Origin of the sequence: Pantoea sp. JGM49, from assembly GCF_018257655.1 — a bacterium.
GTDB lineage: Bacteria > Pseudomonadota > Gammaproteobacteria > Enterobacterales > Enterobacteriaceae > Pantoea > Pantoea communis.
Genome location: NZ_JAERJM010000005.1, coordinates 223,307 through 338,649, shown reverse-complemented (window position 1 = coordinate 338,649; position 115,343 = coordinate 223,307). Strand labels below are relative to the sequence as shown.

The 115,343-nt window shown below is 54.4% G+C and carries 101 protein-coding genes and 1 tRNA gene (2 of these 102 running past the window's edge); 41 read left to right on the top strand and 61 right to left on the bottom strand.

Going from position 1 to position 115,343, the window contains the following annotated elements; translation table 11 throughout:
* The 3 genes from JK231_RS11845 to speA all read right to left on the bottom strand — a co-directional run.
* A protein-coding gene (locus tag JK231_RS11845; RefSeq protein ID WP_211728610.1) for an Ig-like domain-containing protein crosses the window boundary here: on the bottom strand, nt 1–5,590 show its start. The gene continues 6,539 nt to the left of window position 1, outside the view; only the first 5,590 of its 12,129 coding nucleotides appear in the window; it begins with the start codon at nt 5,588–5,590; its stop codon lies off the left edge, out of view.
* Between the two features lie 310 nt (nt 5,591–5,900).
* Nucleotides 5,901–6,596: an EAL domain-containing protein gene (locus JK231_RS11840; protein ID WP_211728609.1), complete on the bottom strand. Its 696-nt coding sequence runs from the start codon at nt 6,594–6,596 to the stop codon at nt 5,901–5,903.
* A gap of 718 nt (nt 6,597–7,314) precedes the next feature.
* A complete protein-coding gene (speA, locus tag JK231_RS11835; RefSeq protein ID WP_072016983.1) occupies nt 7,315–9,294 on the bottom strand; it encodes a biosynthetic arginine decarboxylase in 1,980 nt (659 codons plus the stop codon).
* Nucleotides 9,295–10,098: 804 nt separating this feature from the next.
* Between speA and metK the strand changes: the two genes are divergently transcribed.
* The 8 genes from metK to ruvX all read left to right on the top strand — a co-directional run bounded on the left by metK (nt 10,099) and on the right by ruvX (nt 17,356).
* Entirely contained in the window at nt 10,099–11,250 is a 1,152-nt protein-coding gene (metK, locus tag JK231_RS11830; RefSeq protein WP_058959339.1) for a methionine adenosyltransferase, read from the top strand.
* 413 nt (nt 11,251–11,663) lie between these two features.
* A complete protein-coding gene (locus JK231_RS11825) occupies nt 11,664–13,058 on the top strand; it encodes a sugar porter family MFS transporter (protein WP_097118057.1) in 1,395 nt (464 codons plus the stop codon).
* A gap of 96 nt (nt 13,059–13,154) precedes the next feature.
* Nucleotides 13,155–13,667, top strand: coding sequence for a SprT family zinc-dependent metalloprotease (locus tag JK231_RS11820; protein WP_211728608.1), 513 nt, complete (start codon nt 13,155–13,157; stop codon nt 13,665–13,667).
* Nucleotides 13,668–13,743: 76 nt separating this feature from the next.
* The gene (gene endA, locus JK231_RS11815; RefSeq protein ID WP_034823262.1) at nt 13,744–14,451 is read left to right on the top strand and encodes a deoxyribonuclease I; all 708 of its coding nucleotides are present in this window, start codon (nt 13,744–13,746) and stop codon (nt 14,449–14,451) included.
* Nucleotides 14,452–14,525: 74 nt separating this feature from the next.
* Complete coding sequence (gene rsmE, locus JK231_RS11810; RefSeq protein WP_038644914.1) at nt 14,526–15,257, top strand: 16S rRNA (uracil(1498)-N(3))-methyltransferase; 732 nt, start codon at nt 14,526–14,528, stop codon at nt 15,255–15,257.
* 92 nt (nt 15,258–15,349) lie between these two features.
* Nucleotides 15,350–16,294, top strand: coding sequence for a glutathione synthase (gene gshB, locus JK231_RS11805; protein ID WP_211728607.1), 945 nt, complete (start codon nt 15,350–15,352; stop codon nt 16,292–16,294).
* Between the two features lie 82 nt (nt 16,295–16,376).
* Nucleotides 16,377–16,940 carry a YqgE/AlgH family protein gene (locus JK231_RS11800; protein WP_034823267.1) on the top strand — a complete coding sequence of 188 codons (564 nt, stop codon included), beginning with the start codon at nt 16,377–16,379 and terminating at the stop codon, nt 16,938–16,940.
* Nucleotides 16,940–17,356, top strand: a complete 417-nt coding sequence (gene ruvX / locus JK231_RS11795) for a Holliday junction resolvase RuvX (protein ID WP_034823268.1) — start codon at nt 16,940–16,942, stop codon at nt 17,354–17,356. The genes JK231_RS11800 and ruvX overlap by 1 nt, the downstream gene beginning before the upstream one ends.
* Before the next feature lie 342 nt (nt 17,357–17,698).
* Here ruvX and JK231_RS11790 read toward each other — a convergent pair whose 3' ends face one another.
* Nucleotides 17,699–18,691, bottom strand: coding sequence for a type IV pilus twitching motility protein PilT (locus tag JK231_RS11790; RefSeq protein WP_211728606.1), 993 nt, complete (start codon nt 18,689–18,691; stop codon nt 17,699–17,701).
* 16 nt (nt 18,692–18,707) lie between these two features.
* On the opposite strand from JK231_RS11790, the gene JK231_RS11785 reads away from it, so the two are divergent.
* From JK231_RS11785 to hemW, 4 genes are read left to right on the top strand one after another with little or no spacing between them, the layout of a single operon-like run.
* Entirely contained in the window at nt 18,708–19,415 is a 708-nt protein-coding gene (locus JK231_RS11785; protein ID WP_211728605.1) for a YggS family pyridoxal phosphate-dependent enzyme, read from the top strand.
* Nucleotides 19,416–19,427: 12 nt separating this feature from the next.
* Nucleotides 19,428–19,982, top strand: coding sequence for a YggT family protein (locus JK231_RS11780; protein WP_034823271.1), 555 nt, complete (start codon nt 19,428–19,430; stop codon nt 19,980–19,982).
* Nucleotides 19,983–20,002: 20 nt separating this feature from the next.
* Nucleotides 20,003–20,596, top strand: coding sequence for an XTP/dITP diphosphatase (locus JK231_RS11775; RefSeq protein WP_160833045.1), 594 nt, complete (start codon nt 20,003–20,005; stop codon nt 20,594–20,596).
* On the top strand, nt 20,589–21,719 hold the full coding sequence (hemW, locus tag JK231_RS11770; protein ID WP_211728604.1) for a radical SAM family heme chaperone HemW: 1,131 nt from the start codon (nt 20,589–20,591) through the stop codon (nt 21,717–21,719). Before JK231_RS11775 ends, hemW begins: the two co-directional genes overlap by 8 nt.
* A gap of 51 nt (nt 21,720–21,770) precedes the next feature.
* Here the strand turns inward: hemW and JK231_RS11765 are convergent, their stop codons facing one another.
* The 3 genes from JK231_RS11765 to trmB all read right to left on the bottom strand — a co-directional run bounded on the left by JK231_RS11765 (nt 21,771) and on the right by trmB (nt 23,794).
* On the bottom strand, nt 21,771–22,490 hold the full coding sequence (locus JK231_RS11765; RefSeq protein WP_211728603.1) for a DUF2884 domain-containing protein: 720 nt from the start codon (nt 22,488–22,490) through the stop codon (nt 21,771–21,773).
* Nucleotides 22,491–22,748: 258 nt separating this feature from the next.
* Complete coding sequence (locus JK231_RS11760; protein WP_034823275.1) at nt 22,749–23,075, bottom strand: YggL family protein; 327 nt, start codon at nt 23,073–23,075, stop codon at nt 22,749–22,751.
* The gene (trmB, locus tag JK231_RS11755; protein WP_211728602.1) at nt 23,075–23,794 is read right to left on the bottom strand and encodes a tRNA (guanosine(46)-N7)-methyltransferase TrmB; all 720 of its coding nucleotides are present in this window, start codon (nt 23,792–23,794) and stop codon (nt 23,075–23,077) included. Before trmB ends, JK231_RS11760 begins: the two co-directional genes overlap by 1 nt.
* A 153-nt stretch (nt 23,795–23,947) precedes the next feature.
* Here trmB and mutY point away from each other — a divergent pair, with 153 nt between their 5' ends.
* From mutY to JK231_RS11735, 4 genes are all read left to right on the top strand, one after another.
* Nucleotides 23,948–25,033 (top strand): A/G-specific adenine glycosylase, encoded by a 1,086-nt coding sequence (gene mutY / locus JK231_RS11750; RefSeq protein ID WP_211728601.1) that lies wholly within the window; start codon nt 23,948–23,950, stop codon nt 25,031–25,033.
* A complete protein-coding gene (locus JK231_RS11745) occupies nt 25,033–25,305 on the top strand; it encodes an oxidative damage protection protein (RefSeq protein WP_034823278.1) in 273 nt (90 codons plus the stop codon). Before mutY ends, JK231_RS11745 begins: the two co-directional genes overlap by 1 nt.
* Nucleotides 25,306–25,358: 53 nt before the next feature.
* On the top strand, nt 25,359–26,438 hold the full coding sequence (gene mltC / locus JK231_RS11740) for a membrane-bound lytic murein transglycosylase MltC (protein WP_097118064.1): 1,080 nt from the start codon (nt 25,359–25,361) through the stop codon (nt 26,436–26,438).
* 503 nt (nt 26,439–26,941) lie between these two features.
* A complete protein-coding gene (locus JK231_RS11735; protein WP_211728600.1) occupies nt 26,942–28,366 on the top strand; it encodes an amino acid permease in 1,425 nt (474 codons plus the stop codon).
* Nucleotides 28,367–28,414: 48 nt separating this feature from the next.
* Here the strand turns inward: JK231_RS11735 and JK231_RS11730 are convergent, their stop codons facing one another.
* Entirely contained in the window at nt 28,415–30,565 is a 2,151-nt protein-coding gene (locus JK231_RS11730) for an ornithine decarboxylase (protein WP_211728599.1), read from the bottom strand.
* 548 nt (nt 30,566–31,113) lie between these two features.
* On the opposite strand from JK231_RS11730, the gene JK231_RS11725 reads away from it, so the two are divergent.
* The gene (locus tag JK231_RS11725) at nt 31,114–32,097 is read left to right on the top strand and encodes an MDR family oxidoreductase (RefSeq protein ID WP_211728598.1); all 984 of its coding nucleotides are present in this window, start codon (nt 31,114–31,116) and stop codon (nt 32,095–32,097) included.
* Between the two features lie 31 nt (nt 32,098–32,128).
* Here JK231_RS11725 and JK231_RS11720 read toward each other — a convergent pair whose 3' ends face one another.
* The 5 genes from JK231_RS11720 to JK231_RS11700 are packed head-to-tail and all read right to left on the bottom strand — an operon-like array spanning nt 32,129 to nt 38,158.
* On the bottom strand, nt 32,129–32,908 hold the full coding sequence (locus JK231_RS11720; RefSeq protein ID WP_211728597.1) for a heme ABC transporter ATP-binding protein: 780 nt from the start codon (nt 32,906–32,908) through the stop codon (nt 32,129–32,131).
* Entirely contained in the window at nt 32,901–33,902 is a 1,002-nt protein-coding gene (locus JK231_RS11715) for an iron ABC transporter permease (protein ID WP_211728596.1), read from the bottom strand. The genes JK231_RS11720 and JK231_RS11715 overlap by 8 nt, the downstream gene beginning before the upstream one ends.
* The gene (locus JK231_RS11710; protein WP_211728595.1) at nt 33,895–34,719 is read right to left on the bottom strand and encodes a hemin ABC transporter substrate-binding protein; all 825 of its coding nucleotides are present in this window, start codon (nt 34,717–34,719) and stop codon (nt 33,895–33,897) included. Before JK231_RS11710 ends, JK231_RS11715 begins: the two co-directional genes overlap by 8 nt.
* Nucleotides 34,716–35,738: a ChuX/HutX family heme-like substrate-binding protein gene (locus tag JK231_RS11705; RefSeq protein WP_211728594.1), complete on the bottom strand. Its 1,023-nt coding sequence runs from the start codon at nt 35,736–35,738 to the stop codon at nt 34,716–34,718. Before JK231_RS11705 ends, JK231_RS11710 begins: the two co-directional genes overlap by 4 nt.
* Nucleotides 35,739–35,788: 50 nt before the next feature.
* A complete protein-coding gene (locus JK231_RS11700) occupies nt 35,789–38,158 on the bottom strand; it encodes a TonB-dependent hemoglobin/transferrin/lactoferrin family receptor (RefSeq protein WP_211728593.1) in 2,370 nt (789 codons plus the stop codon).
* A 230-nt stretch (nt 38,159–38,388) separates the two neighbouring features.
* Here JK231_RS11700 and JK231_RS11695 point away from each other — a divergent pair, with 230 nt between their 5' ends.
* Entirely contained in the window at nt 38,389–38,676 is a 288-nt protein-coding gene (locus JK231_RS11695) for a SelT/SelW/SelH family protein (RefSeq protein ID WP_097118073.1), read from the top strand.
* A 68-nt stretch (nt 38,677–38,744) separates the two neighbouring features.
* Here the strand turns inward: JK231_RS11695 and JK231_RS11690 are convergent, their stop codons facing one another.
* From JK231_RS11690 to JK231_RS11660, 7 genes are all read right to left on the bottom strand, one after another.
* Nucleotides 38,745–39,284 (bottom strand): PadR family transcriptional regulator, encoded by a 540-nt coding sequence (locus JK231_RS11690; protein ID WP_097118074.1) that lies wholly within the window; start codon nt 39,282–39,284, stop codon nt 38,745–38,747.
* A 90-nt stretch (nt 39,285–39,374) separates the two neighbouring features.
* On the bottom strand, nt 39,375–40,157 hold the full coding sequence (locus JK231_RS11685) for a siderophore-interacting protein (RefSeq protein WP_249221678.1): 783 nt from the start codon (nt 40,155–40,157) through the stop codon (nt 39,375–39,377).
* A 395-nt stretch (nt 40,158–40,552) separates the two neighbouring features.
* Nucleotides 40,553–40,762 carry a hypothetical protein gene (locus tag JK231_RS11680; protein ID WP_034823294.1) on the bottom strand — a complete coding sequence of 70 codons (210 nt, stop codon included), beginning with the start codon at nt 40,760–40,762 and terminating at the stop codon, nt 40,553–40,555.
* 184 nt (nt 40,763–40,946) lie between these two features.
* Nucleotides 40,947–41,813, bottom strand: coding sequence for a helix-turn-helix domain-containing protein (locus JK231_RS11675; RefSeq protein ID WP_097118076.1), 867 nt, complete (start codon nt 41,811–41,813; stop codon nt 40,947–40,949).
* A gap of 256 nt (nt 41,814–42,069) precedes the next feature.
* Nucleotides 42,070–42,234, bottom strand: a complete 165-nt coding sequence (locus JK231_RS11670) for a DUF2474 domain-containing protein (RefSeq protein ID WP_097118077.1) — start codon at nt 42,232–42,234, stop codon at nt 42,070–42,072.
* A 1-nt stretch (nt 42,235) separates the two neighbouring features.
* Nucleotides 42,236–43,240 (bottom strand): cytochrome d ubiquinol oxidase subunit II, encoded by a 1,005-nt coding sequence (cydB, locus tag JK231_RS11665; RefSeq protein ID WP_058959314.1) that lies wholly within the window; start codon nt 43,238–43,240, stop codon nt 42,236–42,238.
* Between the two features lie 2 nt (nt 43,241–43,242).
* Nucleotides 43,243–44,658 (bottom strand): cytochrome ubiquinol oxidase subunit I, encoded by a 1,416-nt coding sequence (locus JK231_RS11660; RefSeq protein ID WP_097118079.1) that lies wholly within the window; start codon nt 44,656–44,658, stop codon nt 43,243–43,245.
* 571 nt (nt 44,659–45,229) lie between these two features.
* Between JK231_RS11660 and yghX the strand changes: the two genes are divergently transcribed.
* On the top strand, nt 45,230–46,120 hold the full coding sequence (gene yghX / locus JK231_RS11655; RefSeq protein ID WP_097118080.1) for a YghX family hydrolase: 891 nt from the start codon (nt 45,230–45,232) through the stop codon (nt 46,118–46,120).
* Between the two features lie 90 nt (nt 46,121–46,210).
* Here yghX and JK231_RS11650 read toward each other — a convergent pair whose 3' ends face one another.
* Nucleotides 46,211–46,576 (bottom strand): helix-turn-helix domain-containing protein, encoded by a 366-nt coding sequence (locus JK231_RS11650; RefSeq protein WP_097118081.1) that lies wholly within the window; start codon nt 46,574–46,576, stop codon nt 46,211–46,213.
* Between the two features lie 101 nt (nt 46,577–46,677).
* Between JK231_RS11650 and JK231_RS11645 the strand changes: the two genes are divergently transcribed.
* Together JK231_RS11645 and treF are read left to right on the top strand one after the other, a co-directional pair.
* Entirely contained in the window at nt 46,678–47,532 is an 855-nt protein-coding gene (locus JK231_RS11645; protein ID WP_211728591.1) for an SDR family oxidoreductase, read from the top strand.
* Nucleotides 47,533–47,849: 317 nt separating this feature from the next.
* Nucleotides 47,850–49,505, top strand: a complete 1,656-nt coding sequence (gene treF, locus JK231_RS11640) for an alpha,alpha-trehalase TreF (protein ID WP_211728632.1) — start codon at nt 47,850–47,852, stop codon at nt 49,503–49,505.
* A gap of 126 nt (nt 49,506–49,631) precedes the next feature.
* Here treF and JK231_RS11635 read toward each other — a convergent pair whose 3' ends face one another.
* Nucleotides 49,632–50,456, bottom strand: a complete 825-nt coding sequence (locus JK231_RS11635) for an alpha/beta hydrolase (RefSeq protein WP_160833023.1) — start codon at nt 50,454–50,456, stop codon at nt 49,632–49,634.
* A gap of 217 nt (nt 50,457–50,673) precedes the next feature.
* On the opposite strand from JK231_RS11635, the gene JK231_RS11630 reads away from it, so the two are divergent.
* Nucleotides 50,674–52,263, top strand: coding sequence for an MFS transporter (locus tag JK231_RS11630; RefSeq protein ID WP_211728590.1), 1,590 nt, complete (start codon nt 50,674–50,676; stop codon nt 52,261–52,263).
* Nucleotides 52,264–52,269: 6 nt separating this feature from the next.
* Here JK231_RS11630 and JK231_RS11625 read toward each other — a convergent pair whose 3' ends face one another.
* The gene (locus JK231_RS11625; RefSeq protein WP_211728589.1) at nt 52,270–53,178 is read right to left on the bottom strand and encodes a LysR family transcriptional regulator; all 909 of its coding nucleotides are present in this window, start codon (nt 53,176–53,178) and stop codon (nt 52,270–52,272) included.
* A gap of 129 nt (nt 53,179–53,307) precedes the next feature.
* Here JK231_RS11625 and JK231_RS11620 point away from each other — a divergent pair, with 129 nt between their 5' ends.
* The gene (locus JK231_RS11620) at nt 53,308–53,868 is read left to right on the top strand and encodes an antibiotic biosynthesis monooxygenase (protein WP_097118086.1); all 561 of its coding nucleotides are present in this window, start codon (nt 53,308–53,310) and stop codon (nt 53,866–53,868) included.
* Nucleotides 53,869–53,884: 16 nt separating this feature from the next.
* Nucleotides 53,885–55,756, top strand: a complete 1,872-nt coding sequence (locus tag JK231_RS11615; RefSeq protein ID WP_211728588.1) for an amidohydrolase — start codon at nt 53,885–53,887, stop codon at nt 55,754–55,756.
* Nucleotides 55,757–55,858: 102 nt separating this feature from the next.
* Here JK231_RS11615 and JK231_RS11610 read toward each other — a convergent pair whose 3' ends face one another.
* On the bottom strand, nt 55,859–56,806 hold the full coding sequence (locus JK231_RS11610; protein ID WP_211728587.1) for a sensor domain-containing diguanylate cyclase: 948 nt from the start codon (nt 56,804–56,806) through the stop codon (nt 55,859–55,861).
* Between the two features lie 394 nt (nt 56,807–57,200).
* Here JK231_RS11610 and uxuA point away from each other — a divergent pair, with 394 nt between their 5' ends.
* On the top strand, nt 57,201–58,265 hold the full coding sequence (gene uxuA / locus JK231_RS11605) for a mannonate dehydratase (protein ID WP_211728586.1): 1,065 nt from the start codon (nt 57,201–57,203) through the stop codon (nt 58,263–58,265).
* A 66-nt stretch (nt 58,266–58,331) separates the two neighbouring features.
* Here uxuA and fabF read toward each other — a convergent pair whose 3' ends face one another.
* From fabF to JK231_RS11545, 12 genes are all read right to left on the bottom strand, one after another.
* On the bottom strand, nt 58,332–59,606 hold the full coding sequence (gene fabF, locus JK231_RS11600) for a beta-ketoacyl-ACP synthase II (protein ID WP_211728585.1): 1,275 nt from the start codon (nt 59,604–59,606) through the stop codon (nt 58,332–58,334).
* 10 nt (nt 59,607–59,616) lie between these two features.
* A complete protein-coding gene (locus tag JK231_RS11595; protein ID WP_249221677.1) occupies nt 59,617–61,173 on the bottom strand; it encodes a DHA2 family efflux MFS transporter permease subunit in 1,557 nt (518 codons plus the stop codon).
* The gene (locus tag JK231_RS11590; protein ID WP_211728584.1) at nt 61,170–62,210 is read right to left on the bottom strand and encodes an HlyD family secretion protein; all 1,041 of its coding nucleotides are present in this window, start codon (nt 62,208–62,210) and stop codon (nt 61,170–61,172) included. Before JK231_RS11590 ends, JK231_RS11595 begins: the two co-directional genes overlap by 4 nt.
* The gene (locus JK231_RS11585) at nt 62,207–62,749 is read right to left on the bottom strand and encodes a helix-turn-helix domain-containing protein (protein ID WP_211728583.1); all 543 of its coding nucleotides are present in this window, start codon (nt 62,747–62,749) and stop codon (nt 62,207–62,209) included. Before JK231_RS11585 ends, JK231_RS11590 begins: the two co-directional genes overlap by 4 nt.
* A 224-nt stretch (nt 62,750–62,973) precedes the next feature.
* A complete protein-coding gene (locus JK231_RS11580; protein WP_034823323.1) occupies nt 62,974–63,666 on the bottom strand; it encodes an amino acid ABC transporter permease in 693 nt (230 codons plus the stop codon).
* 16 nt (nt 63,667–63,682) lie between these two features.
* Nucleotides 63,683–64,372, bottom strand: a complete 690-nt coding sequence (locus JK231_RS11575; protein WP_197080186.1) for an amino acid ABC transporter permease — start codon at nt 64,370–64,372, stop codon at nt 63,683–63,685.
* A gap of 79 nt (nt 64,373–64,451) precedes the next feature.
* On the bottom strand, nt 64,452–65,267 hold the full coding sequence (locus JK231_RS11570) for a transporter substrate-binding domain-containing protein (RefSeq protein ID WP_034823325.1): 816 nt from the start codon (nt 65,265–65,267) through the stop codon (nt 64,452–64,454).
* Between the two features lie 20 nt (nt 65,268–65,287).
* On the bottom strand, nt 65,288–66,025 hold the full coding sequence (locus JK231_RS11565; protein WP_097118092.1) for an amino acid ABC transporter ATP-binding protein: 738 nt from the start codon (nt 66,023–66,025) through the stop codon (nt 65,288–65,290).
* A gap of 12 nt (nt 66,026–66,037) precedes the next feature.
* Nucleotides 66,038–66,604, bottom strand: coding sequence for a peroxidase-related enzyme (locus JK231_RS11560; RefSeq protein ID WP_045814738.1), 567 nt, complete (start codon nt 66,602–66,604; stop codon nt 66,038–66,040).
* Nucleotides 66,601–67,083, bottom strand: a complete 483-nt coding sequence (locus JK231_RS11555) for a hypothetical protein (RefSeq protein WP_211728582.1) — start codon at nt 67,081–67,083, stop codon at nt 66,601–66,603. The genes JK231_RS11560 and JK231_RS11555 overlap by 4 nt, the downstream gene beginning before the upstream one ends.
* Nucleotides 67,080–68,534 (bottom strand): NAD(P)/FAD-dependent oxidoreductase, encoded by a 1,455-nt coding sequence (locus JK231_RS11550; RefSeq protein ID WP_211728581.1) that lies wholly within the window; start codon nt 68,532–68,534, stop codon nt 67,080–67,082. Before JK231_RS11550 ends, JK231_RS11555 begins: the two co-directional genes overlap by 4 nt.
* A gap of 412 nt (nt 68,535–68,946) precedes the next feature.
* Nucleotides 68,947–69,909, bottom strand: coding sequence for a LysR family transcriptional regulator (locus JK231_RS11545; protein WP_097118095.1), 963 nt, complete (start codon nt 69,907–69,909; stop codon nt 68,947–68,949).
* 430 nt (nt 69,910–70,339) lie between these two features.
* Between JK231_RS11545 and JK231_RS11540 the strand changes: the two genes are divergently transcribed.
* The 10 genes from JK231_RS11540 to JK231_RS11495 all read left to right on the top strand — a co-directional run bounded on the left by JK231_RS11540 (nt 70,340) and on the right by JK231_RS11495 (nt 81,849).
* Nucleotides 70,340–71,113 (top strand): hypothetical protein, encoded by a 774-nt coding sequence (locus tag JK231_RS11540; RefSeq protein WP_211728580.1) that lies wholly within the window; start codon nt 70,340–70,342, stop codon nt 71,111–71,113.
* 153 nt (nt 71,114–71,266) lie between these two features.
* Entirely contained in the window at nt 71,267–72,661 is a 1,395-nt protein-coding gene (locus JK231_RS11535; protein ID WP_211728579.1) for an MFS transporter, read from the top strand.
* 534 nt (nt 72,662–73,195) lie between these two features.
* The gene (locus JK231_RS11530; protein WP_034823335.1) at nt 73,196–73,735 is read left to right on the top strand and encodes a hypothetical protein; all 540 of its coding nucleotides are present in this window, start codon (nt 73,196–73,198) and stop codon (nt 73,733–73,735) included.
* A gap of 76 nt (nt 73,736–73,811) precedes the next feature.
* Nucleotides 73,812–74,360 (top strand): fimbrial protein, encoded by a 549-nt coding sequence (locus JK231_RS11525; RefSeq protein ID WP_141399012.1) that lies wholly within the window; start codon nt 73,812–73,814, stop codon nt 74,358–74,360.
* A gap of 14 nt (nt 74,361–74,374) precedes the next feature.
* Nucleotides 74,375–76,888, top strand: a complete 2,514-nt coding sequence (locus JK231_RS11520) for an outer membrane usher protein (RefSeq protein ID WP_249221675.1) — start codon at nt 74,375–74,377, stop codon at nt 76,886–76,888.
* A 51-nt stretch (nt 76,889–76,939) separates the two neighbouring features.
* A complete protein-coding gene (locus JK231_RS11515; protein ID WP_160868832.1) occupies nt 76,940–77,710 on the top strand; it encodes a fimbria/pilus periplasmic chaperone in 771 nt (256 codons plus the stop codon).
* 84 nt (nt 77,711–77,794) lie between these two features.
* Nucleotides 77,795–78,343, top strand: a complete 549-nt coding sequence (locus tag JK231_RS11510; protein WP_211728578.1) for a fimbrial protein — start codon at nt 77,795–77,797, stop codon at nt 78,341–78,343.
* Nucleotides 78,336–78,836 (top strand): fimbrial protein, encoded by a 501-nt coding sequence (locus JK231_RS11505; RefSeq protein WP_211728577.1) that lies wholly within the window; start codon nt 78,336–78,338, stop codon nt 78,834–78,836. Before JK231_RS11510 ends, JK231_RS11505 begins: the two co-directional genes overlap by 8 nt.
* A 342-nt stretch (nt 78,837–79,178) precedes the next feature.
* Complete coding sequence (locus JK231_RS11500) at nt 79,179–79,796, top strand: glutathione S-transferase (protein WP_160833122.1); 618 nt, start codon at nt 79,179–79,181, stop codon at nt 79,794–79,796.
* Between the two features lie 10 nt (nt 79,797–79,806).
* A complete protein-coding gene (locus JK231_RS11495; RefSeq protein ID WP_211728576.1) occupies nt 79,807–81,849 on the top strand; it encodes a pyridoxamine 5'-phosphate oxidase family protein in 2,043 nt (680 codons plus the stop codon).
* Nucleotides 81,850–81,911: 62 nt separating this feature from the next.
* Here JK231_RS11495 and JK231_RS25515 read toward each other — a convergent pair whose 3' ends face one another.
* The 4 genes from JK231_RS25515 to JK231_RS11480 form a co-directional block, all read right to left on the bottom strand.
* Nucleotides 81,912–82,064, bottom strand: coding sequence for a cold-shock protein (locus JK231_RS25515; protein WP_283215670.1), 153 nt, complete (start codon nt 82,062–82,064; stop codon nt 81,912–81,914).
* Nucleotide 82,065: 1 nt separating this feature from the next.
* On the bottom strand, nt 82,066–82,278 hold the full coding sequence (locus JK231_RS11490) for a cold-shock protein (protein WP_097118187.1): 213 nt from the start codon (nt 82,276–82,278) through the stop codon (nt 82,066–82,068).
* 358 nt (nt 82,279–82,636) lie between these two features.
* A complete protein-coding gene (locus JK231_RS11485; RefSeq protein WP_071845640.1) occupies nt 82,637–82,804 on the bottom strand; it encodes a YhfL family protein in 168 nt (55 codons plus the stop codon).
* 512 nt (nt 82,805–83,316) lie between these two features.
* Nucleotides 83,317–83,392: transfer RNA gene (locus JK231_RS11480), tRNA-Phe, on the bottom strand.
* 194 nt (nt 83,393–83,586) lie between these two features.
* On the opposite strand from JK231_RS11480, the gene JK231_RS11475 reads away from it, so the two are divergent.
* The 5 genes from JK231_RS11475 to JK231_RS11455 all read left to right on the top strand — a co-directional run bounded on the left by JK231_RS11475 (nt 83,587) and on the right by JK231_RS11455 (nt 87,898).
* Complete coding sequence (locus JK231_RS11475; RefSeq protein ID WP_211728575.1) at nt 83,587–84,909, top strand: PAS domain-containing methyl-accepting chemotaxis protein; 1,323 nt, start codon at nt 83,587–83,589, stop codon at nt 84,907–84,909.
* A 102-nt stretch (nt 84,910–85,011) separates the two neighbouring features.
* Nucleotides 85,012–86,235 carry a SpoIIE family protein phosphatase gene (locus JK231_RS11470; RefSeq protein ID WP_034828500.1) on the top strand — a complete coding sequence of 408 codons (1,224 nt, stop codon included), beginning with the start codon at nt 85,012–85,014 and terminating at the stop codon, nt 86,233–86,235.
* A gap of 10 nt (nt 86,236–86,245) precedes the next feature.
* Nucleotides 86,246–86,797: a SiaB family protein kinase gene (locus tag JK231_RS11465; RefSeq protein WP_097118104.1), complete on the top strand. Its 552-nt coding sequence runs from the start codon at nt 86,246–86,248 to the stop codon at nt 86,795–86,797.
* A gap of 7 nt (nt 86,798–86,804) precedes the next feature.
* Nucleotides 86,805–87,191 (top strand): DUF1987 domain-containing protein, encoded by a 387-nt coding sequence (locus JK231_RS11460; protein WP_160833659.1) that lies wholly within the window; start codon nt 86,805–86,807, stop codon nt 87,189–87,191.
* Nucleotides 87,188–87,898, top strand: a complete 711-nt coding sequence (locus tag JK231_RS11455; RefSeq protein WP_080748190.1) for a GGDEF domain-containing protein — start codon at nt 87,188–87,190, stop codon at nt 87,896–87,898. The genes JK231_RS11460 and JK231_RS11455 overlap by 4 nt, the downstream gene beginning before the upstream one ends.
* A gap of 101 nt (nt 87,899–87,999) precedes the next feature.
* On the opposite strand, the gene mrdA is transcribed toward JK231_RS11455, so the two are convergent.
* From mrdA to JK231_RS11400, 11 genes are all read right to left on the bottom strand, one after another.
* The gene (mrdA, locus tag JK231_RS11450) at nt 88,000–89,877 is read right to left on the bottom strand and encodes a penicillin-binding protein 2 (RefSeq protein ID WP_211728574.1); all 1,878 of its coding nucleotides are present in this window, start codon (nt 89,875–89,877) and stop codon (nt 88,000–88,002) included.
* A gap of 286 nt (nt 89,878–90,163) precedes the next feature.
* Nucleotides 90,164–90,877 (bottom strand): purine-nucleoside phosphorylase, encoded by a 714-nt coding sequence (gene deoD / locus JK231_RS11445; protein ID WP_034828492.1) that lies wholly within the window; start codon nt 90,875–90,877, stop codon nt 90,164–90,166.
* A 33-nt stretch (nt 90,878–90,910) separates the two neighbouring features.
* Complete coding sequence (gene deoB / locus JK231_RS11440; protein ID WP_034828490.1) at nt 90,911–92,134, bottom strand: phosphopentomutase; 1,224 nt, start codon at nt 92,132–92,134, stop codon at nt 90,911–90,913.
* A 91-nt stretch (nt 92,135–92,225) separates the two neighbouring features.
* Nucleotides 92,226–93,548, bottom strand: coding sequence for a thymidine phosphorylase (gene deoA / locus JK231_RS11435; protein ID WP_211728573.1), 1,323 nt, complete (start codon nt 93,546–93,548; stop codon nt 92,226–92,228).
* Nucleotides 93,549–93,627: 79 nt separating this feature from the next.
* Nucleotides 93,628–94,407, bottom strand: a complete 780-nt coding sequence (gene deoC / locus JK231_RS11430; RefSeq protein ID WP_211728572.1) for a deoxyribose-phosphate aldolase — start codon at nt 94,405–94,407, stop codon at nt 93,628–93,630.
* Nucleotides 94,408–94,699: 292 nt separating this feature from the next.
* The gene (locus JK231_RS11425; protein WP_160833663.1) at nt 94,700–95,476 is read right to left on the bottom strand and encodes a TatD family hydrolase; all 777 of its coding nucleotides are present in this window, start codon (nt 95,474–95,476) and stop codon (nt 94,700–94,702) included.
* Nucleotides 95,473–96,525 carry a patatin family protein gene (locus JK231_RS11420; protein ID WP_211728571.1) on the bottom strand — a complete coding sequence of 351 codons (1,053 nt, stop codon included), beginning with the start codon at nt 96,523–96,525 and terminating at the stop codon, nt 95,473–95,475. Before JK231_RS11420 ends, JK231_RS11425 begins: the two co-directional genes overlap by 4 nt.
* 178 nt (nt 96,526–96,703) lie before the next feature.
* Nucleotides 96,704–96,865 carry a DUF1328 domain-containing protein gene (locus JK231_RS11415; RefSeq protein ID WP_007893192.1) on the bottom strand — a complete coding sequence of 54 codons (162 nt, stop codon included), beginning with the start codon at nt 96,863–96,865 and terminating at the stop codon, nt 96,704–96,706.
* Nucleotides 96,866–96,959: 94 nt separating this feature from the next.
* Entirely contained in the window at nt 96,960–97,547 is a 588-nt protein-coding gene (gene osmY, locus JK231_RS11410; protein ID WP_058959206.1) for a molecular chaperone OsmY, read from the bottom strand.
* Between the two features lie 257 nt (nt 97,548–97,804).
* Nucleotides 97,805–99,394, bottom strand: a complete 1,590-nt coding sequence (gene prfC / locus JK231_RS11405; RefSeq protein ID WP_058959205.1) for a peptide chain release factor 3 — start codon at nt 99,392–99,394, stop codon at nt 97,805–97,807.
* 344 nt (nt 99,395–99,738) lie between these two features.
* A complete protein-coding gene (locus JK231_RS11400; RefSeq protein ID WP_058959204.1) occupies nt 99,739–100,842 on the bottom strand; it encodes a M20 peptidase aminoacylase family protein in 1,104 nt (367 codons plus the stop codon).
* Between the two features lie 238 nt (nt 100,843–101,080).
* On the opposite strand from JK231_RS11400, the gene ftnA reads away from it, so the two are divergent.
* On the top strand, nt 101,081–101,590 hold the full coding sequence (gene ftnA / locus JK231_RS11395; RefSeq protein ID WP_097118111.1) for a non-heme ferritin: 510 nt from the start codon (nt 101,081–101,083) through the stop codon (nt 101,588–101,590).
* A gap of 170 nt (nt 101,591–101,760) precedes the next feature.
* Here ftnA and JK231_RS11390 read toward each other — a convergent pair whose 3' ends face one another.
* The 10 genes from JK231_RS11390 to JK231_RS11345 form a co-directional block, all read right to left on the bottom strand.
* Nucleotides 101,761–104,604 carry a bifunctional diguanylate cyclase/phosphodiesterase gene (locus JK231_RS11390; RefSeq protein ID WP_211728570.1) on the bottom strand — a complete coding sequence of 948 codons (2,844 nt, stop codon included), beginning with the start codon at nt 104,602–104,604 and terminating at the stop codon, nt 101,761–101,763.
* Nucleotides 104,605–104,770: 166 nt separating this feature from the next.
* The gene (locus JK231_RS11385; RefSeq protein ID WP_211728569.1) at nt 104,771–105,889 is read right to left on the bottom strand and encodes an MBL fold metallo-hydrolase; all 1,119 of its coding nucleotides are present in this window, start codon (nt 105,887–105,889) and stop codon (nt 104,771–104,773) included.
* A complete protein-coding gene (locus JK231_RS11380) occupies nt 105,877–107,619 on the bottom strand; it encodes an iron ABC transporter permease (RefSeq protein WP_211728568.1) in 1,743 nt (580 codons plus the stop codon). The genes JK231_RS11385 and JK231_RS11380 overlap by 13 nt, the downstream gene beginning before the upstream one ends.
* A gap of 2 nt (nt 107,620–107,621) precedes the next feature.
* Nucleotides 107,622–108,611, bottom strand: a complete 990-nt coding sequence (locus tag JK231_RS11375; RefSeq protein WP_097118115.1) for an ABC transporter substrate-binding protein — start codon at nt 108,609–108,611, stop codon at nt 107,622–107,624.
* A 24-nt stretch (nt 108,612–108,635) separates the two neighbouring features.
* Nucleotides 108,636–109,703 carry an ABC transporter ATP-binding protein gene (locus tag JK231_RS11370; RefSeq protein WP_211728567.1) on the bottom strand — a complete coding sequence of 356 codons (1,068 nt, stop codon included), beginning with the start codon at nt 109,701–109,703 and terminating at the stop codon, nt 108,636–108,638.
* A 122-nt stretch (nt 109,704–109,825) separates the two neighbouring features.
* A complete protein-coding gene (locus JK231_RS11365; RefSeq protein WP_097118117.1) occupies nt 109,826–111,544 on the bottom strand; it encodes a GNAT family N-acyltransferase in 1,719 nt (572 codons plus the stop codon).
* A gap of 240 nt (nt 111,545–111,784) precedes the next feature.
* Entirely contained in the window at nt 111,785–112,489 is a 705-nt protein-coding gene (locus JK231_RS11360) for a proteasome-type protease (RefSeq protein WP_211728566.1), read from the bottom strand.
* A 21-nt stretch (nt 112,490–112,510) separates the two neighbouring features.
* Complete coding sequence (locus JK231_RS11355; protein WP_034828459.1) at nt 112,511–113,311, bottom strand: transglutaminase family protein; 801 nt, start codon at nt 113,309–113,311, stop codon at nt 112,511–112,513.
* Nucleotides 113,308–114,237 carry an alpha-E domain-containing protein gene (locus JK231_RS11350; RefSeq protein ID WP_211728565.1) on the bottom strand — a complete coding sequence of 310 codons (930 nt, stop codon included), beginning with the start codon at nt 114,235–114,237 and terminating at the stop codon, nt 113,308–113,310. Before JK231_RS11350 ends, JK231_RS11355 begins: the two co-directional genes overlap by 4 nt.
* Nucleotides 114,231–115,343, bottom strand: the 3' portion of a protein-coding gene (locus tag JK231_RS11345) for a circularly permuted type 2 ATP-grasp protein (protein ID WP_097118120.1). It continues 327 nt past the right edge of the window; the window shows 1,113 of its 1,440 coding nt (coding positions 328–1,440); the start codon falls outside the window, past its right edge; its stop codon occupies nt 114,231–114,233. Before JK231_RS11345 ends, JK231_RS11350 begins: the two co-directional genes overlap by 7 nt.

Here is a 115,343-nt window from a genome sequence, read left to right as displayed (position 1 = left end):
CTGCTGTCGCAGAGCCTGATAGCAGCGGTGTGCTATCGCTGGTGAATGTGCCCTCAGCATTGGTGACAGGCGCTGTGCCGTTATCGGTGCTCAGGATGATGCCTGTAGCCGCAGGCAAAGGTGTGGTATCTACTTCGACACTGAGCGTATAAGGGTCGCTGGTATTACCGGCAGGATCCCGTGCCGTGATATTTATCGTGTGCGGACCCTCTGATAGTGCGCTGGTGACAGCAATACTCCAGTTGCCCGTCGCGTCCACCGTGATCTGGCCCAATACCGTCGTGCCTTCGGTGAGGGTAATGACCGTGCCTTCCTCAGCGGACCCGCTGACCACGGGCGTGCTGTCATTGGTCAGTCCGCCGCTGGGGATAGCCACAGGCGTATCGCCCTGATCATTGCTTAACGCCAGGTTAGTGATGGACGGCGCCACGGTGTCAATAGTGACCGTGACCGGTGCACTTGCCACGCTGGTATTGCCCGCCGCATCCGTCACTGTGACAGACAAGCTGTGAGCCCCATCAGTGAGTGCAGGCGTGAAGCTCCAGTCACCATTTGCATCAGCGGTCGTTGTGCCGAGAAGGGTATCGCCGTCTGAGACCGTGATCGTGCTGTTCGCCTCAGCGGTTCCGGTCAGCAGCGGGGTATTGTCGTTCGTTACGCCACCCGCAGCAACTGGGATGGCAGTGCCGCTGGAATCGTTTGCCAGAGCGAGATTAAGAGCCGCATCCGGCACCTCTGTATCGACACTAAACGTTATCGGTGCAGAGGGCTCACTGCGGTTACCTGAGGGATCGGTGACCACGGTCGTCAGGCTATGATCGGTGCCAGAATCCAGCGCTGGCAGGGTATAACTCCAGTTGCCATTCGCGCCCACCGCCACTGAACCCAACACGTTGCTCCCATCCGATATGGTCACCACACTGCCTGCCAATGCACTCCCACTCAATACAGGCGTAGTGTCATTGGTCGCGCCGCCGTTAGTGATCGTTACCGGCGTGGTGCCCTGATCATTCGTAAGCTGAAGATTGATGGCCGTGTCTGGCGCCGTGGTATCTATGATAAGGGTAACAGGAGCGGATTCCGGACCAATATTTCCGGCAAGATCGGTGACGGTCGTGGTGAAACGATGTTCTCCCGTTTCCAGTGGCGTATCTGAAGTAAAGGTCCAGGTACCGTTATCACCCACAATGGTACTGCCCTGTTCTACGCCATCAGCGTAAACGGTCACCGTCGCACCTGCCTCAGCGGTGCCGCTTAATACTGGCGTAGTGTCGTTAGTGGTGCCATTCGTTATCGCCACCGGCGCACCGCTCTGATCGCTGCTCAATACCAAATCCGACGCGGCGTCAGGTAAAACTGTATCCACGATAAAGCCAATTGCTACAGAGGGTTCACTGACGTTGCCAGCAGGGTCTGTGACGGTAGTGGTCAGGCTATGGGCACCGTCGCTTAACGTTGGAAGCGTAAAACTCCAGCTACCATCGGCACCCACAACTGCGGTACCTAACACGTTCAGACCGTCCGATACCGTGATGACACTGTTTGCTTCCGCGCTACCCGCAGCACCGTTCAATACCGGTGAGCTGTCGTTCGTTGCGCCCCCTGCAGGAATCGCCGTGCCCCCGTCGTTCGCCAGGGTAATCGCTGTCGCCGCGTCTGGCGCAGTCAGGTCGACAGAGAAAGCAAAGGATTCAGACGGATCACTAACGTTACCTGCCGGATCGGTTAAGGTGACGGTTAGACTGTGCTCACCCGCATCCAGCGCTGGCAAAGTGAAGCTCCAGCTTCCATCTGCTGCGACTGTCGTGGTGCCCAGAGGCGTCACAGCATCATTATCATAAACCGTGACAATGCTGCCCGGTTCGGCGCTGCCCGCTGCACCGCTCAACACTGGCGTGGTGTCATTGGTCGCACCACCATTGACAATAGCAACTGATGCACCGCCCTCATTGTTGCTGAGTTGAAGATTGATCGCCGCATCCGGAGCCGTAGTATCAATGGTGAAGTTGATTGCCGAGGAGGCTGGACCGGTGTTGCCTGCGGGATCGGTCACGGTGACGCTCAGACTGTGTTCGCCTGCCGCCAATGCTGGCTCAAAGCTGAAGGTCCAGTTGCCATCTTCTCCAACCGTCGCTGTGCCGATTATCGTGGTGCCATCCAATACATTCACCGTACTGCCTGGCTCAGCGCTACCACTCAACACCGGCGTGGTGTCGTTGGTCGCACCGCCGACGACAATGGCATCGCCATCGTCATTTGCCAATGAGACATCCGTTGCGGCCAGAGGCGCTGTCACGTCAATGATAATGGCGACAGGCGCGGAGGCCGGACTGGTATTACCGGCCAGGTCTGTCACCGTTGTGGTCAGGGAGTGGGTCCCTTCCGCCAGCGCAGAGGTGGTGTAACTCCAGCTCCCATCGGGACGGACACTGACTGAACCCAATACGGTGTTGCCATCCGATATCGTCACGGTGCTGCCCGGTTCAGCCCGACCACTTATTACCGGGGTACTGTCGTTGGTAGTCTCACCCGTAATCAGTACGGCAGTTCCTGACTGATCATTACTCAGTTGGATATCAAAGGCCGCCTCAGGTGCAGTGGTATCAACATTGACGTTGATCGGCGCTGAAGCAGAACTGGTATTCCCCGCGGGATCGGTCACGACCGTGGTCAGGCTATGATCGCCCGGTGTCAGCGTTGGGGTATAGCTCCAGTTCCCATTCGTATCGACCGTGACGGTACCCAGCAGCGTGCCGTTGTCAGAAATGGTCACCGTACTACCCGCTTCAGCAGTACCGCTCAACACCGGTGTGGTGTCGTTAGTTGCCCCTGTCGTGACAGGAACAAGCGTACCGCTTAGATCGCTACTCAGTTGGACATTCTCCGCGGCCGCAGGGGGCAGCGTATCAATAACAACGGCAATAGGATCGGATGCCGGGCTGGTATTACCTGCCGGATCAGTCACGGTGGTGGTAATGTTATGTGGACCATCGGTCAAAGGAGGCAGGGTGTAAGTCCATGTGCCATCCTCACCGACCGTTGTGGTGCCTAATACCGTTGTGCCGTCTGAGACAGTAACGGTACTGCCCGGTTCGGCATTGCCATTAAGTTGTGGTGTGGTGTCGTTGGTTGAGCCACCGTCTGCGATCGGAACGTCGGCATCATTGCGAAGCTCGATGCCCGATGCGGGTAAAGGCGCAACGGTATCAATGGTGACAGTAATGACATCAGATTCAATGGTGTTACCCGTGGCATTGACATAGCTGGACTGGAAGGCATGCGGACCATCAGGCAAAGCATCCGGCGTAAAGGTCCATTGCCCATCACTATCGGCTATCACGGAACCCAGTACGGTGCTCCCGTCGATTAAGGTCACTACCGCCCCGGCAACGGCCAAACCACTCAATACCGGAGTGGTATCTTGCGTACTGGCGCCATCAGCCAAAGCCACCAGGGTGTTTCCACTATCATCGGTCACCTCCAGCGTAAGGGTTGCTGGAGGTAAATCCGCTTCAACATTGACTTCAAATGGCGGGGGAGCTTGGCTGACATTACCTGCTGCGTCGGTAACGGTGACGGTCAGGCTATGACTACCATTGGTCAACGGCGCAGTAGTGAAATTCCATGAACCTCCTACGCCTGTGGTAACAGAACCTAGCAGAGTTAAGCCATCGTAAATGCGAACGACAGAACCCTCCTCTGCCTGGCCTGAGAGATCCAGTGTATTGTCATCGGTGGTCTCTCCTGAAGCCAGGGGGCCCGTCGCCTCACCGACATTATCTGTGACCACTAACTCACTGGCTGCCGCGGGTGCCACCGTATCCACGCTGAAGGTCAGTGGCTCTGAAGCAGGGCTGACGTTACCCGCACGGTCAGTCACGGTGGCAGTCAGACTGTGCGCGCCATCCGTCAGCGTTGGGCTGGTGAAAGTCCAACTGCCATTGCCGCCGACGGTGACTGAACCGAGTACGGTATCGCCATCACGCACGGTGACCACGCTACCGGGCTCTGCGGTCCCGCTAAGGGATGGGGTGCTATCGTTGGTCGCGTCGCCGGGAACAATCGGCACAAGGGTGCTTCCGTCATTATTATCCAATGCCAAATTTGTTGCGGTATCAGGGACAACGGTATCAATGTTGATGGTGATAGTGACAGAAGAAGTACTATTCCCTGTGGCATCGGTAATAGTGGCATGAATGGCGTGTGAACCGTCAGCCAGTGCGGCGGGCGTGAAGACCCATTGCCCATCCGTACCCGCTACCACGCTGCCCAGCACGACTGCACCGTCATACAGGGTAACCACGGCTCCCGCGGTGGTAAGCCCACTTAGCACCGGAGTGTTGTCATTGGTGTAAGCACCATTGGTCAGCGGAACCAGCGCAGGACCGTTATCATCGTTGATTTCCAACGTGGAGGTTGCTGGAGGCAGATCCGCCGTCACGCTGAAGTTAAACGGATCTGTGGCTGCACTCACATTGCCCGCCGTATCGGTAACCGTCACAGTCAGGCTGTGCGCGCCATTACTCAAGGCTGGCGTGGTGAAACTCCAGGTGCCGTCCGCCCCAACGGTAGCGGTGCCCAGCAGTGTGGCGCCGTCATACACGCTAACGTAGGTGCCCGGCTCAGCAGTACCGCTGATAGTCGGGGTATTGTCATCGGTAGTCGAGCCAGCGGTTAATGGGCCTTGCGTACCGCCAACATCATCACTGACCACCAGACCAGCAGCCGCAACTGGTGCAACGGTATCCACGATAAACGTGATCGGATCGCTGGAGCCGCTGGTATTGCCGGCCGCATCCGTCACCGTGGTGGTAAAGCTATGCTGGCCTTCAGCCAACGCAGGCGAAGTGAAGCTCCAGTTGCCATCAGCTCCCACCACGACGGTTCCAAGCAGTGTGCTGCCATCGTAAATACTGACCGTAGCACCCGCTTCTGCGGTGCCGGTCAGCGTCGGAGTATTGTCGTCAGTGGTGACGCCGTTAACAATCGCGCCCTGAATCGCGCCAACATTGTCGGTAAGCGTTAAGTTGGTCGCAGCAGTCGGTGCAGTAGTGTCACCACCACCATTGTTGCCACCGCCGTTATTACCCCCACCGTTGTTGCCGCCGCCGTTATTCCCGCCGCCATTGTCGCCGCCGCCGGTATTTCCATCATCGACCGCTGCATTACCGCCGCCGCCGCCCGATGAACCAGCAAACATCGCACCCAAGCCCGCCAGCGCCGCACCACCGATACCGAAGGCGGCAATCGTGCCGTCATTGGTGGTGTTTTCAGCTAACAGCCCTTCGGTACTGTCGATGTTGACGTACTGGAAGCCATCAGTGCCCGGATCTTCGACCCACCACAGCGCGCCTTTGTCGTCCTGCAGCACCAAATCGCTATCGCCAGCTGCGGTGTAAAAGTTATGAATAACAACGACTTCACCAGACTTTGTGGTGACGACCAAATCATTACCATTGCGTGTGAAAGACTTAATATCTGATTGATTAAGGTGAAGTTTAACTACGCTTGGCGCAGTTAAATTGACTTGAGAGCCGCTAACTTCAGAGGCTACTGTCCCACCTTTAGGAGTGATAGAGATATTATTCATTTTATCGAAATCCCGCGCAGTTATTAAATTCCATAAAAACGCCCGGTATCCGCAGATACCGGCTTCAATGGCGAATAATCCAGATGACTATTCACTTCTTCTCTTGGTCGATTTCATACAAACTCATGATGAAATCGCGCTGAGCCGAGTTAAGCCTCCATCCTGGGAATGGGCTGGGTTTATTTTTCAGCGGAACAAAGGGGGAAATGCCTTTATTTTCCATTGGGCGAGCACAAATCAAATTGAATGCAATGAACCCATTTTTAGACTTTTTTTCTACCCCGATTGTAGTGGCCGAACCCGCACAAACTCAGGATTGCTTAAGAAAATCATTTAGATAGACACTCTGCCAGTGATAGCCCTGCATACCGTAGATCGCTTTATGCGCCAGCAAATCGAGGTGTGATTGGCTTACAACACCTTCAACAATTACGCCTTTGCATAATTGGTTGAGGTGGCTGAGCAGCGTGTCAAAAATGTGACCGTCGCCAAATTGCCAAAAAAACTTTTCGTCAATCTTGACGATTTCAAATATTCCGCTGTGGAGCATGGTCAGGTTGGAATAACCCGGACCAAAGTCATCAAGCCATAAAGGGGCTGGTGTCACTTTCGCGACACCTTTTAATATCATCAGGTCTGCGCTGTTAAACCGCGCGGTAAAGAAGGCGGATATCTCTAAACGCAACAACGTTAGTTTCGCCAGTTTTTGTTGTATTTCAGCATCTTCAAAAATACCGGCGACGATATCTTTATCCACATTTACACTGACTACCTGATCAAACCCTTTCTGGTATAGCTGAATAAGTTTTCCGATCTGGTGGAGGAATAACTGCCATTTCTCGTCAGCAGGAAGCCGACTGAAGAACCCCTCATCCCTGCAAGGGTTACGTTTATTATTAATATCTGCATCATCTGAGAATCGGGTTAACAATTCCCATGCAATCAACTCGCCGGCTTTACCATGAACGGGTTCCAGCAAGAAAATGTATTCAGGTTGATTGCTCATTTCACAGTCCCTTCCGCAACTTACTGATACTCCTGAGCTGTCAGGATTACTAATGTGAGATGTAAGGGAAACATCGATAAAACTTAACGCGTTAACTGAAGCCTAACGTAGGATTTACACTTTGCAAAATAGATTTCAGTAAAGATCCAACCACACTTTAATCGTTTAAATCTATCAATATTGATATTAAACTTATTTTACTTTCACAAAATTATCGGATAATTCCTGGGAAAATTTAAGTTAATACCAGCCTTGACGGATGCAAAAACAAATAACGCATTGAATTTATTGTATAAAATTTTCTTAATTTTTCTGATAAAGATAATTACATCGCAAAATTCATTTTTTCCGTTCTGGAATACATGGTTCCAAAAGACGTCAAAAAATGTAGTTTCTTGGCGGGACTATTCAATCCTTAATGTTTAAATTTTTATTATACATCGATAAGAAAACATAACAGATTAACTATCCAATCCTTACAAAATCAGTAGCTAATGCAGGGATATTCGGGATTGAAGCGAAGCGGTTATTTAGCTTTGTGAATAAAAATGAAGGGGATAGAAAACACGTATTTTAGGCGCGAGTTATAAATGGATGATTAACATTTATTGAGAGTGATCTTCATCACACTTCGAATAAAAGAATAGAGGAATAAGAAAATAGAATGGCAGGTAAATAAAAACGGGCCCTGTACAGGGCCCGCTATGCGTATTAACCGTTACTCATCTTCAAGATAGGTGTAACCATATAAGCCACTTTCAAACTCTTCAAGGAACTGTGCACGCAGCTCTTCGTCGATGTCTTTCTGCTGTGTCACCTGATCGCGGAACAGCGTCATCAAATCGTTAGGGTTCAGCTGCACATACTCCAGCATGTCTGCCACGGTATCGCCTTCATCTGACAATTGCACTTCAACGCTGCCATCCGGGAAAGCGAATACGTCAACCGCTTCGGTATCGCCAAACAGGTTGTGCATGTTGCCGAGGATTTCCTGATACGCGCCAACCATAAAGAAGCCCAGCATTGGCGGATTATCAATGTCGTACTCTGGCATCGGCATGGTGGTGGCAATACCGTCGCCATCTACGTAGTGATCGATGGTGCCATCGGAGTCACAGGTAATGTCGAGTAACACCGCACGACGCTGAGGGATCTTGTTCAATCCTTCCAGCGGCAGCACCGGGAACAGCTGATCGATACCCCACGCATCCGGCATTGACTGGAACAGCGAGAAGTTGACGTAAATCTTATCCGCCATGCGCTCCTGCAGCTCATCAATGATAGGACGGTGCGCACGGTTGCTTGGATCCAGATGCTGCTGGATATAGTGACAGATGCTTAAATAAAGCTGCTCTGCCCAGGCGCGCTGGCCGAGATCGTAGGTGCCGGAAGAGTAACCGGTATGGATATCGAACAGATCCATCTGGCTATCGTGCAGCCATTCACGCAGCGAACGACGGACGTTCGGCTCATGCATCTCCTGCCAGGTATCCCACAGGCTCTGAATCGGACGTGGTGAATCGACATCTGGCGCCACTGGCGTACTGAATTCGTTGCGCTCTACACCAATGATGTTGGAGACCAGCACGGTATGGTGCGCGGTAACCGCACGACCGGATTCGGTGATGACGGTTGGATGCTCCAGACCGTGCTCTTCACAAGCATCACCAATTGCCCAAATCACGTTGTTGGCATATTCGTTCAGGCCGTAGTTCACCGAGCAGTCAGATTGCGAACGCGTACCTTCATAATCCACGCCCAAACCGCCGCCGACATCAAAGCATTTGATGTTCACGCCGAGCTTCGCCAGCTCAACGTAGAAACGCGCCGACTCACGTACACCGGTGGCGATGTCGCGAATGTTGGACATCTGCGAGCCAAGATGGAAATGCAGCAGTTGCAGGCTGTCGAGACGACCGGCTTTGCGCATGATATCCACCAGCTGCAATACTTGTGACGCCGCCAGACCGAACTTAGATTTCTCACCACCGCTCGACTGCCATTTACCGGAGCCTTGCGAAGCCAGACGCGCGCGAATCCCCAAACGTGGGATCACGTTCAGGCGCTCGGCCTCTTCCAGCACCAGGCGCACTTCGGTCATTTTCTCGATCACCAGGTAAACCTTGTGACCGAGTTTCTCGCCAATCAGCGCCAGACGAATGTACTCGCGGTCTTTATAGCCATTGCAGACAATCACTGAACGGGTTTTACCCGCGTGCGCGATCACCGCCATCAGCTCGGCTTTCGAACCGGCTTCCAGGCCCAGCGGTTCACCGGAGTTGACCAGTGATTCAATCACGCGCTTATGCTGGTTAACCTTAATTGGGTAAACCAGAAAGTAGTCACCCTTGTAGCCGTAGGATTCGCGCGCACGTTTAAAGGCGGCGTTAATTGAACGCAGGCGATGCTGTAAAATCTGCGGGAAGCAGAACAGCGCAGGCAGACGCTGGCCATCGGCTTCACGCTCTTTGACCAGTTTCGCCAGGTCAACGCGCACTTCCGGCTGATCCGGATCCGGACACACGCTGATGTGCCCCAGCTCGTTGACGTCATAATAGTTATTACCCCACCAGGCAATATTGTAGGTACGCAGCATTCTGCTCGCTTCCTGGTCGTTCATCGCCACCTCCTGCATGGAGCGGAGTACACCCTGTTCGCCAGCTGACGAACCCTTGATATTCTTCATGTCGTCAGACATCGCGAACCTCAATTTTCCGTTGAAATATGAAACAGTTGCCGGGTCTTGCTGTTGTGAGTCCGGGTAAACATTTCCCCATCCTGCTGAGCTCCGATTATCGGGTTGCCGTGCACGTTGCTGACTCTAAGTGTAAAACACCACGCTGTAGTCAGTAAAAAACGGGCCAAAAGCCAACGCTTTTCACCGCCTAAGACGAGTGAAACACAGCGACAGAAATGAGGGAATAGCTTAGCCGGCGCTCGTGTCGGGATAATTACCGCAACGTGCAAAACTTCGACGAGAGAAAAGAATAAGACTGGATTGGGAAAGGATTGCCAGTGCGCCCATTGAGCGCAGTGAACCGAAAAGAAGAGAAGTGTGGTTCATTACTTTTATCACCTCCAACGCCTGCAAACAGCAAACGAGAAACGGCCTGGGTGAAAATCAGAGAACAGCTCTGACGGCGCGACGCGCGGTGGCGTCATCCTTTTGTACTGTGGTCGACAGCAGCGGCGTTTTATACAGTTTGCAGGGTGAAAAAGCAAAATCTTTGTCTGGGATCTGTGGAAGGTGTCAGGAATTTCTTCCATCTGCTCACTTGCGTAAACGTGCGGAATCAGAAAAAGCACTGGAAAAGTGCTCACTGTGTAACCTAGAATAGCCGTCCAGATGGTTTTCCATCTAAACTGGTTAACATCCAGGCGGTGTCGGCGATTACGCCAATACTCCCTACTGCTCGCGGCTTTGCCTGAAGGGGCGTCGAGTCGGCCTGGTCCACTTACGCTATGCAGTCGAATTCAAACCATTTGTAAGGTAAAGAACAGAATGGCTAAACACCTATTTACATCTGAGTCCGTATCAGAAGGACATCCTGATAAAATCGCTGACCAAATTTCCGATGCCGTGTTAGATGCGATCCTTGAACAGGATCCAAAAGCACGCGTGGCCTGCGAAACTTACGTTAAGACCGGTATGGTGCTGGTTGGCGGTGAAATCACCACCAGCGCATGGGTGGATATCGAAGAGATCACCCGTAATACCGTACGTGAAATCGGCTATGTCCATTCCGATATGGGCTTTGATGCGAACTCTTGCGCCGTGCTGAGCGCGATTGGTAAGCAGTCTCCTGACATCAACCAGGGTGTTGACCGTACCGATCCGCTGGAACAGGGCGCGGGCGACCAGGGCCTGATGTTCGGCTACGCCACCAACGAAACCGACGTGCTGATGCCTGCTCCGGTAACCTACGCCCACCGTCTGGTGCAGCGTCAGGCTGAAGTGCGTAAAAGCGGCTCACTGCCGTGGTTGCGTCCGGATGCGAAAAGCCAGATCACTTTCCAGTACGATGGCGGCAAAATTGTCGGTATCGATGCGGTTGTCCTGTCGACTCAGCACGCTGAAGAAATTTCGACAGCCGATCTGCGTGAAGCGGTGATGGAAGAGATCATCAAGCCGGTACTGCCTGCAGAGTGGGTGAATGCCAGTACCAAATACCATATCAACCCAACCGGTCGCTTCGTGATCGGCGGCCCAATGGGCGACTGCGGTCTGACTGGTCGTAAAATCATCGTTGATACTTACGGCGGTATGGCGCGTCACGGTGGCGGTGCGTTCTCTGGTAAAGACCCGTCTAAAGTTGACCGTTCTGCTGCTTACGCTGCACGCTATGTCGCGAAAAATATCGTCGCGGCTGGTCTGGCTGACCGTTGCGAAATCCAGGTTTCTTACGCGATTGGCGTGGCTGAGCCAACCTCCATCATGGTGGAAACTTTCGGTACTGAGAAAGTCCCTACCGAGCAGTTGACCCTGCTGGTGCGCGAGTTCTTCGACCTGCGTCCTTACGGCCTGATTCAGATGATGGATCTGCTGAAACCTATCTACAAAGAGACCGCTGCTTACGGTCACTTTGGTCGCGAACACTTCCCGTGGGAGCAGACTGATAAAGCTGCTCAACTGCGCGAGGCTGCGGGCCTGTAATCTTACCGTCCTGCAAAAACGAGCCCGTTTATTGCGGGCTTTTTTATGCCCGCTAACCAGCCTGCACATTTTTTCCCGCCGTCTACACTTCATTTTCGATGTTTACAACAAAGTGTTAACGATTACATTTTGAAAACCTTTTGTAATCTGTCATTTAGAGAATTTTCAGCGTAGTTATTCGTATGAAAATGCGTTATTTTCAGCGTCGTCTGATAGCCGATATTTAGAGAGATGTCAGAAACTTAAAGGGTGCTATACCTTACTGGTTACGTAACTATTTCAGGCGGAAAATGCTGGATTGCAGGGTTTCAGTGTGTGTAACCGATTACACTGGTGTGATCGCCCTCACTTTTTTCCGTCGGCAGGTTTCATAACATTGATAAAAACAATGATAGATAAACTTCGGAGGCATTATGCCTGGTAATACTCATAAGAGCAGAACGTCGAACAAGATGATGACCATGTTTGTCTGCTTCTTAGCGGCTCTGGCCGGCCTGCTGTTTGGTCTGGATATCGGCGTTATCGCTGGTGCCCTGCCCTTCATCGCCAAAGATTTCAACGTGACTGCACATGAGCAAGAGTGGATTGTCAGCTCAATGATGTTCGGTGCGGCTGTCGGTGCGATTGGTAGCGGCTGGATGTCTTCACATCTCGGCCGTAAAAAGAGCCTGATGGCGGGTGCAATTCTGTTCGTGATCGGTTCACTGTGGTCAGCCATGGCGGTTAGCCCGGATATGCTGATTGCTGCACGTGTAGTACTCGGTCTGGCTGTGGGTGTCGCGTCTTACACTGCTCCTCTGTATCTTTCTGAAATCGCACCGGAAAAGATTCGTGGTAGCATGATTTCTCTGTATCAGCTGATGATCACCATCGGTATCCTGGGCGCGTATCTGTCTGACACTGCATTTAGTGACGCAGGCGCATGGCGCTGGATGCTGGGTATCATCACCATTCCGGCCGTGCTGCTGCTGGTAGGCGTATTCTTCCTACCAAACAGTCCACGCTGGCTGGCGGCGAAAGGCGATTTCCGCAGTGCAGAACGCGTGCTGGCTCGTCTGCGTGATACCAGCGAACAAGCTAAACGTGAACTGGATGAGATTCGTGAAAGCCTGAAGATCAAACAGTCTGGCTGGCAGCTGTTCCAGAGCAACAGCAACTTCCGCCGTGCGGTGTTCCTGGGCGTGCTGTTGCAGGTGATGCAGCAGTTCACCGGTATGAACGTCATCATGTATTACGCGCCAAAAATCTTTGAGATTGCGGGCTTCGCCAATACCACTCAGCAGATGTGGGGCACGGTCATTGTCGGTCTGGTCAACGTACTGGCGACCTTTATTGCGATTGGCCTGGTGGATCGCTGGGGCCGTAAACCGACGCTGGTGCTGGGCTTCATCGTGATGGCTGCCGGTATGGGTATCCTCGGTACCATGCTGCACATCGGCATCAACTCCGCTTCCGCACAATACTTTGCTGTCGCCATGCTGCTGATGTTCATCGTTGGTTTTGCGATGTCTGCCGGTCCGTTGATCTGGGTACTGTGTTCAGAAATTCAGCCGCTGAAAGGCCGCGATTTTGGTATCACCGTGTCGACCGCAACCAACTGGATTGCCAACATGATCGTCGGTGCCACCTTCCTGACCATGCTGAACACGCTGGGCAACGCGCCGACCTTCTGGGTATACGCAGGTCTGAATGTGTTCTTTATCCTGCTGACCGTGGCGCTGATTCCAGAGACCAAAAACGTCTCGCTGGAACACATCGAGCGCAACCTGATGCAAGGCAAAAAACTGCGCGATATCGGACAGCAATAAGGTCGATAAGCGATACGAAGGGCTGCCGATTGGCGGCCCTTTTTTTGTGTGTTTCGTCAGGTGCGCATTTGTGCGTACCAGGTTATCCTGCCCGGCATGAAAACACCTCGCCTTCCCATTGCCCTGCAACAAGCCGTGATGCGCTCGTTGCGTCACCATTTGCAGCTCGCCAATGAAAAGCTGGAGCGTCACTATGACGAGCCGAAGCTGGTGTATCAGCAGCGCGGCACCGCTGCCGGTACCGCCTGGCTGGAGAAATGGGAGATTCGCATCAACCCGGTGCTATTGCTTGAGAATCAGCAGGCCTTTGTGGACGAGGTGGTGCCGCACGAACTGGCGCACCTGCTGGTATGGAAAACCTTTGGCCGCGTGCCGCCGCACGGCAAAGAGTGGAAGTGGATGATGGAGAGCGTGCTCGGCGTTCCCGCGCGTCGCACCCATCAGTTCGAAATCGCTTCGGTGCGTAGCAATACCTTCCCCTATCGCTGCCGCTGTCAGCAACATCAGCTCACCGTACGCCGCCACAATCGCGTGTTACGGGGTGAAAGTGAATACCGCTGCGTACATTGCGGTACATTGCTGCAACCCGGTGAATTTTCAGCAGCTTAATCCGTTTATCTGATATCCCACCCTGCGCCATTCTGTTACCCTGCCGCCTTTTTACGCATTAGGTAATTTTTGGAATATGTCTCGCAAAACGCTGTTGTTACTCTCCTTATTAGTTGCCCCTATTAGCGCCTTCAGCCTCAGCATCACCCACTACAATCAAAACAACTTCCAGCAGGCCAAAGTGGTCGCCGCGCAGATCAATGCCGATGCCCCGGCAGAATTTTACTGCGGCTGCAAAATCAGCTGGCACGGCAAAAAGGGCGTCCCTGACCTCAGCAGCTGTGGCTACAGCGTGCGTAAAAATGCCAACCGCGCTGAACGTATTGAGTGGGAACATGTGATGCCCGCATGGGAGTTCGGCCATCAGCGCCAGTGCTGGCAAAATGGCGGACGCAAAAATTGCAGTAAAGATGCCGATTACCGCCGCATTGAAAGCGACCTGCACAATCTGCAACCGGCGATTGGTGAAGTGAATGGCGATCGCAATAACTTCCAGTACAGCCAGTGGAACGGCGGCGACGCGCAATATGGTCAGTGCGCAATGAAAGTCGATTTCAAGCAGAAGCTGGCGCAGCCACCCGAGCGTGCACGCGGTGCCATCGCCCGCACTTACTTCTACATGCGTGACCAGTATCAGTTGCGTCTGTCACGCCAGCAGACCCAGCTGTTCACCGCCTGGAACAAGCAATATCCGGTAAGCCAATGGGAGTGTGAACGCGACAACCGCATCGCGCAGGTCCAGGGAAATCACAATCCCTATGTACAACAGGCTTGCCAGCGCTAAAAGCGCTACCCTACACTAGCTTTTTTCCGATTGGGCCGTGTCCGAAGACACGGCATAACGCTGGCAGGAACCGCATGCGCATACCTCGCATTTATCATCCCGAACCTCTTGAAGTTAACAGTGAAGTCTTCCTCGACGAAGATGCCGCTAACCACGTCGGGCGCGTGCTGCGCATGACCGCCGGTCAACAAATTGAGCTGTTTGATGGCAGTAATCTGACTTTTAACGCCGAAATCACCCAGGCTGATAAAAAGCGTGTAAAAGTAAGGGTCCTTGCCAGTCAGCCTGATGACCGTGAATCTCCGCTCCATCTCCATCTTGGGCAGGTGATGTCGCGCGGCGAAAAGATGGAATTCACCATCCAGAAATCGATCGAACTCGGCGTGAACGTAATTACACCCTTGTTTTCGGAGCGCTGCGGCGTAAAGCTGGATGCTGAACGACTGGCGAAGAAGATTCAGCAATGGCAAAAAATTGCGATTGCCGCCTGTGAACAGTGCGGCCGTAATCGTGTGCCGGAAATCCGTGAAGCGATGACGCTGGAAGCCTGGTGTGCCGAGCAGGAAAGCGGTTTAAAGCTCAATCTGCATCCGCGTGCCAGCCACAGTATTAACACTCTGCCGCAGCCGGTTGAACGTGTACGCCTGCTGATTGGTCCGGAAGGCGGCTTATCCGCAGACGAAATTGCCATGACCGCGCAGCAAGGTTTCACCGATATTTTGTTGGGCCCACGCGTGTTGCGTACAGAAACTACCGCACTGACGGCCATTACGGCACTTCAGGTGAGGTTTGGTGACCTGGGTTAAGGGATACTTTTAGGGTTTTAAAACTACGCACGTGAAAAGCCGCAGCGCTGTCACGGAACGGGGCAATAAATTCCCCCTTTGAGGAGAGAATAATGATTAAGCTTGGCATCGTTATGGACCCAATTTCGTCCATCAACATTAAAAAAGACACCAGCTTCGCCATGTTGCTGGAAGCACAGCGCCGTGGTTACGAAATTCATTACATGGAGATGGGCGATCTCTCACTGCGCGGTGGCGTGACCTACGCCCGCACGCGCCTGCTGAGCGTGGAGCAGGACTACGACAAATGGTACGAGTTCGGCAGTGAGCAGGTAATCCCGCTGGCCGATCTCAACGTGGTGCTGATGCGTAAAGATCCGCCGTTCGATACCGAATTCATCTATGCCACCTACCTGCTGGAGCGCGCGGAAGAGCAAGGTACGCTGATCGTCAACAAACCGCAGAGCCTGCGTGACTGTAACGAGAAACTGTACACCGCGTGGTTCGCCGACCTGACGCCAGACACGCTGGTGACCCGCAATAAAGAGCAGCTGCGTGCCTTCTGGCAGGAGCACGGTGATGTGATCCTTAAGCCGCTGGACGGCATGGGCGGCGCCTCCATCTTCCGCGTGAAGCAGGACGACCCGAACTTTGGTGTCATCACCGAAACCCTGACCAATCACGGCCAGAACTTCTGCATGGCGCAAAACTACCTGCCGGCGATCAAAGAGGGCGATAAGCGCGTGCTGGTGGTGGATGGCGAGCCGGTGCCTTACTGCCTGGCGCGTATCCCACAGGGTGGCGAAACCCGTGGTAACCTTGCAGCTGGTGGCCGCGGTGAAGCACGCCCGTTGAGTGACAGCGATTGGGAAATCGCCCGTCGCGTGGGTCCAACGCTGAAAGCTAAAGGGCTGATTTTTGTCGGTCTGGACATCATTGGTGATAAACTCACCGAAGTTAACGTAACCAGCCCAACCTGCGTGCGTGAAATCGAGGCTGCATTCCCGATCTCGATCACCGGCATGCTGATGGATGCCATTGAGAAACGCCTGGGCTGATGTCAACGGCGTGTAAGCGCCGTGAGAACCCAAAACCGACGTGGCTGCGGCCGCGCCGGTTATTTTTGGTATACGAGTGAGAATGAATTTACAGCACCATTTTTTGATTGCGATGCCGTCGCTGCAGGACCCGCTGTTCAAACGCTCGGTGGTGTATATCTGCGAGCACAATGAAGATGGCGCCATGGGCTTGATCGTGAATAAGCCGATGGAAAACCTGACGGTCGAAGGCATTCTGAAGAAACTTAAAATCAGCCCATCAGAGCGTGATCCTGCCATTAAGCTGGACAAACCGGTGTTTGCCGGCGGCCCGCTGGCGGAAGATCGCGGCTTTATCCTGCACTCGGCCCAGAAAATTTACTCTTCCAGCATCCGTATCTCTGATAACACCGTGATCACCACTTCACGGGATGTGCTGGAAGCGATCGGTACCTCAGAACAGCCTGATAATGTGCTGGTAGCGTTAGGTTATTGCGCCTGGGAAAAAGATCAGCTGGAGAACGAGCTGCTGGAAAATGCCTGGCTAACCACACCCGCGAACAGCAATATTCTGTTCCAGACGCCAATCGCCGAGCGCTGGCGCGAAGCCGCACGCAGCATGGGCATTGATATTCATAATATGACCAGCGATGCAGGGCACGCCTGATGGCCAGTGAAACCTTGCTTGGCTTCGATTTCGGCACCAAAAGCATCGGTGTGGCGGTCGGTCAACAGTTAACCGGCACCGCTCGCGCTCTGACCGCGCTTAAAGCGCAAGATGGCACGCCAGACTGGAAGCTGATCGAGAAGCTGCTGAAAGAGTGGCAGCCTGATTACGTGGTGGTGGGCTTGCCGTTGAACATGGACGGCACCGAGCAGCCGTTAACCGATCGCGCCCGTAAGTTCGCCAATCGCATTCATGGCCGATTCGGCGTGCGCGTTGAGCTGCAGGACGAGCGGTTAAGCACCGTGGAAGCGCGCGCCGACCTGTTCGAACGCGGTGGCTTCCGTGCATTGCAAAAAGGTCAGGTCGATTCGCAATCGGCGGTGATCATTCTGGAAGATTGGTTCGATACGCACTGATTGAAATCCAGGTGCGCGTGAATGCGCACCTGACAAATTGCGGCAACAGCTTGCTTGTTATTCGCTCGGCTATAGTGCTCCCGCCATTTACGGCAACCTGCAAACACGCCAATCAATTCTGCCACTTGTATTGACTCACAGGCGCGCAAATCATGCCCCGCCCTTTTGTAACGACTCGCAGGCATTAAAATCATCCCCGCCTCTTTGTATCAACTCGCAGGCACTCAAATCATGCCCACTCCCTTGTATCGACTTGCAAGCATTCAAATCATGCCCCGCCCTTTAGTAGCAACTCGCAGGCACGCAAATCATGCCCGCCCTTTTGAATCGACTCGCAAATTCTCAAATCAATCCCGCCTGTTGTCGCGCCTGTTCGCTCTGCGCGAACGTCTGCATCCCTGACTGCGCGCCGGTTTGCAGCACGCCAGGCAGTTGATGCATCTTGCCCTCGCGGATTAAATTGGTCACCGCAGGCGTGGCCACCAACACCTCGAACAAGCCAATTCGCCCGCCGTTTTTTGCCGGCACCAAACGCTGCGCCAGCACCGCTTTCAAACTGCCCGCCAACTGAGTGCGCACCAGGTTTTTTTCCTCGGCAGGAAACACATCCACCAGCCGATCCACCGCTTGCGTGGCACCTCGCGTGTGCAATGTTGCCAGTACAAGATGCCCGGTCTCTGCCGCCGTCAGCGCCAGCCGAATGGTCTCGCTGTCACGTAGCTCACCCAACAGAATCACATCCGGGTCTTCGCGCAGCGCCGCTTTCAATCCTTGCTGGAATGACACCGTGTGTGCGCCCACTTCCCGCTGCTGTATCAACGAGCGCTGGCTGTGATGCAAAAATTCAATCGGATCTTCCAGCGTAATAATGTGGCGTGCCTGTTCGCGATTGAGGCTGTCCACCATCGCTGCCAGCGTGGTGGATTTACCGCTGCCGGTGGCACCCGTAATTAAGATCATCCCCTCCTCCAACTGCAACAACTGCTGTACTACGTCGGGCAGCTGTAATTGGTTGATATCGGGTGCTTGGCTGGCAATCAAGCGCAACGCCAGCGATAAACCGTGGCGCTGCATAAACAGGTTGGCACGCAAACGCACGCCGCTTTTCAGGGTGATGGCAAAATCAACGTGCCCGCTCGCTTCCAGCTCATCATGCTGTACGCCGCTGAGCCACTGTTGCAAAAAGGTTTCCAGCCAGTCGCCATCCAGTGCGGTTTGTTGTGGGATCGGCTCCAGCCCCCCCTGCCGTCGCCAGTGCGGTAAATGTCCGCTGCAAAGGTGCAGATCGGCGGCGTTATGCTTTACACTAAGGGCCACAACTTCATCCAAATCCATTTAACTTCTCCTGACTATGACTTCCATTGAGCACAACCTACAGCAAGTGCGTGAGCGTATCGCCACTGCCGCTGCACGCTGCGGCCGCGCGCCAGAAGAAATTACCCTGCTTGCAGTGAGCAAAACCAAACCTGCGAGCGCAGTCGCAGAAGCGATTGCTGCGGGTCAGCAGGCATTCGGTGAAAATTACGTACAGGAAGGGGTTGAAAAGGTGGCTGAGCTGGCCGCACATCCTGATCTGCAGTGGCACTTTATCGGGCCGCTGCAATCCAATAAAAGCCGCCTGGTGGCGGAGAATTTTGCCTGGTGTCACACCGTGGATCGTGAACGCATTGCACAACGCCTCAACGATCAGCGTCCGGAAGCGTTGCCACCGCTTAACGTGTTAATTCAGGTAAATATCAGTGACGAGAACAGCAAATCTGGCATCATGCTGGAGGCGATTCCGGCGCTGGCAGCGCAGATAGCCGCATTGCCGCGTCTGCGCTTGCGCGGATTGATGGCGATCCCGGCGCCGGAGTCAGATTACGATCGACAGTTCGCGGTATGTCAGCAGATGGCTGACGCGTTTAACGCTCTAAAACAGGATTACCCTAACGTCGATACGCTTTCTCTGGGAATGAGCGACGACATGGATGCGGCAATCGCCGCAGGCAGCACCATGGTGCGCATTGGCACCGCCGTATTTGGCGCGCGGGATTATGCGCGACCTTCACAACAATAATTGAGGAACCTCATGTTAACAATGACGTTTTTAGTCAAAACGCTGATCGACCTGTACGTGATGGTATTGCTGCTACGCATCTGGATGCAGTGGTCACGCTGTGATTTCTACAACCCGCTGTCACAGTTTGTGGTGAAGATTACACAGCCGATTATCAAGCCGCTGCGCCGCGTGCTGCCAGCGATAGGCCCGATTGACACAGCCTCTCTGGTGCTGGCCTTTGTGCTGACCACCCTGAAATATCCGGTGCTACTGTTAATTCAGGTTGGCGTGTTCTCAGTGGATCCCACCAATCTGTTAGTCGGCCTGTTGTCACTGGTGAAATCCGCCGGTTATCTGGTGTTCTGGGTGATTATCATTCGTTCACTGATGAGCTGGATCAGCCAGGGACGTGGCCCGATTGATTACGTGTTGATTCAGCTGACTGAACCGCTGATGGCACCGATTCGCCGTATTCTGCCTGCGATGGGCGGCATCGATTTCTCTGCCATGATTGTGATTCTGGTGCTGTACGCGCTGAACTTCCTCGGCATGGACCTGTTCCCGGGTCTCTGGTATTTGCTGTAATTCGTTAATCTGGAACTGTTATGCAAAAAGTCGTACTCGCCACCGGTAATCCGGGCAAAGTTCGTGAACTGGCCGATCTGTTAGCGGCCTTCGGCCTCGATATCGTGGCGCAAACCGAGCTGGGCGTTGAGTCAGCGGAAGAAACCGGTCTGACCTTTATTGAAAATGCCATTCTTAAGGCCCGTCATGCGGCGCAGATCACCGGCTTGCCAGCGATTGCCGATGACTCTGGTCTGGCGGTGGATGCGCTCGGCGGCGCGCCAGGCATCTACTCTGCGCGCTATGCCGGAGAAGACGCCAGCGATCAGCAAAATCTCGATAAGCTGCTGGTGGCGCTGGAAAACGTGCCGGAGGGCGAGCGTCAGGCGCAGTTCCATTGCGTGCTGGTTTATGTGCGTCATGCTGAAGATCCGACACCGCTGGTGTTCCACGGCAGCTGGGCGGGTGAAATCACCCGTGCAGCCGCAGGTGAAGGCGGCTTTGGTTACGACCCGATTTTCTATGTTCCTGAACTGGGCAAAACCGCAGCAGAGCTGAGTAAAGATGAAAAGCGTGCTGTTTCCCACCGTGGCAAAGCATTGACGCTGTTACTGGATGCGATGCGCAATGCCTGAGTTACCTCCGTTAAGCCTGTACATCCACATTCCGTGGTGTGTGCAGAAGTGTCCGTACTGTGATTTCAACTCCCACGCGTTAAAAGGCGAGGTGCCGCACATCGAGTATGTGCAGCATCTGCTCAGCGACCTTGAACAGGATCTACCGCTTACCGCTGGCCGCGAAGTGCGCACCATCTTCATTGGAGGCGGCACACCGAGTCTGCTCAGCAGCAATGCCATGCAAATGTTGATGGATGGCGTGCGTGCGCGCCTGCCGCTGGCGGCCGATGCAGAGGTCACCATGGAAGCCAATCCGGGCACCGTGGAAGCGGATCGCTTCAGCGGCTACCAGAAAGCCGGTATTAACCGTATTTCGATTGGCGTGCAGAGTTTTAGCCCGCAGAAGTTGGAGCGCTTAGGGCGCATTCACGGCCCTGATGAAGCGGTACGTGCCGCCCATCTCGCCGCCGGTCTTGGTCTGCGCAGCTTTAATCTCGATCTGATGCACGGCTTGCCCGATCAGTCACTGGAAGAGGCACTGGACGATTTGCGTCAGGCGATTGCGCTGAATCCGCCGCACCTGTCGTGGTATCAGCTGACCATCGAGCCGAACACGATGTTCAGCTCGCGTCCGCCGGTGTTGCCGGATGACGATGCGCTGTGGGACATCTACGAACAAGGCCATGAGTTGCTGAGTGCCGCTGGTTATCAGCAGTACGAGACTTCAGCCTATGCCAAGCCGGGTTATCGCTGCGAGCACAACCTCAACTACTGGCGCTTCGGTGATTACCTCGGTATCGGCTGTGGTGCGCACGGCAAGCTGACGCAGCCGGATGGCAGAATTGTGCGTACGGTGAAAACCCGTCATCCGCGCGGCTTTATGCAAGGTAATTACCTCGACAAGCAGCACGATGTGGAGAACGAAGACAAGCCGTTTGAGTTCTTTATGAACCGCTTCCGTCTGCTGGAAGCCGCACCGCGTGCAGATTTCAGCCGCTATACCGGGCTGGATGAACAAGTGATTCGTGCACAGATGAATGCAGCGATCGAGGCAGGTTACGTGGTGGAAACCGCAGAGCAGTGGCAGATAACCGAAAAAGGGAAGTTGTTCCTGAATTCGCTGCTTGAACTGTTTATGTAGGCCAAACAGTCATATAACCCAGCGGCACGCTACTTCGTCCCGCTGGTTTTTTTAACCTTTAACGCCCTGCACTAACGCTTTGCGCTGCCCTTCCAGATCCGTCACGCGATTACACACCTCATGACCGAAGTTCTGGAAATCCTGTTCCTGCTTATTCCATTCTGCCTGAACCGCCTGCTGCAGACCGCCGAGGTTGCCCATGATCGCATGCAGTGGATTACTGCCGCTGCCGGCCTGGCTGCTGCCCATCTCGTTCAGGCTGTCCTGCATAATGCCGCCCAGCGTGCTCTGCACCAGCTTTTCGCCTTCAGCGCGCACCTGGTCAATCGCCTGATGGTGGAAGGTCAAACCATCCGGGCGATGCTCAATGATACGGTTCATCTGCTGCTTCAGCTGTCCATCCAGCTTGGTCAGGCGATTGCGCACGTTGCTGTTGGCACCGAGCTTTTCCACAATCACTTTATCCAGCGCCACACGGCTGCGTTCCAGACGCGTCGAGGCCCCGTTATCTACCCACGGCAAATCCCGACGTAACGCATTCTGATAGTCGATGGCTTTCTGTCGCGTGGCGTTATCCACGTTGGCTTTCTGCCCGTTAAAGGTCACATCGCCCTGCGGTGAGATTTCAAGATTACCGTTGGTGCCGACCACCTGCACGCTCTGCGGTTTAATGATCACATCATCCTGAGGATTAACGCTGCACTGATAATCAGCCTGCGCCTGTGTCGCTGCGGCCAGCAGCAGTACGGTAAGAAGCGCCTTACGAACCATGAAATCTCCCTAAAATGAAAAGCCGCCCACGCCTTTGCAGTTAGTACAAGTCAGGCGTAAGCGGCGCAGCGAATTTGGTGACGGCCAACGCACAGCAACCGGAGCGTACTAAAGTACGTGAGGATGACTCGCGTTGCTCGCCCCTTTCGGGGCCGCCCTTTGGGCGTTCAAGTCGCTAATGCAACTTGTGCGAGCACTGCCTGGCGCCAAAAGCGCAAGTGAGCTAGCCTGAAGCGATATCTCAGGCCAGTAGAGTACTTAGTCCCACCAGACGTCAAAGAGTTCAGTTACCTGAACATCCGACAGCTCGCGTTTCTCCAGCCATTTGCGCACCAGCTCACGGTGCTCATCGGTGCACTTACCGGTTTCCTGCAGGCAAACCAGACCTTCCCACACCAGATAACCGCTGCCGTCATACGCCAGGCCATTGGGATCGATCACTTCAGTAATAAACTGATCCAGCGTGGCATCAATCTGCTCCTCGGTGGTGCCTTCGGCAAAACGCCAGGCCACAGAGAAACCTAACTCCTGAAACTCATCGATATGCAGTTTTTTACGTAAACGACGGCTACGCTGTACGGCCATTATTTAATCCTCTCAAACATCAGATCCCAAACGCCATGGCCCAGTCGCTGCCCGCGCTGCTCAAATTTCGTTAACGGACGCGTTTCCGGACGCGGCACGTAATCGTTAGCTTCTGACAGGTTTTTATACCCATCCACGCTGTTCATGATTTCCAGCATGTGTGTCGCGTAATCTTCCCAGTCAGTGGCCATATGGAACACGCCGCCCAGTTTCAGCTTACGCATCACCAGCTCGGCAAAAGGTACCTGCACAATGCGACGTTTATTGTGGCGCGCTTTATGCCATGGATCCGGGAAGAACAGCTGAACCATGCGCAGTGAGTTATCCGGAATCATCTGCTGCAACACTTCTACTGCGTCGTGACACATCACACGCAGGTTTTCCACGCCTGCCTCTTTGGCAGAAGCCAGACAGGCTCCCACGCCCGGCGCATGCACTTCAAGACCGAGGAAGTTCTGGTGAGAATTATTTTGCGCCATGGTCACCAGTGAGGCGCCCATGCCAAAACCGATTTCCAGCACCACTGGCGCTTCACGGCCAAACAGTGCTGCCAAATCCAGCGGCTCCTGCTGGAACTCGACGCCCATCTCCGGCCAGTAATTATCGAGCGCGAGCTGCTGTCCTTTCGTTAAGCGCCCCTGGCGGCGCACAAAACTGCGGATACGGCGTAATGGCCGCCCGTTCTCATCAAATTCCGGGGTGATGACGTCATTAATCATGTTGAAGCCTGCTGGTTAGCCTTTTCTGGGAAACGGGCATTATGCAAAGTTAGATAGCAGAAGCAAGCCTTTGCAATCTTCCGGTTTACACCCCGATGTCTCTGTGCTGGAATTCCTGCCTGATTGTAGAGCAAACACGGAATATTTCCTCAAATGATGCAAGCGCCGCAGTTCGCGCAACAGGTGCTGGAGTGGTATCAGCGCTTCGGCCGCAAAACCCTGCCGTGGCAGCAGGAGAAGACACCTTATAAAGTGTGGCTCTCCGAAGTGATGCTGCAGCAGACGCAAGTTGCCACCGTTATCCCTTACTTTGATCGCTTTATGGCGCGCTTCCCGACGATTGCCGATCTGGCCGCTGCACCGCTGGACGAAGTACTGCATCTGTGGACCGGACTCGGCTACTACGCCCGTGCGCGCAACCTGCATAAAGCGGCGAAGCAGGTGGTGGATAAGCACGGTGGCGAGTTCCCGCGCAATTTCGATGATGTGGCCGCGCTGCCCGGCGTTGGACGCTCCACCGCGGGTGCAGTGCTGTCCTTATCGCTAGGCCTGCATTTCCCGATTCTGGATGGCAACGTCAAGCGCGTGCTGGCCCGGTGTTATGCAGTTGGCGGTTGGCCGGGCAAAAAAGACGTTGAGAAACGTTTATGGCAGATTAGCGAAGAAGTAACACCTGCCGAAGGCGTAAGCCAGTTTAATCAGGCGATGATGGACCTCGGTGCGTTAGTGTGTACTCGCTCACGTCCTAAGTGTGAAATTTGCCCGGTCAGCAACGGTTGTGTAGCGTATGCCAACAATAGTTGGGCCGAATATCCGGGTAAGAAACCCAAAGTGACGATTCCAGAGCGCACCGGCTGGTTCCTGATGATTCAGCACGGCGACGACGTATTCCTGGAGCAACGTCCGCCGGTGGGATTATGGGGCGGTTTGTTCTGCTTCCCACAGTTCACCAGTGAGCAAGCGCTAACTGACTGGCTGGCCGAACGCGGCATTCACGCCAAACCACAGCAGCTGACGGCTTTTCGTCATACCTTTAGTCATTTCCACTTAGACATTGTGCCTATGTGGCTGGCGTGGCCTTCTGCCGGGTCGCTGATGGATGAAGCGAGCGGTCTCTGGTATAACTTAGCGCAACCACCGTCAGTGGGTTTGGCAGCGCCCGTAGAGCGTTTACTGCACGAATTGCGCCATCCCCAGCAACTGGCACTGCACACGCGCGTGATCCAAGAGGAAGAGTAATGAGCCGCACCATTTTTTGTACGTTTCTGCAACGCGACGCTGAAGGGCAGGATTTCCAGCTCTATCCAGGCGAGATCGGTAAGCGCATCTACAATGAGATTTCCAAAGAAGCCTGGCAGCAGTGGATGTCCAAGCAGACCATGTTGATCAACGAGAAAAAGCTCAACATGATGAACCCGGAAGATCGCAAAGTGCTGGAAAAGGAGATGATCAATTTCCTGTTCGAAGGCAAAGATGTGCACATCGAAGGTTTCACCCCGCCAGAAAAATAATCGTTCAGGGCCTCCCTTTGAGGCCCTCTTTTTGAATCAGGCACGCATTTACAATGAATAAAAAACTGATAGCGCTGTTAGTGATTGCTCCACTTTTGGTTTCCTGCTCCGGACAAAAAAAATCGCAGTATCACGAAGAGTGGGTTAAGGACACCAACGGTTTCGACATCCTGATGGGGCAGTTCGCCGCCAACATTGAAAATATTTGGGGTATCAATGAGGTTCTGATCGCCGGACCGAAGGATTACGTCAAATATAGCGACAGCTATTACACCCGCAGTCACATCAACTTCGACAGCGGTAGCATCACCATTGAGACCATTGCTGGCACCGATCCGATGGCCAGCCTGCGCCAGGCGATCATCACCACGCTGTTGATTGGTGACGATCCGGGTAATGTCGATCTCTACTCCGATGCCAATGATATTCAGATCAGTAAAGAGCCGCTGCTTTACGGCCAGGTGCTGGATAACACCGGTCAGCCGATTCGCTGGCAGGGACGCGCGGCCAATTTCGCCGATTATCTGATTCAGAACAAACTACAAAAACGCACTTCTGGCCTGCATGTCATCTGGTCGGTCACCATTCCGATGGTGCCAAACCACCTCGACAAACGTGCGCACAAATATCTGCCGCTAGTGCGTAAAGCCGCTGAAGAGTACGGCGTAGATGCATCCCTGATTCTGGCAATTATGCAGACCGAATCGAGCTTCAACCCCTATGCGGTCAGCAACTCCGATGCGCTGGGCTTGATGCAGGTGGTTCAGCATACCGCTGGCGTGGATGTATTCCGCATGAAAGGCAAATGGGGCAAACCAAGCCGTAGCTATCTGCTCGATCCGGCCAATAACATCGATGCGGGTACCGCCTATCTGTCGCTGTTGCAGAAGAGTTATTTAGGCGGAATTCAGGATCCAGTGTCACGCCGTTACGCGGTGATTACTGCTTACAATGGCGGCGCGGGCAGCGTACTGCGCGTGTTCTCCAGCGATAAAGATCGCGCCTTCGCGAAGATTAACGACATGTCGCCGAATGAAGTTTATCAGACGCTGACCACCAGCCATCCATCTGGCGAGTCACGCCGTTATCTGTATAAAGTGAATCAGGCACAGCGTAGTTATCATCGGTATTAATCATCAACTGATGAGTTAATGCATTAGTTATTTTAGGGGCAGACAGAGAGAAAAAGATTGACTCTGACTGCCTCTTTTTTAATTACCCTCGCAGGGATATATCCCGTCGATAAATTTCGCCTGACCTCACAAAAATAAGAAATCAATAGGGTGAAACTTCGCCCATCGCAGCGACTTGTTTTTACTAGCACACGCACGACCTGCCGAACATATATATTCTATATTCTTTCGTTTTCTTCCCATCTTACATTCCCGCCCTGATTGACCCTTTTTTCAATAAGGTGCAATGATTATTTCACGTCTCCACAGATAAATTAACAACGTCCCACATCGCTCTATAAATAATTTCTTGCATTGATTTAAATAATTAAAATATCGATGAAGATCACACTTCATCGCGGAAAATAACATCGTATCGGGCATATCAACATTATTTCATCAACACGGATGCTTGCATCCCGTGGGATATCCAATGTCATGCCTGAATTGCTAAGAGGAAATGTATGAGCCATTCACCCGCAAAACAGGATTCGTTAGGCGACGGCCTTTCAGATCGACAGGTTGGTATGATCTCCATCGCTGGCATTATTGGTGCCGGGTTATTTGTCGGCTCCGCGAATGCCATCGCCACGGCGGGCCCGGCCGTATTGCTCTCCTACGCGATGACCGGCGTGCTGGTGCTTCTGGTAATGCGCATGCTGGGTGAAATGGCCGTGCTGCAACCCGATTCGGGGTCCTTTTCCACCTACGCGGCGAAAGCCATTGGTCTGTGGGCCGGTTTCACTATCGGCTGGTTATACTGGTGGTTTTGGGTATTACTGATTCCGGTTGAAGCGATTGCCGGTGCCGATATTCTGCATGCTTATTTCCCTTCCATTGCCTCGTGGCAATTTACCACCGCGATTATCCTGCTGCTCACTGTCACTAACCTTTTTAGCGTTAAAAACTTTGGCGCCTTTGAGTTCTGGTTCGCCATCATCAAAGTGGTAGCGATTATTGGATTTATTGGCATCGGCATTGTGGCGATTTCCGGATACTGGCCGCTGGCAAATGTCAGTGGTGTGTCACATTTATATAACAGTATTGGCTTTATGCCGCACGGTTTTGGCGCAGTATTAACCGGTATCTTGCTGACCATCTTTTCATTCTTTGGCGCGGAAGTGGTCACTATTGCCGCCGTGGAATCTAAAGACCCTGGTAAAAAAATCAGCCGTGCGATTAATCTGGTGGTTTACCGCATCGCATTATTTTATTTGCTGTCTATTTTCCTCGTGGTGTCGCTGGTGGCATGGAATGATCCGCAGCTGTTAGCCCAGGGAACATTCCTGTATGTGTTGTCCACACTGAATTTCCCCGGTGCCAAACTGGTGGTGGATTTGGTGGTGCTGATTGCCGTGTGCAGCTGCATGAATTCCGGGTTATATACCGCTTCACGCATGCTCTATTCTCTGGGTAAACGCGGTAATGCCCCGTCCTCTTGTGCCACGGTATCCAACGGTGGCGTGCCACGTGTGGCGGTATTGGGTTCCACGCTGGCGGGCTTTGTCGCCTGTATTGCCAACTACGCTTTTCCGGGCGAGGTGTTTGCCTTTCTGATCTCCACCACTGGCGCGATTGCGCTGATTGTCTATCTGGTGATTGCCGTTTCACAGCTGAGAATGCGTACGGCGATGGAAAAACAGGGCATCACGCCTGATTTTAAAATGTGGTTGTTCCCGTGGCTGACCTGGCTGAGCATTTTGATGATTGTCAGTGTGCTGGGCTATATGTTCTATCTGCCGCAGTATCGCTACGAGAGCTTAATGACGCTGATGGTGACGTTTATGGTGCTGTGCGTCGGTATTTACATCACCGGTAAACGCCGTAAGCAGGCGACATACCGCACAGGAAGGCTGGCTAAAGAGAAAATTCAGGTGGTTCGACACTAACAGGATGCTGACGGCGTGTGGTGATTGCACCGCACGCCGTCAGGCAGGTTAGCGCACCATCATATTTGCCACTAAGTGTTTACGTCCGCTGTCATCTTCCTCGGTGTAAACCCCTTGCAGCTCCGGTGAGAAGCCCGGCAACAAGTTGATACCCTCTTCCAGCGCGAGGAAGTAACGCTGCACCGCGCCACCCCACACTTCGCCTGGCACCACGCACAGCACGCCTGGTGGATAAGGCAATGCGCCTTCGGCAGCAATGCGCCCTTCAGCTTGCGCAATTGCCACCAGTTCCACCTCACCACGGATGTAAGCCTGATGCGCATCCTGTGGATTCACTTCGACTTTCGGGAAGCAGGCCTGGCGGAACATCGCTTTCTGCAGATCTTTCACATCGTAGCTGACGTAGAGATCGTGCATCTCCTGACACAGGCGGCGCAGCGTGTAGCCTTTATAGCGCTCCATGTTTTTGCGATAAATGCTCGGCAGCACTTCAGCCAGCAGCGCATCCTCTTTCACATGGTGTTCAAACTGCTCCAGCATCGCCACCAGATGCGCCATCTTCTCCGGATTCTCCGCTGGCGTCAGCAGGAACAGGATGGAGTTGAGATCGCACTTCTCCGGCACAATGCCGTTCTCGCGCAGGTAGTTCGCCAGAATAGTCGCCGGAATACCGAAGCTGGTGTATTCACCGCTGGCGGCATCAATGCCTGGCGTGGTCAGCAGCAGCTTGCAGGGATCGACCAGATACTGCTCGCTGGCGTAACCCTCAAAGCCGTGCCATTTCTCGCCTGGCGCCAGGCTGAAGTAAGCCGGATCGGCGGCGATAACCTCGGTTTCCGCCGACTGCCACAGCTTGCCGTGCACTTTCTCCGGCAGGAACGGCTGAATCATCTCGCAGCGTTCCAGAATCGCTTTACGTGCATCAATGCCGATGGTGACGCATTCGTGCCACATGCTGCGCCCGGCTTCACCTTTGTGCATGCGCGCATTGATATCCAGCGCGGCAAACAGCGGATAGAACGGGCTGGTTGAGGCGTGCAGCATAAAGGCGTTGTTGAGACGCTTATGTGGACAGAAGCGCTTCTGACCACGGATGTGGTTGTCTTTCTTGTGAATCTGCGAGGTCTGCGAGAAGCCCGCCAGCTGTTTGTGCACCGACTGGGTGACAAAAATGCCGGGATCGTTCTCGTTCAGCTCCAGCGTCAGCGGCGAGCAGCCTTCCATTAACGGGATAAATTGCTCGTAGCCCAGCCACGCCGAATCAAACAGGATGTAGTCGCACAGATGGCCGATGCGATCCACCACCTGGCGAGCGTTGTAGACGGTGCCATCGTAGGTGCCGAGCTGGATAATTGCCAGGCGGAACGGGCGCTGATCTTTGGCGCGATGTGGCGCGACTTTCTGCACCTGTTCGCGCAGGTAGGCTTCATCAAAGCAGTGCGCATCAATGCCGCCGATAAAGCCGAACGGATTACGTGCCGCTTCCAGATACACCGGCGTAGCGCCCGCCTGAATCAGCGCACCGTGATGGTTGGATTTATGGTTGTTGCGGTCAAACAGTACCAGATCGCCGCGCGTCAGCATGGCGTTGGTCACCACTTTGTTGGCGCTGGAGGTGCCGTTCAGCACGAAATAGGTTTTATCGGCGTTAAACACTTTCGCTGCGTACTTCTGTGCATGCTTGGCCGAACCTTCATGGATCAGCAGGTCGCCCAACTTGACGTCTGCGTTGCACATGTCGGAACGAAACACGTTCTCGCCATAGAATTCATAGAACTGACGCCCGGCCGGATGCTTACGGAAAAACGCCCCGCCCTGATGGCCCGGACAGGCAAAGGTGCTGTTCTGCATATCAACATAGCGCGTCAGGGTATCGAAGAACGGCGGCAGCAGGTCAGACTCATACGCCTGCGCGGCTTCTTCCAGCGCTTCCCACTCTTCCGGTGCACCGTTGATTTCCCCGGTCACGCCCGGCAGCTTCAGCACTTCTTCATCGAACGCGTTGGCGACAAACACCGGCAGATTAAAACCGGTCTGGCGCAACAGCGTTAACACGCCACTGCGTGTATCCGCCACTGAGACGACCACCGCCGCCACATCGGTAAAATCAGTATTGTCGAGCGTCACCACATCACGCGCGGTGTTCAGGCTTAGGCTTGGCGCTACCGCAACGCTGGCAGCGATTTTCAATGGATTCATAACACAAATCCCCGTAATGAAGGATGAGTGGGTGCCAGTGGCACAGCAATGAGGAAAATTCCCCGGCGAATAACGTCTTCGGGCGGATCAACCGCCGCAACCGATAGACATCAGTAAAGTCAGATCGCGTCTGTCTTTAGTCATGTCCAACAGCATAGCGCGTTAAGCTGGCCTCACCGCATGGTGAGGGAGAATTGCGAACAACAGATGACGGAGGGCCGCTTATCGTAAAGCGAACGGAGACAAGTGCATAAGCGCATTGTACCGAGCATGGCGGCGTCCTCAGGGTGGATGGAATCAGTGGAAAACTGCGGCGCAATGATGGCATCTTTTTTTTACTGGAACAACCCGTTGCAACGAGATTGATACGCATAAGCAACATTCAGCAACAATCTGATTAATAAGTGAATATCAAATCATCGAGTGATAAAAACGCTTAAATATCTTTATGTTATGCGAATTTATGCAAGGTGTGTCCGCCTTCATGTTGCTCCCTGTTTCCAGAGGAGTAATATGGCCCGCACTTTCCTCAATCAGCCGGAGGCTGCATGTTTAAGGCATTAGTCATTGAAAATGATGAGCAGGGATACCGCACTTCCCTGCAGGATCTGTCAGAACAACAGTTGCCCGATCAGGATGTCTCCCTCGAAGTTAGCTACTCCACCCTCAACTACAAAGACGCGCTCGCCATCTGCAATAAAGGGCCGATTGTGCGTCAGTTCCCGATGGTGCCGGGTATCGATTTTGTCGGTCGGGTGATCAGCAGCCGCCATCCAGAGTGGCAGCAGGACGATGTGGCACTGCTCACCGGTTGGGGTGTGGGTGAAAAGCATTGGGGCGGACTGGCGCAGAAGGCCAGCGTTTCTGGTGACTGGCTGGTGAAAGTGCCTGCGGCTTTAAGCCCGTTGCAGACCATGGCGATTGGCACCGCCGGCTTCACCGCGATGCTGTGCGTTCTGGCTCTGGAAAAACAGGGCATCACGCCGCAGCAGGGTCCGGTGCTGGTGACGGGTGCCAGCGGCGGCGTCGGCAGTTTCAGCGTCAGTTTGCTGGCCCGTTTAGGCTATGACGTGGTGGCCTCCAGCGGACGCGCCAGCGACAGCGATTACCTGATCAACACCCTCGGCGCCTCATCGATTATCGATCGCACTGAACTGAGCGCACCCGGCAAACCCCTGGCGAAAGAGCGTTGGGCCGCAGCGATTGATAGCGTCGGCAGCCATACGCTGGCCAACGTGCTGGCGGGCATCAAGCGCGATGGTGTGGTGGCAGCCTGCGGCATGGCGCAAGGTCTGGATCTCCCCACCAGCGTGGCACCGTTTATTCTGCGCGGCGTGGTGTTAGCCGGAGTGGATAGCGTGATGTGCGCTAAGCCGTTGCGTGAGCAAGCGTGGCAGCGTCTGGCGGAACTGGTGGATGGCGCAGTGCTGAAGCAGTTAACCAAAGTCATTCCGCTAAGTGAAGCGCGTGAAGGTGCCGAGGCATTGCTGGCGGGCGAAGTTCGTGGACGTCTGATTGTCGATTGCCGGTAACTTTTTGGGCGCCATCAATGGCGCCCCACTTCTACGCCCGCAGCTGAATTTGCGGCCTGCCCTGCTCTTGCGGCATCACAACGTGCAGTTCCGCCTGATACCAGCGCGTCAGCGTGGTTTCCGTCATCACTTCTTGCGGTGAACCCTGCGCCACCAGCTTGCCCTGATGCAACAGCAGAATGCGATCGGACCACAGCGACGCCAGATTGAGATCGTGCAGCACAGTGCAGACGCTAAAGCGACCGTTGCGCGTCAGCTTATGCAGCAATCGCAAACTGTACTGCTGCCAATACAGGTCGAGTGCGGAAGTCGGCTCATCAAGAAACAGCCAGCCACGCGGACCATCATCATGCCATAACTGCGCCAGCACTCGCGCCAGCTGCACGCGCTGCTGTTCCCCACCGGAGAGCGAACGATAATCGCGCTTCGCCAGTTCCAGGCTGCCAGTGATGTGCATCACCTCTTCAATCACCGCTTTGGATTTGCTGGCAGGCCAGGGCGCACGGCCCATCGCCACCACCTCTTCAGCAGGCAGCGGAAAAGTCACGCTGTTTTGCTGGCGCATCACCGCACGACGTTGCGCCAGCGGTTCACGCGGCCAATCGTTTAACGGGCGATCGCCGAGCCAGCACTCCCCCGCTTCAGGCGCCAGAAACCCAGTTAACAGGCGCAACAGCGTGGACTTGCCTGCGCCGTTGGGGCCGATTAAGGAAATCATCTCACCAGGCTGCAAGGTAATAGAGACATCATCAATCAGCGCACGCGTGCCATGACTAAAGCGCAGGCCGCGAGCCTGCATTGAATCACTCATTCATCCCCCTTTTCTGACGCAGAATCAGCCAGAGAAACCATGGTCCACCGATCAGGCTGGTGATCAATCCCACCGGCATTTCCGCTGGGATCACCACCGTGCGCGCCAGCGTATCCGCCAGCAATAACAGGATGGCTCCCGCCAGTGCCGAACCCAGCAGCATCCAGCGATGATCGCTACCAACACAGAAACGCATCACGTGCGGCACCACCAGTCCGACAAAACCGATAATCCCGCTCACCGACACCGCCGTGCCCACCAGCAGCGCACTCAGCACCAGTAACTCACGCTGGGTGCGCTTCACATCAATCCCCATGTAATGCGCGTCTTCCTCACCGAGTTGCAGCAGATTAAGACGGCGCGCACGGGTCTGGATGGCAATCAACGCAGGAAGAATCAGTACAGCACACACCGCCAGACTCGGCCATTGTGCCGCGCTCAAACTGCCCATGCCCCACAGTGCCAGCTGGCGTAACTGCTGGTCATTACTGAGCCAGGAGAGCACACCCACCGCCGCACCGCACAAGGCGTTGATGGCGATACCGATCAGCAACAAACGTGACAGATTCCCCAGCGCCAGCCGGCTGAAACTAAAGATCAGCAGCGTGACGACCAGGCTACCGATAAACGCAGCAATCGATGGCAGCCACAGCGCCAGCAAAGGCGGCAAGCTGAGCGGCACCACAATCGAAACCGCTACTGCTAGCCCCGCTCCACTGCTGATCCCAAGCAAACCCGGATCGGCCAGCGGATTGCGAAACAAACCCTGCATCACCGCGCCCGATACAGCCAATGCCATACCGAGCAGCACCGCCAGCAATACGCGCGGCAGGCGGATGTTCAGCCAGATTTGCCACGCCATATCGCTGAGCGGCGCGTGGAACAGCGTGCGCATCGACAGCGGCATGGCACCAAAATTGGCAGCCATCAGCATGCAAATCACCATGCTGATGCCCATCAATAGCAGCCAGCGCATCACGGCGGTGTTAGTCATGTTTTACCGCTTCGGCGGCCTTACGCAGCTTCACGATGGTCTCCGGCGTATCAAGACCAAAGCCCAACATGGCCATCTCATCGACCACCAGCAAGGCGTGATGCTGGCCTGCAGGTGTTAACGCCAGACCCGGCAGCGACCAGATTTTCTCTTCGCCGCCCAGCGTGCGCAGGCCATCTTCACCCACCACCACCAGATCCGGCGCGGCAGCAACCACACCTTCCTGTGACAGCTGCTGATAATGCGGGATTGCCGCCATGGCGTTGACCAGACCGGCACTGCGGATTGCGGCGTCAGCACCGGTTTGGTTGCCAGCTGCCTGAGTGCGCATGCCACCGTGTGCCATCACAAACAGCACTTTCACCGGCAGCGGCTGCTGGGGAATCTGCGCGCGCTGCTTGTTCACTTTCTCAATCAGCGCCTTCGCTTCTGCATCACGGTGCAATGCTTTACCGATGGTGGCGATCTTTTCCGGGATGGCGTCGAGGCTGGTTTTGCCGGTGACATCCACCACTTTCACGCCAGCGCTCTCGACCTGCTGTAACACCAGCGACGGTTTCGCCAGCTCGCTGGTCAGCACCAGCGTAGGCTTCATCGCCAGAATGCCCTCGGCATTAAGCTGGCGCATATAACCGATATCCGGCAACTTGTTAGCCTGCGCTGGATGCTGGCTGGTGCTGTCGCGCGCCACCAGATTGGCCTGCGCATCCAGCGCATAAATGATTTGTGTCACATCACCGCCGATCGAGATCACCCGTTCAGCGGCAAATGCCGGCAGTGCCAGCGCGCCCAGCAATAACAGCGTCAGACGTTTCATGCTGTCGCTCCCAATGCAGTGACCTGCTCACGCCAGCGCGCCTGCTCTGGCGTGCCTTCGCTACGCTGTCCATACAGCTGCGCGATCTGCGTGCCATCGGCAGCAAAGAGTTCGAGGCTGGTGACAAAGCCATCGCCACTCGGTTTGCGCGTCACCCAGCTCTCGGCAATGCGGTCCGCCATCAGGTGCAGCGTGAAGGTTGGGTTGAAGATGTTGACCCAGTTGTCCATCGGCATCAGCTTCTCCACCGCACCGGTGAAGATCTGCGTGCAACCCCGGTTGCCAATAAAGATCATGATTTCGTTGCCATCCTGCTGCGCCTGCGCCAGCAGTTGAGCCAGTGAATCGTTGCTGACCTGGCGTGCCAGATCGTCCGGTACTGCGTGAAACGCCTGCTGGCGTGAAATATTGTGGCGCTTCAGTAAGCCAAAGAACTGATGCACATCGGTGATGGCGCGCCATTCGGCTTCCACTTTATCGGCATCAATGGCGCGGCTGTGTTCTGGCGCGACGGCAGGTTGTGGATCGAGTACTGCAGCAGCTTCGCTAGTGAACTCAGCGATCAGCGCATCCCATGCCGCCATGTCGGTATTGTCGGTGGTGCAGATTTTCAGTACCGCATCCGCGTGGCGATCAAAAATCTGAATACTTTGACGTTCGCCGCGCGCTGTCTGCTCACGCAGGAAGAAGGCGCTGTGCCACTGTGCCGGGAACAGACGCTGATCGAGCGCACGTGGGTTAAGGATCAGCCCGGCATGTTCGCCGAGGTGCAGGTTTTCATATTTGCCGACCTGCTCATGCACCGCATATTCGTTGCGGGTAATGCTTTTGGTTTCGCCAACGGCTTCCAGTGCCTTTAGCAACGCCGGGAAATCTGCTTTTAACGCTTGCGCATCCTGGCCGACGCGCGCTTCACACAGCTGCGCTTCGCCAATGCCCATCAGGGCCGCCAGATCGCGGGCATACTTCTTCGGATGCTCGCCCTTCAGCGCCAGGTAGTGATCGTAACGTGGGTTCATTGCTCTTGCTCCATGAAAAGGCCCTGCGCGAACGCAGGGCGAAAAAATGATTAGAAGTCGACGTTCACACCGAGTTGGAAGGTGCGGCCTGGCTGAGTTGCCAGTGCGATATCGTTGCGATCCTGTGCGGTATCGCTGGTCATTTCGCGGCTGCTCAGGTAATCCCAATATTTACGATCTGTCAGGTTATACACGCCACCGCTCAGCTTGACGTTCTTAGCCACCTGCCAATAAGCCGTCAGATCGACCATACCGTAACCCGGCACGCGCTCGTAATCGGTGGTGGAATCGGTCAGTGCAGAACCGGTATTGGTATAGCTCTGGCGGTTGGTCGCCGTGGCTTTTTTGCCCTTCACGAAGGTTGCCGTTACAGCAGCACCGTACTCGTTCTGCGGCGCATCCCAACCCAGGCCCAGCACCGCTTTCATTGGCGGTACACTTTCCAGATCGACGTAACGGTCGCCTAGGTAACTCGATTTAGATTTACCTTCGTTATAGCTAAAGGCGAAGCGTGCGCTCAGGCCCTGCATATCTTGATACCAGGTGCCGAAATTCAGCTTCCCACTCAACTCAGCACCATAGATATAGGCTTTATCGCGATTCTCTGACTGATAAGTAGTGTAAATGTTGCCTGGAACGTTGGTGAATTTCTCCGGGCTACCGGCACGGGTGTAACGGTTATAGGCAATGAAGTTTTTGTAAGCGTTGTAGTAAACCGCTGTGTTCATCACCACGCCTTCGGTCGGCTGTCCTTTCAGACCCCATTCGAAGTTGTTGCTGGTTTCGGTTTTCAAATCCGGGTTACCAATCAGCGCATATTGCTGACTACCCGCATAGCTGGAACCGAGGTTCCATGAACCATACAGCTGGCTGGCGTTCGGGAATTGTGCGCCGCGCTTGTATTGCAGATAGGTCATCAGTGTTGGCGTGAGCTCATGCTGGAATGCCAGTGATGGCAGAACCTGCGTATCGCTATTGCCTGAGCCGTAAAGCGTTCCAACTTCTGATTCGGTTAGAACGGTGCTGCCGCTGGTCAGGCTGCTGAGGTTATCAGGCTTGGTATTTTGGTAAGCCACACGTACGCCCGGCACCACAGCAAAGTTGTGGCCATCCAGGTCGAAGTTGATCTTATCCTGCACAAAGCCGCCCAGCGTGTAGCTGCGGCTGTCTGCTTCAGGCTGCATGATTACACTGAAGGTACCAGGCGTCGGTGACTGGCGGAATGGGCGCTCGGTTTTTTCCAGACGTCCATTTAAACCGGCAGTCAGCTCATGACGACCCAGCGTTTTAGCCAGGTTGGTTTCAAAGCCGTAGCTGTCAGTGTTGTAGTCCGAGTAAACCGTTTCATAGGCTGACGCACTCGAAGGCATATAGGTGTTGTCATGCGCTTCGGTGTGCTGCCAGTAGACACGCGTGCTCAGGCTGTCGATGAAGTCGTTGTAAGGCGTGTACTCGTCCGCCAGGCTCAGGCCGAAGCGACGGGTATCGCTCTGCTGCTGTGCGGTGCCGTATACCGTATTGCCTGAAGTATCCCAGCTGTCGTAATGGGTGTGATTGGTTTTATGGTAGAAATCGGCGGTACCGGTGATTTTGTGCGCGTCATTCGGCTCCCACACCACGCTGCCCAGCAGTGCGTCAGAGTGCCAGTTGGCAGGATAGGCGCCACGGCTCGCATCATTGTTTTGCGTTTCCTGGCCATCGCGACGGCTGTAAACAAAGATACCGCGCAGTTCCTGATCGCCTGCTGCGGCAGTGATGCCGTTGTGCCAGCTGCGGTTTGAGGAATCGAAGTCGCTCTGGTAGCCAAAGTAGGTGGTTTTACCGGGATGTAAGTAGTCGTCTGGCGTCTTGTTGCGGAACGATACCGCACCACCAATCGCGGTGTTGGCCTGAGAGACTGAAGTCGCGCCTTTATCAATATCCACGCGACCAAACATGTATGGGTCGATGTAATCGCGGCCAATACCAAAGGTATCCAAACCGGCGCGGCTGACGTAGCTACGGCCAGTGGCATCCGGCAGAGAAACACCGTCAACGTTGATATCGACGCGGTTGCTTTCCAGACCACGGATGTTGTAGCCGGTGTAGCCCGCGCGATCAAAACCACTTTTACCTGCAGAAGAGCCGCCGCTTGCACCAGTTGCCGTCACGCCTGGTTCGTAGCGCATGATGGTACCGAAATCATTGCCGCCATCCCGCTGCATATCGGCGGCGGTAATGGTGCTTTTGCTACCGGCTTGTTTCTCCAGCTTCGGCGCAGTTACCGTCATAACCGGCTCTGCACTGATGGATTTGTCAGAAGATAAAGCAAGTGTCGTGTTGTCGTTGGCTGCATAGCTGCAAGCGGCGTGAATAGCGGAAGACAAAATCGCAACTTTAAACAGACGTTGCTGGGTCATTCCCTGAAAGAGTGAAGACATGCGCGAAATACCTGGTTAATTGTTAGTATTCGCTCACTGGATTGCCGCCAAAAAAACGCGATATGCGTTAATAAACCGTAAAATGTGTGGACTTATTTTATGTAATAAATAATTTCGTCAGGAATGTAATGCAATTGGTAATCATTATCAATAAACTTTACACTAAGATGTATCTTAGACCGCACATTTTGTTAACTTGTTTATAATCAATAATTAAGAAGAGGCGCCTGATGTCGCAAAAACCGGCTGTGACGATTTACTACTGCACTCAATGCAACTGGCTGCTGCGTTCGGCGTGGATGGCGCAGGAACTGCTGCACACTTTTGCCGAAGATTTGAGCGCGGTGACGCTGAAACCTGGTACTGGCGGCGTGTTTGAAATCTCGATTGATGGCACGGTGATTTGGGAGCGTAAACAGGAAGGCGGATTCCCGGATGCGGCCGCGCTGAAACAGCGCGTGCGTGATTTCTGCTGGCCGGATCGCGAGTTAGGGCACGTGGATAAGAAGAAGCCCTAAAGAGGGTTTCAATAAGGGCGCCAGGTTGCGCCCATGACAGAAAATCAAAACGTTAATGCCTGTGAGGGTTAACTGCTGGCGATTTTTTCCGTCGCTTCATTCAAAGCGTTAATCACAATTTCCAGCGCCTCAGGAGAAATATCTTCCTGCGACAAACGATGGTTCAGCGTATGCCGAATATGATGAATCGCCTGCTCGACTTCCGGAATACTGCGATTATTCACCAGAATCGCCAGCGAAGTCAGTCGCTCAATAATATTGGCAATATTCTCGCCGTTCTCGGCTAATAATGCGCGACCACCTTCATTGAGTGCGTAGGCTTTACGCGACGCATGCGCATCCACTACGCGGATTGCATCCATCTCTTCGAGCAAAGTGAGGTTAGGATAGATGATGCCAGGGCTGGGGGAGTATTCCCCTTTGGACAGCTCTTCCACTGACTTGATCAGCTCATAGCCATGCGCAGAACCGTTGGCGAGGAAATGCATCATCAACAGGCGGATATCACTGGCATCCAGCATCCTTTCCCGGCGCTTTTTACGCGCACCTGCACAGATTGCACGTTGTGCATTATCGGACTGCCATGGAAAATCCCGCTGCTGTTTCATTGCCTTCCCTGAGGTCAATTAAGGGAGGTTGATAGTAGTCTGCCGCCTGGCAAAATTCAACACAGGCGGCAGCGGGCGCGGCGAAGTCAGTTATTTCTGATGCCAGTAAGCCACCGCGCGTACGAAATCAGTGTGCGCACCACGGCGTTGCGTGAAGTAGTCGCTCAGCAGTTTTACCGCTTCACCTTCACCGGTCAGCCAGATGAAATACTCTTCTGTGGGCAGTGAGATCTGATCCAGCTGCGCAATCAGCGGGCCGAGGTTATCTACCTGCATGCTGCCACTGCCGAGCCAGGTCACCTGCACATTTGGCAGATCGCCGAGATAATCGCGTCCGGTGGTTTCATCGGCGTAGGCCAGCAGATGGATCTGCTGCGCCTGCATCTCAGCGTAGCGACGTTTAAAGGCTGGCAGACCGGTCTCATCGCACACGTAAATCTGGCAGGCATAATCCACGGGCACCACACAGGAGCCACGCGGGCCGCCCATGGCGATCTGATCGCCTGGCTTTGCCTCATTCGCCCAGCTGCTGGCCACGCCGCCATCGTGAATATAGAAATCGAGCGTCAGGGAATCCGTACCGTTAAACGTCAGCGGCGTGTAGTCACGCGCAGCCGGACGTACGCCGCCTGGCCAGACGATCCCTTCTTCGGTCATTTGCGGCAAGGCCAAAGTACTGCCAGCGTTGTCCGGGAAGAACACTTTGATGTGATCGTCGAACGATGGCGAATTGAAGCCCGCCAGATCGCTGCCGGTAAACTCGATGCGCCAGAATTCACCGGCGATTAAGGTTTTGCTCGCCACGGTGATATGACGGAAACGTAATTCGTTGCGTACGCGCTTCGGTGCGCGATCGTTAGTGTTTTTTTGCAAGAGATCTCTCCAGACAAAGGCGTTACTAAATGCGAACCTGCTGTTACCCATCCGGGGTGGCAGGATTGCCGACCCTTCAACTGACGATACCGTAACTTGAGAGTCGTTCACGTCAAACGTTATCGAAAATCATTCTCATCTGACGTCAGGCAGAATAGCTATGATATATCTTCGATGCAATGCCGAAAAATGCTATTGGGAAAAGTTGCAGAATTTTCGGTGTGGCTTGAAAAGTATTAACGCTGAAGGGGTTTCAGGAGAGCACCGCAGCGACCTCTCCCGCACAGGGAATTAAGTTCGACTAGCGAACAACAGCAAGCAACGATCGCGCCGCAACAAACGTGCGGCGTGTCATCGATATTAACGGAGTAAAGCGCGGTAAAACGGAGGTGAAATCAGGCCTGATGGTTACTGCAGTTGACGAAGCTATTGTCATCCTGGCTGTGCTGCGGCAGCGGGTTATCACCCACAATTTCATGCTGCTGGCAGTGAGTCTGATGAGGATGCAGGCCGCCCGGCGGAGAGAAAGGCTCAGCCATCTGTGCACTTGCCAGCGAGGAAAACGCCACAAGCGCTGTCATGAGGAACAACGGTAAAAGTCGCATAATTTTTTCTTTTTCACTTTAGCGGTCCAGAGCGGACCAGGAATGCAGGTGATTATCCAGCCTGATGTGTGGCGGCTGGTGTTTTACGCGGCCAATCAGGTTTCAATGAAGGATTTTACGCCAGTTACGGCGAATATTTTATAAAATCGTGCGGTTAGTCACAGATAACCGCACGATTTATGCATTAGCAGGTGGAGACCGGAATGTAGAAAGTGCCCTGCAGCAAATCGGGCGTGCTGTATTTCAGATCCAGCTTGAGCAGGTCTTTACCGGCCCGGCGCGCCACACCCAGTGCAGGCAAGTGGTTGTAGTAAATCTCGGCGGTAAACGCGTTGATCTCTTCCGGCGTACCGTGCCAGTCAATTTCCGCATATAAACCACTCTCGCCGGTCCAGTTCTGCACGTTGCGCGGCAGCACATCGGCATACTGACTTTCCAGTGCCTGGAACAGACTAATGTGCTGCTGATCGGCTGAATTCACTCCCGGACTGAACTGGAATCCCAGCCAGCCACGACTGACATGCTTACCGGCAAAACGGACAAAATCGCGGGTATACTGCGCGACCACCTGATTATGATGATCGATGTACTCGCCAAAGCGGCACTCCCACTCAATCACTTCGCCACACAGCTGCAACTCCGGCTTCTCGGCCAGACGCGCGTTGACCCACGAACGCTGCGTGGAAATACGACTGTGGAAATCCTTCATCAGCATGTCCGGGATACGACGATAGGCGCCGGGCGTCATGGAGAAGTGGCTTTTGAATACCCTCGTGAAATTCTGCTGGTTATCGAAGCCAAAGCGCACGGCAATATCGATGAGCGGCATGCTGGTCAAACGCAGCGCCATCGCTGACATGGTCAGGCGACGCTTGCGCGTATACGAGGCCAGCGTTTGGCCGGTCATCTCTTTGAACATGCGCTGCATGTGCCACTTGGAGTAACCAGATTTCAGGGTAATCAGATCGATATTGAGCTCATCGGTCAGATTCGCCTCTATCCAGTCCACCAGATCGTTGATGTACTGTTTTTTAAGATTCAGGCTGAGCATGATTTTTTCAATCGAGTGATAAGTGTGAAGGTAATGAATTTGCGCGATTAGTCACATAAATATAACAAAAACGTATTACTTACGTAAGGAAGAGTAAAGGCAGCGAGGCGGGAACAGCATTAATTGCTTAGGTTACTAACGTTTTAGGGTCAATTTTTGCACTGCGATAATGTGAATAAGGTCGCTATTACCAGCGACCTTCACGCAATTTTTGTAACGGGGCGCACACTGTTGCGAAACCGGTCTCTGTGAAGACTCAGTGCGTATGCATGCCTGCCGCGTTCATCATCATACGAAACAGTGATGCCACCACACCCAGTGCCAGCACGCTTGCGCCATAAATAATGACCAGCCATATCACCCGCTTCCACCATGGCGACGGCGTTACCCTGTCTTTCATCTTGCTGACCTGGATTGGCATATCAATGGTACCCCTCATCGGCTTTGATTTTTCCGCGGAACACGTAGTAACTCCAGAAGGTGTAACCCAGAATCACCGGAATAATCAGTAAAGCGCCCACCAACATAAACGCCTGGCTACTGGCCGGAGATGCGGCCTGCCAGATAGTGATCGACGGCGGTACGATGTTTGGCCAGATACTGATACCCAGACCGGAGAAACCGAGGAAAATCAGCGCCAGCGTCAAAAGAAACGGTGAGTAATGCGCCTCACGCTTGATGGCGCGCACAATCCCCCACGAGCACAGCACCACCAGTAGCGGAACCGGCAGGAACCAGAACAGGTTGGGACGTGAGAACCAGCGTTGCGCGATATCCGCGTGGGTGAGCGGCGTCCAGACACTGATAATGCCAACCACCAACAGCAGCGTCAGGGTGAGCGGTGTGGCCAGCGCTGACATTTTGCGGTGCAGGTCGTGCTCAGTTTTCATAATCAGCCAGGTGCAGCCCAGCAGTGCATAAGCAATCACTAAGCCAATACCGCAGAACAGCGGGAACGGCGCCAGCCAACTCATTGCTGAACCGACATATTCACGGCCTGATACCGGGAAGCCATTAAGAATGGCGCCCACGGCCACGCCCTGACTAAAGGTCGCCAGCAGCGATCCGGCGATGAACGATTTATCCCAAAACGGACGATGCTCTTCAGTGGCTTTAAAGCGGAACTCAAACGCCACGCCGCGAAAAATCAAACCGATGAGCATCGCGGTTAATGGGATCGATAGCGCATCCAGCAGCACCGAATAGGCCAGCGGGAAAGCGCCATACAGCGCTGCGCCCCCCAGTACCAGCCAGGTTTCGTTACCATCCCACACTGGCGCCACGGTGTTGACCATCATGTCGCGCTCGATCGGATCTTTGTTGAATGGCAGCAACAGCCCAATCCCCAAATCGAAGCCATCCATCACGATATACATCAGGGTGCCAAACACGATGATGGCGAACCAGATGATAGAAAAGTCGATCATAATTATTGCTCCCCACGTTTATGGGTATTGGCCGCTGACAGCGGACGAGCCGGAGTGTGTTGCTCGCCCGGGCCACCGTGCGCCACTTCTCTACCTTCACCGGTCACTGGACCTTGTTTAATCAGGCGCATCATGTAGTGATAGCCGACACCAAACACCGAGCAGTAGACCACGATGAACGCCATCAGGCTGATGCTCATGTGCAGATTGCCATGGGCGGAGACCGCATCAATGGTGCGCTGCACGCCATACACTACCCACGGCTGGCGACCCATTTCGGTGGTGATCCATCCCGCCAGAATGGCGATCAGTCCCGATGGCCCCATCAGCAAGCAGAACCACAAAAACGGCCGTGACTGATACAGGCGCTTCTTCACCCGCAGCCACAGGCTGATCACACCCATACCGATCATCAACAAACCGAGCGCTACCATCACGCGGAACGACCAGAAAATCACGGTGGAGTTTGGGCGATCCTCTTTCGGGAAAGTTTTCAGTGCCGGGATCTGCTTCTGAAGGCTGTGCGTCAGAATCAGGCTACCGAGATAGGGAATCTCCAGCGCATATTTGGTGCGCTCCTGCTCCATATCCGGCACACCGAACAGAATCAGTGGCGTGGCTTCACCTGGCTTGTTTTCCCAGTGCCCTTCTATCGCCGCGATTTTGGCTGGCTGATACTCCAGCGTGTTCAGGCCATGTGCATCGCCGAGAAACGCCTGAATCGGTGAGACGATCAGTGCCATCCACAGCGCCATCGAAAACATCTTGCGCACGGCAGGGTTGTCATTGCCTCGCAGCAGATGCCAGGCCGCTGAAGCGCCGACAAAGAAGGCACTGGCGAGGAAAGCCGCGGTGGACATATGTAGCAATCTGAACGGGAATGACGGGTTAAAAATGATCTTGAGCCAGTCCTCCGGCACCACAACGCCGTTTTCGATGATGTAACCCTGTGGGGTGTGCATCCAGCTGTTACTGGCCAGAATCCAGAAGGTCGAGAAGATGGTGCCTAACGCCACCATGCAGGTGGCGAAGAAGTGCAGACCAGGACCGACGCGATTCCAGCCAAACAGCATCACACCGAGGAAACCCGCTTCCAGGAAGAAGGCGGTTAACACTTCATAGGTGAGCAGTGGCCCGGTGATACTGCCGGCAAACTGCGAGAAACCACTCCAGTTAGTGCCGAACTGATAGGCCATTACCAGCCCGGAGACCACACCCATACCGAAGTTAACGGCAAAGGCTTTGGACCAAAAATGATAGAGATCGCGATAGGTCTCGTTGCGGGTTTTCAGCCACATCCCTTCGAGCACCGCCAGGAAACTGGCGAGGCCGATGGTGATGGCTGGAAAAATAATATGGAAGGAGACAGTAAAGGCGAACTGTATCCTTGCCAGGTGAAAGGCATCTAATCCAAACATTGCTTACCTCATTGCCACAAAGTGCACTGGAATTTTTACTTATAATGAACAACAGCGTGCGGGGAGTTATTTCGTCTTATCGGATGAAAGGTCGCACTAATGTAAAAGGAAGCAGTCAGAACGAAAATAAACAGAGGAAGTCTTTAAAACTATAACAGTGTTTTTTGATGGCGATCATTGTCTCGATCAGAGACTAATTGATTGATATGACAGCCCAAAGGTTAACAATCCTCACTTATTGTGACGATATTGTTATTGATCCATAAGGCAGAACTTCAGCGTTAACAGGTAAGCACTTCATTTGATTATTATTATTATATGCAGACAACATAAAGGTTAATTAACTTTCTCGCCAAATGGCGTGTCAATAATTCCAGACAATATGGTGTTATCCCGATTGTTAATTAAAATGGCCTGTTTTTAATACCAAACGATATATTTTTCCAGACCTGCACTCAGCGCATCGCGCTCTCTTCACTCTTAACGCTTTGCGGCATAGCGTTTGCAAGCATTAACCCGCTGTGCTTTTTTAGAGCAGCAAAGCCATCGGTTAATCAGCGAAGGAGAGGTTATGACCCGTCTTACCGCACAGGATTTTCCCCAGGAACTGCTTGAGTTATATGACTATTACGCGCACGGCAGGATCAGTAAACGTGAGTTCATCACCCTGGCCGCCAAATTCACCATCGCCGGCATGACCGGTGCCACCCTGCTTACCGCCATGAGCCCCAACTATGCACTGGCGCAGCAAGTTGAATTCACCGACCCTGAGATCAAACCCGAATACATCCACTATCCCTCTCCGCAAGGCCATGGCGAGGTGCGCGGCTATCTGGTGCGTCCAGCCAAGGCAACCGGCAAAGTGGGCGCGGTGGTGGTGGTGCATGAGAATCGCGGACTGAATCCATACATTGAAGATGTCGCACGTCGCGTGGCCAAAGCCGGATATATCGCGCTGGCACCGGATGGCCTGAGCTCAATGGGCGGTTATCCGGGCAATGATGAAGAGGGTCGTGCAATGCAGGCCAAAGTCGATCCCACTAAGTTGATGAACGACTTTTTTGCTGCCGTCGATTTCCTGATGCACCACGAGGAAGGCACTGGCAAGGTGGGGATCACTGGCTTCTGTTACGGCGGCGGCGTGGCGAATGCTGCTGCAGTGGCCTTCCCCGAACTGGCTTGTGCAGTGCCGTTTTATGGTCGCCAGCCCAAAGCAGAAGACGTGCCGCGCATCAACGCCCCGCTGCTGCTGCACTATGCCGCGTTAGACAAAGGCATCAACGAAGGCTGGCCAGCGTATGAAGAGGCGCTGAAAGCTAACCATAAAACCTATGAAGCCTATATCTATCCCGGCGTAAATCATGGCTTCCACAACGACTCGACCCCGCGTTATGACAAAGCGGCAGCAGAGCTGGCGTGGAGCCGGACATTGGGGTGGTTTGAGAAATATTTGCACGTCTGACAGTGCCGAACTTGCGTAGCGGACTGATTTATCGGGTGTTCCCAGGTGCTGACACATCAAGGAGATGCGCGATGCATGAGGCCGCTACGCCTACGCGTTATCCTTTACAATGCGGTGCACATTGCTTTCCAGCCAGTCGGCCAGGCCAATCACGTGCCCTTCAACTTCACGTCCGAGCGGCGTCAGTCGATACTCCACATGCGGTGGCACCACTTCATAGGCGATGCGCTCGATAAACCCATCTTCTTCCATATAGCGCAGCGTTTGCGCCAGCATGCGTTCACTGACGCCACCAATCTTGCGGCGCAATTCACTAAAACGCAGCGTTTCTTCGCGCAGCGCTAATAATACCAATACGCTCCAGCGGCTGGTAATGCGCTTGAGCACGTCACGTGAAGGGCAATTGACGTTAAGCAGCTCGCCGCGGATAAATTTATTACTCAATTTTTCAGACATTTATGCTGCCTCTTCCAAACCAACAAATCTGTAAGTACTTACTAAAAGTTAGTTTATCCCTTAGGCTGATTTCATTCCAGCTCAAACTGAAGGAGAACATCATGATTGCGATTACCGGTGCCACAGGCCAACTGGGCCGTTTGGTGATTAACGAGTTACTGAAAAAAGTGCCTGCCAGTGAAGTGATTGCGGCAGTGCGTTCACCTGAGAAAGCAGGCGATTTGAAAGCGCTGGGCGTGACGTTGCGCGCGGCGGATTACAGCAAGCCAGACACGCTGAAAAGCGCGTTCAGCGGCGTCGATAAGCTCCTGCTGATCTCTTCCAGCGAAGTGGGGCAGCGTGAAGCGCAGCACCAGGCGGTGATTGATGCAGCAAAAGCGGCGGGCGTGAAGTTTATCGCTTACACCAGCCTGCTGCATGCGGACACCACCACGCTGGGTCTGGGCGTTGAGCACCGTGCTACCGAAGCGATGTTAAAGGCCTCAGGCGTGCCCTATGCCCTGCTGCGAAACGGCTGGTACACCGAAAACTATGCCGCCAGCATTGCCCCGGCGCTGGCGCATCACGCCTTTATTGGCGCGGTGGGTGAAGGCCGTATCTCATCGGCCGCTCGCGTTGACTATGCCGCCGCCGCCGCCGAAGTGATTAGCCGTGACGATCAGGCAGGTAAAGTGTATGAGCTCGCTGGCGATGAGAGCTATACGCTGGCCGAGTTCAGCGCCGAGATTGCTAATCAGTCTGGTGAGCAAGTGGACTACATCAACCTGCCGCCTGCTGAGTTTGAGGCAGCATTGAAAGGCGCCGGTTTACCGGATGCGTTGGCAGAACTGCTGGCGGACTCCGATGCCGGTGCCGCGCAAGGCGGATTATTCGATGACAGCCGTGCGCTGAGCAAACTGATTGGTCGGCCGACCACGCCGTATGCTGAAGTGATTAAAGCCACACTGGCGAAGTAATGCCTGTTCAGGCCAGCTAACGCTGGCCTGATTCCCGTCTCGTATGCCACCAAATGATCAAAGCCAAACGCGGTATTTAAGTCAAATAATGGCGATTTTCTTATTTACAGATAATTCTGTGCACTGATTTTAACCAGCATTTAAAACACTGCTTTCATTTCCTGAAATATAGCTTGTTGTAATCGCTGTAAATTCACTAAAAAGCCGGATCAATCGACAAGATTTATTACGTTCATAGATATTTCGCATTGTTGTCTCGGCTATTCAAAGCTCTATAATTTGTGCTTTGAGCAACCAGGCAATTTCAGGAGGCCGCTATTAATACTAACCAGCAACATCAAGCTTTCGGGGAACACGAAGCCCATGCTGATCTGGGGTATCAATACGATCCTCACGAATTTATCCGCGAAGGCATGGAGGATTCCGAGCCGGAACCGGAGCTGATCCAGGGTCTGCCCGCGCCAGATGCGCTCACCCCTGCCGATCGCTACCTTGAACTGTTCGAGCACGTGCAGATGTCGCGCATATTTCCGGATGGAAAAACCTTCCCGGACTGCGCGCCAAAATATGATCCGCTGGATATATTAATCCGCTATCGTCGAACTCGTCGCTCGGCCGAATTCGATCTCGAAAAATTCGTGCACGACCAATTTTATTTACCTCAGGTGAATGAAAGCTTTTATGTTTCCAATCCTGATAAATCGCTGACGGAACATATTGACGAGTTGTGGCCGGTGTTAACCAAAATGCCGCAACAGCATTTACCGCACTCATCGCTGCTGCCGCTGCCAAAACCCTATCTGGTGCCCGGCGGACGCTTTGGTGAGACCTATTACTGGGACTCCTATTTCAGCATGCTCGGCCTTGCCGATGCCGGGCGTGACGATTTGCTGCGCGACATGGCAGATAACTTCGCATGGCTAATCGATAACTACGGCCACGTGCCAAACGGCAACCGGACTTATTATCTCAGCCGCTCACAGCCACCGGTGTTTGCCCTGATGGTTGAGCTGTTTGAAGAGGATGGGATTCGCGGTGCCAAGCGTTATCTCGACCAGCTGATGAAAGAGTATCAGTTCTGGATGGATGGCGCGGGCGAGCTGATGCCACATCAGGCTTATCGCCACGTGGTGCGCATGCCCGATGGCTCGCTGCTCAACCGCTACTGGGATGACCGCGACACCCCGCGTGATGAGTCGTGGATGGAAGACGTGGAAACTGCCAGCAAATCGAGCCGACCGGCTAATGAGGTGTATCGTGATTTGCGTGCCGGTGCCGCATCCGGATGGGATTACTCCTCACGCTGGTTGCGCGATCCGCAACGTCTGGCCAGCATTCGCACTACGCAGTTTATCCCTGTGGACCTGAATGCGTTTCTCTACAAGCTGGAGCTGATGATCTCCACGTTGTCGCATGCTAAAGGCGAAGAGCTGACGGCGCTGGCGTGGCAGAAGAAAGCCGACACGCGTAAGCAGGCGATTCATCGTTACCTGTGGGATGACACCGCAGGCGTGTACCGTGATTACAACTGGCGCGACGAACGCTTTGGTGCCTTCACGGCAGCGGCTGTGGTGCCGCTGTTCCTCGGCCTGGCCACGCCGGAGCAAGCGCATCTGCAGGCGGTGGCGCTGCGCCAGTTGCTGCTGACGCAGGGCGGTCTGGTGACATCGATGGTAGAGAGCGGTGAACAGTGGGATAAACCCAACGGCTGGGCACCATTACAATGGATGGCGGTAGTGGGTCTGAATCATTACGGCGAAGAGACGCTGGCGACAGAGATTGCCGTTAACTGGCTGACCACGGTGAAGAACTTCTATTCGCTGCATCACAAACTGGTGGAGAAGTATGACATCAGCGGCGATCGTGCCCGTCCGGGTGGCGGCGGTGAATATCCACTGCAGGATGGATTTGGCTGGACCAACGGTGTGACCCGCAGGCTAATGTCGATGTACGGGCATCTGCTGGCGGATTAAAACAGAAAGGGCGCATCAGCGCCCTTTCTTTTTGGTGGTCATTATCGCAGCGGCTTATTGCGCATCTGTAAGCGGCGATGCAGCCCTGGATTCGCGCGATAAATTGCGCCGCTACGCAACCTGCGCTTATTTATTTCCCTGCAAGAACGCCAGTAAGTCGTCGTTCAACTGATCCTGATGCGTCACCGCAAAACCGTGCGGGCCGTTTTCATACACTTTCAGCTCCGAGCCTTCGATCATCTCGTGTACCAGCTTACCGGTGGCTTCAAAGGGTACAATCTGGTCGTTGCTGCCGTGGATCACCAGCGTCGGCACATCCACTTTGGCGATATCGGCGCGGAAATCGGTCTCGGCAAAAGCCGTGACACAATCGATCGTTCCTTTCAGTGAGGCCAGCAGCGCGATATTCAGCGTCTGCGTCATTACGCCATCTGAAATAGTCTGGCCCGCGTTGGCCCCATAAAACGGCGTGGCGAAGTCTTTGATAAACTGCGCACGATCTTTACGCAAGCCGTCTTTGATACCATCAAATACTGCTTTTTCAACACCTTCCGGATGGTCATCGGTTTTGCCAAAGATGGGCGTCACCGCGCCCAGTAGTACCAGCCCTTTCACTTTCGCCGTACCGTAGCGACCGATATAACGTGAGACATCACCACCGCCCATTGAGAAGCCCACCAGCGTGATGTCATCCAGTTGCAGATGCTCAATCAGCGCATGAATATCATCGGCGAAAGTATCGTAATCGTAGCCTTCCCACGGCTGCTCAGAGCGACCAAAACCGCGACGGTCAAACGCAATCGCACGATAGCCGCGTTCGGCGAGGAAATTCAGTTGGCTATCCCACATATCCGCATCCAGCGGCCAGCCGTGGCTGAACAGCACGGGCTGTCCTTTGCCCCAATCTTTGTAATACAGGTTAACGCCGTCTTTTGCTTTGAATGTGCTCATGTTTTTTGCTCCGTTTAGTGAGTGATGTTGTGTCTGCCAATCAAACTACATTCGGTTGCTGCAAAAACCTAAAGCAGAGATTTTGACAACTTGTTCAAAGATTTTTGCCCTGCAAAGCTGTCAAAAAAGCCTGAACAAGTTGGCCGATTTTTTCCGCTATCAAGCGTCTGGCGGGATTCGTAAGGTGCATACATCGCACATTTACAGGAACACGATGATGAGCCAGCAAAACCCAACGACGCCACGCGGCGGTGCTTTTTCTCCCTTCGCCTACGGGCTGTTCGCCCTGATCTGGACCGCCTCGGTACTCGGTAATACCGGCAGCTTTATTCGCGACGTCGCCAGCGCCTGGTTAGTCACCGGCTTATCCGATAATCCGACCGCCGTGGCGTTGATGCAAACCGCCGCCACCCTGCCGGTGTTCCTGTTGGCACTGCCCGCGGGCGTGCTCTCTGATATCGTCGATCGCCGCCGTCTGCTGATCGTGGTGCAGATTCTGATGGCCAGCGTCAGCGGCACTCTGCTGGTGCTGTCGCACAATCACTGGCTCACCGTGGAATGGCTAATCGGCCTGACCTTTGTCGGTGGCATTGGTGCTGCGCTGTTTGGCCCGGCCTGGCAGGCGATTGTCCCTGAACTGGTGCCGCGTCATGAGCTAAAAAACGCCGTAGCGCTTAACTCGCTCGGCATCAATATTGCCCGCGCCATCGGGCCTGCCACTGGCGGTTTACTGCTGGCAAGTTTAGGCGCCATGGCGGCCTACGGTGCCGATGTGGCGAGTTATTTTTTCGTTATTGCTGCCCTGCTGTACTGGAAACGTCCGGCGAAAGCTAAAACCGAACTGAATGAGCACTTCTTTGGGGCCTTCCACGCGGGCCTGCGCTATGTCAAAGCTAGCCGTGAATTGCACCGCGTGCTGTTCCGTGCCGCGATGTATTTCGCCTTTGCCAGTGCCATCTGGGCGCTGCTGCCGCTGGTAGCGCGCACCATGCTGCACGGTACCGCCGGTTTTTATGGTTTGCTGCTGGGCGCAGTGGGCGGCGGCGCGATTGCCGGTGCGCTGCTGTTACCGCGTCTGCGTAGCAAGCTGAGTAACGATGGTTTGATGTTGCTCTCAGCGGTGCTGAGTGCGCTGGTCATGCTGGCATTAGCGATGAGCCCGCCGCAGTGGCTGGCGCTGCTGTTGATGCTGGTGCTCGGCATCGGCTGGATTATTGCACTGACCACCTTGAACGGCGTGGCGCAGGCGGTGCTGCCGGATTGGGTGCGCGGTCGCGGTCTGGCGGTGTATCTGATGGTGTTTAACGGCACATTGGCCGGTGGCAGTCTGGCGTGGGGTCTAATCGCGCAGCAACTGGGGCTGGCCACCACTTTGCTGATTGCCGGGGCCGGTCTGGTGATCACTGGCGTGCTGCTGAAACGTCTGACACTGCCTGCGGGTGAAGCGGATCTGCAACCCGCGGAGCATTGGGCCATGCCGGTGGTGCACGATGATGTCGATGTGCGTCATGGTCCGGTGTTGATTCAGATTCGCTACCGCGTGCCGCAGGAAGATCGCGCCGCGTTCAAAAAGGCGATTCACAAATTGGCACAGTCTCGCCGCCGTGATGGCGCCTATTCATGGGGACTCATGGAGCAAACCGACGATCCGACAGCATTGCTGGAGTGGCTTATGGTGGAGTCCTGGCAGGAGCATATGCGTCAGCACCAGCGTGTGTCGCACGCCGATGCCGAACTTCAGCAGGCAGTTTTGCAATATCATCAGGGTGAAGAAGCCCCGCAGGTCAGTCACCACATTGCGATATAACAGCCTTTACGCGGGAGAATAAATCTCCTGCAATCCAGGAAGCGTGAGCAGGTGCTCACGCCACCAGGTTGCCGCATTGCCGGTCGCGGTTTCATTCCACGCCAGATACGCCATATCGCGGCGGCATTCGCTATCCAGCTGGCGCGCCACCAGCGCGCCACTCTTCAGATGCGGCCTCGCCAGGTATAACGGCAGGTAACCACAGCCCAAGCCATCCAGTTGCGCCTGCAGTTTCGCAGGGAAGTCATGCACGCTCAGCGTCTTCTGCTCATCCAGCACGCGTAAATCGATACCTGCACCGTGACGAGACGAGTCATGAACCGTCACCGCGCGGTACTGACGAATCTGCTCGCGCAGCAGTGGTTCAGGTGCGGAAGCGAGAGGATGCTCCGGTGCGACAGCAAACACATAATCCAGCCAGCCGAGCGGCTGGCAGACAATCTCTTTGCGCGTGGCGGGTTCCTGCACCGCGCCAAAGACAATGTCCGCTTCGCCATAGTTGAGCGCTTCCCAGCAGCCAGCCAGCACGTCCTGACGGAATTGCAGCTGAGTATGCGGGTGCTCCTGATAAAACTGATCAATCAGCGGCGTGAGAATGCGAAATGGCAGTGAGGCATCGACGCTGATCACCAACTGACTTTCCCAGCCGCTTTCGACGTAGCGCGCCTGTTGCTCTAACTCATTCACCGCGCGCAGCAGGGTGCGTCCTTTTTCCAGCATCAAACGCCCGGTCGGGGTGAAGGTGGCGCGATGGCCAGAGCGATCCAACAGCGTGATCTTGAGATCGCTCTCCATCTTCTGCACGGTGTAGCTCAACGCCGACGCGGTTTTAAACAAGCGCGCAGCCGCAGCGGCAAAGGTGCCGTGGCGATCCAACGCGTCCAAAATCAGCAGCGCCTCAAGGTTTAAACGCATACCCCATGCCTCCCCAAAAATTGTTGAACAACAACCCAAAATCTATCCGTTATCAATAAACGCTCTCATTTCGTATTTTTTTACTCAACGACGCAAGCACTTTCACCAGCGGAAACTCAGGAACTTACGATGAATTACTCACAACAAGCCAACCATGTGACGCTGGTGATTACCCACAGCATCCTGCCAGAACAGCAGGCCCATTATGAGCAGTGGCTCGACACCATCATGCCGCAGGCTGCGAGCTTTCCTGGCCATCTTGGCGTCAACGTGCTGCGCCCGGTGCACGGCGACAATGCTTACACCGTGCTGATTCGTTTTACCGGATTGGATGAGCTGTACGCCTGGCTGAAATCGGATCAGCGCAAAACGTTAATCCAGAACCTGCCAGCGATGCTGGCACTGCCGGAACACATTGAAGTGCGCCCCGGCGCCGCGTTCTGGTTTACCCCGACGCAAAAAGGCCAGGTCAAACCGGCGAAATGGAAACAATACTTACTGACGCTGGGGGTGATTTTTCCCTCTACCAACCTGGTGCCGTGGTTCTGGAATCAGGTGTTGCCCGCCGCGCACGGCACGCTGTGGGGCCACTTACTGAATGATGCCAGCGTGGTGGCACTGGTGGTGTTCCTGTGGATGCCGATCGTTACCCGTGTTTTAAAACAGTGGCTTATTGGCCGCAACGCGTAATCTAACTGGAGAAGAGATGATGACAACGGCCTCACTGATTTTTACCAACGGCAAATTCCATACCGTGGATCGCGCCAACCCGTTAGCCACTGCGGTGGCGATCAAAGACGGCAAGTTTCTCGCGGTAGGCAGCGAAGCGGAAGTGATGCGCTTTGCTGGCAGCGACACGCAGATTATTGATGCCAAAGGCCACACCGGTATTCCTGGCCTTAACGACTCGCACCTTCACCTGATTCGCGGTGGCCTCAACTACAACCTTGAACTGCGCTGGGAAGGCGTGCCGTCACTGGCCGATGCGCTGCGTATGCTGCGTGAACAGGCGCTGCGCACCCCTTCACCGCAGTGGGTGCGCGTCGTCGGCGGCTGGAGTGAATTCCAGTTTGCTGAACGCCGCATGCCGACGCTGGATGAGATCAACGCCGCCGCGCCGGATACGCCAGTGTTCATCCTGCACCTGTATGACCGTGCCCTGCTGAACCGCGCTGCGCTGCGCGTGGTCGGTTACACCAAAGACACGCCGAACCCACCGGGCGGTGAAATCCAGCGTGACAGCAACGGTAACCCGACCGGCATGCTAATTGCGCGCCCTAACGCCATGCTGCTGTACGCCACGCTGGCGAAAGGACCGAAGCTGCCGCTGGAACAGCAGGTTAACTCCACACGTCAGTTTATGCGTGAGCTGAACCGCCTCGGCCTGACCAGCGCCATTGATGCGGGTGGCGGCTTCCAGAACTATCCCGATGATTACGATGTGATTTCGGAACTGCACGCCAAAAAGCAGCTGACGGTGCGCATTGCCTACAACCTGTTTACCCAGCGCCCCGGCCATGAACTGGAAGATTTCGAGAAGTGGACCGACATGCTGAAGCCGGGCCAGGGCACCAATTTCCTGCGTCATAATGGAGCGGGCGAGATGCTGGTGTTCTCGGCGGCCGATTTCGAAGACTTCCTCGAACCGCGCCCCGACCTGGCCCCCGGCATGGAAGATGAGCTGGAGCGCGTGGTGCGCCATCTGGTTGAGCATCGCTGGCCGTTCCGTCTGCATGCCACCTACAACGAATCGATCAGCCGCATGCTGGACGTGTTTGAAAAAGTAAACCGCGATATTCCGTTTAACGGCCTGCACTGGTTCTTTGACCACGCCGAGACCATCACCGAAGCCAACATTGAGCGCGTTAAAGCGCTGGGTGGCGGGCTGGCCGTGCAGCATCGTATGGCGTTCCAGGGTGAGTACTTCGTCGATCGCTACGGTAAAGAAGCCGCCAAACAGACGCCGCCGGTGGCGCGCATGCTGGATGCGGGCGTGCCGGTTGGTTTGGGCACCGATGCCACGCGCGTCGCCAGCTACAACCCATGGACCGCGCTCTACTGGCTGGTTTCTGGCCGCACCGTCGGCGGCATGCAGTTGTACGATGACAATGCGCGTATTGACCGCGAAACCGCGCTGATGCTGTGGACCAAAGGCAGCGCCTGGTTCTCCAGCGAGCAAAACGCCAAAGGGGAAATCAAAGTGGGTCAGTTAGCGGATCTGGTGCTGCTGTCGAAAGATTTCTTTAGCGTGCCGGAAGAGGAGATTAAAGGAATTGAATCGGTATTAACGCTGGTCGATGGCGAAGTGGTGTATGCCGCAGGCGGCTTCACGCCGCTGTCACCGCCACCGGTGCCAGTGTTGCCAGAGTGGTCTCCAGTGGTCACCGTGCCGGGCCACTACCGTAGCGCGCCACCGCAAGCCAGTGGTCGTGCGGCGATGATGCCGAAAGTGCACCAGTGTAGCGGCCCTTGTGGGGTACACAGCCACTCACACGATGTGGCACGCCAGTCTTCGGTGCCGGTGTCGGATAACCATGCCTTCTGGGGTGCGCTGGGCTGTTCGTGCTTCGCGTTTTGAGTTAAAGGCGGTTTATGGCCCTCTCCTGGTGAGAGGGCTTTGCTACAAATGGGGACACAGACTTTGGCGGTGGCGCGGGTCTTTTTACGCAACCGCAAAGGATTACCCCGCCAGGCCAAACCCTTGCTTGCCGTTCTTCTTAATCTGGTACATCGCTTCATCGGCACGCGTCAGCGCCTCATCAAAACTAAAGTGCGGCTGCACCGTCGCCACACCAATCGAAGCACCAATCTGCGCATGGCCGTTATCGACATCGAACGGCGTCAATGCGGCATCCAGCACCGCCTGCATCATGATGCGCACTTTGGGGAAATCGATCAGGAACGGCATCAGCAGCACAAACTCATCACCACCTAAACGGCCCACCACCACGTTTGGCGGCACCTGGTCAAGAATGCGCTGGCTGAGCTGAATCAACACTTCATCGCCACTGCGATGGCCGAGCGTGTCGTTAACATGCTTAAAGTTATCGAGATCGATAAATGCCACGCACAGCGGCCCCTGCGCTTTCATTTTAGCGAAATGCGTTTGCAGCGCGTGGCGGTTGGTCAGACCGGTTAGTGGATCGTGATGCGCCAATGAAGAGAGCTGCGCTTCGTACTGCTTCTCTTTGGTCATATCGATGTGCGTGCCGGTAACTTTGAGCGGATTCCCCTCTTCATCCCACTCGGTCACGCGCCCACGATCCAGCACCCAGGTAATTTTGTCGTTCTTACCCAGCATGCGATGCAGCGCCTCATAATAAGGCGCACGCCCTTCGATATGATCGTAAAACGCCCTGAGCACTTCATCGGCGTCCTCGGGGTGCAGGCGTTCGCGCCAGACTTCAAACTGCGCTTTGGTCTCTTTCGGCTGAAAACCCAGCATCGAGCCCCAGCGTCGATTGAAAATCACCAGCTTGCCGCTGGGAATATCCAGCTGCCACAAACATAAACCGGTTCCGTCCAGCGCCGCACTCAGCTTGTTTCGCGCGTCATGCGCTATGCGCTTTAAGCGCGCATTATGCTTTTTCAGGTTCTGAATCTGCTGACGCAGCGCTTCTTCGGACATGATGGCTGACGGAGAGGAAATAAGGGTTATTTTGCCTGCCAGGAAGTTTCTGATAAATAAAACAAATGAAAAGCCGATCAGTAGCGGAAAATTGCATCAAGCTCAGAGGGAACGGCGAAGCATTGAGGTTATTTCAGCTAACAAAACTTTCTTTATTCCTGCAAGGCAGTAGAAAACTCGCCTGGGAAAAGGCGTACCTCTTCTTTCCGTTCTCGTTGCGTTAGCACCCGAACTAAATTTAGGCCGCGTAAATCCGCCACACCGCCTGCTTTTCCGAAGAAATTGTGTTCTGTGACGCGGATCAAGAGATATTCGTTAGTCGATGCTGTGATCATGTTTACTAGAATGGTAGTTTAACAGTTATCGCAGCAACACGATGACGGTGGATGAGATTATGCAACTGACAATGCGTTGGTTTGGTCCCAAAGAAGATAAAGTTTCGCTGGAATATATACGCCAGGTGCCGGGTGTACGTGGCGTAGTCGGCGCGCTGTATGACGTGCCGGTCGGGGAAACCTGGCCGAAAGATAAGATTAAAGCACTGGTTGATCAGGTACATGCCGCCGGTCTGACGGTGGAAGTGATCGAGAGCGTCAACATTCATGACGACATCAAGATCGGCCTGCCGAGCCGCGATCAATATATTGAGAACTACAAGCAGAGCATTCGTCACCTCGCTGAAGTCGGTGTGAAAGTGATCTGCTACAACTTCATGCCGGTATTTGACTGGATGAAGACCGACATGAACTACGTGCTGCCAGACGGCTCACTCACCATGGCGTTCGAGAAGAAAGGCATCGATAAGAGCCTCGACGAAGTGGTGCAGGAAGTGTTGGGCAACTCAAACGGTTTCGCGTTGCCAGGCTGGGAGCCAGAGCGTCTGGCGAAAGTGCAGGATCTGTTTGCGCAATACAAAGACGTTGACGACAACAAGCTGCGTGAAAACCTCGCTTACTTCCTGAAAGCGGTGATCCCGGTATGTGAAGAAGTGGGCGTGAAGATGGCGATCCATCCTGACGATCCACCGTACTCGATCTTCGGTCTGCCACGCATTGTGAAGAATCGCGAAGACCTCGACTGGATCTGTAACGTGGTGGATTCAGAGGCTAACGGCATCACGCTGTGTACCGGATCGATTGCGGAAGATCCGCAGAATGATGTGTACGGTATTCTGGCCGAGTTCTCACGCCGCAAACGTATTCCATTTGCGCACGTACGTAACATCAAGATTATTCAGGACAAAGATTTCTTCGAGTGCGCACATCCTACTGAGTATGGCTCGCTGGATATGTACAAGGTGCTGCAATCGATGCACGACAACGGCTTCGATGGCTACATTCGTTCCGATCATGGCCGCTTTATCTGGGGCGAAACCGGACGTCCGGGCTACGGTTTGTATGACCGCGCACTCGGCACCACTTACCTGATGGGTCTGTGGGAAGCGCTGGAAAAGCGCTAATTCACCCTGCCCTCCAGGCCGCTGATAACAGCGGCCTTTTTTATTGCCGTCAGTCTTCCCAGCACGTTAACGAGAAACCTCATCCCAACCCTTAAACAGCAAGCTGGCATTCACGCCGCCGAAGCCAAAGCCGTTCGACAGCACATGCTGCATCACCATCGGCAGAGGTTTCAATGCCACCAGATTCAGCCCGGCAGCGGCTTCATCGGGATTTAGCAGATTGAGCGTGGGCGGTGCGATTTGATCGCGCAGCGCAAGGATCGAGAAGATCGCCTCCACGCCGCCCGCGGCACCCAGCAGATGCCCGGTGGCGGATTTGGTCGAGGTGATCGCCACATTGCTGTCCGCAAACAGCGTGCGAATGGCCGCCAGCTCGCCTTTATCGCCCACCGGCGTGGAGGTGGCATGAGCGTTGATATGCTGCACCTCGGCTGGGGTGATGCCCGCCTGCGCCAGCGCAGTCTCCATCGCACGGCGAGCGCCCTCACCGGTTTCCGGTCCGGCGGTGAGATGGTAGGCATCGGCACTGGTGCCATAGCCGACCAGCTCCGCCAGCGGTGTCGCACCGCGTGCCTGTGCATGTTCCAGAGATTTAATCACCAGCAGACCCGCGCCCTCACCCATTACAAAGCCATCGCGGTCACGATCAAACGGACGAGATGCCTGTTCAGGATGATCGTTAAATCCGCCTGACATCGCTTTCGCAGCCGCAAAGCCCGCCAGACTGACGCGATGGATCGCCGCCTCGGTGCCGCCGCACAGCGCGATGTCTGCCTCGCCGCTGCGGATCAATCGTGCCGCATCGCCAATCGCCTGCGCACCCGCCGCGCACGCCGTGACAGGGGCGCCAATCGGGCCGCGAAAACCGTGGGCAATCGACACATGTCCCGCCGCCAGATTGGCAAGGAAGGAGGGAATGGTAAACGGCGATAAGCGGCGCGGGCCACGATTGGCGGTGGTTTCAACCGCGTTGGCAATCTCGTTGAAACCACCAATGCCAGTGGCGATCACCGTCGCGGTGCGCTGGCGATCCGCCTCATCCTGTGGGAACCAGCTAGCTTGCGTCAGCGCTTCATGCGCCGCCACCAGCGCAAACTCAATAAAGCGATCCATTTTCTTGCGATCTTTTGGCGCGATCACGCGCTCGGGATCTAAGCCATGCTGTGGATCTTGTTCCAGCGTGGGCACTTGACCCGCCACTTTGCAGCTGATGTCCTGCACCATCTCGTCCGGTAAGGCGCTGATGCCGGATTTCCCTGCCAGCAGTGATTGCCACACCGCTTCTGTACCGCAGCCGAGCGGGGAAACCATCCCCATACCAGTAATCACAATACGTTTCATCGATAACTCCTTAAGCTGCGGGCTTTTTCATCAAAGGCACCAGCAGCGCAGCGATACAAAATCCGACCATGATCAGCCAGAATGCGTCCGAAAAAGCCTGCGTGCGCGCCTCGCGCAGGGTGAGTGAAGCCAGCGATTGCAGCGCCGCCGTGTGCGCCGCATCCAGGCTTAATCCGTTAAACATCAGGGCTGCGGTGCGCGATTGCAGATAGTCGCCGAGCGACAAACTGGCGCTGTTGAGGTGATCGGCCAGGCGGCTGAAGTGCAGATTGGTGCGGTCATTCAGCACGGTGCCGCACAGCGCAATGCCGATAGCGCCACCGAGATTACGCATCAGATTAAACAGTCCTGAGGCTAATTTTAGTCGCGCGGGTGGCAAGCTGCCGAGCGTCAGCGTCACGGTGGGCGCCACCGCAAACTGCTGCGCCATGCCGCGAAACGCCTGCGGAAACAGCAGCTCTTTTGCGCCCCAGTCATGGGTAATCGGCACAAAGAAAAACATCGATACACCAAAACTCATCAGGCCAAACGCCAGCAAAATGCGCAGATCGACGCGGTTCGCCAGCCAGGCATAAAGCGGGATCGAAAGGATCTGAAAAATGCCGGTGGAGAAGATCGCTAGCCCGATCTCCAGCGCACTAAAGCCGCGCACCTGGCTGAGAAACAGCGGCGTGAGATAGATGGTGGCGAAGATCCCCACGCCAGCCATAAACGAGAAATAACAGCCGAGGCTAAAGCCTGGATCTTTTAACGCGCGCAGATCCATGATCGGCTTGGCGTGGTTTAGCGTGCGGAAGATAAACAGCACGCCACACAGCAATGCGATCCAGCCTGTGGTGGTGATGGTGCTATCGTCAAACCAACCCCAGCGCGGCCCCTCTTCCAGGGTGTACTCCAGACAGCCCAGTGATAGCGCCAGCAAGACAATGCTGAAGTAATCCGCACCGCGCAGTAACTCGGGATTCGGCGAGTCGATCCTGACCAGCAGCGGCACCGCGATGGCGATGTAAATACCGGGAATGATGTTGATGTAAAACAGCCAGTGCCAGCTGAAGTTATCGGTGATCCAACCGCCTACCGTGGGCCCTAGCGTCGGCGCTAATGAAGCCAGCGCACCCACGGTGGCGGCCGCAATCACCCGCTGCTTACCCTGGAAAAAGGCAAAGGCGGTAGTGAACACCAGCGGAATCATCGAGCCGCCCACCAATCCCTGCAAGGCGCGAAAGGCGATCATGCTCTGAATATTCCACGCCCAGCCACACAGCAAACTCATTACCGTAAATCCGCAGGCGGAGACGGCAAACAGCCAGCGTGTGGACATCACGCTCGCCAGCCAACCGGAAAGCGGGATGATGATGATTTCCGCGATCAGGTAGCTGGTTTGCACCCACACGGTTTCGTCGTCACCCGCCGAGAGCCCCCCGCCGATATCCCGCAATGAGGCGGAGACAATCTGGATATCCAGCAAGGCGATAAACATGCCGATGCACATGGTGGCAAAGGCGAACACCTTCTTGCTGACCGGCATCTCCGCCGGTGCCATCAGCGGTGCAGCCACGCTGCTCATCGCGCGCTTCTCTCATCCACCGTCACCGTGACGGAAAGACCAGGGCGTAACAGACCCAGCACCGCCGCGTCGCCGTCCAGCACAATGCGCACCGGCACGCGCTGGACGATTTTGGTGAAGTTGCCAGTGGCGTTTTCTGCCGGAAGAATGCTGAAGCGTGAACCGGTGGCTGGCGACAGGCTGCCAACATGGCCATTAAAGGTGCGACCGGGTAACACGTCCGCGACGATGCGAGCCACCTGCCCCGGCTTCATATTGGCTAGCTGGCTCTCTTTGAAGTTGGCATCGATCCACAGCCCTTGAACAGGCACCAGCGACAGTAGCTGCGTGCCGCTGCTGACATAAGAACCTGACCAGGCGCGACGATTGCCCACCACACCATCAAAGGGGGCGCGGATTTCAGTGTATTCAAGATTGAGCTTCGCCATCGCCAGCCCCGCTTGAGCCTGAGTTAAGGCGGCTTTGGCCTGCTGCTCACGGGCATCCAGCACCTGCAACTGGCGCTCGGCAACGGTTTTGTCGGCGCGGGTTTTGCTCTCTTCCGCCATCGCCTGATGGTAATCGGCCTGAGCATGATCGCGGATCTGCTGTGAGACCGCGGAGCTACTGGCCAGCGCACTGTAGCGGCGCTGATCGGAGGTGGTTTTCAGTGTTACCGCCTGCGCTGCCAGCAGAGAGGCGTGCGTGCCCGCAATAGTGGCAAGTTGCAGCTGGCGCGTGGCAGCGATATCGCTTAACGCGGCTTGCTGTGCTGCCACTTCACCCGTTGCCTGATCCACCGCCGCCAGATAATCACGGTTATCCAACTGCACCAGCAGATCGCCTTTTTTCACCTGTGCGTTGTCCTGCACCGCCAGCGTGTGAATGTAACCGGAGACTTTGGCGGAGATGGCGCTGATATCTGCCCCGACATAGGCATCATCGGTCGAAGGCATAAAGCGCGCGGTGTGCCACCAATAGTAGCCGTAACCTGCCGCCGCTAAACCGCCGATTGCCACTGCCAGCAGCAGAGCGGATTTTTTACGCGTGCGGGTCATGGCTGTTTCTCTGTAACAGGTGGAGAGAACTTCAGCGTGCCGTCACCCGCACGTTTTTTCTGCAAATAATCATGGCGATAGTGCATGATCGGCGCCGCTGCCGGGCCGGGCACCATTTGGTATTTCTCGCTGGTGAGCGGTTGGCCGTTTTCGCTATCGACCAGCTGCGGTTTCACTGGACGCTGGGTGGCGGTTTCCACCAGCTGCATCTGCCTTCCTTCCGGCGAGAAGTGGGTGCTGCCCCACTCGGCCAGCGCCAGGATAACGCCACGCAAATCACGTCCGGCGGGCGTAAGGTGATATTCGAAGCGCATCGGCGTGGTGCTGTAACACACCTTTTCCAGCAAACCATCTTCCACCAGCTCTTTCAGGCGGCGCGACAGGATGTTCGGCGCCACGCCGCTGTTTTTCTGGAATTCATCAAAACGGGTAAAACCGGCCAGCGCATCGCGCATGATTAGCATGCTCCAGCCATCGCCGACACGGCCAAGGCTGCGCGCAATCGGGCAGGCCATTTGATAAAGCGGTTCGTTTTTCATGGTGGGTATTCCGCAAAGGATCTTATGCGGCATACTGTTGCAGAGTGACTATCACTTTGCAAGTGACTTGCATAATGATAGCAAGGAGTGTTCATTGTGAAGCGCAATGAATTGCGCCGCTACCCAACCCGTGCAGGCCCTGTAGCAGCACGATTTACCGCGCAAATTTGCCAAAAAAAACGGCAGCCACACTGGGCTGCCGTTTCATCACAACTTAGCCATCTCTAGGTGCGCACGCGCAGCGCCGCCTCAATCTTGTCGGCGATCTTAGTGACCACATACGCAATCACCATGTAGAACACCACCGCAATCAGGAAGGCTTCGAGGTAGTAGAAATTCAGCGCTGCCGTCAGCTGCGCCTGGGCAAAGATATCCACCACTTCAATCGCAAACGCCAGCGACAGGGCTTTCATGATCACCATAAACGCATTCGCCAGATCGGGGATCGCCGCCACGATAATCTGCGGGAACATCACCCGACGGAACAGCTGTCCACCGCTGTAGCCGAGCGACAAAGCGGCATCGGATTGTCCACTGTCGAACGAGTTCAGCGCGCCTTTCCACACTTCGGCCTGGAATGCCGCGACACAGGCACTCAGTGCCACAATGATGATCACCCAGTTCGGCAGTGAATGGGCATTCACCTCGACGCCAAACAGCGTGGCAACAAAGTGCAGCGCCGGTGGCAAGCCGTAATAGGCGAGGAAAATCACCACCACCATCGGCACGCCTTTGAAGGCGATTTTGTAGGTGATCACCAGCTGGCGCAGCACTGGAATGCGGCGATGTTCGATAAAGGCAAATAACCCGCCCAACAGCGTCGAACAGATAAATACCGTGACCGCCATCAGCAGCGTCACCGGTACCGCATCGAGAATGCTCCAGAAGTCCGGCAGCAAAACCTCAGCATCAAACATGGTTTGTCTCCCCGACTCAGACGCTGGTGGTGAACTTCACGCGCGGTGCAGACTTCGAGCTGTACTTCGCATGACGTTGTTCAAAGAAGCGGATAACCAGCCACGCCACACCGCACAGCAGTGAATAGAGTACGGCCAACACCAGATAGGTGCCGAACTGATACTGGTTGTAATCGCGTTCCATAATCAGGTGCGCGGTCGCCATCACATCTGCCGCACCGATGTACATCACCAGCGCCACGTTGTGAATCAGATAGATAATCGCATTGCCGTAACCCGGCAGCGCAAAGTGCACCGCCTGCGGGCCAATCACCCGCAGCATTTTCTGGCGGAAGCTGTAGCCAAGGCTGTCGGTGGCATCGTGCTGACCCCGTTCCACCGCAAGGTATGCCGGGCGCATCACTTCCGACAGATAACCGCCGTGATACAGGCTCAGGCCGATCATCGCCGCCACATTGGCGGTAAAGAAGTCACCAAAGCCGAAATTATCGGTGATCAGCGGCATGCCGTAGAAGGCCACAAACAGCTGCAGCACTACGGGCACGCTGCGCGCATAGGAAACATAGAGATCGGCCAGCTGGCTGATCACGGGAATACGGCGCACGCGAAAAACGGTGGCGATCAGCGCCAGAAAGAACCCGGCAATCATCGCGACAAACATGATGCCGAGCGTCAGTGGCAGCGCCGACAGCAGTTCTGGAATCATGGAGGATAGATTCACGGTGAAACACTCCTGCTAAAAAGGACAGCATGCGCCCGGCTCAGCACCGGGCGCAGTGAATCTATTACTTCATGTACTTAGTGACTTCTTCGCCAAACCACTTCTGCGCCAGCTTATCCAGCGTGCCGTCGTCTTTCAGTTCTTTCAGCGCTTTGTTCACGTCATCGTTCAGGGCCTGGTTTTCGGCAGAGCGGTGGATCAGCACATAGGTATTGTTGATCACCACTGGCTCACTGGCTTTGATCGCCAGTTTCTGGTTGTCGATCACCGTCTGCTCACCGAGGTTTGAAGGCAGGATCAGCGCATCGTATTTCCCGTTCTGCACTTCTTTCAGGCGATCCGGGTAAGGCACACCGGCGCTGGACGCTTTGATGGTGATTTTGTCGTTCGGGTTGTCCTGCTGCCACTGGGTGACGAACTTATACACGCCGCCGCCTGCGGTCACTGGCACGATGTTCTTTCCGACCAGATCTTTCATGCCGTTGATATTGCTATCGCTGCGGCTGTAAATCTTCATCAGGCTGGCACCGATCGGTGCATCCGGGATCAGGAACTGTTTGCTGCGCGCTGGCGCTTTGTAGTAACCGCCGGTCGCCATGTCGTACTTGCCGGTCACCAGGCCCGTTTCCTGTGCGATATCCGCCGCGCCTTCCATCACAAACTTGTACTGTGGCAGTTTGGCGTTGATGGCTTTCAGCACGTCCGGCTCATAACCCTCAGGTTCGTGGCCGATGGCGCCCCATGACAGCGGTTTGGATTCCGCAGCGGTGGCGATTTTGATGGTGCGTACCGCGTCAGCAAAGCTGTTACCGCTGATCAGAGCCAGGGCGATGATGCCAGGCGCGGCCAGGCGACGTAATGTGGTTTTGATTGCAGGCATGTCTTTGATTCCTTTAATTATTAGAATGCTCGTTCTGAACTGAGGAACTGTGCAAGGCGCGGCAGGGTTGGGTTATCAAACATCTCTGTCGGACTGCCCTGCGCGGCCACGACACCCTGATCCATAAACACGATGCGATTCGAAATGCTCTTCGCGAACTGCATCTCATGCGTCACCAGCAGCGAGGTAATGCCGGATGACGCCACGTCTTTAATCACTTTCAGCACTTCACCCACCAGCTCAGGATCGAGCGATGAGGTCGGTTCATCAAACAGCATCACATCCGGACGCACCGCCAAAGCACGGGCGATACCGGTACGCTGTAACTGGCCGCCAGACAGCTGCGACGGATAGTGATCGAGCTTGGCACCCAGACCCACACGCTCCAGCTCCTGCACGGCGATGTCGCGCGCTTGCTGTTTGGTTTTACGCTGGATGACGATCAGCGGATCCATCACGTTTTCCAGCACTGTCATGTTTTTGAACACGTTAAACTGCTGGAACACCATGGCGGTGCGCAGACGGATCGCCTGGATCGCCGCTTTATCCGGTGACTGATAATCCATGCGGATCTGATCCAGCTGAATGGTCCCGGCTGACGGCTTCGCCAGATAGTTAATGCAGCGCAGCAGCGTGGTTTTACCGGTGCCGCTTGGCCCGATGATCGACACCACATCGCCGCGTTTTACCGACAGATCAACCCCTTTGAGGATCGGATTGCTGCCGTAAGCAAGCGTAATATTGTTGAGTTCTAACATCCGGTGCAGCCCTTATTTGTTCAGGTCAGCATGGCCGAGCACATGCATCAGACGGTTGGCCCAGCCGAAAATGGCGATGGCGTGGATCAGATCGATAATCTCCTGATCGTTCATGCCGACGGCACGCAGTGCCGCCACATCTTCCGGCGTGGCCTCAGAAGGCGTAACCGATAAACGGCGGGCAAAGCGGTAGATCGCCGCATCGCGTTCACCTAATACATCCGCTCTATCAAAATAGATGGCACTGACCACGGCGTCACTGTCGGCCAGCTGCGCATGACGCCGCGCGTGCACTACCGCACAGTAGCGGCAACCGTTGACGATCGAAGCACCTAATGCGCCCAGCTCACGATCCGCACGATCGAGGCCACCTTCGACATACATAATGGCGTTGAACAGCCCGGTACGTGCGGTGTAGCTCTCGGGATCGTGCACCAGCGTGCGCACGTATTCTGAGATCTTCTTGTTGGACGGCGTGACTTTCATCGCATCGAGCTGCGCCGGTGTCGCCTGTTCAACATCCACTGGCGTGATATACGGATGCCAGTGCAGCGGCTTGAGATTTACCGACGGAATCATGCGGACCTCATCAAACGTAAGCCAGCCGCCACGCGCGTCTGGAAGTTAACAAAGGCGATCAGCTCAGAGAGCGCAACAATTTGCGGGTTGCTCAAACCGGCCTGCTCCAGCAAGCGAATATGCTGTTCGGTAGCCTGAATGGGCTGCTGCGTCACCATGTCAGCATGGCGCGCAATCGTGGCCAGTGGTTCTTCCGACACAGCACAACCCGAGGCCAGCGCCAGCAAGGCTTCAGACGGATTTAACGCCGCCAGCTGCGCCTGGTAATCACGTTGCAGCGGCGCATCGTAGTTCAACACCGCCATACGCTGCGCCAGTGCCAGACGCAGATCCGCAGGTAAACCCTGATCCTCTTCTGGCGCGAGTACTGACACACGGCACGCTTCCGCGCCCTCAACAAATTCGGGACGCAGGCGGCGCGTCTGATACAACGCCTCATCTGGTGTTAATCCGGCTGCTTGATCAATAGCGTCGCTCACAACGCGTTCTCCTGTTTTAGTAACGGGGTTGAATCCACCCATTCATCGCCCTGTAATTCAGGGGTGTCAAAAGCTTGTAAGTTGGCGTAGTGCTGCTCGACGTCCTCGGCAAACAGCGAGGCGGTAATACCGCGCACCAGGCGATCGGCACCGGCGCTTACCGCAGGAATGTCGCCGGAGACTTTGCCGTGCGTCAGCATGGCGGCATCGTTGAAGCAGTGGATGTGTGCCAGCATCGGGCAGGCATCAGGCGTCAGTTCGCGGAACTCGAATGAAGGGCCGAGATCCGGCGCTTCCAGCAGGCTGTGGCGCGGATTGCCCATCTCAGGTTGATAGCGACCGTCAGACCAGCTGCGAATATGCGGCGCAATGGCGGCAAACTCCGGGCGGCCGTGAAAATCGTTGGTGAAGCCGGTGGCGGCGATCAAAAAGTCGTAGTGCAGTGCGCCCTGGGTGGTTTCAATCAGCAGGCCGTTTTCTTCCTGTTTAACGGCGTTAATGCCGCAATCGAGGAAGAGGCGCGCGTTCTCATGACGGGATACGCGCAGGGTGGAAGAGCGCGGCGGTGGCGTTTGCGTCGCGGCGGTGTAATCGACAAATTTCCATTTCCACGCATCCGGCAACTGATGCATGCCGTGCACCACGCCCTGGCTGCCAATGCCGGTCATCTTGTTGATGCGTGGCATTTCTTTGCGGCGAATCAGCAGATCGACGGCAGCAGCGCCCTGTTCCAGCGCGGTGGCCGCGTTATCCATCGACGAGGCGCCTGCACCAATCACCGCAATGCGCTTTCCTTTTAAGGCCGTGAAATCGATGTCATCAGCGGAGTGTGCCCAGAACTGGCGATCAATGCCCCGCAGGAAATCCGGCACGGCGAAGCCACCGAGGCCTGAACGTCCGGTGGCGAGCACCAAACGGCGCGTGTAAACACGCTCGGTTTCAGCACCCTCCAGATCCAGCGCAATCAAATCCCCGGCCTGTGCAATGCTGGTGACGCGCACGTTGTTGTGCACCGGCAGATTTAGCACTTTGCGATACCAAATCAGGTAATCCATCCACTGCGCTTTAGGGATTTTGTCCAGCTCCTGCCACGCCTCCTTGCCCCACTGCGCCGTGAACCAGGCGCGGAAGGTCAGTTGCGCGAGGCCGAGAGCCGGGCCGTGCAGCGTTTTTGGTGAGCGCAGGGTTTCCATACGCGCAAAAGTGATCCACGGCCCCTCCAGCCCAGCGGGTGCGGCGTCATAAGCCACCACATTGCTGATGCCGGTGAACTGTAATTTGGCGAGTGCCGCCAGACCGCACATGCCCGCTCCAATCACCACTACATCGCGTACCGGCGCACTCTGAAAGGTGCGTTCCGGTACCCAGGATTTGGCGGGCAGTTCCAGAAATTCCAGATCCTGCTGAAGCTGAGCTTCTAATGCAGCAAGACCTTTGGCGGCATACGTCATAGAGAGATTTCCCTGGTGTCAGCGATCGCGTTGAGAGCGAGCGAAAACGATGAAAACACGCCGATGATCCTACCTTTTTAATTATCTATAAAACGCATAATAGGTAGCTAACAATCATCAATACGCATAATAGGAGCTAAGTTTTCGCATAATCCTCTTGCCCTAAATGTGAGTCAAGATTTTCGCTCAGGATTTGACCAATGGATTTCTTATATCTTATGCCGAAAAAGTTATAAGCGTTGAAAATGAAGGGATTCATCGCGCCTGATAAGTCATGAAGCCGCGGAACTTTATCCTGCCGCTGTAGTGTAATAGGGCTATTGCGTGCCTAATGCATTCGGTTCAGATGCGTAGCGATGTGCTTCATCTATAATTGAAGCGCTAATGCAGTTGGATGAACTCAATTGCCCCGCTATGACTCCTGGTTTATCACTCGCATGATGCGCGGATGTTCACTGGCAGGCAGACGTTCAAACCCTGGCAGCAGCTGAGTAGCGGCGTCTGCCAGCGCTTCCACCAGTGCCTGGGCGGCGCTGGAAATCTGCCGGCCTTGCGGCGTGATCACGCCAAAGAAGTAAGGGATGTCTTCCTGAATCGGACGGATCGCCACTCCGGCCAGCGGCATGCCCCAGCCGGTGACCGGTTCGAGGATCGCCACGCCCAATCCGGCACGCACGCAGCCCAGAATATTTGCCGATGAGTTGGTTTCGATTGTTTCCAGCAGCGGCGCTTTGACTTTCTTCAGCGCTTTTTCGTAACGACTACGCAGGCGTTGCGGACTCCACGGTGCAATCAAACGGCGGCCAGCAAGCTGGCTCAGCGAAAGCGCACTGTGTGCCGCCAGTTCATCCTCTTCCGGTAGCGCAATTACGCACTGTGATTGCCCAATCCAGTGCAACTCCACCGCATGATGCTCCAGCGGCAAGCTGCACAAACCGATGTCTGCTTCAGCGGTAATCACCGCATGTGCCGTCTGTACGGCAGACTCACTGATGATTTGCACTTTGTTCTGTAAATTGAGTGCGGCCAGTGCCTGCGGCAATAACCCGGCGGCCAGTGCGGGCGTGGCAGCAATACTGAGTGGGCGATGCTGCTGATGCGCGATCTCTTGTGCGCGCAAGCGGATCTGTTGCAGCGACAGCAGCGCTTTCTGCACATACTGATGCAGCTGCAGTGCTTCTTCCGAGGGGTGAATACGCGGGCCGTTGCGGATAAACAGCGGATAACCCAGCGACTGCTCCAGCTCCTGAATCAGGCGGGAAACGGCGGGCTGCGAGCGGTTTAGTGCTTTGGCGGCCGCCGTCACGCTGCCGGCTGAAATTACCGCCGAGAAGGCTTCCAGCTGACGCAGATCGAGGTCGTTTAATGGAGTCATCGCGTGGTTACTTCCCTAAGTCATTGATCGTTCCCGACAATCATCCGGGAAAAAATCCATCATAGAGAGAGTTACGCGAATTAGCCACTCAATGAATACTGCCAACGATGCCCATTAAAAATGAGTGAGGCCAAGGTGTCGAATGAGAAGTATATGCAATGTCTTTACGAGTAATCACAATTTTAGCACAGCCTATTGGAGTCGGAGTTTAGCAAGCAGTGGATTAACAAGCTGTAGGGCATACATTACATAAATAGCGGGTGATAATGACATATACAATCTCATCCACTGACATATTTAAAATACAATAAAAACTACAATCAAAAAGTCATTACAGATTCAACTACTCGTTATTACTCCAGTGAAATAACAAGTTTGCACATTTTTTAGTTTCAATTTCTCCTGACTTACCTTAACCACCAGGAATAATATGAAAGTCTCATATGTATTCATTTTGTTATTTCTTTCACTCATTTCTCTAAGTGCGAAGGCAGTGATCAGTATTACTCGCGCTGAAATTCCTGCGGGTTCCTCCAGAATTGAAATAAGCTACAGCGCTTCCGGTGGAAATGCCACTTCACACATTGGATGTGGCGTTAGGTATTGTGGATTCGGCATTTGGGTAGTGAACAGCTCGGGAGCAACTGCAACAACACGCTATGCGCTACATAGTGGCAGCGGCGGAATGCCCGCTACAGATACCTGGTCAAATGCCAACATTACTTTTTTACGCAATTACCCCGCTAGCGCCTCTTTTACCGCAATTTTACCTTTAGGTTCCCCACCCTATTCGATTTGTGTGGGTGGCGGAACAAATGCTTTAGGCGCTAATTATCGAAACCAACCTGGCACTTCATGCCGCACAGTTTCTCTCCCCCCGGTTCCTACCAGTTGCTCATTCTCTGGATCTCCTAACATCAATCATGGCTCACTGCAGGCTGACAAAGTGAACGGAAAGCAGGATAGCGTTTCTATCAATGTATACTGTAATCGCGCCACCTCAGCCACTATCGGCAGCCTGGGCGGTACCATAAACCTGGGTGGCGGAGTGACTTCAACACTCACTTTTGATGGGCGCAGCTCAGGTTCTATTTATCTGTCCAGCGGCAACTCTACCCATACAGTATCCTCAACATTAAGGGCAACAAATCCCACGCCCGGTGATAAGAGCGGCAGCGGTACCATTGTGATCAACCTACCCTGAGCCGTCAGTAAAGAGACCGCATCTAATCAGCTCCTGTCCTCACGGCCCGGCAATTGCCGGGTTTTTTATCGCTAAACTTGCATAGAAAACGATTGCGCCCGAAACTATTCTCTCCCTAATCCTGAATCGCATGGAAGAGAAAGGAATGGCGTTATGACGCAGAATGGCATCCCAGCTAACCGCCCCCTGTTGCTCGCGCTGCTGGTCGCAGTCACCTTCTTTATGGAAAACCTCGACGCCACCGTCATCACCACCGCTATTCCCCAAATGGCGCGCGATTTCGCTGCCAGCCCGGTAGCGCTTAACGTGGGTGTGAGTGCATATTTACTGGCTGTGGCGGTGGGTATTCCGATGAGCGGCTGGTTAGCGGAACGCTACGGAGCGCGCACGGTGTTTGCCTGTGCAATTCTGGTATTTACTGTTGCGTCGATACTGTGTGGGCTCAGCGATACCCTGCCAATGTTCACGTTAAGCCGCGTTTTGCAGGGCATTGGCGGCGCGATGATGGTGCCAGTCGGTCGTATGGTAGTGCTTCGTGTGACCGAAAAAAAGGACATGGTGAAAACCATCGCCTTTATTACCTGGCCAGGATTGATTGCCCCGGTGCTCGGTCCACCGCTCGGTGGCTTGATAGTGACTTACGGACATTGGCCGTGGATCTTCTGGCTCAATATCCCGCTCGGCATTATCGCCATTGTTGCCACCGTTTATCTGGTGCCCCAGTTTAAAGCAGAACAACCGCGTCCGTTTGATGTGCGCGGATTTGTGCTGACCGCTACCGCCTGCACGGCGCTGATTATCTCCCTGGAAGCGCTAGGACAAATGCATCTCAGCCTTGGCATTCCATTGCTGTTACTTGGCGTGTTGTGCAGTGTGCTGGCCTATCGCCACAGCTTCAGCCATCCGCAACCGCTGTTGCCGTTCAGTGCCATGACTATTGATACTTTCCGAAATGCCGTTGTGGGCGGTTCACTTTTTCGTGCTTCGATAAACGCCGTGCCGTTTCTGCTTCCTCTGCTATTCCAGCTTGGCTTTGGCTGGAGTGCTGCGCAGGCAGGCGCCATGGTGCTGTGGGTATTTGCCGGTAATCTGGCGATGAAACCGGCCACCACCTGGCTAATGAAGCGATTTGGCTTTCGTCAGGTGCTAATGGTGAACGGCTTAATCAGCCTGGTCGCAATGTTGGGTTGCCTGCTGCTCAGCCCTTCACTTGGCTATTTCGCGATTGCTGCCATTCTGTTTATCGGCGGGTTGTCGCGCTCGCTGCAGTTCAGTTGTTACAACAGCTTAGGGTTTGCCGATGTACCCCAGGCCAAAATGAGTAACGCCTCTGTGGTGTTTAGTATCTTCTTCCAGTTCAGCATGAGCGCCGGCATTGCACTTGCCGCCCTGTTCTTACGCGGAGCCATGCTGTGGCACGAACATGCAACCATTAAGCAGAATGACATTCATATCGCTTTCGCGGGTGTAGCTTTGCTGGTGCTGGTGTCCTTGTTTGATGTCTGGCGGCTGGAGAAAAATGCCGGAGCACAGGTGCTGAGTCGTTAACAATAAAACTGCCTGCGCGGATAATGCGTGGGCGGCTTTATTCATGGCTAGCTCATCAGGAGAATCATGGCTTATTAATAAGTATCATTAACTGTTCTCGTAATATTTCCGACGCTGCTCACATTAAACGCTATCTTGCGATGTTATAGTTTTCAGCAATTGGATCGATAGGTTATTCAGATTAAAATATCGACATCCTGTTTCCTCTATCCTTTTATCACTTCATTTGTAATACATCCCTGACAAATAGCCCATTCACTCACTACATCATCAGAAAATAAATCTTATTTTCATCAGATTGATCGCTATTCATAATACCTTCCAACGACGCCAATAAAAAGAATCATAAGGCTGAGCGAAAATGAATCGTGCAGTTTCTAACCTGCATATTCAAGGAGCACCTGATAGCAGTGTGCAAATACTGACACTTCGTCAATATAAAGGCGTAATACATCGCTTACACCTCTGATGAAGCATCAGTGAACACCATGTTTTAAATATAAAAACATCGGCAAACAAAATGGAAGATATTAAATGAAAAAGTGTATTATCGCCCTGTCCGTATTAAGCCTGTTTACTGCTTCCTCTGTCTACGCTGCAGGAAACACAGGTAAAGTGACTTTCACCGGTTCAATTATTGATTCTCCGTGTTCTATTGCTCCAGGATCATTAGATCAAACTGTATCGCTGGGTGCTATTTCTAACGTGCTGCTGGCAGACAGTGGCAACACGGGTAGCTCAACCCCTCAGATTTTTAAAATCGAACTGGAAGATTGTGTTATCGCCACTGCCGGTACGAATGACAAAGTGACTGCACGCTTCACCGGTGCAACCTCTTCCTATGATCCAGAAAGCCTTGCGTTGACCGGCGGTACCGCACGAGGTGCATCAATCCAGATGTTCACCAATGACGGTGAGAAAGTGAAAATTAATACCCCAACTGCCGCCCAGCAAGTATTCAACGGCAGCAATACCCTGACCTTCACCGCCAATGTTAAGGGTGGTGGATCTACTGCAACCATCGTTCCCGGCACATTCCAGGTGCCTGCGAACTTTGTGCTGAGCTACAACTAATCGGCCATTTCTCTCCCCTTAACCTGCGGCGATTTTGTCGCAGGTTTTTTCAACTGGATAAACTGGGAACGAATCTTTGAAGCGTATGATTTCAGGTAGTTTTAAACCCGTGATTCTACTGACCATCATACATATATCGATGCTGGCGAAAGGTGCCTTTGCCGCGGGTGAAAGTATCTCACAAGTGCACATTACTGGGTCCATTGTTGGAGCCGCTTGCAGTATTAGTTTAGGTTCGCCCGACCAGACGATAAATATCGGAAACCATCCCGTTAGCGAAATAATAAAAGTAGGTCGTGGGCCAAACCACTTCTTCTCAATCGCTTTGTTAGGTTGCATGTTGTTTGAAAACGACACACAGCAAGCTGAAATAACCACGATTAAACTCATGTTCGATGGTGAGGAAGATGGGGGGCATTTTAAAGTATCAGGTTCTGCAAACGGCATAGCAATGATGATTAGCGATCACCATGGAAATCTAGCCTTTCCCGGAAAACATCTGAGTCAGAGCAAATTAAACAGTGATATGCAATTTAACTACCGACTAAACCTGATTGGTAACAAGGACGTCATTCGCTCAGGCGACCTACATTTAACACTTCGATTTAGAATAGATTACAATTAAAAAGGGAAACTATTATGCTGATGCGTTTTTTTTGGCATGCATTTGCCATTTCATTTATAAGCATATTAGTATTTTTTTCCTGCATCCTGGGAGCGAGAAGCACGCTCGCTGGCTCAGACATTCAGTTCAATACTGATGTGCTGGATCTTAAAGATCGTAGCAATATCGACATTAGCCAGTTTGCACGTAAGGGATTTATTTTACCTGGTGCATATACTCTCGCAATAAACATCAATTCAATCACGCTGCCAGAACGCGTGGTCAATTTCTATGCCTCTGAAGAAAACGAAAATGAAACCTTAGCCTGTATCACTCAGGAACTCATTCCTCTTCTGGGTTTGAAGGATAAGTTCTCCTCGCAGCTTCAATGGTGGCATCACGGGGAATGCTTAAATCTGAACAGTGTTGCAGGGATGTCAACGCGAGCTGATTTAGGTAAATCAACGTTACTGATCAACATTCCTCAAGCTTTTTTGGAATATAGCAGTTCTTCATGGGATCCCCCCGCACGATGGGAAGAAGGCATAGCGGGTGCGCTGTTTGACTATAACCTCAATTTTCAGACCATTAAGCAAAATGCGGTAGGCAGTAAAAGTCATACAAATTTATCGGGTAATGGCACGACCGGTGCCAATCTGGGTGCCTGGCGCGTACGTGCGGATTGGCAGGGTCGATATGACCATCAATCTGCAGGTGGCGGCGCACAAACTCCGCAGAACTGGGACTGGAAACGGTTTTATGCGTTTAGGGCAATAAAAAGACTGGGTGCCAAATTAACGCTGGGCGAAGACTATCTGAACTCATCGATTTTCGATGGCTTTCGTTTCACGGGTTTAAGTCTGGCGACAGATGACAACATGCTGCCCCCGAACCTCCGCGGCTATGCTCCTGAGATCAGTGGTGTGGCGAAAAGTAACGCCAAAGTCATCATCAGCCAGCAGGGTCGCGTCATTAAAGAGGTGCAAGTAGCGGCAGGCCCGTACCGCATTCAGGACCTTGATAGCGCCGTTTCCGGCAATCTGGATGTTCGCATTGAAGAACAGAATGGCAATATTGAACAATTTCAGGTCAATACAGCCACTATCCCTTACCTGACCCGCCCAGGACAGATTAGATACAAGTCCTCAATAGGCAGACCTTCAAATTTCGCACATCACACTGAAGGGCCACTCTTCGCGACGGGCGAACTTTCATGGGGAATCAGTAATGGTTGGTCCCTGTACACCGGTGGAATGGGCGGTGGTGACTACCATGCCCTGTCTCTTGGCCTTGGCCGGGACTTACTTGCACTGGGCGCAATATCTACAGATGTCACTGTCTCAAATTTAAAGGACCATAACCGTGACACTCAGAGAGGCAATGCGTGGCGCGCCAGTTATGCCAAACGATTTGAGGAATCCGGCAGCCAGGTAACTTTTGCTGGCTATCGTTTTTCAGATGATGGTTTTCGTTCGATGGGCGATTACCTCAATGGTTTAAAAGGTAATGTCGATAGCGGACGCAGCAAGGAAATGTACACGGTTTCTTTGAACCAGCAATTTGAATCACTGAACCTTGCTACTTACCTTAATTACAACCATCAGACGTACTGGAATCAGCAAGCAAATGATCGCTATGACTTCTCATTATCCAAAAACATGGATTTGATGAAGTTTAAAAATATCAGTCTGTCATTAACTGCATATCGCAGCGTATTGGGTCAAAACAATGACAAAGGCGTATATATGTCATTGTCGTTACCATGGGGACAATCAGGTACCGCCAGTTACAATGGCTCTTACTCGAAAGGAAATAACCTGAATAGCGTGAGTTATTATGACCGCATGGGTGATGCTGATTCCTATCAGATTAGCGCGGGCGTGGCTAACAGTAATACCGATATAGGAGGTTATTACACTCACAAAGGCAGCCTCGCACAATTAAACACATCTGTGAGTTACCGTGAGAGTCAATATCAAGCATTGGGGATGTCACTGCAAGGCGGTGCGACTCTGACTCCAAAGGGTGGAGCATTTCACAGTAGTAGCGTTGCGGGTAGAACACGCATGTTAGTTGATACTGATGGCGTTGCGGGTGTGCCGGTATCCGGCTTCGGTCACTCGATCAACACCAACTATTTTGGTAAAGCCGTCATTACGGATATTAATAGTTACTATCGTAATAGCATCCGAATTAACGTCGATAAATTAGCTGATGACATTGAGGTAATGAAATCCGTTTCACAAGGTACTTTAACTGAGGGTGCTATTGGCTACCGCACGTTCAATGTCACCCATGGTGGAAAAGCCATCGCTACGGTCCGCCTTGAAGATGGTTCAGCACCGCCATTTGGCGCAAGTGTATTTAATCTAAAAAATCAGGAAACTGGCATTATCAATGATGATGGCAATGTTTATCTGAGCGGTATTCAGCCTGGCGAAGCAATGACGGTACGCTGGAACAATGCCGATCAGTGCACAATAACGCCTCCACTGAATCTAAGCCATGAAATAACCACAAACTTACTGCTTCCTTGCATTAAAGTTTAATCAAGAAATCATTTATAAAGATAAGATTTTATAATTAAGAGATGAATTTTCATGAAAAAATTTACATTTAAAAAAGCAGCCATTATCACATTAACAATCAGCGCTGGCATCCAATCTGCCGTGGCAGCGGTCTCTCTTGACCGAACGCGAGTCATCTATCCGGGTTCAGAAAAATCAGTCAGTTTAACGGTCAGTAACAAAAATGAATCGCTGCCTTATCTCGCTCAGGGTTGGCTTGAGAATGATAAAGACGAAAAACTTGAAAATAACAGTCCTTTTATCGTCGTTCCTCCGATTCAACGTATCGAACCGAAAGAAGAAAGCCAGGTCAAAGTTCAGGCTTTAACCTCATCTGAGGCATTTAAAAAACTTCCTAACGATCGTGAATCGCTCTTTTACTTTAATTTAAGAGAGATCCCACCTAAAAGTGACAAACCTAATGTCCTGCAGATTGCATTACAAACACGGATCAAGTTTTTCTATCGTCCGGCAGATTTAGCCGAAGCCGCTGCGGCTCAGCATGCAACGCCTTTTCAGGAAAAAATGACATTAATAAAATCGGGTGACCAATATACAGTTAAAAATCCCACTCCTTATTACATTACCCTGATTGGTGCAAGCGCCAAGAAAGAAGGCAACGTTATTAAAGGTTTTGAATCCATTATGATCCCTCCTTTCAGTCAGGCTCCACTGGGGGGAAGTGCATCATCTTTGGGTAAGAGCCCGGTTTTAGTTTACGTGAATGATTACGGTGGCCAGCCATCGCTGATATTCAGTTGTAAGGGAAACGAATGTCATGTGGATCCGCAACACAATGGATGATTTGGCACAATGAATGTGAGAATAAATTTGTTTAAGAAGAAATCCACTCAAAAATGCATGGCATTGCACATATGCGTTTCCATCATGGCATTATTATTTTCACCGCTGGCATTAGCAGTGTTTAAAAATGGCACAATTGAGAGCCACTTTGGTGTATTGCGCGTTTATGGGACGTTAACTGAAAGTGCATGCTATCTGGATATGCATTCAGCCGACCAGTCGATTGATTTAGGTAACATTACGACAGCAAACTTCCATAATGTCGGTGACCAGGGCCCATTAATTCCTGTGTCGCTAAAATTACATGATTGTTTACGTAATGCATCAGACCCTCAACGGGAGAGAGATAATGTTGCCTGGAGCGCGCATCAACCGGCTGTGTCGTTTTCTTTCACTGGCGTAGAGGATGCGGCTAATCCACAGCTTTTTCAGGCCCAGGGGGTTAAGGGTATCGGATTACGTTTAAAAGATGCATCACTCAATAATATTATTATTGGTCAACGAGGCAAACCAGTGTTATTAAAACCTGATGATAGCCAGGTCGTTTATTACATTACTGCGGAACGCACTCGAGGCGAATTAAGAGCAGGAAACTACTCTGCCAACATAAATTTCAGGTTGAGCTATGAATAGTCTGGTCTCTCCACTTGCATACACTTGTGCTGCCATATGCTTAATGAGCCTGGCTCCGACTAAGTCTGGATATGCTTTTTCTGTAGGAGCCAGCGTTAAAGTTAAAGTCCTCGCGCCGCCCTGTGATCTCAACAAAGGAAACGACATTGCTGTCGATTTTGGTAAAGGTATTCTCGCTTCGACGATTAACGGGAAAAATTATGAAAGAACGCTATCGTACACACTTGAATGCCCTGCTACGGTATCAAAACTGCTAAAAATGCAGTTTTCAGGCACGGGAGCTGCGTTTAACTCAACCCTATTGAGTACTAACAAAAATAACCTGGCCATTGAGCTTAAATATGATGGCGTTAAGGTGCCAGTCAACGATTGGTTCAACTTTACCTATCCTGATCAGCCTAATTTAACGGCTGTCTTAGTGAGAAACAGTACGGGTGGGATTAGCCTGGGATCATTCTCTGCGACAGCAATGCTGACGGTTGAATATCAGTAGATGGTACATGTGTATGGTTAATGAAGTTTTTTAATCTTTTCAATTTCATTGAAAAATATCCAGAGGAATGGCCATAAATGTAATTAAGTTTCCGTGTGAAGGCATCGCATTCCGTAAACGGCTTAGCAGTGAAGCTTCGCAAGCCTATTGCACGCGATGCCGTCACATGGATTAGCAATGGCAAACACCAGTCAATTTCAAAGCAGCATCAACACTGCCCGCCATTCTTCCATTTTTCGCAATAATGACTTCGCAAACCCGGCTATTCTGCCGCGCCACAGGCTGTGCCAACCTTTAGACAGGGTTCGGGATCATCCCGGCCACCACTAAAGGACACTGATGATGAAACTCTACCACTTCCCGCTTTCTGGTCATGCGCACCGTGCACGTCTGTTCCTGTCCCTGCTCGACCTGCCACACGAGGTGATTGATGTTGATCTCGCTAACGGTGAACACAAATCCCCGGCGTTTCTCGCCATCAACCCATTCGGCCAGGTGCCGGTGCTGGAAGATGACGGCGTGTATATCTCCGACTCCAACGCCATTCTGGTTTATCTGGCGAAAAAATCAGGCCGCAGTGAGTGGCTGCCCGAAGATGCGCTGGGCGCGGCGCAGGTACAGCGCTGGTTATCGGTGGCGGCAGGCGAACTGGCTTATGGCCCTTGTGCGGCACGCTTGATTACCGTTTTTGGCCGCCCGTTCAACCCTGACGAAGTGATCGCCCGTGCGCACACCATTTTGGCGCTGATGGATCAACATCTTACCGGGCGTGAATGGCTGGTCGGCGATCGCCCAACCATCGCGGATATCGCACAGTACAGCTACCTGATCGGCGCGCCGGAAGGCAATGTGGATCTCTCTGGCTATCCAGCGGTCAATGCGCTGTTACGCCGTATTGAAGCGTTGCCGGGCTTTGTTCCCTTCCCGCAAACCGCTGCCGGTCTGCGCAGCATCGCGTGAGTTAACTATCATGGGCGAGAAACTTCCGGTATGGCATGCAGGTGAAATAGCCCTGCAGCAGCAAGCGGGCGTGGCCGAACGCATGGCGGAGGTCGGTCAGCGTGTGATTCGCGATTATATGCCCGACCAGCACCGCGACTTCTACGCGCAATTGCCGTTTATCGTGGTAGGCAGCGTGGACCCGCGAGGCGATGCCTGGGTTACGCTGCTGGAAGGCCAGCCCGGTTTTATTTTCTCGCCCAATGCCACCACGCTGGATATTGCCGCCCAGCCGGATGCCCGCGATCCGGCTGCTGCCGGGTTCACTGATGGCGCTCCGGTTGGCCTGCTCGGCATTGAGTTGCACACCCGTCGCCGTAACCGCATGAACGGCGTGTTGAGCGCGATTGGCGGTGGCTTTCGGGTACAGGTGGAGCAGAGTTTCGGCAACTGTCCGCGCTATATTCAGCTGCGCGATTTCCGCTTTGCTCGTTCGCCTAATGAGCCTGCTATAGGTGAGGTTGAAGTGCTCAGCACGCTCGATGAGGCGGCCCGCAACACCATCGCCACCGCCGATACGTTTTACGTTGCGACTTATGCCGAGCATCAGGTTGATGCCTCGCATCGCGGCGGCAAACCCGGCTTTGTTAGAGTCGATGAAGATGGCCTGCTGACCATTCCCGATTTTAACGGCAACCTGTTTTTCTCCACGCTCGGCAACATCCAGCAAAACGGCAAAGCCGGGCTGCTGTTTATGGATTACCGCAGCGGCGATACGCTGCAGATGACCGGCGATGCCAGCGTGATCCTCGACTCGCCGGAGATCGCTGCATTCCAGGGCGCCGAACGGTTGTGGACATTCCGCCCGCGCCGCATCGTGCGTCGTCATGCCGCCCTCGCCTTGCGCTGGGAAACGAAAGCAGGCGGTATCTCACCGGTGTCAGAAATGACGGGTGACTGGCAATCGGCTGCCGAACGCCTGCGTGCCAGCGAACTGGCGCGACGCTGGCGGCCGTTTAGGGTGACGAAGATTGTGGATGAGAGCGCGTCGATTCGCTCGTTTCATCTGATGCCGGATGATGGCGCCGGTTTGCTGCCACATCAGGCAGGACAACACCTGCCGATTCGCGTGCAGTTGCCCGGTACAGACAAACCGCTGATTCGTCACTACACCCTGTCGGTTGCGCCGTCGGACGGTTTTTACCGCATCAGCGTCAAGCGCGATGGTGTGGTCTCGCGCTATCTGCACGATCATCTACAGGTTGGCGACAGTCTTGAAACGCGAGCGCCAGCCGGTGATTTCACTATCAATGCGCAAGAGACACGCCCAGCGGTTTTAATTGCGGCGGGCGTCGGCATCACCCCGATGCTGGCGATGCTGCGCCATCTGGTTTATGAAGGACGCAGCAAACAGCGCATGCGCCCCACTTACTTTATCCAGTCCGCGCGCAACAAAGCGGAACGCCCTTTTGTCCGTGAACTGGATGCGTTGCTGGCGGCCTCACAGGGCGCATGCAAAATGGTGCGCGTGTTGAGCCAGCCAGAGGAGGCAGAATCAGGATTCGATTACGATGTCGCTGGGCGCATCGATATGGCGCTGCTTTCACAGGTGCTGCCCTTTAACGACTACGACTTTTACCTGTGCGGCCCGCCGCAATTTACGCAGGCGTTATATGACGGGCTGCGCAGCTACAATATCGCGGATAGCCGTATTCACGCCGAAGCCTTTGACCCGTCCTCGCTGCAGCGCCGCATGGATGCGCAGCAAACAGAACAAACCTTACTTCCGATTTCGACGCAATCCATACCCGTGATGTTTATGAACTCAGCCAAAGAGGCGCGCTGGATGCCGAATAGCGGATCGCTGCTGGAACTGGCCGAAGCACGCGGTCTTAGCCCGGAGTACAGCTGTCGTGAAGGACATTGCGGATCGTGCAAAACGCGGATTCTAAAGGGAGCGGTAACCTACCCGACTGCGCCGAGTGCCAGCGTGGCAGAGGGGGAGATATTAATCTGCTGCGCGCAGCCGGCACAGCAGAATGGCGATATCGAGCCGATTCAGCTCGAGTTATAACGCGGGATTGTCGTTCAGATACAGCGTGAGGACGTTACACGAAAAGTAGTGCAAACCTGCGTTTATGCAGCAATATTTTTAAGCTCAATCATCGAGGACTTGCAGAAAATGCAGGTCGCACCGTGAGGATTTTTGGGGCTGACATCAAATACTGACTTACGGTATTGAGAGCCCTGACACTGAGGACATCTCATAAAATAGGTGAACAAATTAATATTAGAGACCTGTAACATTGATTGCTGAAGGGCCTTTCGGTCCATCTTGTACGGAGAATTCAACATGCTGCCCCTCTTCAAGGGAGCGGAAATCACTACCGGTGATAGCAGAGAAATGTACGAAGACATCTTTGCCGCCATTTTCAGGGGTAATAAAACCGAAACCTTTTTCAGAATTGAACCACTTTACAGTACCGAGAATTTTATTAGACATAATTAATACCTTTTCTTTTTTTGCCGTGAGGCTGAGTAAACTGAATCGCAGAGAAAAATCAGGACTGAGATAAAACTCAAAGAGAAAGGGCTTGTTTTCGGCACTGACGTAGATGAGAGATAAACTGTGAACTAACTTTGAAACTGTCTGCATATCAGACTGAAGTTCATTTACGCATGTCTAATGCAACATTGCAAGATAAAAGAACAATAAACTTTCCATCCTTATGATTAATACTCTTAAAATAAAATAAACCCCTTTTAAAACAACATGATATTTTTTTCTTTCAGATTTTTCAGGGATTTAAAGGTGTTGCGGCCAGTTAACTGGCATAACTGGCCGCTGATCATCATGCAGACTATTTATCTACTGGCCCACAACCGCCAATAATTTTCGAGATAGAAACAGCCGGATGAAGCAGATAATCGTAATCACAGTTCTTTTCTTTGTTGTACACGCTTCCAGTACACCCAGACAGCAGAGTCACTACCGCAGCGGCAATTGAAAACTTAATGAGCTTATTCATAATAACGCGTCCATTTGTTAAAAGTGTTTTTAACTGATTAATTTCATCTCGTGAGTATTAACAGGAATTAATAAAACCTTTAATAATCATTAGAGTGTGAAGTTAAGAGCTCAAGGCTCCTAAGCCGGAAATTATCGATTAATCCCACTATCAAACACAATATTCATAATCCCTTTTCAATGGACACATTATCTGAAAAATTTGTAGTCAAAACCTGACAATAATAAAAGCGTCAGATATGCCTTAAAATAATACGCCTGATATAGACTAAACACCTAACTCATCCATATTAACAATGGATCGATCATAGGGTTATCACGTCGATTAGAACTTGGTCATTTTTATATGAATACAGGATAAAGAGTGGTGATACAGGGAAGTCTTACCTTAAACAATGCTGATGACGTGGCTATCAGTTTTTTAGAGCACGAGCATGATGTGAAGTGGAGCTAACGATTTCACCACCCCACAATAGCAAAAACCCAGCCATAAAGGCTGGGTTTTCAGAATGTTGGTGCCCGGACGCGGAATCGAACCACGGACACGGGGATTTTCAATCCCCTGCTCTACCGACTGAGCTATCCGGGCAACGGGGCGCATTAAACCCTACTCAGGCCGCACCGTCAAACGCTTTTCAGCAAAAATCCGCTGACTGCTGGCTTTTACAGCAACCTTCAGACCATCCGGTAAAAAATTTCTGCAACTACCAACTTTAGTGGTGAATTTTTAACCGCACCCGCCGATAACCGATGTGACGACAAATTCCAATTATAAGGTCCACCATGTTTAGCACTATTACATCGGGAATAATGTCACGCCTGGCGTGGCAGAAGCGCGCTCGCAGCAGCGCCACGCTCAGCTCGTTGCAGGAGGCGATTGCAATGGTTGAGTTTACGCCGGAAGGCCACATTCTCGCCGCCAATGAACTGTTTCTGGAGCGCATGGGATACACGCTGAAGGAGATTGCCGGCCAGCATCACAGCATGTTCTGTACGGCTGATTTAGTCCAATCCCCGCAGTATCGCGATTTCTGGCGCCGCCTGAACCGGGGCGAAGGCTTCAGCGATAAATTCCTGCGCGTTGCCAAGCACAGCCGTCCCATCTGGCTGGAGGCTAACTATGTGCCGGTGCAGGATCGCAGCGGCCGGGTGATTAAAATCGTTAAGCTGGCGAGCGACATCACCGCACGGATTATTGATGCGCAAGAGCAGCGCGCCATGACCACCGCCATTGAACGTTCGATGGCGGTCATCGCTTTTAACCTCAAAGGCGAAGTGCTGATGACCAATGACAATTTCCTCAAAACCATGGGTTATCGCAGCGATGAGGTGATTGGCGTCCATCACAGTCAGTTCTGCCCGCCGCAGATGCGCAACAGTGACGAGTATCGCCGCTTCTGGCACAAGCTGAATCAGGGTGAATTTATCTCCGGTCAGTTTGAGCGCGTGAACAAGCTGGGTCGCACCGTGTGGCTACGTGCCACCTATAACCCGGTGTTTAACGAAGCCGGCGAACTGTACAAAGTGGTGAAATTCGCCACCGATGTGACTGCACAGGTGGAGAAGAACCATCTGGAGCGCGAGGCGGCACAACAGGCGTATCAAACGGCGCTGCAAACCAGCGAAAGCACGCGCCTCGGTGCCACGGTAATTGAAAACAGTGTGCAAACCATCAATGAGCTGGCGGGCGAACTGCACGGTATTTCCGGCGATATCAGTAACCTCAGCGAATCCTCAGACCGCATTGGTGCGATTGTCGAGAGCATTCGCCGCATCGCCGATCAGACCAATCTGCTGGCACTCAATGCAGCAGTGGAAGCCGCACGTGCTGGCCAGCACGGTCGCAGCTTTGCTGTGGTGGCTAACGAGGTGCGCACGCTGGCGGCAAACATCAACCGCGCCACCACCGAGATCGAGAATATGGTGCAACATAACCACACTCTCGCCGAAAAAGCGTTAAAAGGCATCGAATCGAACCTGAAACGTGCCGATCATGGCGTCGTGTTAGCCAAAGAAGCGGGTGGCGTGATCTCTGAGATTCGCGGCAGCTCCAGCGAATTGGTGCGCGCCATCAGTCATGTGGCTGAGGCCTTGAAAGAAGAGTAATTTTTCCTGCTTTCTCTTCTTCTATTGCACTGCTGTGACATAAAACTGTCATGGCAGTGCAGTAATCTAGGATAAATCCTAATCAATGCCAGAATAATTCTTATGCAGCTGCCTGATTTACGCGCAGGATTAAACTCCCTGTCGAGCCGTTCCCGTGCGCGTTCGCTGTGCATTGAGGTGCCGTTTGTCAGTCCAGCCATGGACAACACAGCGGTCATGGCTCTGTTTACTGAACACAAAGATTTGATCGGTTTGCCAGTGATCGAGAACGGCACGCCGTTTGGCATGATCAACCGCCATATCTTCCTGTCACAGATGACGCGCCCGTTCTTCCGCGAACTCTATGACCGCAAAAGCTGCATCGCTTTTATGGACAAAGAGCCGCTGGTGATTGATGCCGATACCGAGTTGGATCAGGTGGCGCATCAGGTGGTGGCAACCGGGGATAAATCGGTCACCGACGGATTTATTTTGACCGAACAGGGCCGCTATATCGGCATCGGCTTGGGGATCGATTTGATCCGCACCGTCTCCGATTTGCAGGCGCAGCAGCACCAACAAATTTTGCAGAGTATCGATTATGCGCGCGTGATTCAGGACGCGATGCTTGATCGCTCAAAACAGCAAATGGCCCAGCAGCTCAATGACTGGTGCCTGCACTGGCAGCCGCGCGATGGCGTGGGCGGCGACTATTATGCATTCCATCAGGATGAACACGGCTGGCTGGCATTGATTGCCGACTGCACCGGCCATGGCATTCCGGGTGCCTTTATGACGGTGATCCTGCAATCCGCGCTGGAAAACGCGCTGCAGAAAAACCGTCGGGCACCGTCCGATCTGCTGCAATCACTGAATCGTCATATTAAACAAACCCTTGGGCAGCTCAATGCCACGCAGCAAACGTCGCTCTCCAATGACGGCTGTGATGCTATCGCGCTACGCCTTGATACTCACCAACATCAACTCAGCTGGGCCAGCGCACGCATGCATGCGCTGTTACATCCGGCCGCTGGCGAAGCGGAATCGCTCAAGGCCGATCGCGTCGGTGTGGGTTACACCGATACGCCGCAGGATTACATCTGGCCGGAACATCAACGCACGCTGCATCCCGGCGATATGTTGTTGGTGATGACCGATGGCGTGACCGATCAGCCCGGCGGTGAACGCCATATTATGTTTGGCAAAAAGCGCATTCAGACGCTGGTAACACAATATCAAACCCTGCCGATGGACGAGTTGTCAGCGACCTTTGAGCGGGAATTTCTCAACTGGCAAGGCAACCAGCCGCGACGCGATGACGTCACCTGGTTTGGCTTCCGTTATTAATGAGCACCTTATGAACTCAGGTTCAACCCTTAGCCGCGTACCGCCAGAAAGCGTTGCACTGCACTATACTGGCTTCTTCTCGCCGCAGAACATCACCGCCATGGGCGAGGTGATTAAGGTCTTTCTGGAGAATCAGCAGGCGCCGGTGAAAGTGCGCCGCCGCTTGTTCTCCAGCTTTGTTGAAATCGTACAGAATATCCTGCGTTATTCGCAGGATAGCCGCGTCATGAACCACGCCGAGCAGGATTTTCGCTTCGGCACCGTTACGCTGCGCGTAGATGGCGACACCTACGTGCTGGAAAGCAGCAATCAGGTTGATGAAGTCGCCTGTGAGCAGCTGCGTTACTGGCTGGATTTGCTGCGTACCATGAGCAATGAAGAGATCAAACAAGCATACCGCGTAGGTCTGCGAGCTGAGAGCCCTGCCACAAGCAAAGGGGCCAACATAGGATTACTGACACTTGCCCGTGATGTCAGTGAACCGCTGGAGTATGAACTGCGTCCGCTGGAGTCCAGTGGTTACGCCACGTTTTGGCTCAAAGCCACCATTCACCAGGATTGAATTGTTTATGCAAAACCTTGTTATTGCTGCCACAGAAAGCACGCCCGAGGTCAATTTTGACTTCGAAAGCGGTCAGTTTTCCCTGCGCGGAGAATCCTGGCCGGAAAACGCCGCCGCCTTCTACCGTCCGTTGCTGGATGCGCTGGAAAGCTGGCAGCCCGCACAAAGCGGCCAGATCGAAGCCAGTATCGCCCTGCGCTATTTCAACAGCTCCAGCACCAAAATGCTGTTCAGCCTGTTTGATCTGTTCAATCAGCTGGCGCAGAAAGGCCAGAAGGTTGAACTCAACTGGTTCTTTGATGAAGAAGATGATGTGTCTGAAGAGTTCGGCCAGGAACTGGCGCTGGACTTTACCGATCTGCAGGTGAATCTGCGAGCGGAAATGGCCTCATGATGGACCTGAATGAGCTGTTTCGCGAAGAGAGCGAGGTGCTAACGCGCGCTCAGGATGTTGCGGCTCAGACCTCGCTCAGTGCAGATGATTATCGTAATGCGTTGCTGAACGTTAATCGCCACTATCAGCGCCTGATGCGCGAGACCTATCGCATGATCTCGCGCAGTGACCGTGCTGAACGCGAGCTGAACCGCGTCAATGAGCAGCTGCATCAACTGGCTCAGGAGCTGGAATACAAAGCCAGCCACGACCCACTCACTGCTGTCTGGAACCGCGGTGCCATCATTCAGCGTATTACGAATACGTTGAGCAATGGCCCGGCGGCGCTGATCATTCTCGATATCGACCACTTCAAGAAGATCAACGATGAGTTCGGACATCCGATGGGCGATAAGGTGATTTGCGGCCTGGTGTCGCGTATTCAGACGCACTGTCCGGAAGATGCCAGCATTGGCCGTATTGGCGGTGAAGAGTTTACCGTGCTGCTGCCACACTACCGTTTATCGGACGCGGTGATTGTCGCGGGCGCGATTCACGCCTCGCTGAACGCCTCGCCACTGGCGGTGCTGCCGGGTCAGTTAGTGACGGCCAGCCTCGGCGTGAGCTACGGCAAACCGGGTTCTGATTTCGAAACCCTGTATAACAATGCTGATGCCGCGCTATATGATGCGAAAAACCACGGTCGCAACCGGGTTTTCTTCCGCTAGAAGAGCCTTGTCGCGACAGCATTTATAGCGCAGAGATCAGCATTACCGCTCAGGATCGCGCGATAAATCGCACCGCGACGTTGGGTGCGATCTCGCGCAAATTAATTTTTCTGCGCCGTTTCTACCGGCGGCTCAGACGGTGGCGGCAGGAAGATGTGATCGAGAATATTGCGCATCAACGGTGCTGCCGTCACCCCTTCACTTCCCCCGTTTTCCAGAATCAACGCCACTGCGACTTTCGGATCATTAAACGGTGCGAACGCGGTATAGAAGATGTGGTCACGCAGGCGCGTCGGGATCATTTTCGCGTTGTAGACCTGGTTCTGCTTCAGACTGAACACCTGAGACGTCCCCGACTTCGCCGCAATGCCGTAAGGCGCGGTGTGGAAATACTTATAACCGGTGCCGTTCGGTGCATTGGCCATACCGAACATCGCGTGACGCACCAGCGACCAATACGGTGATTTTGGATCGCCAATTTGCGGTTGCGGCAATTTAGGTTGATAAAGCTGTTGTTCCTTACCACGCTGCGATTTTTCCAGCAGGTGCGGATTAATCACCCGGCCATTATTGAGCAGTGCCACCAGCGCTTTCACCATCTGAATCGGCGTCGCAATCCAGTAACCCTGCCCAATTCCCACCGACACCGTATCGCCCTGATACCATGCGTGTTTATGCACTTTCTGCTTCCACTCACGACTAGGCAGCAATCCTGAATACTCTTCATTAAGATCGATGCCGGTGGGTTTGCCGTAGCCAAACTGGCTCAGCATGGTGTGAATACGATCGATGCCCATCATAAACGCCACCTGATAGAAGAAGCTGTCCGCCGACTCCTCAATCGCCTTGGTGACATCCAGCGTGCCATGCCCCGACTTTTTCCAGTCACGATATTTACGATCGGTGCCTGGCAGGGTCCAGGTCGGCGCGCCATAAATAGTAAAGCTTGGGGTGATCACCTTGGTCAGCAGCGCGGACATCGCCATATAGGGTTTAACTGTCGAGGCCGGTGGATACAGGCCTTGCGTGACACGGTTGATCAGCGGCAGATTTTTGTCCTGCAGCAACGTTTTGTAGGCTTTGTAGCTGATACCTTTTACAAACGGATTCGGGTCATAGCTCGGCGCAGATACCATCGCCAGCACGCTGCCATCGCGCGGATCTTCAATCAGCGCCGCCGCACGCTGGCCGGCGAGCTGGCTCTCAACGTACTGCTGCAGATGTAAATCCAGCGTCAGATAGACGTTCTGGCCGGCAACCGGCGGCACTTCTTTCAGCACGCGCACGATGCGACCATGGTTATCCACTTCCACTTCCTGATAACCGGTTTTGCCGTGCAAAATTGACTCGTAATAGCCTTCAATGCCCTGCTTACCGATGTTGTGGTCAGCAGCATAGTTTTCGCCGACGCCTTCGGCATTCAGGCGTTTGAAATCGTTATCGTTGATCTTGGAAACATAGCCCACCACATGGGCTAAATCGGCGCCATAGGGATACTCGCGGTCCTCATAGGTGTCGATGGCCACGCCGGTGAAACGGAACTGATTGACGGAGAAGCGCGCCACCTGCTCATCGGTGAGTTCTGCTTTTAGCTCGACCGGCTTATAGCGGCTGTTCTGTTTGAGTTCGTGCTCGAAGGTTTCAATTTCTTCCGGCGTCAGGTCGACAATGGGCGTCAGCTGCTTCAGCGTTTCCTGCATATTGTCGATTTTGTAAGGCGTCACGAGGATGTCGTACCAGGTGACGTTACGCACCAGCGGAATACCGTTGCGATCGTAGATCAACCCTCGCGTCGGCGCGATGGGGATCATTTTGATGTCGTTTTCGTTGGACCGCGTCTGGTAATAGCTGTGCTGATCCACCTGCAGACGATACAGGTTAACGCCAAGGATAATGAAACAGATGACGACCAGAGCAAAAGCGACAAGCGCACGGCGGACAAACAGTTTTTCTTCAGCTTCGAAATTACGGAAATTCATCAGGGGGGCTTAGTCTCTTTGTTATCACGCTAATGATAAGCAGAGATGGCTTTAGAGCCAGCACGAAGATGCACAAGCCTGGGTAAAAGTGTGTCAGATGTTTACGAGGAGAGGTTCAGGTCGCCCTGAGTGGTATCGATGATGCCGAGCGGTGAGTAACGAGGTGGTGATAAATGGCAGGGTTCATTTCGCGCGAAGAAGAACAAGGTCGCCACCCATGACGACCCTGTGCGCTGTTGGGTTTCGTCAGGTGCGCGTTGAAGCGCACCGAACAAAACAGACGGGATTAATCCCCCAGCAGCACCGACTCCAGCGCGATCTTGATCATATCGTTGAAGGTGGTCTGGCGCTCAGCCGCCGTGGTCTGCTCGTGCGTGCGGATGTGATCCGACACGGTGCAGATGGTCAGCGCTTTAGCACCGAACTCCGCCGCCACACCGTAAATACCGGCCGCTTCCATTTCCACGCCCAGAATGCCGTATTTCTCCATCACATCGAACATCTGCGGATCTGGCGTGTAGAACAGGTCAGCAGAGAAGATGTTACCGACGCGTGCATCAACGCCCAGCGCTTTGGCCGCATCAACCGCGTTACGCACCATGTCGAAGTCAGCAATCGCCGCAAAATCGTGATCCTTGAAACGCATACGGTTCACTTTGGAATCGGTGCAAGCACCCAGACCAATCACCACGTCACGCAGTTTCACATCGGCACGCACCGCGCCGCAGGAACCGACACGGATGATTTTCTTCACGCCGAAATCGGTGATCAGCTCTTTGGTGTAGATCGAGCAGGATGGTATACCCATACCGTGGCCCATGACCGAAATCTTACGGCCTTTGTACGTCCCGGTGTAACCCAGCATGCCGCGCACGTTGTTCACTTCAACCGCATCTTCCAGGAAGGTTTCTGCGATGTGCTTAGCGCGCAGCGGATCGCCCGGCATCAGCACCACGTCCGCGAAGTCACCCATTTCTGCATTAATATGAGGCGTTGCCATGGTTATTTTCCTTTTTAAAATTGGTGGGCTGTTTTACAGCAGGCTTTTGCCGTAGTCCATGCTGGACAGGCCAAAATACTTCGCAATGGTCTGGCCGATATCCGCAAAGGTATCGCGATAACCCAGCGATCCTGGCTTCACTTTTGGACCGTAAATCAAAATCGGGATGTGCTCGCGCGTGTGCTCGGTGCCCTTCCAGCTTGGGTCACAACCGTGGTCGGCGGTAAGGATCAGAATATCACCCTCTTTCACCAGCGCCATCAGCTCCGGCAAACGACGGTCGAAGAACTCTAAACCCCCCGCATATCCGGCGATATCGCGACGATGGCCCCAGGTGGAGTCAAAATCAACGAAGTTGGTGAAGACAATGGAATTGTCCGGCGCCTTTTTCATCTGCTCGATGGTGGCGTTAAACAGTGCATCCAGCCCGGTGGCTTTCACTTTCTGAGTGATGCCCTGCTCGGCGTAGATATCCGCAATTTTACCCACGGAGATCACTTCGCCGCCCTTCTCGTCCACCAGCTTTTTCAGCATGGTTGGCGCAGGAGGTTCCACGGCGAGATCGTGACGGTTGCCGGTACGCTCAAAGTTGCCCGCTTTGTCGCCGACAAACGGACGCGCGATCACACGGCCGATGTTGTAGCCACCGTTGGTCAGCTCTTCACGCGCGATTTCGCACAGTTCGTACAGACGATCCAGACCAAAGGTCTCTTCGTGACAGGCAATCTGGAATACCGAGTCCGCCGAGGTGTAGAAAATCGGCTTGCCGGACTTCATGTGCTCTTCGCCCAGTTGGTCGAGGATCACCGTACCGGACGAATGGCAGTTACCAAGATAACCCGGCAAATCGGCGCGTTTTACCAGCACGTCGAGCAGCTCCTGCGGGAAGCTGTTCTCTTTATCGCTGAAGTAGCCCCAGTCAAACAGTACCGGCACGCCGGCGATTTCCCAGTGGCCTGACGGCGTATCTTTACCGGATGACAGTTCGCTGGCGTAAGCGTAGGCACCAATGATTTCAGCATTGGCGTCGAGGCCTGGCGGGAAGCGGCCGGTAGAGAGTTCAGCGGCTTTACCCAGACCGAGCGCGGTCAGGTTGGGCAGATGCAGCGGGCCTTCGCGACCTTCATTGGCGCGGCCTTCGAAGCACGCTTCGGCGATATGGCCGAGCGTATCCGATCCTTCATCACCGAATTTATCGGCGTCTTTGCTGGAGCCGATCCCGAAGGAGTCGAGAACCATAATAAAAGCACGTTTCATGCAAGTCTCCTGCGCAATGGCGCGATGACAAGTCAAAAAAAAGCGATCAGATCAGTATACCCGAATGGCCGCTGCCTGGCACAAAGAAGCGTTACTCGCTGACGCGGCGATAGACCACCGGCGTTTCCGCAGGCGCGCTATCACTCAACGTGATAGCTGCTTTGACCGCTTCCGCAGCCTGCTGCCACTGCGCTTCCGACGCGGCATGAATCACCGCCAGCGGGCACTGTGCATCAACCTGCGTGCCGAGCGTGGTCATGTCACTTAAGCCCACGCTGTAATCAATGCTGTCGCTGGCACGCTGACGCCCCCCACCCAACGACACCACTGCCATGCCAAGCGCACGGGTATCCATGGCGCTGACAATCCCGGCGCGATCGGCATACACCGCTTTGCTCAGGGTCGGGGCAGGCAGATAGCTGTCCATCCGCTCGATGAAATCCACCGGACCATTCTGCGCCGCCACCATGCGCGCGAACACTTCCGCCGCTTTACCGTTATCCAGCACGTTCTGCAATTTCTGTCGTGCTTCTGCGTCGTTGTCGGCCAGCTTGCCGGAGATCAGCATTTCCGAGCACAGCGCCATCGTCACTTCCAGCAAGCGCGGGTTGCGCGCCTCGCCGGTGAGGAACTGCACTGCTTCGCGGACTTCCAGCGCATTACCGGCGGTGGATGCCAGCACCTGATTCATGTCAGTGAGCAGCGCAGTGGTTTTGCAGCCCGCGCCGTTCGCCACGCCAACAATCGCCTGCGCCAGGTTTTCGGAAGCCTCGAAGGTCGGCATAAAAGCACCGGAACCGACTTTCACATCCATCACCAGCGCATCCAATCCTTCCGCCAGTTTTTTGGCAAGGATCGATGCGGTGATCAGCGGGATCGAATCAACGGTAGCGGTGATATCACGCGTGGCGTAGAAACGTTTATCGGCGGGGGCCAGTGAGTTGGTCTGGCCGATAATCGCGATACCGACATCCTTGATGATCTGGCGGAAACGATCGTCGCTCGGGAAGATATCGAAACCGGGGATCGCTTCCAGCTTATCCAGCGTGCCGCCGGTGTGGCCGAGGCCGCGCCCGGAGATCATCGGGACATAACCGCCACACGCTGCCACCATCGGGCCGAGCATCAGCGAAGTCACATCGCCCACGCCGCCGGTGGAGTGCTTATCAACAATCGGGCCGTTGAGGTTCAACGACTTCCAGTTGAGCACCGAGCCGGAATCGCGCATCGCCATGGTCAGCGCCACGCGCTCTTCAAGATTCATATCGTGGAAGTAGATGGTCATTGCCAGCGCGGCAATCTGACCTTCTGATACGCTGTTGTCGCGCACGCCATTGATAAAGAAACGGATCTCCGCTTCGCTCAGTGGCTGGCCGTCGCGTTTTTTTCGAATAATTTCTTGTGGCAGGAACAAGGTTGCCTCCCCGGGAGATTGCTGTGAAATGCACCAAACATTATTTGGGTCGCCATTGATGGCGACCCTGAGGCTGGGATCAGTAGCCCGCTTTGCTGGTCGCTGTCGCGTGGCCCAGCGTATTCAGCAGGCTCGCCAGCAGGCTTGAAGCACCAAAGCGGAAGTGGCGCGCATCCGCCCAGCCTTCGCCCAGAATGTCATCCGCCAGCTTCAGATAGATCGCGGCATCTTCCGCCGTGCGCACGCCGCCCGCAGGCTTGAAGCCCACCTGCTGCTGCACGCCTTTATCGTGAATCACCTGCATCATGATCGCCGCCACTTCTGGCGTGGCGTTAACCGGCACTTTACCGGTTGAGGTTTTGATGAAATCCGCACCGGCATCGATAGCGATTTCAGAAGCGGCGCGAATCAGCGCTTCTTCTTTCAGTTCACCGGTTTCGATGATCACTTTCAGCAGCACGTTGGCAGCGGCGCAGGCTTCTTTACAGGCTTTCACCAGCGTAAAACCGATGTCGCGATTACCGGCAATCAGCGCGCGATACGGGAAGACCACATCCACTTCGTCTGCACCGTATGCAATCGCCGCACGGGTTTCTGCCAGCGCGATCTCAACGTCATCGTTGCCGTGCGGGAAGTTGGTGACCGTGGCGATGCGAATATCAGGCGTGCCCTGCTCGCGCAGTGCTTTACGTGCCGCAGGGATGAAACGTGGATAGATGCAAATGGCCGCAGTGTTACCGGCTGGCGACTTCGCCTGATGACACAGCGCGATCACCTTCCCATCGGTGTCATCGTCGTTCAGGGTGGTCAAATCCATCAGTTGCAGGGCGCGTTGTGCGGCCGCTTTAAGATCGGTCATGATGCTCTCCAAAAGGTGACCGGCAGACGACGCCCACCGGATAATGTGATAATTCTAACAAACCACACCTGAATGAATTGCGCTTCATGTCACATGAAAAAAGAAAATTCGTCATATGAATACAATTATTTAGTGATTAAAGTCACAAATAACCGCCAGCACACCCGTTTTCAGGCGCAATACAGGTTGTGAATATTATCACAAAAAAGAGCAGAAAAGGGTAATGCCGATTTTATTACTGTAGCCAATACCCGCCAAAACCGCGGGAAATCCAGATTGTGTCGGGAGGAGGTCAGGCAGGCAGGGCAAACACGCGCAGGCTGTTCTGCCACAGCGTATCAGCAATGATATCGGGCGATTCACTGCGCAACTGACACAGCACATCAAACACGTTGCGCGCGCGCTCAGGACGGTTGGGCTGCCCCTGATAACCCTGCAACGGCATATCAGGCGCATCGGTTTCCAGTAACAGTGAGGTGAGCGGCAGATTAGCAATAGTGTTGCGGGTTTTACTGGCGCGTTCATAGGTGATGGTGCCGCCCACGCCGATCGCATAGCCAAGCTGGATAAAACGTTCCGCCTGCTGCTGGCTGCCAGCAAAACCGTGTACCACGCCACGGCGCGGTAAATCATGGCGACGCAAATGCAGCGCCAGCTGATCGTGGGTGCGACGCGAATGCAGGATCACCGGCAAATCATACTGTTTCGCCAGTTTGAGCTGTGCATCCAGTAATCGCGTCTGCTTATCAAATTGCGCGTCCTGCATATAGAGATCGAGGCCGATCTCGCCGATCGCCACGCGTTTACTATCAGGCGTTTTCAACCACTGTTCCAGCTGATCCAGATGCGCATCCTGATGCTCGGCAATATTGATCGGATGCAGCCCTAATGCGGCATACAGCGCCACGTGCTGTTGCGCCAACTGGCTGACCAGTGCAAAGCGGCTGGCATCGACGCTCGGCACAATAATGCGTTCCACACCCGACTGCGCCGCACGGGCGATGCTGCCTGCGGCGTCATCGACAAAAGGCGGGAAATCGAAATGGCAGTGGGTGTCGATAAATCTCATGCCAGCGATCCTGCATCAAAGTCTGCATCGTTATCCGCCAGCGGCGGCGTGTGCACAGCACGATTGTCTGGCGCATTCGCCACGGCGGCCGGTGGTGTCACGGTAGTCTGGCGCAGGAACGGTTCGGCATCGCTCAGCCATTGACCTAGCGTCGCGAGGAAATAGCGGCCGCTGCGGCGTCCTAAATGGTAATCCTGATTCAGTGAAGCCAAACGGCTGCCGAGCGCCATACTCGCCAGCGGTTTCGGCGGGTAAATTTCAATGATGCGCAGATCGTCTGGCGGCTGATCGATGAACTGCTGAATCTCACGATAGCTCTCTTCATGATGATGCATGATGTTAATCATCGGCTGCAGCGCGCTATCACCCAGCCAGCGCTCCATGCGTTTGAACCACTTTGGCGTATAGGACATTTGTGACGGCACGGTGCGGATCACCACAATGGTATCGGCACCGCGTCGTGCGGCTTCACGCACCGGAATCGCATCGCTGATACCGCCATCAAGATAGTTCACGCCGTCCATCAGCACACCGCTGCGATAGAACCCCGGAATGGCGCTGGAGGCTTTGATCACGTCATGCCAGTTCAGGCTGGTAGGATTGAAATATTCGGCACGATAATCGTCACCGCGACAGGCGCACATATAGAACTCGCTGCCTTTGGCAAACAGCCCTTCGGCGGTGCTCAGCGACAAGGGAAATTCTTGTTTGGTGATGTCGATCAGCCAGTCGAGATCGATAAGATGGCCACCGCGCACAAAGCGCAACGGATCAAAAAACAGTTTGCTGGTGGTGTAACGCGTGATGACACGACGAGCATAGCCCGGCTGGGCACAGACGAACGCCGACAGGTTTTGTGCCCCTGCGGAGGTGCCCAGCATCAATTGAAAGGGATTAAAACCGGCACGTTGAAACTCATCCAGCACGCCTGCGGTGAAGATGCCGCGTTGACCGCCGCCTTCGCAGACCAGTGCAATTTTTTTGGATTTAAATGGGGTGAGCGCCAGTGGCTCAAAGGTGTCCAGTGACACCGGGATGCGTATTCCCAATGGATGTCCCTCAGTTTTCCTGCTCTGAGGGAGCCGCTGACGGCAGCATCCCGGAGAACCAGTCATTGTCATTCCCTGACCTATTGCATCGTGCAATCGGTGCGGCTAACTATTATGCCGCAAATGACTGGTCTCCGCTTTAGTGACTCGCGGGTTAGCGTTGTGTTAACGCAATCGGTCAGGGTCGTTTACGCCCGGTAAACAGGCTTACGAGGAACAGAATAATACCGACAATGAAGACAATTTTAGCTGCCCATGCTGCCGTACCCGCCAGACCGCCGAAACCTAACGCTGCAGCAATCAGAGCGATGACGAGAAAGATAATACCCCAACGAAACATAAGCCTCTCCTTACCGTAGTGAAAATCGAACTGCTTATTCATACAACATTGTTTTTATTACAAACGGCACCGAAACAGTGCCGCTTCGCTCGCGTTAAGATTTCACCTTCAGGTCATTCTTCACGCTTTTGACGCCTTCAATGGCTTTGGCGATTTTCTCAGCACGATCGGACTGTGCCTGGTTCGCCACTTCTCCTGATAACTGCACCACGCCATCGGTGGTTTCCACCTTCACGTTGCGCGATGGCACAATGTCATCTGCTAAAAGCTTAGCTTTGATTTCACTGGTGGTTGCGGTATCCCCCGCATAACCTTTCAGTGTGGTCTCTTTGCTGTCTTTAACGTGCAGTTTGTCACTGACGGATTTCACACCCTCAACTTTTTGCACCAGCGCCACGGCTTTTTCCGCCTGATCCTGCGAAGCGACAAAGCCGCTCAGCGTGACCACGCCCTGATGCGTTTTTACTGAGATATCCGTACTTTTAATCGCTTCATCATCCACCAGCGCCGCTTTGGCTTTAGCAGTGATGCCGCTGTCATCCATAAAACCATCGACTTTTTTCATAGAACTATCGATTTTAGAACCCGTGCTGCTGGTGTCCGCAGCGTAGGCTGCGCCGCCCAACAGAGCAGTGGTAGCCAGAGCGGCAATCAGGGTTTTAGCAATCTTAGTCTTATTCATCGATATCATCCTTCTATCAGTTAACTCACTCGCAACTGCGAATGCGCCAGCAACAAACGGCGTTGCTGCATTAATAGACGTAATGAAACCAGAGGTCTCTTTTCTCGTCCGACAGGATAATCATAGTAGGGATTACAGGTTTTGCTGGCTTTTGTGGTTGATATCTCGCCAAAAAGCGATAAACGCAGCGCAATTAGGAGGAGTCTGTAGGATAAAAACAGGGCCAGTAAAATCACTGGCCCTGTTGTGAGGCGGGATTAATGCTCGCGCGTTTTGCGGAACTTCACGTCAGGATAGCGTTCCTGCGTGATGTTGAGGTTTACCATAGTTGGGGCGATGTAAGTGAGGTTATCACCGCCATCCAGCGCCAGGTTCACTTCGTTTTTGCGTTGGAAATCGTCGAATTTCTTCGCATCGCTGCACTCCACCCAACGGGCGGTTGAGACGTTGATGGCTTCATATATCGCTTCGACGTTGTATTCGCTTTTCAGACGCGCCACGACCACTTCGAACTGCAGCACACCAACCGCACCCACAATCAGATCGTTGTTGTGGACCGGACGGAACACCTGCACCGCGCCCTCTTCCGACAGCTGAACCAGACCTTTCAGCAGCTGTTTCTGCTTCAGCGGATCGCGCAGACGGATACGACGGAACAGTTCCGGCGCGAAGTTCGGAATACCGGTGAACTTCATGTTTTCACCCTGGGTAAAGGTGTCGCCGATCTGAATGGTGCCGTGGTTGTGCAAGCCGATGATATCGCCAGGGAAAGCTTCTTCTACGTGCGAACGGTCGCCGGCCATGAAGGTCAACGCATCCGAAATCACCACGTCTTTGCCAGTACGCACCTGGCGCAGCTTCATGCCTTTCTCGTACTTGCCAGAAACCACACGCATGAAGGCAACACGGTCACGGTGTTTCGGATCCATATTCGCCTGGATCTTAAACACGAAGCCGCTGAATTTCTCCTCGCTGGATTCCACCAGACGCGCATCGGTTTTACGTGGCATCGGCGTCGGTGCCCAGGCCACTAAGCCATCGAGCATATGATCGACGCCGAAGTTACCCAGTGCGGTGCCGAAGAACACCGGGGTAATTTCACCGCTCAGGAACAGCTCCTGATCGAACTCGTGGGACGCGCCCTGTACCAGTTCCAGCTCATCACGCAGTTGCTGTGCCAGGTCTTCACCCACCGCCGCGTCGAGATCCGGGTTCGCCAGACCTTTGACAATGCGCACATCCTGAATGGTATGGCCCTTACCGGTTTGATACAGGTAAGTTTCATCTTTGTAGAGGTGATACACGCCCTTGAACAGCTTACCGCAGCCAATCGGCCAGGTGATTGGCGCGCAGGCAATCTTCAGCTCGCTCTCAACTTCATCCAGCAGTTCCATCGGATCGCGGATGTCACGGTCAAGTTTGTTCATAAAGGTGATGATCGGCGTATCGCGCAGACGGGTCACTTCCATCAGCTTACGGGTACGATCTTCAACACCTTTCGCGGCATCGATCACCATCAAACAGCAGTCAACCGCCGTCAGCGTACGGTAGGTATCTTCAGAGAAGTCTTCGTGCCCTGGGGTATCCAGCAGGTTAACCAGACTGTCGCGATACGGGAATTGCATCACCGAGGTGGTGATGGAGATACCACGTTGTTTCTCCATCTCCATCCAGTCAGATTTAGCATGCTGGCTGGAGCCGCGGCCTTTGACGGTACCGGCGGTTTGGATCGCCTGCCCGAACAGCAGCACTTTTTCGGTAATGGTGGTTTTACCGGCATCCGGGTGCGAGATGATCGCAAACGTACGGCGGCGCGCCACTTCATCTAAAAAGGAAGCAATAGACATGTGTGAATTCTTCTTCAAGGGCAACGCGCGGGCGGCGCGCTGCGAATAAATCGTTCCGGGCAAAGCCGGGGGATAACGGAACCAATGGTGACGCAGTGGCGTCAGTTCACAGCAAGATGTGCGCGATCTACATTGGCGGCAGTCCGGTTATCCAGTCAGCATTAAGGCGGCATAGCATACAATATTTCAGCAGGCGGGGAAATCGCGGGATGGAACCTGTGTACACCCTCGCCCTGCCGCTTTCCTGCAAGCGAGAGGAAGAGACTGCTCGAGCGAGGCTTTCATTCAGGGTTACAGCCTCGCCCATTTGCGGGAGAGGCTGGGGTGTGGGAAACGACACACGACTAACCCAATACGCGCACCACTGCCGCCTTAAAGATCTTCACCCCGATCTCCAGCGAACTCAGTTCAAAACGCATATCAGGATGATGCAGGCCCGGCACCAGATTGGTACCCAGCCCCCAGAAACCGGCTTTCACCTGCGGTCTTTTCACCGGGTAGTAGAAGAAGTCTTCACTGCCTGGCGTGGATTTGGTGTCGAGCAGCCCTTCTTCCCCCAGTACATCGACGATCGCTGCCCGGATCACTGCCGTGGCTTCCTCGTGGATTTCTGCGGCGGGCATCTCTTTCAGTACCACCACTTCAGCGCTCGCACCCAATGCAGCCACGCTGTGCTGAATCGCCTGCGTCACTTTCTGTTTCAGCACCTCCATCGGTGTGTTCTCCTGCGAACGCAGATCCCACACCACGCGCGCCTCATCCGGCACCGAGTTGGTGACGCCGGCATCACACAGGAAACGAGTAGCTTTCACGCTCCAGGTTAGCCCCGGTGCCAGGTGGATGCTGTTTACCGCCTGCACCGCTTGTACCGCAGCATCTAAAGCATTCACGCCCAAATGTGGGCGCGCGGCATGAGCAGGCACACCTTTAATTGTCGCTTCCAGCGTACTGCACGCCGAATAAAGCACGGCTGGCGTGGCTTGTCCGACATGGCACTCTTCCAGTGGACGCACATGGAAACCGAGGATCATCTCAACATCCTCCAGCGCACCGCCCTCAATCATCGATAACGCACCCGCACCGAGTTCTTCCGCAGGCTGGAACAGCAGCTTAAGCTTGCCGCGCTTGATCGCACCCTCTTTCAGCAACTCCTGTGCCGCCGTCAGCACCACCGAAGAGTGCCCATCGTGGCCGCAGGTATGGCGTGCACAGGCGACGCCGTTAATGATGTGGCCGAGTGCATCCATATCTGCACGTAGCGCCAGTACCGGACCCGGCACGCCGCTGTCAATTTCCGCCACGATGCCGGTGGTGTGATTAATGCCGCGCGTCACGCTGATGCCAGCCTGCTCAAGTTGGTCGGCGATATAGGCGGAAGTTTTGAATTCTTCGAATCCCAGTTCCGGGATTTCATGCAGGTAATGGTAATGATCTAATACGTTCGACACCGCTAAGCTCCTGACAAGTAAAGGCTCATCACAGCATCCGCCGATGTACGGCTATAATCAATCCAGGGTGAATGAAAATGAGTCAAACCTGAGAACTCTTCGCATTCAATAAATGAAATAATTCCATTTACAATCAATAAGATAATTTCAACTTTCTGCTGAAAAAGCCTTCACAAAAAAGTATAGATTGATGCATAATTCACCGTACTTCACCTGACAAATTAAAAAGGACTCAGCCATGTTAACTGCTGAAATGACCTCTCGCCTGAACGATCAACTGAACCTCGAATTCTTCTCTGCCAACCTGTATCTGCAGATGAGCGCATGGTGCAGCGACAAAGGTTTTGAAGGTGCTGCCGCTTTCCTGAAGATGCATTCTCGCGAAGAGATGGAACACATGCAGCGCCTGTTCGATTACGTTAGCGATGCCGGTTCTCTGCCGGTGCTGGGCAGCATTGCCGCCCCTGCCGTTAGCTGGAACTCACTGAATGACGTGCTGGAAGAAGCGCTGAAGCATGAGCAGCTGATCACGCAGCGCATCAACGACCTGGTACACACCGCGTTGATGTCTCAGGACTACTCCACCTTCAACTTCCTGCAGTGGTATGTGGCTGAGCAGCACGAAGAAGAGAAGCTGTTCAAAACCGTACTGGATAAACTGGCGCTGGTGGGCAACAAAGGCGAAGGCCTGTTCCTGGTGGACAAAGACCTGGGGCGCATGAACGTCGAAGGCCACGGCCAGTCATAATAAAGACGACACACAGCTGAAAACACCACGCCCGGCAATGCCGGGCGTTTTTTTATGCTGAAATCGTACGCTTAGATGGCGACGAGCGTACAAACGATCAGGAACATAGACTCAACCAGGGGCGCATCAATGCCCCCCTGCGTTGTCGCATCGCCATACATGGCGACCGCTTACTCCAGCTCTCTCAGACGCAGTTCTGAAGGCTGCGGGCGGCCAAAGAAATAGCCCTGGAACAGGGTACAACCCTCTTCACGCAGCTTGGCGAATTGCTCGCTGCTCTCCACCCCTTCGGCGGTGATCTGAATATCCAGACTGCGGCTCATGCCGGTGATCGCCCGGATAATCGCCAGCGCTTCGCGGCTGTCTCCCATATCGTTGATAAACGACTTGTCGATTTTGATCTTGTCGAACGGGAAGGATCGCAGATAGCTCAGCGATGAATAGCCGGTACCGAAATCATCCAGTGCAATCTGCACACCAATCGCTTTCAGGCTTTGCAGGGTGCGGATGTTACCCAGCGTGTCATCCAGCAGCACCGATTCCGTGATCTCCACCTCGAGGCGGTGCGGAGCCAGCCCGGATTCGCGCAACGCGCCTTCCACCACCGACACCAGCGAGCTGTTCTTAAACTGCAGCGGCGACAGGTTAACCGACACCGACTGCTCGGTGCCCCAACTCTGTGCCTCGCGGCAGGCTTCATACAGCGCATAAGCGCCCAGCATATGGATAAGCCCGGTCTCTTCGGCAATCGGGATAAAATCATTCGGCATGATCAAGCCCTTAACCGGATGGTGCCAGCGCATCAGCGCTTCATAACCAATGATTTCGTCCTCATTGGTGATCGGCTGATAGTAGAGTTTCAGCTGACGCCCGGTGATGGCCTCACGCAGATCGTTTTCAATCACGCGGCGACTGCGCGCCACATCATCCATTTCCATGGTGAAGTGTTCATAGCGGTTACGTCCGTTGCGTTTGGCTTCGTACAACGCCATATCCGCACAGCGCAGCATGTGCTCCGGCGTGTTGGTGACCTGTGACGTCAACGCAATGCCCACGCTCAGCCCAACGGAAAGATTGTGCCCTTCAACGTTGATCGGCGGACGGATCGCTTCGATAAGGCGTTGAGCCACCACCGCCGCTTCCTGCGCGTTATTGATATTCGGCAGCACGATAGCAAACTCATCGCCGCCAATACGTGCCAGCGTGTCGTGATCGCGCAGCACACTGCGCAAGCGTTTTGCCACCACGCGCAGCAGATCGTCTCCAATCTGATGGCCCAGCGCATCGTTAACGTTCTTGAAGTTATCAAGATCGAGGCACAGCGTGGCGCTCAACGCATGGTGATGATTATCCTGACGCAGCGCTTCACTCAGCTTCTGCCGGAACAGAATACGGTTTGGCAGGCTGGTAAGGTTATCGTGGTGCGCCATATGGTGAATACGCGCATCGGCTTCACGCTGATCGGTAACGTCCTCAACAATCAGCATCACGTAGTTCTGACGCATATCTTTGCCACTGATGGTGGTGGCGCGGGTTTGCAGAATACGATCACCGCCTGCGGTCAGCAGTAGCTGCTCGCGTGAATGGATGCCTTCGCTGCGCAGCGCGATATCCGCCAGGCTGTTGAAATAGTCGCTCAGCTCCGCCGACATACACTCGTGCGGACGCTTGTGCATAATCAAAGATTTACTGACGCCAAACAGCTGCTCGGCTTTGTCATTAACCATCAAAATTTCGCGGCTGATGGCGTCTTCCACAATCACGCACGAAGGGATATTGCTGATAATGGTATCGAGGAAACCCGACAGCTCAGACATCTTAGCGCTCTGCGCCTGCGCCAGATCCCGCGCGCGCAACAGTTGCTGTTCATTCTCACGACGCTCGGTGACATCACGCGTGATTTTGGCGAAGCCGATCATCTTGCCATCTTCATTGTGGATAGCATCGATCACCACATGCGCCCAGAACGCCGAGCCATCTTTACGATAGCGCCAGCCTTCATCTTCGAAGCGACCGGTTTTCAGCGCGATACCCAGGTTGGCTTCCGGCGTGTTGGCTATGCGCTCCTGAGAACCGTAAAACACTGAAAAATGCTGGCCGACAATCTCATCGGAAAGATAGCCTTTGGCACGCTGTGCCCCGGCGTTCCAGTTCACTACACGGCCCTGCAGATCCAGCATGTAGATAGCGTAATCAGTCACACCTTCCACCAGCAGTCGGAAGGTTTTCTCGTATTCCTGCTGTTTGCGTTGCAGTTCGCGCTGCTCGGTGCAGTCACGGGTGATTTTGGCGTAGCCAATCAGCTTGCCCGCATCATCACGAATCGCATCAATGATCACATGTGCCCAGAACGCGCTGCCATCTTTGCGATAGCGCCAGCCTTCATCCTCAAAGCGCCCGGTTTTGAAAGCGGTGCTGAGGTTTTTCTCAGGGATATGATTTTTGCGGTCCTGCGCACTGTAGAAGCGTGAGAAGTTCTGACCAACAATCTCTTCGGCCACGTAACCTTTGGCACGCTGCGCGCCGGCATTCCAGTTTTCGACGTTACCGTCGAGATCAAGCATGTAGATGGCGTAGTCCGTTACGCCTTCAACTAATAAACGGAAACGTTGCTCCTGTTCCTGCTGCTTGCGCTGCTGTTCTTGCTGAACCGTGCAGTCGCGGGTGATTTTGGCAAAGCCCAGCAGTTCGCCGAAGTCGTCGCGAATCGCATCTATCACCACATGTGCCCAGAAGGCGCTGCCATCTTTACGATAACGCCAGCCTTCGGTTTCGAAGCGCCCCACCGCTGTCGCTATTGAAAGCCCGCGCTGTGGTGCACCATTTTTACGATCTTCTTCGCTATAGAACAGCGCAAAGTTTTTGCCGACGATTTCGTCCGGCGTATAACCTTTGGCGCGTTGCGCTCCTGCATTCCAGTTGGCGACGGTGCCATCGGGTTTGAGCATGTAAATGGCATAATCCACCACGCTCTGCACCAGCAGCCGGTACATGACGTCAGAGTTATTATTCATTGTTGTTCGCCTATTGCTGGCCTGGTATTAATTGCTTCTTAAGAAAAATCCTAATTACCGTGGAGACTTAAACGCAAAAGCGCAGCGCTGACAAGCGTTAATCGTCCACAGACAAAAGTTGGTAGTCAGGTTATCGGCAATGGCGAAAAAACATTCAGAGGGATACTCAATATATTCTGCTACGTTGACGCTGCTCCTGGGGAAAACGCGGACTATCCAGATGGCATTGCAGGGGGAGATGCGCTTGCCAGCATAATGGCGCGCGTGTCGCTAAAATCGGGCACTCTGCCGCCGCAATAAAGGCCGGGATCACGCGCTGGGCAGCGGTTTTCTCAATTAACCATAGCTGATCGTCAAGCGGCGGATGGACGTTCCACGGCAGCCAGCGTGCCTGCTGCTCGGCCAGCAGCCGCGCAGCGCGTGTGCCGGGCGCAACGTGACTGCTGAAAATCAGCTTAAAGCCTGGTTGAGCACTGAGCTGCGCGGCTAAGCCGCTGTCGGCCACCGCATCGGCCGCCACAATGACATCTGCAGGCCGCCATTGTTCCGGCTGCGGCTGTTTCAACAAGCGCACCAATCCCAGCGCCGTGGTGGCGGGCAGTTTGTCCATCGCCAGCAGTTGCGCGACCTCACTGCGAATTTGCGGGCAGAGCTGAACCGCCAGCCCCCGTGCGGTGAGCTGTAAAGCCACTTCCGGACCGCGTCCGTGTTCCGGCACGGCAATCACCGCGCCGTGGGTGGCGGCCATCCCCAGTGCATCCATCTGATCGCACAAACGCTGCGTGCGATCGCCGTAGGACGCATCAGTGATCAACAGCTTAGCCTGCGGCGGGCAGTCAAACGGCAACAGCAGCGCTTCGCGGCTCCAGTCGCCCATATAGGTGATGCCACCGGCAATCGGCAGATGGAACCATACCGAACCCGGTGAATGGCCGCTGCGGCCGGTAAACAGATTTAACGGGCCAATGGCCGTTTGCCCGCGTAGCGGTAACAAACGTCGCGCATACATCGGCACCGCGACGTTAGCCAACTGCAACCAGGTTTGCTCGGTGGCGTACACCGGCGGTGAGCCGATTTGCGCCCAGCAGTCGAGCGAGGCGGCGTGATCAGTGTGCGAGTGGGTCAAACACAACGCATCAACCCGGCCAATGGCGCGGATATCCGGGCGCACGCCGGGTTGCGGACCGGCGCCGAGATCCCACAGCAGGCGATAGCCTTCCATCTCAACCAAAAAGGCCGCGGGCAGCTTGCCGCCCACACCGCTGATAACCGTTAAGCTTGCCATGGTAAAACCCCTTGCGGCAGGCGCCGCGCCAGCCGCGTTGCCAATCCCATCAGCAAACACACGACCAGAATCATCAGGCAGCCTACCGCGGCCGCCAGCGAGGCGGAGCCCCCTTCGTCGAGGAACACGATGGTGGGTCCGATGGTTTGGGTTTGCGAGGTGACCAGCAATACCGAAACCTGGATTTCATTCAGTGCGGTGAGGAACACCAGCACCGTGCCCGCCAGCGCAGAAGGCGCAGCCAGCGGCAGTAAAATATCGCGCATGCGGCGCATAAAGCTGGCACCGCACAAGCGTGCCGCCTCATCCAGCGCTGGTTCCAGTTGCGCGAAGCCTGCCAGGGTCGGGCGCAGCACCAGCGCAAGGAAGTTCGCCAGATACGCGGCGAGGATGATCCACACCGTGCCATACAGCGACACATTGATTATCGGCAGCGGCCGCAGGAAGAACAGCATCGCGGCGACACCGGTAACAATGCCCGGCAAGGCATAGGTGAGTTCACTGGCCAGCCACAGGCCGCGCAACAGTTTGGTCCGTCGCCAGCTGAGGAAATACGCCAGGAACAGCGCGGTGGACGTCAAAATCATCGCCGCCAGCGTGGTTAGCCCGAGGCTGGTCATAAAGGCGTGGCGCACCGCTGGGTAGCCCCATAGCGCGCTGCGGAAGTTCTCCAGGGTCAGCGTTTGCCAGGTGAGTGCCTGACCATATCCGCTGGTGAGTGCAGTGATCAGCAGCGCACTGACCGGCAGCAGCAGCGTCAGCACCATCCACAGCCAGGCGGTACCTTCAATCGCCATGCGCCCGCGCCCTAGCGTTTGCTGCCACAGGCGCGGCGCACCGTTGACGCGCACATCATGACGCCCACCGAGCCAGGCGCTGGCCGCCATACCCGCCAGCGTGATCACGGCAATCAGCAGCGCGTAAACGGCGGTATTGGGTAAGGCGCTCGGACCAATGCCGTTGAGCTGCTGATAGACCAGCGTGATCAGTGTCGGCACGCGGGCGGGAATACCCAGCATCGCCTGAATACCGAAGTTACCGGCAGCGGCGACAAAGGTCAGCGCGGCCCCGGCAAAGATCGCCGGACGCGCCAGCGGCAGAATGATGGTGAACAGCACGCGCATCCTGGACGCGCCGCTAATCTGTGCCGCTTCGACTAAATCGGCCGGTAAGCGACGTAAACCCGCGCGCACGGTGAGAAACACCAGTGGCGCGTTGTGTGTACCGAGCAGCAGCACGATGCCGCTCAGCGAATAGAGCGGCTGTTCGCCGGGCGCAAACCACGGCAAGCCGAGCGAACCAAACAGCAGCGCTAACGGGCTGGACGGTGCCAGCGCCTGCAGCCACGCCAGCGCCGTGACCTGCGGCGGAATCATCAGCGGCAGGATAAAGGCAAACACCCAGGCGGTTTTGGCGCGCAAATCGCTCAGCGCCACCAGCCAGGCGGCGGCGGCGCCGAGCAGCACCGAAATCAGGGTCGAGCTAAAGGCGATGAGCAACGTATTGCCACTGGCAATCAGCACGCGGTCGCTGGCTACCAAGCGCGTTAACCGAGCCATGTCCGGCACGCCCTGAGGAGCAATCGCCGTCCACACCAGTCGCAGCAGCGGCGCGACAGACAGCAAACCAATCAGCAGCACCATCAGCGCCAGGATCAGCTTTTCGCTGTTGAGACGCCAGCGTTGGCCGCCACGCGTCGCGTTACGCCATTCGTTGCTCACCACGCTCATGCTTAGCCGCCAAACATTGCGGTGAACTGATCGCGCACCGTGGCATCTTCCTTGATGGCTTTCGCCACGTCAGGGGTCAGCAGTTTGATTTTATTAATGGGCGTAAAGCCGGCCGGTGCAGAAACACGATCGTCCACCGGACGGTTACCCTGCTCGACCACCAGCTTCTGGCCTTGCTCAGACAGCATAAAGTTTACGAAGGCTTTAGCGGCGGGCAGGTTGTGCACCGACTTCATGATCGCTACCGGCTCCGTCACGTAAGAGACGCCCTCTTTCGGGTACACCAGATCGACTGGCGAGCCTTTTTTCTTCGCCAGAATCACGTCAGCATCAGTGATGATGCCGTACTTATCCAGTCCGCTGGCCACCGCTTTCAGCGCCGGGCCATTGCCGCCCTGCGGAGCCACACCAATCGCTGCCAGCTTCTTGTAGAAGTTCCATCCGATGGTTGGCGTGTTGATATCGGTGTGCAGCTTGTACAGCGCCGCACCAGAGTAGAGCGGGCTTGGCATGGCGATCTGACCTTTATTGGCCTCTACCGCTAGCGCGTTCCAGCTGTCAATCGGCTGTGCGTGCTGGGTGTTATAAGCAATCACCGTGGCGATGATTTTGGTGCCAAAGAAGCTTTTGTCTTTGTCGTAGAACGACGGATTGATGTGGCTCAGTGGCGCATCTTTGTAGCTGTAGAGCTGGTTCTGATTCTTCAACGCGCCAAGGTTGATGGCATCGGCAATCAGCAGCACATCTGGCTTAGCGCCACCGCTCATCATCTCGGTCTGCAATACGTTCATCAGCTGTGTGGTGCCGTTACGCGTCCACTCCACTTCGACTTTCGGGTACGCGGCTTTGAACGCGTCCACGGTTTGCTGCGCGATTTCCGGTGCCTGTGAGGTGTAAATCACCAGCTTGCCGGACGGGGCATCATCGGCGTGGCTGGTGGCGGCAAACACTAATCCACTGGCTAACATCAAAGCGTTAAAAGACGTGCGCATAGCAATTTCCCTAAGGTTTGAACGTTATGAAGGAAGAATCCAACCGTCGCGCAGCGCCACACCAAGGGTCGCGTCAACAACGGGTAAAGCGGCATCGGCCAGCTGCAGCGTGATGCTGTGGTCTGGTGCCTCGATGGGTGCAACATCAATTTGGTAATGGCTGCCGCGATAGATCACCCGCTGCACGCGTGCCGCAAACTGCGGTTCACCCGGTTCAGCGAGACGGAAATCCACCGCATGAAAACTGGCTTTGCCATGGGGCATCGGGCGTTGTTCGGCCGCACAGCGCAAGGTGACGCGCAGACCGCACAACGTGGCGAGCGCTTTGCCCTCGCCGGTAGGTTCGATATCGCTGACCGGCAGCACTTTGCCGTCATCGATAAATCCCGCCACCATTGCATTCGCCGGTTCACGCCACAGGGTTTGCGGCGTGGCGAACTGCATCACGCGGCCGCTGTCCATCACGACAATGCGGTCGGCCAGCGCCATCGCTTCGTGCTGATCGTGGGTGATGTAGAGCAAGGTGGCGTGGCTGTGGCGATGGAAGCGTCGAAACTCCTCTTCCATGGTAGCGCGCAGGTGCACATCTAGGTTGGCCAATGGCTCATCGAGCAGCACCAGCGTCGGTTTAGCGACCAGACAGCGGGCTAACGCCACACGCTGACGCTGTCCACCGGAAAGATCGGAAGGACGGCGCGAGGCAAAGTTTTCTAATCCCACCAGTTCCAGCGCCTGCTGCGTGCGGCTGTCACGCTCATGGCGCGCCACGCCGTTGACTTTCAGGCTGTAGGCGACGTTTTCCGCCACCGTCATATGTGGCCACAGCGCATAGCTCTGGAACACCACGCCGAGCTGGCGATCTTCCGGCGGCAGGTGCACGCCCGGCGCAGCAAAGCAGCGCTCACCGACGTGGATTTCACCGGCATCAGCGGTTTCAAAGCCCGCCAGCAGACGTAATAAGGTGGTTTTGCCGCAGCCCGAAGGACCCAGAACGGCGATGAACTCTCCCTGCGCAATCTGCAGCGAGATATCCTGAAGTACCGGCTGGGCAGCAAAGGCTTTGCTTAACCCGCGAAGTATGATCGTTGCCATGTTTCTGGCCTTTATCTGACAGTCCGGCTAAGACCCTACGACAATCAGATGACGATCCCGTGACATCGATTTGACGTTTCCGTGCTCAAACAAAACGGGAGGCCCTAAAGCCTCCCTGCTACTTATTCGACGCTTTCAACCTGCAAATGCATGCCGATGTAGCGCTCATAGCGTGATGGCTTCACGCGTGACAGGTCCACCAGCACCAGCCCGTCGATACAGTTGTTGAAATCAGGATCGCTGCCGAAATCGATAAACTGCACTCCGCCCGGTTCACACACTTCCGAGTACTGCTTGTAGAGCGTGGGAATCGCGGTGCCGAGATTTGCCAGCAGATGCTTCAGACGACGCAAGTCTTCCGCATAGTTATCACCGGTAAACTGCGCCAGCACCTCCGGCAGCGAGGCCGGATAAGGACGGCGCGATTTTGCCAGCGGCAATTCAGTCGGGAAGTACATGCGGTAGAACGCCACCAGCAGATCGCGCGCCGCCAGCGGCATACCGCCGGAGATCGACACCGGACCGAACAGGTAACGGGTCTCCGGGTATTTGGCGATATAGGCACCAATGCCCATCCACAGATAATCCAGGCCGCGTTTGCCCCAGTAGGCGGGCTGGATAAAGCTGCGACCCAGCTCCAGGCCCTGATTGATGATCGGCAACATGCGCTCGTCGTAGTGGAACAGGCTGTCGCTGTAGATGCCTTCCAGACCACGACGCTCCAGCTGCTCGGCACCCGGAATAAAGCGATAAGCGCCCACAATCTCCAGCGCATCGTCATCCCACAGAATCAGGTGATAGTAATCGTCATCGTATTTATCGAGGTCACGGCGGCGACCGCTGCCCTCGCCCACCGCGCGGAAGGCGATTTCACGCAGGCGTCCGAGTTCACGCAGCAGCGGCACCCAGGTCGCGCCGTTACGACGCCACAGGTAAATCTGTTTGCCATCCGGCAGCGAGCCGAGACGCTCACTCTCCATCAGCGCTTTTTTCAGTTCGGCACGATCTTCCGGGCGCGCAATCGCCGCTTCAGTCTGGAACAGACCACGACGGCCCTGACCAATGCGATATAAGTGCTTGCGCAGCCGTTTCGCCAGCTCTTTGCCCGGCGTGTGGCCATCGTGCCAGTTGGCAAACGGGATCTGCTCGCCAATGTGCAGCTTGATGCGCGATCCACGCTGGCGGAACATCTCGCGCACCAGCATCAGCAGCGCCAGCGGTGAGGCGATTTTGGCGGCGGCATAGAACGCAAGGCTATTACGTCCGACGACGTGTGCCGGAACAATCGGCGCACGAGCACGGGCGGCCAGGCGCAGGAAGCTGTGATGCCAGCGGTTATCGCGCACACCACGGCTCGAAAGGCGCGACACTTCACCCGCCGGGAAGATAATCAGTGCGCCCTGATTGTCGAGATGCTGCTGCATGCGCGTCAGCTGTTCGCGACTGGTGCGGTTGCCCATGTTATCCACCGGCAACATCAGATTGTTGATCGGCTCCAGCATCATCAGCATGCGGTTTGCCACGATTTTCACATCACGACGCACCTGAGACACGGCCGCCAGCAGCGCCAGTCCGTCCAGCGCACCGAGCGGATGGTTGGCGACAATCACCACCGGACCGCTGGTCGGGATCTGCTCCAAATCGCGTTCACTTAATTCACAGCGCACATCCAGGTGCTCCAGCACTTGCTCGACCATATCCACCCCTTTCAGGTGGCGATAACGGTCAGCAAAAGATTGGAATTCATGTTCGCGAACCGCCCATTTCAACAGGCTTTTTTGCCAGTTCGCGGGGTGATGGCCTGGCCAGTAAGTATCGAGAAGCTGATCAACAGAAAACATCATTCACCTTTTGTGCGCAGAGGTTTATGGCACCGAAGTTAAACAGGCTTGTTTTCAGATTTATGACCAGTGAGAAAGCGAAACGGAAATAACGGGGGGAAACGCAGGGCGTTAGTCAGTAATGGCACCGCTAGCGAACCGTATAGAGGATTGTCGAGCCAGCGAGCGGCAGAAGCCGCCCCTGAAAAGACAACCACTTATCGATGGTGTGGCACCGCCCGATTCATCGTGCGTGAGCGGTTAAAGTTTTAACGGCGGCAATTGTGAGAACACGCTCAACAAGCCTTTGCTCCACAACTGACGAATCTGCGAAAAGTAAGGGTGCTGTTCGGTAATATGATGCTGTTCGTTATCTTTGAAGCTGTCGGTGTGATACACCATCACATCCAGCGGCAGGCCCACCGAAATATTACTCGCCAGCGTCGAGTCCATGGAAATCAGCGCACACTGCATCGCCTGGCTGAGCGGGGTCTCATAACGCAATACGCGATCAATAATCGGCTTGCCGTACTTGCTTTCACCAATCTGGAAATAAGGCGTATCCACGCTGGCTTCAATGAAGTTGCCCTGCGGATAGATCTGGAACAGGCGCGGCTCTTCACCACGAATCTGCCCCCCTAATAGCAGCGTGCCACCAAACTCTTCGCCATCACGTTTGATCACTTCACGCAGGGTTTCCCCCACCAGCAGCGCAATGTCATACAGCGAGCGCCCATTCAGCAGATTGGGCTGGTCGCTGTCGTGGTTATTACGCCGTAGCAAACTCATCACGCTTTGCGTGGTCGCCAGATTACCGGCGCTTTGCAGCACCAGCGTGCGTTCATCATCCACCTGAAACACATGTAATTTACGGAACGTGGAAATATGATCGACGCCCGCGTTGGTGCGTGAATCCGATACAAAAATCATCCCTGACGATAAACGCATTGCCACACAATAAGTCATAGTCACGCCTGCAAAAAAATATCACTGCTGCGCATGCACCTGCTGCACCGCGGCCATCGCCAGCATATCCTCACCGCCGCCACCCAGCCGCATACCGCGCACCGGACAAGCATCGAGATAATCCACACCCACCGCCAGACGTAAATGCTGGCGCGTACTGCGCGTATTGTTGGTGATATCAAAGCTGTGCCAACTGCCATCCAGCCAGGCTTCAACCCAGGCGTGAGTAGCAACGTGTTCTACATTGTCCGTATAAAGATAGCCGCTGACATAGCGCGCCGGGATCCCGAGACTGCGACAACAAGCCAGAAACACATGGCTGTGATCCTGGCAAACGCCGCTGCCCGCCGCAAATACTTTCGCTGCGGTATCACTCACCTGGGTGCTGCCTGGCTGGTACGGCATTTTTAACAGCAGCTCATCCATCAGTTTTTCCAGGCTGGCGAGCGGTTTTTCCGCGTGCCAGTAGCGCTGTGCGAAATCGCGTATCGCCGCATCGGGCAAGGTTAATGGCGTGGCGCGCAGAAACACCAATGGCGAAAGGATCGATTCAGGGTCGGGGGAATACTCCCCTTCATCCAGAATTTCCACCACCCCGCGCGCGGCAATCTCCAGTTGCTGATGTGGCGTATCCAGCGTCAGCACATGCAACACGTTGCCGTAAGCATCCAGGGTGCGCGTGGCTTCGCACGGTAAATCGAGATCCCATGACAGAATCTGCTGGTGCACCGAGTTTTGCGGCGTCAGGCGCAGATACTGGGTGCTGAGTTTGACCTGATGCTCATAGGCATACCAGGTTTTGTGCTCGATGTTCAGTCTCATTTCGCCTCCAGGTAGGTCTGATTGATGCTTTCTGCCAGCGCATTGGTCTGCGTGAGAAAGTGATTAAGCCAGCTGTACAACCCGTCACGCGTCAAACTCTCCCAGGTGCTGAAGCGCATTTCGGCTAACAGCACCGTCACCAGATAGCGTGGACGATCCTCACCGCTGCTGCCGATCTGTTCCAGCTGGTTGGCGATCTCCTCAATGCAGGAGTGCAGCGAACGCGGGCTTTCGTTACGCAGGATCAGCATCTCATTCACCAGATCCGGCATCAGCTGCTGCTTAAAGATCGCGTTATAGGCTTCACGCGCCGACACCGCACGCAGCAAGGTATCGAGGCAGTAGTATTCCCGCACCGAATCGGGGTTTTGCTCCAGCAGTTGCTGGTTGACGCTCAACAAACGCGCGGTGCCGTCGCTGCGCTCCATCAGCGTGCCGATGCGGATAAAGCACATCGCATCGCCGCGCAGCAAGGTGCCGAACATCGCGCCACGAAACAGGTGGGAGCGCTCTTTAACCCAGTCGAAAAAGCTGTCGGCGTTGGCGCTGGTGATGCCGCGTCGCCGCATGTTACGCATCTCAATCCACGTTGAGTTGATGCTCTCCCACACCTCGGACGACAAACTGCCGCGCACCGCGTGCGCATTGTTCCACGCCTCCTGCCAGCAGCTAAAAATACTGCTAGGGTTGCGATCGTCGAGGGCGAAAAAGTTAAACAGCTGCGGCATGGTGAAACGCCCGTTCAGGGTTTCAAACAGCTGGCGCGTGCCGGTGAGATTGAGCGGCAACAACAGCTCATCGGTTTGGCTGTTACGCACCGGCATCAGCGAAAGCCGGTTGGTGACATCCAGCACCCGGGCAAGTTGTTCTGCGCGCTCCAGATAGCGCGCCATCCAATAGAGGCCACTGGCCGTGCGGCTTAGCATGATGCGTCATCCTCCAGAACCCAGGTGTCCTTGGTGCCACCGCCCTGCGATGAGTTCACCACCAGCGAACCTTCGGTCAGCGCCACGCGGGTTAAGCCACCCGGCACTAAACGAATATCCGCACCGCATAAGGCAAAGGGACGCAAATCGATATGACGCGGCGCCAGGCCGTTGTCGATAAACGTCGGGCAGGTGGAGAGCGAGAGCGTGTCCTGCGCGATATAGTTTTCCGGGCGTGCTTTCAAACGATCGCGAAAATCACTCAGCTCCTGCTGGCTGGCCACCGGGCCAATCAACATGCCGTAACCGCCGGCGCCGTGTACCTCTTTCACCACCATTTTGCTGAGATTGGCGAGGACGTAAGTCAGATCCTGCGGCTTGCGGCACTGCCAGGTCGGCACGTTGTTGAGGATCGGATCTTCATCCAGATAGAAGCGGATCATATCCGGCACATAAGGGTAGATCGATTTGTCATCGGCCACGCCAGTGCCAATGGCATTGGCCAACACCACGTTACCGGAGCGATACACCGACAGTAGGCCCGGCACGCCGAGCATCGAATCGGGACGGAACGCCAGCGGATCGAGGAACGCATCATCAATACGGCGATAGATCACATCGACTTTGCACGGCCCGGCGGTGGTGCGCATCATCACCGCACCGTCTTTGACAAACAGATCGGCACTTTCCACCAGCTCAACGCCCATCTGCTGCGCAAGGAAACTGTGTTCGAAGTAGGCGCTGTTGAAGCGGCCCGGCGTCAGCACCACTACCACCGGATCGTTGACCGGTGAGCTTTCGCGCAGGGTTTGCAGCAGGTGTGAAGGATAGCGTTCTACCGGCGCAATATGCTGCTCGACGAACAGTTCCGGGTAGAGGCGCATCATCATCTTGCGGTTCTCCAGCATGTAGGAGACACCAGAAGGCGTGCGCAGATTGTCCTCCAGTACGTAGTACTCGCCGTCGTTGTTGCGCACCATATCGACACCGGTGATGTGCGCATAGATGTTGCGGTGCAGATCGACACCTTGCATGCAGGGCTGATATTGATCGTTTACCAGCACCTGCTCGGCAGGCACGATCCCCGCCTTGAGGATGTGTTGTTG

What these genes read in the sequence shown, in the direction of transcription:
- JK231_RS11840 (WP_211728609.1), bottom strand. Translation starts at nt 6,596, where the DNA reads ATGAGCAATCAACCTGAATACATTTTCTTGCTGGAACCCGTTCATGGT.
- speA (WP_072016983.1), bottom strand. Translation starts at nt 9,294, where the DNA reads ATGTCTGACGACATGAAGAATATCAAGGGTTCGTCAGCTGGCGAACAG.
- metK (WP_058959339.1), top strand. Translation starts at nt 10,099, where the DNA reads ATGGCTAAACACCTATTTACATCTGAGTCCGTATCAGAAGGACATCCT.
- JK231_RS11825 (WP_097118057.1), top strand. Translation starts at nt 11,664, where the DNA reads ATGCCTGGTAATACTCATAAGAGCAGAACGTCGAACAAGATGATGACC.
- JK231_RS11820 (WP_211728608.1), top strand. Translation starts at nt 13,155, where the DNA reads ATGAAAACACCTCGCCTTCCCATTGCCCTGCAACAAGCCGTGATGCGC.
- endA (WP_034823262.1), top strand. Translation starts at nt 13,744, where the DNA reads ATGTCTCGCAAAACGCTGTTGTTACTCTCCTTATTAGTTGCCCCTATT.
- rsmE (WP_038644914.1), top strand. Translation starts at nt 14,526, where the DNA reads ATGCGCATACCTCGCATTTATCATCCCGAACCTCTTGAAGTTAACAGT.
- gshB (WP_211728607.1), top strand. Translation starts at nt 15,350, where the DNA reads ATGATTAAGCTTGGCATCGTTATGGACCCAATTTCGTCCATCAACATT.
- JK231_RS11800 (WP_034823267.1), top strand. Translation starts at nt 16,377, where the DNA reads ATGAATTTACAGCACCATTTTTTGATTGCGATGCCGTCGCTGCAGGAC.
- ruvX (WP_034823268.1), top strand. Translation starts at nt 16,940, where the DNA reads ATGGCCAGTGAAACCTTGCTTGGCTTCGATTTCGGCACCAAAAGCATC.
- JK231_RS11790 (WP_211728606.1), bottom strand. Translation starts at nt 18,691, where the DNA reads ATGGATTTGGATGAAGTTGTGGCCCTTAGTGTAAAGCATAACGCCGCC.
- JK231_RS11785 (WP_211728605.1), top strand. Translation starts at nt 18,708, where the DNA reads ATGACTTCCATTGAGCACAACCTACAGCAAGTGCGTGAGCGTATCGCC.
- JK231_RS11780 (WP_034823271.1), top strand. Translation starts at nt 19,428, where the DNA reads ATGTTAACAATGACGTTTTTAGTCAAAACGCTGATCGACCTGTACGTG.
- JK231_RS11775 (WP_160833045.1), top strand. Translation starts at nt 20,003, where the DNA reads ATGCAAAAAGTCGTACTCGCCACCGGTAATCCGGGCAAAGTTCGTGAA.
- hemW (WP_211728604.1), top strand. Translation starts at nt 20,589, where the DNA reads ATGCCTGAGTTACCTCCGTTAAGCCTGTACATCCACATTCCGTGGTGT.
- JK231_RS11765 (WP_211728603.1), bottom strand. Translation starts at nt 22,490, where the DNA reads ATGGTTCGTAAGGCGCTTCTTACCGTACTGCTGCTGGCCGCAGCGACA.
- JK231_RS11760 (WP_034823275.1), bottom strand. Translation starts at nt 23,075, where the DNA reads ATGGCCGTACAGCGTAGCCGTCGTTTACGTAAAAAACTGCATATCGAT.
- trmB (WP_211728602.1), bottom strand. Translation starts at nt 23,794, where the DNA reads ATGATTAATGACGTCATCACCCCGGAATTTGATGAGAACGGGCGGCCA.
- mutY (WP_211728601.1), top strand. Translation starts at nt 23,948, where the DNA reads ATGATGCAAGCGCCGCAGTTCGCGCAACAGGTGCTGGAGTGGTATCAG.
- JK231_RS11745 (WP_034823278.1), top strand. Translation starts at nt 25,033, where the DNA reads ATGAGCCGCACCATTTTTTGTACGTTTCTGCAACGCGACGCTGAAGGG.
- mltC (WP_097118064.1), top strand. Translation starts at nt 25,359, where the DNA reads ATGAATAAAAAACTGATAGCGCTGTTAGTGATTGCTCCACTTTTGGTT.
- JK231_RS11735 (WP_211728600.1), top strand. Translation starts at nt 26,942, where the DNA reads ATGAGCCATTCACCCGCAAAACAGGATTCGTTAGGCGACGGCCTTTCA.
- JK231_RS11730 (WP_211728599.1), bottom strand. Translation starts at nt 30,565, where the DNA reads ATGAATCCATTGAAAATCGCTGCCAGCGTTGCGGTAGCGCCAAGCCTA.
- JK231_RS11725 (WP_211728598.1), top strand. Translation starts at nt 31,114, where the DNA reads ATGTTTAAGGCATTAGTCATTGAAAATGATGAGCAGGGATACCGCACT.
- JK231_RS11720 (WP_211728597.1), bottom strand. Translation starts at nt 32,908, where the DNA reads ATGAGTGATTCAATGCAGGCTCGCGGCCTGCGCTTTAGTCATGGCACG.
- JK231_RS11715 (WP_211728596.1), bottom strand. Translation starts at nt 33,902, where the DNA reads ATGACTAACACCGCCGTGATGCGCTGGCTGCTATTGATGGGCATCAGC.
- JK231_RS11710 (WP_211728595.1), bottom strand. Translation starts at nt 34,719, where the DNA reads ATGAAACGTCTGACGCTGTTATTGCTGGGCGCGCTGGCACTGCCGGCA.
- JK231_RS11705 (WP_211728594.1), bottom strand. Translation starts at nt 35,738, where the DNA reads ATGAACCCACGTTACGATCACTACCTGGCGCTGAAGGGCGAGCATCCG.
- JK231_RS11700 (WP_211728593.1), bottom strand. Translation starts at nt 38,158, where the DNA reads ATGTCTTCACTCTTTCAGGGAATGACCCAGCAACGTCTGTTTAAAGTT.
- JK231_RS11695 (WP_097118073.1), top strand. Translation starts at nt 38,389, where the DNA reads ATGTCGCAAAAACCGGCTGTGACGATTTACTACTGCACTCAATGCAAC.
- JK231_RS11690 (WP_097118074.1), bottom strand. Translation starts at nt 39,284, where the DNA reads ATGAAACAGCAGCGGGATTTTCCATGGCAGTCCGATAATGCACAACGT.
- JK231_RS11680 (WP_034823294.1), bottom strand. Translation starts at nt 40,762, where the DNA reads ATGCGACTTTTACCGTTGTTCCTCATGACAGCGCTTGTGGCGTTTTCC.
- JK231_RS11675 (WP_097118076.1), bottom strand. Translation starts at nt 41,813, where the DNA reads ATGCTCAGCCTGAATCTTAAAAAACAGTACATCAACGATCTGGTGGAC.
- JK231_RS11670 (WP_097118077.1), bottom strand. Translation starts at nt 42,234, where the DNA reads ATGCCAATCCAGGTCAGCAAGATGAAAGACAGGGTAACGCCGTCGCCA.
- cydB (WP_058959314.1), bottom strand. Translation starts at nt 43,240, where the DNA reads ATGATCGACTTTTCTATCATCTGGTTCGCCATCATCGTGTTTGGCACC.
- JK231_RS11660 (WP_097118079.1), bottom strand. Translation starts at nt 44,658, where the DNA reads ATGTTTGGATTAGATGCCTTTCACCTGGCAAGGATACAGTTCGCCTTT.
- yghX (WP_097118080.1), top strand. Translation starts at nt 45,230, where the DNA reads ATGACCCGTCTTACCGCACAGGATTTTCCCCAGGAACTGCTTGAGTTA.
- JK231_RS11650 (WP_097118081.1), bottom strand. Translation starts at nt 46,576, where the DNA reads ATGTCTGAAAAATTGAGTAATAAATTTATCCGCGGCGAGCTGCTTAAC.
- JK231_RS11645 (WP_211728591.1), top strand. Translation starts at nt 46,678, where the DNA reads ATGATTGCGATTACCGGTGCCACAGGCCAACTGGGCCGTTTGGTGATT.
- JK231_RS11635 (WP_160833023.1), bottom strand. Translation starts at nt 50,456, where the DNA reads ATGAGCACATTCAAAGCAAAAGACGGCGTTAACCTGTATTACAAAGAT.
- JK231_RS11630 (WP_211728590.1), top strand. Translation starts at nt 50,674, where the DNA reads ATGAGCCAGCAAAACCCAACGACGCCACGCGGCGGTGCTTTTTCTCCC.
- JK231_RS11625 (WP_211728589.1), bottom strand. Translation starts at nt 53,178, where the DNA reads ATGCGTTTAAACCTTGAGGCGCTGCTGATTTTGGACGCGTTGGATCGC.
- JK231_RS11620 (WP_097118086.1), top strand. Translation starts at nt 53,308, where the DNA reads ATGAATTACTCACAACAAGCCAACCATGTGACGCTGGTGATTACCCAC.
- JK231_RS11615 (WP_211728588.1), top strand. Translation starts at nt 53,885, where the DNA reads ATGATGACAACGGCCTCACTGATTTTTACCAACGGCAAATTCCATACC.
- JK231_RS11610 (WP_211728587.1), bottom strand. Translation starts at nt 56,806, where the DNA reads ATGTCCGAAGAAGCGCTGCGTCAGCAGATTCAGAACCTGAAAAAGCAT.
- uxuA (WP_211728586.1), top strand. Translation starts at nt 57,201, where the DNA reads ATGCAACTGACAATGCGTTGGTTTGGTCCCAAAGAAGATAAAGTTTCG.
- fabF (WP_211728585.1), bottom strand. Translation starts at nt 59,606, where the DNA reads ATGAAACGTATTGTGATTACTGGTATGGGGATGGTTTCCCCGCTCGGC.
- JK231_RS11595 (WP_249221677.1), bottom strand. Translation starts at nt 61,173, where the DNA reads ATGAGCAGCGTGGCTGCACCGCTGATGGCACCGGCGGAGATGCCGGTC.
- JK231_RS11590 (WP_211728584.1), bottom strand. Translation starts at nt 62,210, where the DNA reads ATGACCCGCACGCGTAAAAAATCCGCTCTGCTGCTGGCAGTGGCAATC.
- JK231_RS11585 (WP_211728583.1), bottom strand. Translation starts at nt 62,749, where the DNA reads ATGAAAAACGAACCGCTTTATCAAATGGCCTGCCCGATTGCGCGCAGC.
- JK231_RS11580 (WP_034823323.1), bottom strand. Translation starts at nt 63,666, where the DNA reads ATGTTTGATGCTGAGGTTTTGCTGCCGGACTTCTGGAGCATTCTCGAT.
- JK231_RS11575 (WP_197080186.1), bottom strand. Translation starts at nt 64,372, where the DNA reads ATGATTCCAGAACTGCTGTCGGCGCTGCCACTGACGCTCGGCATCATG.
- JK231_RS11570 (WP_034823325.1), bottom strand. Translation starts at nt 65,267, where the DNA reads ATGCCTGCAATCAAAACCACATTACGTCGCCTGGCCGCGCCTGGCATC.
- JK231_RS11565 (WP_097118092.1), bottom strand. Translation starts at nt 66,025, where the DNA reads ATGTTAGAACTCAACAATATTACGCTTGCTTACGGCAGCAATCCGATC.
- JK231_RS11560 (WP_045814738.1), bottom strand. Translation starts at nt 66,604, where the DNA reads ATGATTCCGTCGGTAAATCTCAAGCCGCTGCACTGGCATCCGTATATC.
- JK231_RS11550 (WP_211728581.1), bottom strand. Translation starts at nt 68,534, where the DNA reads ATGACGTATGCCGCCAAAGGTCTTGCTGCATTAGAAGCTCAGCTTCAG.
- JK231_RS11545 (WP_097118095.1), bottom strand. Translation starts at nt 69,909, where the DNA reads ATGACTCCATTAAACGACCTCGATCTGCGTCAGCTGGAAGCCTTCTCG.
- JK231_RS11540 (WP_211728580.1), top strand. Translation starts at nt 70,340, where the DNA reads ATGAAAGTCTCATATGTATTCATTTTGTTATTTCTTTCACTCATTTCT.
- JK231_RS11535 (WP_211728579.1), top strand. Translation starts at nt 71,267, where the DNA reads ATGACGCAGAATGGCATCCCAGCTAACCGCCCCCTGTTGCTCGCGCTG.
- JK231_RS11530 (WP_034823335.1), top strand. Translation starts at nt 73,196, where the DNA reads ATGAAAAAGTGTATTATCGCCCTGTCCGTATTAAGCCTGTTTACTGCT.
- JK231_RS11520 (WP_249221675.1), top strand. Translation starts at nt 74,375, where the DNA reads ATGCTGATGCGTTTTTTTTGGCATGCATTTGCCATTTCATTTATAAGC.
- JK231_RS11515 (WP_160868832.1), top strand. Translation starts at nt 76,940, where the DNA reads ATGAAAAAATTTACATTTAAAAAAGCAGCCATTATCACATTAACAATC.
- JK231_RS11510 (WP_211728578.1), top strand. Translation starts at nt 77,795, where the DNA reads ATGGCATTATTATTTTCACCGCTGGCATTAGCAGTGTTTAAAAATGGC.
- JK231_RS11505 (WP_211728577.1), top strand. Translation starts at nt 78,336, where the DNA reads ATGAATAGTCTGGTCTCTCCACTTGCATACACTTGTGCTGCCATATGC.
- JK231_RS11500 (WP_160833122.1), top strand. Translation starts at nt 79,179, where the DNA reads ATGAAACTCTACCACTTCCCGCTTTCTGGTCATGCGCACCGTGCACGT.
- JK231_RS11495 (WP_211728576.1), top strand. Translation starts at nt 79,807, where the DNA reads ATGGGCGAGAAACTTCCGGTATGGCATGCAGGTGAAATAGCCCTGCAG.
- JK231_RS11490 (WP_097118187.1), bottom strand. Translation starts at nt 82,278, where the DNA reads ATGTCTAATAAAATTCTCGGTACTGTAAAGTGGTTCAATTCTGAAAAA.
- JK231_RS11485 (WP_071845640.1), bottom strand. Translation starts at nt 82,804, where the DNA reads ATGAATAAGCTCATTAAGTTTTCAATTGCCGCTGCGGTAGTGACTCTG.
- JK231_RS11475 (WP_211728575.1), top strand. Translation starts at nt 83,587, where the DNA reads ATGTTTAGCACTATTACATCGGGAATAATGTCACGCCTGGCGTGGCAG.
- JK231_RS11470 (WP_034828500.1), top strand. Translation starts at nt 85,012, where the DNA reads ATGCAGCTGCCTGATTTACGCGCAGGATTAAACTCCCTGTCGAGCCGT.
- JK231_RS11465 (WP_097118104.1), top strand. Translation starts at nt 86,246, where the DNA reads ATGAACTCAGGTTCAACCCTTAGCCGCGTACCGCCAGAAAGCGTTGCA.
- JK231_RS11460 (WP_160833659.1), top strand. Translation starts at nt 86,805, where the DNA reads ATGCAAAACCTTGTTATTGCTGCCACAGAAAGCACGCCCGAGGTCAAT.
- JK231_RS11455 (WP_080748190.1), top strand. Translation starts at nt 87,188, where the DNA reads ATGATGGACCTGAATGAGCTGTTTCGCGAAGAGAGCGAGGTGCTAACG.
- mrdA (WP_211728574.1), bottom strand. Translation starts at nt 89,877, where the DNA reads ATGAATTTCCGTAATTTCGAAGCTGAAGAAAAACTGTTTGTCCGCCGT.
- deoD (WP_034828492.1), bottom strand. Translation starts at nt 90,877, where the DNA reads ATGGCAACGCCTCATATTAATGCAGAAATGGGTGACTTCGCGGACGTG.
- deoB (WP_034828490.1), bottom strand. Translation starts at nt 92,134, where the DNA reads ATGAAACGTGCTTTTATTATGGTTCTCGACTCCTTCGGGATCGGCTCC.
- deoC (WP_211728572.1), bottom strand. Translation starts at nt 94,407, where the DNA reads ATGACCGATCTTAAAGCGGCCGCACAACGCGCCCTGCAACTGATGGAT.
- JK231_RS11425 (WP_160833663.1), bottom strand. Translation starts at nt 95,476, where the DNA reads ATGAGATTTATCGACACCCACTGCCATTTCGATTTCCCGCCTTTTGTC.
- JK231_RS11415 (WP_007893192.1), bottom strand. Translation starts at nt 96,865, where the DNA reads ATGTTTCGTTGGGGTATTATCTTTCTCGTCATCGCTCTGATTGCTGCA.
- osmY (WP_058959206.1), bottom strand. Translation starts at nt 97,547, where the DNA reads ATGAATAAGACTAAGATTGCTAAAACCCTGATTGCCGCTCTGGCTACC.
- prfC (WP_058959205.1), bottom strand. Translation starts at nt 99,394, where the DNA reads ATGTCTATTGCTTCCTTTTTAGATGAAGTGGCGCGCCGCCGTACGTTT.
- ftnA (WP_097118111.1), top strand. Translation starts at nt 101,081, where the DNA reads ATGTTAACTGCTGAAATGACCTCTCGCCTGAACGATCAACTGAACCTC.
- JK231_RS11390 (WP_211728570.1), bottom strand. Translation starts at nt 104,604, where the DNA reads ATGAATAATAACTCTGACGTCATGTACCGGCTGCTGGTGCAGAGCGTG.
- JK231_RS11385 (WP_211728569.1), bottom strand. Translation starts at nt 105,889, where the DNA reads ATGGCAAGCTTAACGGTTATCAGCGGTGTGGGCGGCAAGCTGCCCGCG.
- JK231_RS11380 (WP_211728568.1), bottom strand. Translation starts at nt 107,619, where the DNA reads ATGAGCGTGGTGAGCAACGAATGGCGTAACGCGACGCGTGGCGGCCAA.
- JK231_RS11375 (WP_097118115.1), bottom strand. Translation starts at nt 108,611, where the DNA reads ATGCGCACGTCTTTTAACGCTTTGATGTTAGCCAGTGGATTAGTGTTT.
- JK231_RS11370 (WP_211728567.1), bottom strand. Translation starts at nt 109,703, where the DNA reads ATGGCAACGATCATACTTCGCGGGTTAAGCAAAGCCTTTGCTGCCCAG.
- JK231_RS11365 (WP_097118117.1), bottom strand. Translation starts at nt 111,544, where the DNA reads ATGTTTTCTGTTGATCAGCTTCTCGATACTTACTGGCCAGGCCATCAC.
- JK231_RS11360 (WP_211728566.1), bottom strand. Translation starts at nt 112,489, where the DNA reads ATGACTTATTGTGTGGCAATGCGTTTATCGTCAGGGATGATTTTTGTA.
- JK231_RS11355 (WP_034828459.1), bottom strand. Translation starts at nt 113,311, where the DNA reads ATGAGACTGAACATCGAGCACAAAACCTGGTATGCCTATGAGCATCAG.
- JK231_RS11350 (WP_211728565.1), bottom strand. Translation starts at nt 114,237, where the DNA reads ATGCTAAGCCGCACGGCCAGTGGCCTCTATTGGATGGCGCGCTATCTG.